This window comes from Streptomyces sp. NBC_00178 (assembly GCF_036206005.1).
GTDB lineage: Bacteria > Actinomycetota > Actinomycetes > Streptomycetales > Streptomycetaceae > Streptomyces.
In genome coordinates, this window is record NZ_CP108143.1 from 4783191 (window position 1) to 4896280 (window position 113090).

Sequence of the window (113090 nt, forward strand, 5' to 3'; positions counted from 1 at the left end):
GCACGCAGCTGGATGGGGTCCAACGCCATCCACGCCGCCGCACCGGTGCTGGCCAGGCTCGCCGCGTACGAACCGCGCCGCCCGGTCATCGACGGCCTCGAGTACCACGAGGGGCTCAACGCCGTGGGCATCGAGGGCGGCGTCGCCACCAACGTCATCCCGGACTCCTGCACCGTGGTCGTCAACTACCGGTACGCCCCGGACCTCACCCCCGAGCAGGCGGAGGCCCACGTGCGGGAGGTCTTCGAGGACTGCGGCGTCGCGGAGTTCACCGTCGACGACCACTCCGGCGCGGCGATGCCCGGCCTCTCGCACCCCGCCGCCAAGGCCTTCATGGAAGCGGTCGGCGGAACGGCCCAGCCCAAGTTCGGCTGGACGGACGTGTCCCGCTTCGGCGCCCTCGGTGTGCCCGCGGTCAATTACGGCCCCGGCGACGCGCTGTTCGCGCACAAGCGCGACGAGCACGTGTCCGTCGACCGGATCACCCACTGCGAGGAGCGCCTGCGCTCCTGGCTCACCGCCTGACCCACGGCATTCCCCTGCGCGTAACCTCCGCCGATCTACGCTGATGCGACACACGCACATCGCAGGTCGGCGGAGGGAGCAGGTCATGGGCAACCCGGAGGACGCACGGATCCCCGAGGGCGCACAGATTCCCGAGGGTGCGGTCAAGCCCGAGGAACAGCGGACGGGTCCCGTGCTGCGACGCAGGGAGCAGGTCCAGCCCGGCACGACCGACCAGCGGCTGCTGGACTCCGAGGGCGACTCAGAATGGGTGCACACCGACCCCTGGCGGGTCATGCGCATCCAGTCCGAGTTCGTGGAAGGCTTCGGCGCGCTGGCCGAACTCCCGAGCGCCATCAGTGTCTTCGGCTCCGCCCGCACCCCGGCCGGCAGCCCGGACTACGAGGCGGGCGTCCAGATCGGCAAGGCGCTGGTCGAGGCCGGGTTCGCGGTCATCACCGGCGGCGGCCCCGGCGCGATGGAAGCGGCGAACAAGGGGGCGCGGGACGCGAAGGGCGTCTCCGTCGGCCTCGGCATCGAGCTGCCGTTCGAGTCCGGGCTCAATCCGCACGTCGACATCGGCGTCAACTTCCGCTACTTCTTCGTCCGCAAGACGATGTTCGTGAAGTACGCCCAGGGCTTCGTCGTCCTGCCCGGGGGCCTCGGCACGCTGGACGAACTCTTCGAGGCGCTGACCCTGGTCCAGACCGGCAAGGTGACCCGCTTCCCGATCGTCCTGTTCGGCTCCGCCTACTGGGGCGGTCTCGTCGACTGGCTGCGGGACACGGTCGTCGCCGGCGGGAAGGCGTCGGAACGCGACCTGATGCTGTTCCACATCACGGACGACGTGGACGAGGCGGTCAGGCTGGTGACGAAGGAAGTGGGCCGCTGAGGGCTGTCGCGTGATCCCTGGTGGATCAGCGCGCGGCGTCTGATGCGGTGCATCGCAGGGCGGAGGGACGTCCGCATACGGGGTGTATTCGGGCGTTCCGGCAATGCGGCGAGGCGCCGTAGCTGTCGTCGCGCGCCCGCCGGGGATCACGGGACAGCCCTTCGGGCCCATCGCCCGGAGGCACACCCGTACCGGGGTGCCTCCGGGCACGGTGTGCGGGTCATCCGCGCGGACCGGCAGGGCGGGGACGCGGGCAGGGCGGGAACCCCGCCCGCGCCCGGCCGACTCCGCTACGCCAGCCCCCGCCGCGCGACCGCCGGAGGCCGGTGGCCCGCGATGGACGCCACCATGTCCAGGACCTGCCGCGTCTCGGCGACCTCGTGCACCCGGTACACCCGCGCCCCCAGCCACGCCGACACGGCCGTCGTCGCGAGTGTGCCGATCACCCGCTCCTTCACCGGCCTGTCGAGCGTCTCCCCGACGAAGTCCTTGTTGGACAGCGAGACCAGCACCGGCCAGCCCGTGGCCGTCATCTCGTCCAGTCGGCGCGTCGCCTCGAGGGAGTGCCGCGTGTTCTTCCCGAAGTCGTGGCCCGGGTCGATCATGATCCCGTCCGGCCTGACCCCGAGCCCCACGGCCCGCTCCGCGAGACCCACGGTCACCCCCAGGATGTCCGCCATCACGTCGTCGTACGCGACCCGGTGCGGCCGGGTCCGGGGCTCGGCGCCGCCCGCGTGGGTGCACACCAGCCCCGCGCCGTAGCGCGCGGCGACCTCCGCCAGCTTCGGGTCGACACCGCCCCACGCGTCGTTCAGCACGTCGGCCCCGGCCTCGCAGACCGCCTCGCCCACGTCGTGCCGCCAGGTGTCCACGCTGATCACCACGTCGGGGTGGCGGCGGCGCACCTCGGCGACGAACCCGACCGTGCGGCGCGCCTCCTCCTCGGCGGTGACCTCCTCGCCGGGCCCGGCCTTCACCCCGCCGATGTCGATGATCGCGGCGCCCTCCGCGACCGCCTGCTCGACCCGGGACAGCGCGGGTTCGTCGCGGAACGTGGCGCCCTGGTCGTAGAAGGAATCCGGAGTCCGGTTCACGATGGCCATGATCACCGGTTCGTGCGGCCCGAATTCCCGCCGCCCGAGCCTGAGCGCCCCGCTTCGCATTCCTGGTTCCTTCCTGTAGTCCGCCTGCGACCTTAGGCCCTTCGCCGATCACACGGCGTCCCGGCGCCGGGTGCGCCGGCCGGCGGCCGTCCCGGAGGAAGAACCCGCACTGTCGGTGGCACGTGGCACGATCTGACCCGGACAGCCATTCCGCTCCCCGGGAGATGCACGTGTTCTGGTTCTTGCTCGTCACGATGGCCGTGGTCGTGGCCGCGGTCACCCTCGCGGTGGTCGGTGGAGGCTCAAGCCCGGTCCTGCAGGACGTCGAGCCGGAACGGCTCACGGACCCGCTGCCCGCGAACCGCCCGGTCGGCCGCGCCGACGTCGAGGCCATGCGGCTGCCCATGGCGGTGCGGGGCTACCGCATGACGGACGTGGACGAGGCCCTCGGACGCCTCGGGGCCGAGCTCGCCGAGCGCGACGCGCACATCGCGGAGCTGGAGTCGGCACTGGCCGGGGCGCAGGCCACGGCGGTCACCGGACCCGACCTGTTCAAGAGTCCGGGCGAACCGCTCACCGGCGGGAGCGCCAAGGGCGGCGCGCAGGACGAGGAGGACGGGCGTTGAGCGGCGCGCAGCCGGCGGCGGACGGCCGTCCGCGCTGCCCGTGGGGCCTGTCCACGGACGACTACCTCGCCTACCACGACACGGAGTGGGGCCGCCCCGTCCACGGCGACGACGCCCTGTTCGAGCGGCTCTGCCTTGAGGCCTTCCAGTCGGGGCTGTCGTGGCTGACGATCCTGCGCCGCCGCGAAGGGTTCCGCAGCGCGTTCGCAGGGTTCAGCATCCCCGCGGTCGCGAAGTTCACCGACGCCGACCGGGAACGCCTCCTCGCCGACCCCGGGATCATCCGCAACCGGGCGAAGGTCGACGCCACGCTCGCCAACGCGCGGGTGCTGGCGGGCTGGAGCCCGGGGGAGCTGGACGCCCTCATCTGGTCGTACGCCCCGGACCCGGCCTCCCGGCCCGCCCCGCGCACCCTCGGCGACGTCCCGGCGGTCACCCCGGAGTCCACCGCGCTGGCCAAGGCGCTGAAGAAGCGGTCCATCCGCTTCGTCGGTCCCACCACGGCGTACGCGCTGATGCAGGCCTGCGGCCTGGTCGACGACCACCTCGCCGACTGTGTGGCCCGGGGCGGCCGGTAGCCGGTCCTACCTGCCCAGGTACTTCGGCGGCTGCTTGGCGAGGAACGCCTCGACGGCGATCGTGTGGTCCTGCGACGCGCCCGCCCTCGTCTGGAGTTCGTCCTCCTTCTCCAGCGTCTCGGAGAGGGAGTGCGCCGCGCCGTACGCCATCGACGCCTTCAGAGCCGCGTACGCCACCGTCGGGCCGTCCGCGAGGGCGCGGGCCACCGCCAGGGCCTCCTTCGCCAGGTCCGCGGCGGGCACCACCTTGTTGGCGATGCCGAGCTCGTAGGCGTCCTGCGCGGAGACGGACCGCGGGAAGAGGAGCAGGTCCGCGGCGCGGCTCGCGCCGATCAGCCGGGGCAGCGTCCAGGAGACCCCCGAGTCCGCGGTCAGCGCCACCCCCGCGAAGGACGTGTTGAAGGACGCGGTGTCGGCGACCACGCGGTAGTCGGCGGCGAGCGCGAACCCGAAGCCGGCCCCCGCCGCGACCCCGTTGACCCCCGCCACCACGGGCTTCCGCATCTCGGTCAGGGCGCGCACGATGGGGTTGTAGTGCTCCCGTACGGTGCTGAGCGCGTTGCCGCCGCCCGACGCGCGCGCCTCGGAGAGCTTGGCGACGTGCTCCTTGAGATCCTGGCCGACGCAGAAGGCGCGCCCGGTCGCGGTGAGCAGAACCGCCCGTACGGCGGGGTCGTCCGCGACCGCCAGGAGTGCGTCGCGGAGTGCGACCTTGGCGGCGGTGTTCATGGCGTTCATGGCGTCGGGGCGGTTGATCGTGATCGTCGCGAGCCCGTCGCTCACGTCCGTGAGCACGGCGTCAGCCATGGTGTCGGCCATTCCTTGATCCCCTTACGGCTCCGGCGTCGTGCCCGTCCGGGCACTGTCGAGGCAAGCATGGCGGACTCCGGGCGGGCCGGGCATGTGACCTGCGTCTAACGATTGGACCTCGACCGGAGGTCGCGGGCGGCGCAGTATCGCAGCTGGATCGCCGAATTGGGTGGTTATGGGAAAGCGCGTTGCGCAAGCGATGCCGACCGATGTTGGTCATCGGGGTCCCTGATGCGGGATAATGCGAAGGAAGCATTGTGTTCGACGCCGGTGAGGCAGCGCCTGTCATGGAGCCGCCGGCTGCGATGAGCTGGTTTCAGGAAGGGGAACGAGCATGGCGGCCATGAAGCCGCGGACGGGCGACGGCCCGCTCGAGGTGACAAAGGAGGGGCGGGGCATCGTCATGCGCGTTCCGCTCGAAGGCGGCGGTCGGCTTGTCGTCGAGCTGACTCCGGACGAGGCCGATGCACTCGGTGACGCCCTGAAGAAGGTCGTCGGCTGAGGCGGAGCGCCCACACTTCACCACCGCCCCGGCACGGACTCCGTGCCGGGGCGGTGGTGCGTCCGGGGCGGTGCGGGGACACCGCCCGCGCCGGTGGGCCGGGTAGGCGAGGTGCGGCGGCGCCGGGGCGTCGACCACGGTGAGCCGACTGCGGTCGGGGCGCCCCGAAGGGCGTGCGGCGGGCGGTCAGCCGCGCCGCACCGCACACAGAAGTCCGTCACCCACCGGCAGGAGCGTGGCCATGAGCTCCTGGCTCTCGCGCACCGCCCGCAGCAGCTCCCGCAGTCGCAGCACCTCGGCCGGCTGCGCGGCGGAGTCGATCGTGCGGCCGTCCGCGAAGACGCCCTCGAAGCAGACCAGACCGCCGGGCCGGAGCAGGCGCAACGATTCAGCGAGGCAGTCCAGGCTCTCCAGCCGGTCGCCGTCGCAGAAGACGAGGTCGTACCCGCCGTCGGCGAGGCGCGGCAGTACGTCGAGGGCCCGGCCGGGGATGAAGCGGGCCCGGTTCGTCGCGAACCCGGCCGCCCGGAAGGCCTGGCGGGCGAACTGCTGGCGCTCGGGTTCCGGATCGACGGTGGTCAGGACACCGTCCGGGCGCATGCCCTGCAGCAGATAGATGCCCGACACGCCCGTTCCGGTGCCGATCTCGGCCACCGCCTTGGCGTCCGCCGTGGCCGCGAGCAGGCGCAACGCCGCGCCGGTGCCTGACGACACCGGGCGGAGCCCCGCCTCGTGGGCCCGGTCCCGGGCCCAGAGCAGAGCTTCTTCCTCGGCGACAAAGGCGTCGGCGAATGCCCAGCTCGTCTGCCGGTTGGCGGTAATGACCCTCTCCTGTCCCCGTAGTTGGCGCAACGGTGACTGTATCCGCTGCGCCCGGGAACCCGCAGATGGGACCGGGCGTTATGAGGGGGTGCGGGAGAACAGCTGGACCGGGCCCCGCGGCGCGGCCCGGAATGTGCCTCTTGCCCCCGGTGGGACCGGGGCGCGAGCAGGGAAAAAGGCTTATCCGGAGCTAACGGGCGAGGTGGCTATGGTAGGGGCTCCACTGGACACCACCAGAGCCGATAGGGGAGGTGCGGCTGCGCCTGTGGATCGGGGAGGAGCGCTGCGGCGCTTTCTCAGGTCGGCGGGTGAGCCGAAATCCGTGACCAACACCGCTGACCGTTCTTCCAACGACTCCGCACCGACCGCGACCTTCGCCTCAGATGCGGATTCTCAGGCGTGGACCCCGCCCTCATGGGAAGAGATCGTCAGCACGCACAGCGGCCGGGTGTACCGACTCGCCTACCGGCTGACGGGTAACCAGCACGACGCCGAGGACCTCACCCAGGAGGTCTTCGTCCGCGTCTTCCGGTCGCTGTCGACCTATACGCCCGGCACCTTCGAGGGCTGGCTGCACAGGATCACGACGAATCTCTTCCTGGACATGGTCCGCCGAAAGCAGCGGATCCGTTTCGACTCACTCGGCGACGACGCGGCGGAGCGGCTGCCCAGCCGCGAGCCGTCCCCGCAGCAGGTCTTCAACGACACGCACTTCGACGCGGACGTCCAGCAGGCGCTGGACACCCTCGCGCCGGAGTTCCGTGCCGCGGTCGTGCTCTGCGACATCGAGGGCCTCTCCTACGAGGAGATCGCCGCGACGCTCGGCGTCAAGCTCGGCACCGTGCGCAGCCGCATCCACCGCGGCCGCTCGCACCTGCGCAAGGCGCTCCGCCACCGTTCGCCCGAGGCGCGCGCCGAGCAGCGTTCCCTGGCGGACGCGGTGCTGGCGGGGGAGGGAGGATCGGCGTGAACGGCACAGGTGCGACCCCCGCGGAGCAGCATCTGGGGGACCGGCTCGCCGCCCTCGTCGACGGCGAGCTCAAACACGACGCCCGGGAGCGGGTCCTGGCCCACCTGGCGACCTGCGCCAGGTGCAAGGCCGAGGCCGACGCCCAACGCCGGCTGAAGAGCGCCTTCGCGTCCTCCGCCGCACCCTCGCCCTCCGAGGGTTTCCTCGCCCGGCTCCAGGGACTTCCCGCAGGCCCGGGCGACGGTCCCGGAGACGGACGGCGCTTCGGTGAGGGGATCCTCCCCGTGATGCAGCCGGGCGGTCCGGCCGGCTCGGGGCGCACCCACTTCGGCGACCTCGGATACATGCCCACGGTCCACGGCTCGACCGCCGTGCTGCCGGGCGGCCCCTCCGGGTCCGGCTTCCGTATCCACGCCGTCGGCCGGGACGCCGACCGTTCCCCCTGGCGCGGCAGGCGCTTCGCCTTCGCGGCGGCCAGTGCCGTCTCGCTCGCGGCCATCGCGCTGGGCGGCGCGCTCCCCCTGGACTACGCCCCCGACGCACCGTTGAGGGCCGAGGAGGCGGGTACCGGCACGACCCCGCTGATCGCCGAGGAGCGGACCGGCAGCACACGCGCCGCGGGCCGCGGCGGGGCGCTCGCCGTCGCAGACGGGCGGGGCCCCCTGCAGACGACCGCACCGTCCTCGTCCGCCAGGCCGCTGCTCGCCTCCGCACCGGCCCTGCTGAACGCGTCCGCATTCGCCGGCGGCACCGCTGCCTTCCCGGTGCTCAACGTCGCGGTCCCGCCGCTGATACGGCCCACAAACGCCGGCCCGCTCTACTCGGCGGCGCTCGGCCCGGGCACCGACCCGACGCTGCCCGCACCCTCCGCGACGGCCTCCGCTCCGCTGCCGGCCGACCGCACCACCGCGCTTTCCCCGCTCCGCTGACCACGGGTCTGCGCACGGATTCGCAAACCTGGTTGAATTCCCCGGAGGGACGCCCCTGTGAGGCGTGCGAGGGCCAGTTGCGGGGAGAGCATGGACGACGGTAGGCCCAGCGGGCCGAAGACGAAGTGGTGGAGCCGGCCCTCGACGGACCGGCCCGGCCCGGCCGGTCCCGAGGACGCGGCACCCGTCGCCGGAACGACGGGCGGCACCACCGGACACGGCGCGACCGCGCCGGCGCCCCCTGAGGGATCGGCGCCCCGGGCCGCCGAACCCGAGGACTACACGCCCGCACCTCCGCTCCCGCCGGCGGACCGGGCCGGGCATGTGCCCGTGCCGACGACCGCCGAGGACCGCGCGGACGCGTACACGCCCGCACCGCCGTCGCCCGCACGCGTCGCCCCGGACGCAGCCGCGCCCGACCCCGGGGGTCACGCGTCCGCGCCGACCGCCGCGCACGGGACCCCGGCGGCTCCGGCGTCCGCGCCCGCCCCCGACGCGTACCCGCCCCGACCGGCGTCCGCGCAGCCGCCCGTCGGGCCCCTCGCCCCGGAGCCGTTCGCCCCCGCGCCCCGTGCGGAGCCGTTGCACGCACCCGACGAATACAGCACCCCGCCGTACGGCGGACCCGGGCCGTGGGCTCCCGCGCCGCCCGTGCAGCGCCCCGTGCCGACCCCGGCCCACGGAACCCCCGTACCCCCGCCGTACGGGGGGACCGACGGCCACGGGGCGGCCCCGGCCCCGGCCGTACCCACCGAGGGCTACGCGCCGCCGAACGCCGTGCCGCAGCAGCCCGGTGGCCCGGCGCGGCCTCCGCAGGGCCCGCCGGCCTCGCAGTGGATGCGCTACGACCCGTGGGGCGCGCCCCAGCAGCCGCTGAGCCACCCGGGCCCCGTGGCGGACACCCGGCGCCCGCGCGGCGGCCGCCGCGGGAGCCTGCTCGTGGGCGCCGCGCTCCTCGCCCTCGTCGCGGGAGGGGTCGGCGGCGGAATCGGTGCCTACGTCGAACGCAACGGCGGCCTGGCCACCGTCGAACTCCAGCAGGCCGACCGGGACAACGGCGGCCGGGCTCCCGACAGCGTCGCGGGCATCGCCGCCAGCGCGCTGCCCAGCGTCGTCACCCTCCACGTCAACGGCTCCGCGGAGTCGGGCACCGGGACCGGGTTCGTCCTCGACGGCAAGGGCCACATCCTCACCAACAACCACGTGGTCGCCCCGGCCGGTTCGACCGGCGACATCACCGTGACCTTCAGCGGCGGCGAGACCGCTCCCGCCGAGGTCGTCGGCAAGGACAGCGGGTACGACCTGGCCGTCGTCAAGGTCTCCGGGGTCTCGGGGCTCAAGCCGCTGCCGCTCGGGAACTCCGACAACGTGCAGGTCGGCGATCCGGTCGTGGCCATCGGTGCCCCGTTCGACCTCTCCAACACCGTCACGTCCGGAATCATCAGCGCCAAGCAGCGGCCCATCACCGCGGGCGGCGAGAAGGGCGACGGCACGGACGTCAGCTACGTCGACGCCCTGCAGACCGACGCCCCGATCAACCCCGGCAACTCCGGTGGACCGCTGGTCGACACCGAGGCCAGGGTGATCGGCATCAACAGCGCCATCCGCGCCGCCGACAGTGCCGCGGGCGCCGAAGGCGGCCAGTCGGGTTCCATCGGGCTCGGCTTCGCGATACCGATCAACCAGGGCAAGCGGGTCGCCGAGGAGCTGATCAACACCGGCAAGGCCACCCATCCGGTGATCGGCGTCACGCTGGACATGGAGTTCGCCGGGGACGGGGCCAAGGTCGGGGGGAAGGCGGACAGCGGTGGACCGGCCGTGACCGAGGCGGGACCCGCCGACAAGGCGGGCATCCGGGCGGGCGACGTCATCACCGAGGTCGACGGCCGGCGTGTGCACAGCGGCGAGGAACTGATCGTCAAGATCCGCGCACACAGGCCCGGCGACGAACTCCGCGTCCGGCTGACACGTGGTGGTAAGGACCTGTCCATGACTTTGACGCTGGGTTCGGCGAGCGGCACCTGACGGCCACCCGCAGGTACCGCGTCGGCAGCTTCGCCGGGTACCGTGGAGCGGTCCGGGCCCCGGTGACCTGGCGGGGGAGAACTCGCAGAGAACACGAGGAGCATCAAGGTGTTCAATGACATAGGCGCACTCGAGCTGCTGACGCTCGTGGTTCTCGCCGTGCTCGTATTCGGCCCGGAGAAGCTGCCGAAGGTCATCCAGGACGTCACGCGCACCATCCGCAAGATCCGGGAGTTCTCGGACAGCGCGAAGGAGGACATCCGCTCGGAGCTCGGCCCGCAGTTCAAGGACTTCGAGTTCGAGGACCTCAACCCCAAGACGTTCGTGCGCAAGCAGCTCATGGACGGCGGCAACGACGACCTGGGGCTCAAGGAGATCCGGGAGAGCTTCGACCTGCGCAAGGAGCTGGCGGACGTCACCGACGCGGTGAACGGCCGTGAGACGGCGTCGGCCGCCGGTGCCGCCGCCGCCGGTGGGGCCGCCTCCGGTGCCGCGGCGGGCGGGCCCGATCTGCTCAAGAAGCCGGCGCAGCCCGCGAAGGACGAGCGCCCGCCCTTCGACGCAGACGCCACCTGAGACCCGTCAATCCCGACTCGTCCGGACGGTATGGCTATTCTCCATCTGTCCGGTTGCGAGGTTGCCCATGCCCACGGGGGGAGGGCCGCTCCGGATCAGCGGAAGATCGAGGAGGCGGCCGGACAGATGGAGACGACGAGTCGGGTAGGGGCGGACGATGCGCCCAGCGCAGTCACCGCAGAGGGGGTGCCGGCGACCCGGCGTACTGTCGACGGCTATCTCAAGGCGCCGTTCCCCTGGTACGGACTGGACGGGGCCTTCACCGGGCCGCGCTGGCTGATGCACGTCACCGCGGCGGCGGACGACACGGTGCAGCACGGTTCCACCGGGCACGGTGAGGAGCCCGTCGTGCGGGCCGACGCCGGGGCGGAGAAGGCGCGCTTCGCGGTGGTCGTGACCGTGGGCAACAACCCCGTGAGGGACAGCGACGACGGTACGGGCGTGCTGGACGCGACCACGGTCTCGTCGGCCGCCTGGCTGGCCGGTTCGGGCCTGCTGGACTGCACGTGGCCGCCGCAGATGGACCACACCCTGCGTGGCGAATGGCTGAATCAGCAGACGGAGACCGCGTTCGAGCTCGCGGACGACCTCGGCCGGGAGCCGTGGTCGACGCTGTCGCTCCCGGTGGACGGGGTGCCGGTGGAGTTCCACTACCGGGAGTCCGAGTTCGGCTGGGTGCTCGCGGGATCGGCGCCGGACGGGGTCCACATCGGCGCCTACGGCCGCGGCATGAGCGCCTACGGCCTGGGATTCGCGGTGATCGGCGACATCGCCTCCTACGAGGCCTGAGCCACACGCACACGGGTGGGGGCCGCCTCTGCGAAGAGGCGGCCCCCACCCGTGTGAGCGCTCAGAACTTGTTGCGCGGCGTGAGACCCAGCGACATGCCCGACAGGCCGCGCTGACGGCCACTCAGCCTGCTGGCGATGGAACGCAGCGCCGAGCCCGCCGGGGAGTCCGGGTCGGACAGGACGACCGGCTTGCCCTCGTCGCCGCCCTCCCGCAGCCGTACGTCGATCGGGATGGACCCGAGGACCGGCACCTCGGCGCCGACCGTCCTGGTCAGCCCGTCGGCGACCCTCTGGCCCCCGCCCGAACCGAAGACGTCGACCATCTCGTCGCAGTGCGGGCACGGCATGCCCGACATGTTCTCGACGACACCGACGATCTTCTGATGGGTCTGCACGGCGATGGAGCCGGCCCGCTCGGCGACCTCGGCGGCGGCCTGCTGCGGGGTGGTGACGACCAGGATCTCGGCGTTGGGCACCAGTTGGGCCACGGAGATCGCGATGTCGCCGGTGCCCGGCGGCAGGTCGAGCAGCAGGACGTCCAGGTCGCCCCAGTACACGTCCGCGAGGAACTGCTGCAGCGCGCGGTGCAGCATCGGGCCGCGCCACACCACCGGAGAGTTGCCCGGGGTGAACATCCCGATGGAGATGACCTTCACGCCGTGCGCGGACGGCGGCATGATCATGTTCTCGACCTGGGTGGGCTTGCCGTCCGCACCGAGCATCCGCGGCACGCTGTGCCCGTAGATGTCGGCGTCCACGACGCCGACCTTGAGACCGTCGGCGGCCATCGCCGCGGCGAGGTTCACCGTCACCGAGGACTTGCCGACGCCGCCCTTGCCGGAGGCGACCGCGTAGACCCGGGTCAGCGAACCGGGCTTCGCGAAGGGCACCTCGCGCTCCGCCGTGCCGCCGCGCAGCGCCGAGGCGAGGTCCTTGCGCTGTTCGTCGCTCATCACGTCGAGGGTGACCTCCACCCGCGACACGCCCTCGACGCGGGCGACCGCGTCGGTGACGTTCTGGGTGATCGTGTCGCGCATCGGGCAGCCGGAGACCGTGAGGTACACGGTGACAGCGACCACACCGTCAGGGTCGATCGCGACCGATTTCACCATGCCGAGTTCGGTGATCGGTCGGTGGATCTCCGGGTCGTTCACTGTCGCCAGTGCTTCGCGCACCGCGTCTTCCGTAGCCATACGGACGATGGTACGGCGCCGGGGGCTACGCGCGGGTAGCCCCTCAGCGGTCGCTTTCGTCACTCTCGCCCTGCGACAGCAGGCGGCGCTCCTCCATGTCCTTCACCATGGTCTCCAGTTCCGAGCGGATCCAGTCGCGCGTCGCGACCTCGCCGAGGCCCATGCGGAGCGCGGCGATCTCCCGGCTGAGGAACTCGGTGTCCGCGATCGACCGCTCGTTCTGCTTGCGGTCCTGCTCGTGGGTGACCCGGTCGCGGTCGTCCTGGCGGTTCTGGGCGAGCAGGATCAGCGGTGCGGCGTAGGAGGCCTGGAGGGACAGCATCAGCGTGAGGAAGATGAACGGGTACTCGTCGAAGCGCACGCCCTCGGGTGCGAAGATGTTCCACACCACCCACAGGATGATGATCAGCGTCATCCAGACGATGAACCGCCCGGTGCCCAGGAAGCGGGCGATGCGCTCCGAGAACCGGCCGAACGCCTCCGGGTCGTACTCGGGCAGCAGCCGGCGCCGCGGGGCCTTCGGCTGGTCGAGCCGGGGCCTCGGAGGTCGCACGATGCCCGAGGCGCCCGTCTGCGCCCGCGTACGCTCCTCAGGCGCCACCCGCGATCCCCTCCTCGCCCTGGAAGTCCGTCTCGCGCCAGTCCTCCGGGAGCAGGTGGTCGAGCACGTCGTCGACGGTCACCGCGCCGAGCAGCGACCCGCTCTCGTCGACCACGGGCACCGACACCATGTTGTACGCGGCCAGATAGCTGGTCACCGCGGGCAGCGGGGTGTCCGGCGCCAGCGGGACGAGGTCGCTGTCCACGATGGAGCTGACCAGGGTGTACGGGGGGTCCCGCAGCAGCCGCTGGAAGTGCACGGTGCCCAGGTACCTGCCGGTGGGCGTCTCGTCGGGCGACCGGCAGACGTAGACCTGCGCGGCCAGTGCGGGGGAGAGGTCCTGCTGGCGGACCCTGGCCAGCGCGTCCGCGACGGTGGCGTCGGGCCGCAGGATGATCGGCTCGGTCGTCATCAGCCCGCCCGCCGTCCGCTCCTCGTAGGACAGCAGCCGCCGTACGTCGGCCGCGTCGTCGGGGCGCATCAGGGCCAGCAGGCGTTCCTTGTCGGCCTCCGGCAGCTCCGAGAGCAGGTCGGCCGCGTCGTCGGGGTCCATCGCCTCCAGGACGTCCGCCGCGCGGTCCTCCTCGAGCTTGCCGATGATCTCCACCTGGTCGTCCTCGGGGAGCTCCTCCAGGACGTCGGCGAGCCGGTCGTCGTCCAGGGCGGCGGCTACCTCGGCCCGGCGCTTGGGCGTCAAGTGGTGCATGGCGTTGGCGACATCGGTGGGACGCAGCCGCTCGAAGGTCGCCACCAGGCTCTCCGCGCCCTGCCCGTGCTCCTCCAGGGAGAAGCCCTCGACGGCCGACCACTCCACGGTCAGGGTCTCGCCCTTGCGCCGCAGCGCTCCGCCGCGTCCCTTGCGGACGAAGAACTTGTCGATCTCCCAGTCGCGGCGCGCGGGCAGCTGCTGGATGGCGACGTCGAGGACGGTCACCTCCTCGTCCGTCTCCACGAGGCGGACCCGCCGGTCGAGGAACTCGCCCAGGACCAGTCGCTCGGTCGGGCGCTGCTCGAAACGCCTCATGTTGACGACACCGGTGGTGATGACCTGGCCGGACTCGACACCCGTGACCCGGGTCATGGGCAGGAAGATCCGCCGGCGGCTCACCACCTCGACGACCATGCCCAGCAGGCGCGGCGGCTTGCCGCCGACCCGGAGCATCGCCACCAGATCGCGGACGCGGCCCACCTGGTCGCCGTTGGGGTCGAACACCGGTACGCCGGACAGATGTGAGACGAAAACCCGGGGAGCGCCTGCCGCCATACTGTGCGCCTCCCTCGGTCCCCGTGTCCTCCTGGCCTTGATCAGGCTAGCCCGTCCCGGTGCGTGGTGCCCTGGCGGACCGTCCGTCCGGAGCTCTGCCGAATGGCGTACGCGGCACGGGTACGCTGCCGTCTGCCACCCCCGACACACAGACGAGAGGCAGTGCGCCCGTGACCTCTTCCGCCCCGGCCGTCCGGGCCCGCCGCCGGACCGCTCTCGCCGTGGTGCTCTGCGCGGGGCTGACCGCCGCGCTGACGGCCTGTGCCGGCGAGGATCCGGACAAGGGGACCAACGGTGTGGGCAAACTGACGGCCGCGCAGATCGACAGGAAGGCGCGCGCCGCCGCGGACGCCGCCGACGCGGTGCGGCTGACCGGAAAGCTCGTCAGCAAGGGCGGCACGTACACCCTGAACATGCAGCTCAGCGGCGAGGGCGGCATGGGCTCGGTGACCTCGAAGCACAGCACCTTCGCCCTGCTGCGGATCGGGGACGCGCTCTTCCTCAAGGCCGACGCGGGCTTCTGGAACGACGAGAAGGGCGACGACGGCAGCGACCGGGCGGCCGACAAGCTCGACGGCAAGTACGTGAAGGTCCCGCGGAACGACCCGGCCTACCGGCAACTGCGCGGCTTCACGGAGAAGAAGACACTGCTCGGCGGGATGCTGGCACTGCACGGAAAGATCAACAAGGGCGACCGGGGCACCGTCGGCGGGGTGCGGACCGTGCAGATCCTGGGGGGAAAGGGTGGCGAGGGCGGAGCCCTGGACGTCTCGCTGCGCGGCACCCCGTACCCCCTGCGCGTGGCGCGCGGCGGTGGCGGCGGCACGGTCACCCTCGCCGACTGGGGCACGGCCTTCGAGCTGGAGCCGCCGTCCGAGGACGACACCGTCGACTACGGCGGCGAGCTGCCCAGGTCCTCCGGCTGAGCGAGGTGTTCAGCGCCTCCCGCGTCGTTTCAGCAGCAGCCGCGGGAGCCCCGCGGGAGCCGTACGCCCGGTGGTCGCACCCGACGGCAGCGGCGGCGCGGCCAGCGAGCCGTCCGGGAGGTCCGTGCTGGAGGCGCCGGGCACCAGCCGCACGACCCGGCACTCGCGCGCCCAGCGCTCGGTCAGGCGCTCCGCGTCCGGGGCGTTCAGCCGCTTGCCCTTGAGCTCGCCGACGGCGGCCTCCCACTCCTCGGAGTGCGGTTCCAGCACGGTCACGGCAGCCGTCCACGCCACCAGACGGCCGCCCTTGTCCTTGCTGCGCACGGTCACCTCGGCGGTGCCGCCGGCATCGATCCCGGCGGGCAGCGGCTGCTCGTCCGGGCCGTCACCGACGATCACCGCGGCGCCCTCGTGCCAGACGTGCCAGACCGCCTGGGCGGGACCCGTGCCCCGCAGCCAGATCAGGCCGGACTTCTTGGTGGCCTCCTCGACGAGGGCCCGGGCCGACAACGCCTCAGCAGCAGTCATGCCCGCACTCTATTAGAGCCAGCCGTTGCGCTTGAGGGTGCGGTGGATCGAGAAACAGACGACGCCGATCAGCGCGAGGACGATCGGATAGCCGTACGTCCACTGCAGTTCGGGCATGTGCTTGAAGTTCATGCCGTACACGCCGCAGATCATCGTCGGTACGGCGATGATGGCCGCCCAGGACGTGATCTTGCGCATGTCCTCGTTCTGCGTGACGGTCGCCTGCGCCAGGTTGGCCTGGAGGATCGAGTTGAGCAGTTCGTCGAAGCCGATGACCTCCTCGTGCACCCGGGCCAGGTGGTCCGCGACGTCCCGGAAGTACTTCTGGATGTCCGGGTCGATCAGCCGCATCGGCCGCTCGCTCAGCAGCTGCATCGGCCGCAGCAGCGGCGACACGGCACGCTTGAACTCCAGCACCTCGCGCTTCAGCTGGTAGATCCGCCCGGCGTCCGCCCCGCGTGCCGTGCCCTTCGCCGGGGTGGAGAACACGTCGATCTCCACCTCGTCGATGTCGTCCTGCACGGAGGCGGCCACCGCGATGTAGCCGTCCACGACGTGGTCGGCGATGGAGTGCAGCACGGACGAGGGGCCCTTGGACAGCAGCTCCGGATCCTCCTGGAGGCGGTGGCGCAGCGCGCGCAGCGAGCCCTGACCGCCGTGCCGGACGGTGATCACGAAGTCCCGCCCGGTGAAGCACATGACCTCACCCGTCTCGACGACCTCGCTGGTCGCGGTCAGTTCGGCGTGCTCGACGTAGTGGATCGTCTTGAAGACGGTGAACAGCGTGTCGTCGTAACGCTCCAGCTTGGGCCGCTGATGGGCGTGGACGGCGTCCTCCACGGCGAGCGGGTGGAGCCCGAACTCCCGTGCGATACCGGAGAACTCCTCGTCCGTCGGCTCGTGCAGACCGATCCAGGCGAAGCCGCCGTCCTCCCTCACCCGCAGCATGGCCTCACGCGGCGTCAGGCCGGAGGCCTCGGTCACCCGGCGTCCGTCGCGGTAGACCGCGCAGTCGACGACCGCGCTGGAGGCGGACGGGTCACGGGTGGCGTCGTAACTGTTGTACGGGGTGTTGCTCTTGCGCAGGGACGGGCGCACGGCGGCGCGCAGGTCACGGATCATCGACATGGCTGGCTCCTCTTCACGGAGGGCCGTCGGCGGGGGGCGTGGAACAGCCCGGAATGGGGACGTGCGCTCACGTCCGCAAAGCGGGCGGCACCGCGCGTGCGCGATGACGGCGTTCGCTACAGACAGGCAAAAACGAAGGGCTCTTCCGTCGCGCGAACTGCCGTGGTGGCACCCGGGAGGGGTGTCAGATCACAGAAGGAAGGCGTCGTGCGGAAGAGCTGTCGGTACTGCGAGGTCGACTCGGATCCACCGCAGCCCCACCTCCTCCGGCCGGTCCCCCGTGGGGGATCACGTGTTGTCAGGACTGAGAGCGCGCTTCTGCGTGCTGTCCCTACCGACGGCCCAGGCTACCAGTCCGGACCAGGCCCAATCCCTTCCTTTGCCCGTTCCAGACGCGTTCTATGCTCGCGGTATGGGAGAAATTCTTGATCTGGTCGAGGCCCGGCTGCGTACGGCGCTCGGTGAGCCGGACGCGCGCGCCGAGGTGACGTTCCTCGGCACGGACCGCATCGAGGTGCTCCGCTTCCTCGACGGTGATGTGGTGCGCTACGCCACCCTGGGCATGTCCGACCGGCCGATGGCCGACCCGACCTCGCCCCTCGCGGACCCCGTGAAGGGCCCTCGCGCCGAACTCGTCCTGTCCGTACGGGCCGGGATCGCGGACACCGACCAGGTGCTGCGGCCGCTCGCCGTGCTCGCCGCCTCCCCGGTGGTCGAGGGGCTGATCGTGGCGCCGGGCGCGTCGCTCGACCTCGGGCAGCCGCTGTGGCCCGGCGCGCCGTTCACCTCCGTCCTGGTCGCCGAACCGGGCGGTCTGGTCGAGGACCTGGAACTGGACGCCCCCATGGACCCGGTGTGCTTCCTGCCGCTGCTGCCGATGACGCACAACGAGGCGGCCTGGAAGCGGGTCAGGGGCGCGCAGGAGCTCCAGGAGCGGTGGCTGTCGCAGGGAACCGACCTGCGGGACCCGCTGCGCACCTCCGTGGCCCTGGACTGACCCGCGGGCGCCGCCCCGGCGGGAGGTCTTCGCGCCGGGGCGGCGCGCCGCCGCGCGGCCGGAGGGGCGAACGGCGGCGGGACCGGGGGGTCAGTCCGCGAAGACGGTGACGCCGTCCTCGGCCGCGTGCCGCGGCTCCAGCTCCCGCGCCTCGTGGGTCAGGGCCGCGCGCCGTACCCACACCACGGCCGCTCCGGCGAGGGCGGCGAGCGCGGCGACCACGAACGGGACGTGGATGTCGCTCCACTCCTCGATCTTCGGGGCGAGGAAGGGCGCCGCGGCGGCGGCGAACCACCGGACGAAGTTGTAGCCGGCGCTCGCCACCGGGCGCGGCGCGTCCGAGACGCCCAGGGCGAGTTCGGTGTAGACGGTGTTGTTCATGCCGATGAAGGCGCCGGAGACGATGGTGCAGACGACGGCCGTGGTGTGGTCGCCGTACCCGAGGACCACCAGGTCGGCCGCGAGCAGCACGAGTGAGGCGCCGAGGACCTTCAGCGAGCCGAAGCGCCGCTGCAGGCGCGGGGCGACGAGCACCGAGAACACGGCGAGCAGCAGTCCCCAGGCGAAGAACACCCCGCCCGACCGGTACGGCGACATGTCGAGTACGAACGGCGTGAAGGCCAGGATCGTGAAGAACGCGTAGTTGTAGAAGAACGCCGAGGCGGCGACGGAGGCCAGCCCGCCGTGGCCGAGCGCCCTGACCGGGTCGAGCAGGGACGTCTTCCGGGCGGGCTTCGGCTGCTCCCCGAGGAACGCGGTGATGCACACGAAGCCGATCGCCATCAGGGCGGCGGTGCCGAAGAAGGGGTAGCGCCAGCTCGCGTCGCCGAGCAGGGCGCCGACCAGCGGCCCGCACGCCATGCCGAGGCCGAGGGCCGACTCGTACAGCAGGATCGCGGCGGCGCTGCCGCCGGCCGCCGCTCCGACGATCACGGCGAGCGCGGTCGAGACGAACAAGGCGTTGCCCAGCCCCCACCCGGCACGGAAGCCGACCAGTCCGGCGACGGACGAGGAGGTGCCGGAGAGCGCGGCGAACACGACGACCAGGGCGAGGCCGGCGAGGAGGGTCCTGCGTCCCCCGATGCGGCTGGAGACGAAACCGGTCACGAGCATCGCGACCGCGGTGATCAGGAAGTAGGAGGTGAACAGCAGGGACACCTGGCTGGGTGTGGCCTGGAGTCCCTTCGCGATGGACGGGAGGATCGGGTCCACCAGGCCGATCCCCATGAAGGCCACCACCGAGGCGCCGGCCGTGGCCCATACGGCCTTCGGCTGGCGCAGGACGCTGGTCGTCCGCTCGTCGAGCGGATCCTCTCCCGGCATGACGTCTCTCGCTCTCCACTGGGGGTTTCCTGGCGCCAGAATAAGTTAGACAAGCTAATAGATGCAATCCACATCTAATTTGTCCCGGCGGGAGCCGCGCTGCGGAAGGGTGATCGTCCTTGACGCGGCGACCACCGGAGAGGACGGTGGGGCGTTATGAGGGGCGAACCCAGTTGCCCGAAGTGCGGTGGCCGGGTCAGGGCGCCCGGTCTCTTCGCCGACGCCTGGCAGTGCTCCGCGCACGGCCAGGTGCAGCCGATGCAGCCGGTGGTCCCGCCCAGCGTCGAGGCGCTGGGAGTGGTGGTGCACCGGGCGCGCGTACCCGTGTGGATGCCCTGGCCGCTCCCCGTGGGCTGGCTGTTCACCGGCGCGGCGTACGCGGGCGACGACCGCAGCGGCGGCCGCGCCACCGCCGTCGCCTGCTCCGGTCCCGGACCGCTCGGCGGGATGGGGGAACTCCTGCTCGTCGCCGAGGAGCTGGGTGTCGGGCTGGGCGCGCGCTATGCCGGCATCGAGGGGCCCGACCCCGGTTCCGGTCTGCGCGTCGACACCGCGCCCGACGCCAAGGTGCTCGCCGCGGGCCGGCCCACGGCGCTCTGGCACGTCAAGGACGCCCCCTCCGACCGGGCGGTCTTCGTCGGCGAAGCCCGCGGCCTGTGGCTCTGGGCGATCGTCTGGCCGGAGCAGTCGGGGCTGCTGATGTACGACGACCTGGTGCTGACGGACCTCCGCGACGCCGGCGCGGAAGTGGACCTCGTGCCCTGCGGGGCCCTCACGCCCCGGCTGCTCGCCCGGCCCTGAGGGCGGCCGGAAGGGTGATTCGCGGCGGTTATCCTTGAGCGTCCCCTGTCCGTCCGCCAGCACTGGAGTGAGCGCCGTGCGCATCGACCTGCACGCCCACTCCACCGCGTCGGACGGTACGGACACCCCCGCCGAGCTGGTGGCCGCCGCGGCCGCGGCGGGCCTCGACGTCGTCGCGCTGACCGACCACGACACGGTGGCGGGCCACGCGGAGGCGGCCGCCGCCCTTCCCGAGGGGCTCACCCTCGTCACCGGCGCCGAGCTCTCCTGCCGCGTCGACGGTGTCGGGCTGCACATGCTGGCCTACCTCTTCGACCCCGGGGAGCCCGAACTGGCCCGCGAGCGCGAGCTCGTCCGGGACGACCGGGTGCCGCGTGCCCGGACCATGGTGGGCAAGCTCCGGGAGCTCGGCGTCCCCGTCACCTGGGAGCAGGTCGCGCGCATCGCGGGGGACGGCTCCGTCGGCCGGCCGCACATCGCGACCGCCCTCGTCGAACTCGGTGTCGTGGACTCGGTCTCCGACGCCTTCGTCCCCGAGTGGCTCGCCGACGGCGGCCGGGCCTACGCGGGCAAGCACGAACTCGATCCGTTCGACGCGGTCCGGCTGGTGAAGGCCGCGGGCGGCGTCACCGTCCTCGCCCACCCGCTGGCCGTCAAGCGCGGCGCCGTGGTGCCGGAGGCCGCCATCGCGCGGCTCGCCGCGGCGGGGCTCGACGGCGTCGAGGTGGACCACATGGATCACGACGAACCCACCCGGGCCCGGCTGCGCGGCCTCGCCGCCGAACTGGGCCTGCTGACCACCGGGTCGAGCGACTACCACGGCACCCGCAAGACGGTCGGGCTCGGCGCGTACACCACCGACCCCGAGATCTACGGCGAGATCACCCGGCGCGCGACGGGAGCCTTCCCGGTGCCGGGCGCCGGTGGACCCCGCGACGCCTGAGGGCTGCCCCGTGATCCCCGGCGGGCGCGCGACGACGGCCGCGGCATCTCGCCGCGTCCTCGGGGCGCCCGAGCGCCTCCCGTATGCGGACGTCCCCGCGCCGTGCGGCGCACCGTGTCCGACGCCGTGCGCCGGTCCACCACGGATCACGGAACAGTCCTTAGTCCTCCCCGGCTCATCCGAGGGTCCCTCACCCCGCGGGTGACCGCCCCCGGCCTGCCTCCCTCACGCGTGCGTCGCCCCGGCGCGCGCGTGCCCGGCCGTCCACGGCGTCCGGGCGCCCAACCCCCCCTGTTCGGCCCGCTCTTCTCTCGCAAGGCTCACTGTGTTCGACATCGCTGTCTTCGGATCCCTTTTCCTCACCCTTTTCGTGATCATGGATCCACCCGGAATCACCCCGATCTTCCTGGCCCTCACCGCGGGCCGTCCCGCCAAGGCACAACGCAGGATGGCCCTCCAGGCGGTCTCCGTCGCCTTCGGCGTGATCGCCGTCTTCGGCCTCCTGGGCCAGCAGATCCTGGACTACCTCCACGTCTCCGTACCGGCGCTCATGATCGCGGGCGGCCTCCTGCTGCTGCTCATCGCCCTGGACCTGCTCACCGGCAAGACGGACGAGCCGACGCAGACCAAGGACGTCAACGTGGCGCTCGTCCCGCTGGGCATGCCGCTGCTCGCCGGGCCCGGCGCGATCGTCTCGGTGATCCTCGCGGTGCAGCACGCGGACGGGCCGGTGGGCCAGATCTCGGTCTGGTCGGCGATCCTCGCCATCCACGTCGTGCTCTGGGTGGTCATGCGGTACTCGCTGCTGATCATCCGCGTCATCAAGGACGGAGGTGTGGTGCTGGTCACCCGCCTCGCCGGGATGATGCTCTCGGCCATCGCCGTCCAGCAGATCATCAACGGCGTCACCCAGGTCATCCAGAACTCCTGACGCCCGGGGTCCGCAGGCCCCCGGACACCACGGCGCCCCCGTACGGATCCTCCGTACGGGGGCGCTTCGTCGTCTGCTCGTCGTGCGCTCGTGACCGGCGACTCGAAGCGGTACAGGTGTTACGAGGCCGACGTGTCGGCCGGCCGGATGTAGATGCGCTGGCCCATTGCCGCGGCCTGCTGCACGATCCGGTTGACGGAGGCGGCGTCCACGACGGTGCTGTCCACGGCGGTACCGTCGACGTCGTCGAGTCGCATGATCTCGAAGCGCATATGGCTTCCCTTCGTCTGATCCTCCTGCTGGAGAACTACTGGGAGGACGGGCTGGCCGTCCGCAAGGATGAAGAGCGCAAGGCGTCACGTCTCGCGCTCCACAGGGGGTACAACGGCTTGCCCCACGCAAACATTCCCTACGCTAAGGAAATTTTTTGGATGTCTAAGTACCCGTCGGTAATCGACCGAACGCACACGATGAGGCCCGTATGAACCACGCGGACACGGGGGCGGACGAAGGTCCGGGCATCCGCGAACACATCGACCGGACCAACCAGCTGCTCCAGCGCGTGCTCGCCGAGGTGTCGAAGACCCCTTCCACCCACGCGATCTTCGTCGACGCGGGGTACGTCTACGCGGCGGCGGGCCTGCTCGTCACCGGTACCGAGGACCGCCGCTCCTTCGATCTGGACGCCGAAGGCCTGATCGAGGCCTTCATCGACAAGGCGCGCACGATCTTCGCGGACAGCCGGCTGCTGCGCGTCTACTGGTACGACGGGGCCCGGCGCAGGATCCACACCGTCGAGCAGCAGTCGATCGCCGAACTCCCCGACGTCAAGGTCAGGCTCGGGAACCTCAACGCCAACAACCAGCAGAAGGGCGTCGACTCACTCATCCGCACCGATCTGGAGTCGCTGGCACGGCACCGCGCCATCAGCGACGCGGCACTCGTCGGCGGGGACGAGGACCTCGTCTCGGCCGTGGAGGCCGCGCAAGGGTACGGAGCGCGCGTCCACCTCTGGGGCATCGAGGCGGGCGAGGGCCGCAACCAGGCCGAGCCGCTGCTCTGGGAGGTCGACAGCCAGCGCACCTTCGACCTCGACTTCTGCCGCCCCTACGTCACCCGGCGTCCCGTCACGATGTACGACGACGACAGCCCCGCGCCCGCACGGGACGACGTCCGCTTCGTCGGCGCGCAGATCGCGGCCGGCTGGCTCGCCTCCCGCGGCCGTGACGCCCTCGCCGACCTGCTGCCCGGGCACCCCTACCTGCCCGGTTCCGTCGACCAGGACCTGCTCGTCGAGGCCGAGCGCATGCTGCAGCACTCGCTGCGCGGCCACGCCCACCTGCGCCGGGCGCTGCGCGACGGATTCTGGCAGCACCTCCAGGCGCAGTTCTGACACCGGGCGGGCCGCCGGCGCACCGTGGCCGGCGGCCCGCGCCGGGTGGCTCTCCCGCGCCCCCGACGCCGGTGGATCAGGCCCCGACGCTGTTCCAGAACGAGACGAGCGCGGCGGCCGTCTCCAGCGGGCGGGCGGTGTTCGGGGAGTGCTCGGCCCCCTCGATCACCGTGCGCCGGGCGCCCAGCCGCCGTGCCATGTCGTCGATCAGCGGGACCGGCCAGACGTCGTCGCGCTCACCGGAGATCACGTGCACGGGGAGCGGCAGCGCGGCGAGTTCGGCCACCCGGTCCGGTTCGGCCGACAACTGGGCGCCGGTCGCGATCAGCTGCGCCGGACTGTGGCGCATCCAGCGCAGGCGCAGGTCCTCGCCGTCCCCGGTGTCCGCGTCCTCCGGCGGGTCCAGCGCGCGCATCATCTGCCACACCTCCGCCATGCTCCACCGCCCGAGCGCGTCGCCCAGCAGCCGGGCCTTCTTCTGCTGCGTCGGGTCGATCTCGGCGGGCCCGGACGACATCAGGGTGAGTGAGCGGAAGGGGGCCGCGTCGAGCAGCACGGCGGCGCGGGCGATCTGGCCGCCCAGCGAGTGTCCCAGCAGGTGGATGCCGCCCTCCGGCGGCGGGCCTGCCGCGGCTGCCTGGGCCAGCACATCGCGCGCCAACTCGGCCTGGGCATAGGCATCCTGGTCGTCAGGGCCCTCGGTCTCGTACTGCCCCCGGCCGTCCACCGTCAGGACCCGGAAGCCGGCCGCGGCGAGAGGTTCCAGCAGCGCGATGAAGTCCTCCTTGCTGCCGGTGTACCCGGGCAGGAGGAGTGCGGTGGAGTGCGCGGCGGCAGGCGGCGCGGCGTCCAGCACGGCGAAGTCCCCGCGCTCGGTGCGCAGGACGCGGGCGCGGGCACAGGGGGGCGGGGTGAAGGTGGGCGGCCGGCTCATGGGCCCGAGGTTATCGCCGGAGGCCGGAGCGTGCCCGGGCAGGCACGCGTACGGCCCCGGACCCCGTGGTGCGGGGTCCGGGGCCGTACGTCGTCGAACGGATCAGGCCTCGGTCGTCTCGGCCGCGGCCGTCGTGGCGCGCGCACGGCGCCGGCGCGGCTTGGCGGGAGCCGCACCGTCGTCCACCACGGCCTCGGACACCGCCGCGGTCGTCTTCTCGGCGGCACGCGGGCGGCGGCGGCGCGGCTTGGTCTCCGCGGCCTCGTCGGGCGCGGACGCCGTCTCGACCACCACGTCGGCCTTCGGCTTCGCGGCGGCACGGGGCCGACGACGCGTCTTCGTCTCGGACACCGGCTCCGAGACCGGGGCGATCTGGAAGTCGACCTCGTCGGCCGGCTTCACGACGCGGGTGCGACGGCGCGGCTTGGTGGCCACGGGCTCCGCCACCGGCTCCGCGAGGGCCACGGTCTGGAAGTCCACCACGGGCTCGGCGGCCGGGGCGGCCGCGACGGCGGGCTTCGCGGTGGCGGTACGCGCACGGCGACGGCGCGGCTTGGCCTCGTCGGCCGGCTCGCTCTCCGTCACGGGCGCGGCCTCGACGGCCGGCGCCTCGGTCACGGCCACCGGGGTCTCCACGATGCTCTCGGCCACCGCGGCACGCGTACGGCGACGGCGACGCGGTGTGCGCGGTTCCACCGCCTCCTCGGCGGCCGGCTCGGCCGCCGGAGCGGGCACGGTGACGGCACCCTCGTCGATGCTGCCGCCGCCACGCGTACGACGACGCTGACGCGGGGTGCGCGGCGCCCGCTCCTCACGGGCCGCCGGTGCGGACGCGGCGGACTTGCGGCCACGGCCGCCCGTCTCGCCGAGGTCCTCGATCTCCTCCGCGCGCAGACCCGCACGGGTCCGGTCGGCGCGGGGCAGGACGCCCTTGGTCCCCGCGGGGATACCCAGCTCCTCGTAGAGGTGCGGAGAGGTGGAGTAGGTCTCCGGCGGGTCCGGGAACTTCAGGTCCAGCGCCTTGTTGATCAGCTGCCAGCGCGGGATGTCGTCCCAGTCGACCAGCGTGATCGCGATGCCCTTGGCACCCGCGCGGCCGGTACGGCCGATGCGGTGCAGGTAGGTCTTCTCGTCCTCGGGCGACTGGTAGTTGATGACATGGGTCACACCCTCGACGTCGATGCCGCGGGCGGCGACATCGGTGCAGACGAGGACGTCCACCTTACCGTTGCGGAAGGCGCGCAGCGCCTGCTCGCGGGCACCCTGGCCGAGGTCGCCGTGGACCGCGCCGGAGGCGAAGCCGCGCTTCTCCAGCTGCTCCGCGATGTCGGCGGCCGTCCGCTTCGTGCGGCAGAAGATCATCGCCAGCCCGCGGCCCTCGGCCTGCAGGATGCGCGAGACCATCTCCGGCTTGTCCATGTTGTGCGCGCGGTAGACGAACTGCGCCGTGTTCTTCACGGTCGTGCCCTCGTCGTCGGGCGACGTGGCGTTGATGTGCGTCGGCTGCGACATGTAGCGGCGCGCGAGGCTGATGACGGCACCGGGCATGGTGGCCGAGAACAGCATCGTCTGGCGCCGGGCCGGCAGCATGGTGATGATGCGCTCGACGTCGGGCAGGAAGCCCAGGTCCAGCATCTCGTCGGCCTCGTCGAGGACGAGGACGCGGATGTGCGACAGGTCGAGCTTGCGCTGACCCGCCAGGTCGAGCAGCCGGCCGGGGGTGCCGACGACCACGTCGACGCCCTTCTTGAGGGCCTCGACCTGGGGCTCGTACGCCCGGCCGCCGTAGATCGCGAGGACGCGGACGTTGCGGACCTTGCCGGCCGTCAGGAGGTCGTTGGTGACCTGCTGGCACAGCTCGCGGGTGGGAACGACGATCAGGGCCTGGGGCGCGTCGGTCAGCTTGTCGGGGGCCGCCCGGCCCGCCTCGACGTCGGCGGGGACGGTCACGCGCTCCAGGAGCGGCAGGCCGAAGCCGAGCGTCTTGCCGGTGCCGGTCTTGGCCTGGCCGATGACGTCGGACCCGGAGAGCGCGACGGGAAGCGTCATCTCCTGGATCGGGAAGGGGGACATGATGCCGACGGCTTCGAGGGCTTCGGCCGTCTCGGCGAGGATTCCGAGGTCGCGGAACGTAGTCAGGGTGCTGCCTCTTCTGTGAGACGCGGACCGAGGCGAACGCTGGGGGTCGTACCGTGCCGGGGTTGGTCATCCGGCCTTGGGGAGGCCGGGTGGCGCGGGACCACTGCCGTCGCTCGAGCGCTCGTGCCGCTGAGGGGTCCCCTCCTCTGCGGTCGTACGTGGTGTACGCCTCGCCTGGAGGGCTGTCAGGTCGGAGCCGATCGGGCCACCGACCGGGCATCCTCATTCAGATCGCGCTTCTGGCACAGCAAAATGCTCAGTAAGCGCAATACCACTGTACCCCGGATTCGCGCATGTGTGTTGGGCGAATTCATTGGAACGGTGTGATGTCTCCGTCCCATCGGGCCCTTACGCCCAGGTCGGGGCGGGCTATTCTGCGCTGCATGGAGACGCCTGACAACGCCACTGAAGCACCCGAAGAAGCGCCCGCACCGACCGGGATCGCCGCCCAGGACTGGGCCACCGCCTCCGCCGAGCCGCAGTACCGCGCCGCGGTGGTGGACCTGCTGGGCGCGCTCGCCTACGGAGAGCTCGCGGCCTTCGAGCGGCTCGCCGAGGACGCCAAACTCGCGCCGACACTCGGTGACAAGGCGGCCCTGGCGAAGATGGCGTCCGCCGAATTCCATCATTTCGAGCAGCTCACCGACCGGCTCACCGCCATCGAGGCGGAGCCGACCGCGGCCATGGAGCCGTTCGCCAAGGCGCTGGACGACTTCCACCGGCAGACGGCGCCGTCGGACTGGCTGGAAGGCCTGGTCAAGGCCTACGTCGGCGATTCGATCGCCAGCGACTTCTACCGGGAGATCGCCGCCCGGCTCGACTCGGACACCCGCTCGCTCGTCCTCTCCGTGCTCGACGACACGGGTCACGGCAACTTCGCCGTGGAGAAGGTCCGCGCGGCCATCGAGGCGGAGCCGCGGGTCGGCGGCAGGCTCGCGCTGTGGGCGCGCAGGCTGATGGGCGAGGCGCTCTCGCAGGCGCAGCGGGTCGTCGCGGACCGGGACGCCCTGTCCACCATGCTCGTGGGCGGAGTGGCGGACGGCTTCGACCTCGCCGAGGTCGGCCGGATGTTCTCCCGGATCACCGAGGCCCACACGAAGCGGATGGCCGCCCTCGGCCTCGCCGCCTGAGCGGCCGCCCTACTGGGCCGCCACCGAGCGCACCGGCCGGCTGCCACGCGGGCGGATCAGCAGGGACAGGGTCACGGCCCCCACCAGCGCGGCGCCGGCCGGAGTCGCGAACACATGGCCGGCGCCCAGCGTCGAGTGCGTCAGGTAGGCGCCGAACAGGGCGCCGAGCACGCCCGTGACGTACACCGCCCGCGGTGACGGGAGGCGGCCGGGCAGTGCGCGCAGCGCGAGCCAGGACAGGGCGAGTCCGAGCACGACGGAGCTGATGGATTCCCAGAACACAGAAGGTCACCTCGCTTGGTGGCGCGGCGGTCGGTCGGTCCTTGGCCGTCCTACCCGTGGCCTGCGGAACGCAACCCTCACACGCGCCCGGAGCACCCCTCCGAGGGACGCTCCGGACGCGATCCGGCGAGATGACGGAAACGAACGGGACGCGAAAAGGCGGAGGCCCGGCGGACATCCGCCGGGCCTCCGCCTCTGCTGCGTGCGTCGCGCGGCTACAGCGCGCCGAACCCGACCCGCCGGGTGCTGGGCTCGCCGATCTCCACGTACGCGATCCGGTCGGCCGGTACCAGGACCTTGCGGCCCTTGTCGTCCGTGAGGCTGAGCAGCTGCGCCTTGCCGTTGAGCGCCTCGGCGACCGCGCTCTCGACCTCCTCGGCGGTGAGTCCGCTCTCCAGAACGATCTCGCGGGGCGTGTGCTGCACCCCGATCTTGACCTCCACGGCTATGTCCCTCCGACGGTCGTCATCGCGCGGTCTGACCGCGCCGTACGCAGCACACATTAGCCCGGTGAAGGGACGGACCACGGGTCGACCGGCAACGCCGGCAGCGAACACCGGCCGCGAGCCCGGGCCGGTCTCAGTGCTGATCGGCGCCGTGCAGGGGGAAACCGGCGATCCCGCGCCAGGCGAGCGACGTCAGCAGCTGTACCGCGGACTCGCGCGGGATTCCCGACGGGCTGGAGAGCCAGTAGCGCGCGACGACCTGGGAGACCCCGCCGAGCCCCACCGCGAGCAGCATCGACTCGTCCTTGGACAGGCCCGTGTCGCCGGCGATGACGTCGGAGATGGCCTCCGCGCACTGCAGGGACACCCGGTCGACGCGCTCGCGCACCGCCGGCTCGTTGGTCAGGTCGGACTCGAAGACGAGGCGGAAGGCGCCGCCCTCGTCCTCGACGTAGGCGAAGTAGGCGTCCATGGTCGCCTCGACGCGCAGCTTGTTGTCCGTCGTCGAGGCGAGCGCCGTGCGGACCGCCTGGAGGAGGGACTCGCAGTGCTGGTCGAGCAGCGCGAGGTAGAGCTCCAGCTTTCCGGGGAAGTGCTGGTAGAGCACCGGTTTGCTGACGCCCGCCCGCTCCGCGATGTCGTCCATCGCCGCGGCGTGGTAGCCCTGCGCGACGAAGACCTCCTGCGCGGCGCCCAGCAGCTGGTTGCGTCGGGCACGACGGGGGAGCCGGGTGCCCCGCGGGCGTGCCGTCTCTGTCTGCTCGATGGCTGTCACGCCGCCTCCCAATTTCGTGATCGGACACAGCCGAACCGTGCCGCTGCGCCGTGGGGGCCATCGTACTTTTGAGTAACCCCGGAGTGCGCGGCGCGAACGCAGAATTTCACGGACCGGACGACTCCGGTAGCCGCAGATGCGCAGGTCGACGGCACAAAGTGGTGCGTTCTACCGGTAATCGTCCTCATCTTGCGTGACGACGCGGGCCTGCTCCGCCGCATCCGCCTCGTTCGCCGCTCCCGGGTCGACGTCCGTGAGGGGCTCGTCACGATCCTCCTCGACCGGTGCGCGCTGTTCGGCGGCGTCCGCCTCGGGCGCCTCCGGACCGGACTCGTCCGGCTGGGGGTCCTCGAAGGTCTCCGGGTCGCTCGGGTCGACCGTCATGGGGTGGCTCCCTTCCTTCCCTTGCAGCCTAGGAGCAACCCTCCCGGGCCGCTATGCGGCCTGTGACGGCGAACACATGAACCACCGCGTGATCGTCTCGTAACATTGCCGCATGTCTCCCACCGAGCTGCCCGGTACCCGCGCCGCCGCCGCGGCGGTGGCGCCCACGGTCAGTCCCGTGAGGGTCACGGAGGGCGAGGAGCTGCGCTCCGTCGAGCTTCCGGGGCTCACCCTGACCGTCCGTGCCCGCCCCTCGGATTCCGCGGACGCGGAGCCCGCGCTCCTGGTCCACGGGCTGGGCGGGTCCTCCCAGAACTGGTCGGCCCTGATGCCGCTGCTGACCGACGTCCTCGACAGCGAGGCGGTCGACCTGCCCGGCTTCGGGGACTCCCCGCCACCGGACGACGGCAACTACTCCGTCACCGGACACGCCCGGGCCGTGATGCGGCTGCTGGACGCGGGCGGGCGCGGGCCCGTTCACCTTTTCGGGAACTCCCTGGGCGGCGCCGTCGCCACCCGGGTCGCGGCCGTCCGGCCCGATCTGGTGCGCACCCTCACCCTGGTCTCCCCGGCCCTGCCCGAGATCCGGGTCCAGCGGCCGGCCGTCCCCACGGCGCTGCTCGCACTCCCGGGCGTAGCTTCCCTGTTCGCCAGGCTCACCCGGGGCTGGACCGCGGAGCAGCGGACCCGCGGCGCCATGGCACTCTGTTACGGCGATCCGACACGCATCTCCGACGAGGCCTTCCGCAACGCGGTGGCCGAGATGGAGAGACGACTGCAACTTCCGTACTTCTGGGACGCCATGACACGCTCGGCCCGGGGCATCGTCGATGCCTACACGCTGGGTGGGCAGCACGGTCTGTGGCGCCAGGCCGAGCGGGTGCTCGCACCGACCCTGCTCGTGTACGGCTCGAAGGACCAGCTCGTCTCGTACCGGATGGCACGCAGGGCGTCCGCGGCCTTCCGCGACTCGCGCCTGCTGACACTGCCCGAGGCCGGGCACGTGGCGATGATGGAGTACCCGGAGGCGGTCGCCCAGGCGTTCCGGGAACTGCTCGACGAACGCGGCGGGAGCTGATCCGGGCACGTGGGACGACACAGTCGAAAGGGCCCCGAGGCAAAGGGCCGTGACGCGGGGACGGCGGGTGCCGAGCGCGCCCCCGGAGTCCCGCAGCCCGGTACGGGCAGGCGCGGGCGCGACGCCCGCCCCGCCGCGGGGGACGGGCAGGGCCCCTTCCGCGACGCGCCGCGGGTGCGCGGCGGGCACCCCGAGCAGCGAGAGCCGGGCGGCGGCTGGGGGACCGGGCCGCAGCCGGTGCGCGACGGCCGGCAGGACGTGTCCGGACCCGCGGCGCACGAGGCGTTCCGCGTCCGGCAGGCCGTGGCGCGGCAGCAGGCGGCCCAACGTGCCGCCGGCCGGACGCAGCCGCGGCGGACCGGCGACGCGCCGCTGATACCGGGCCCGCGCCAGGAGTTCCTGGAGGCGTTCGACACCACGCCTTCGCGTCCGGCGCCGCCCGCGCCTCCCGTGGCCGCGGCCGGGAGCCCGGCGGACGACGGCGGATCGGACGGTGCCCCGGGCGGCGGGAGCGCGCGGGTCAAGGGCGGCAAGGGCCGCGCCTTCACCGGTGTGGCGGCCGCCGCGGTGACCACCGTGCTGGCGGTCGTGGTGGCCGGGCAGGTCGCCGACGGCCCCGGGCGCGGCGGCGGCACCTCGCCGTCCGCCGGCGTCGACCGGCAGGACTCCGAGGACGCCTCGCGTTCGGTGGACCGGCCGACCCCTCCGGCGGGACGGCCCGAGGTCAAGACCATGTCGTACGCCGCGAGGATGGCCATGCCCTTCCCGCTGGCGCCCGACCTGAAGGCGTCGGGGAAGTTCGAGGCGGTGCCCGGCCTGGCGAAGGCGCCGGGCAAGGGGCACAAGTACCGGTACCGGATCGACGTCGAGCAGGGCCTGGGCCTCGACGCCGGGCTGTTCGCCGAAGCGGTGCAGAAGACGCTGAACGACGACCGGAGCTGGGCGCACGGCGGCGCGATGACCTTCGAGCGGGTCTCCTCCGGCGAACCCGACTTCGTGATCACCCTCGCGAGTCCGGGAACCACGGGCGTCTGGTGCGAGAAGTCGGGGCTGGACACCACGGAGGACAACGTCTCCTGCGACTCCGCCGCCACCGACCGCGTGATGATCAACGCGTACCGCTGGGCGCAGGGTGCCTCGACGTTCGGCCCGGACAAGCTCCTGCCCTACCGGCAGATGCTGATCAACCACGAGGTCGGCCACCGCCTCGGGCACAACCATGTGAGCTGTCGCACTCCGGGCGCCCTGGCGCCCGTCATGCAGCAGCAGACCAAGACCCTTGACCTGGACGGCATCAAGTGCCGTCCCAACCCCTGGGTGTTCCCGGGCGGTTGATCCGCGGCGGAGGCGGTTCGTCCACATAGTGGGACGACCGTCTCATCCCGCGTTGACATCGGTTTGGGGGGTCGTCCATATTTCTCCCCATGTCGCACAGTCCCGCATCCTCCGAGAGCGCCGCCCTTGAGCTGGCACTCTTCGGCGTGGCCGGGCACTGTGTAGCCGACATTCTCTGTCGCTGACGCCTGCTCGAGCGCGCGTCGGCATTCCGACGACCCCCCTCCGGGTTCGTCGGCCCCTCCATGACACCGCGCCCGGGCGTACTCCGCCCGCAGGCGCGGCCCTTCCGGTATCCGGTCCATCCCCTCCCCGGGGGCGGACCGCGCTGCGTCCGTGCGGAATCCCACCCTCCTTCCCCACCGCAGCACACCGAGAGGCCATCTTCCGATGAGTCAGCCGTCCTTCATATCGCGCAGAGTGGCGACCACCGCCGCCGTCAGCCTCGTTCTCGTCGCAGGGCTCGCGGCCTGCGGACCCCAGGACGACGACGGCAAGAAGAGCGTCGGTTCGTCCGGCGCCTCGGGCAAGCCGGCCAAGGGCGGCACCCTCACGGTGCTCAACAGCAACCCGCAGGACGACTTCGACCCCGCACGGCTCTACACCTCCGGCGGCGGCAACGTCCCCTCCCTCGTCTTCCGCACCCTCACCACCCGCAACCGCGAGAACGGCGCCGCGGGCTCCGAGGTCGTCCCGGACCTCGCGACCGACCTCGGCAAGCCGAGCAAGAACGCCACCGTCTGGACGTACACCCTCAAGGAAGGGCTGAAGTACGAGGACGGCACCGCGATCACCAGCGCGGACATCAAGTACGGCATCGAGCGCTCCTTCGCCCCCGAACTCTCCGGCGGTGCGCCCTACCTGCGCGACTGGCTGATCGGCGGGGCCGACTACCAGGGCCCGTACAAGGACAAGAAGGGCCTGGCCTCGATCGAGGTGCCCGACGCCCGGACCATCGTCTTCCACCTGAACAAGCCCGAGGGCGAGTTCCCGTACCTGGCGACCCAGACCCAGACGACACCGGTGCCGCAGGCCAAGGACAAGGGCGCCAAGTACGAGAACCACCCCCTCTCCTCCGGCCCGTACAAGGTCGTCAGCAACGAGGGCGACGGCGAGCGCCTCGTCCTGGAGCGCAACACCTTCTGGTCGCCCGCGACGGACGAGGAGCGCAAGGCCTACCCCGACCGCATCGACGTGCGCTCCGGGCTCGACTCGGCCGTCATCAACCAGCGGCTCTCCGCCTCCCGCGGCGCCGACGCCGCCGCCGTCACCACGGACACCAACCTCGGCCCGGCCGAGCTCGCCAAGGTGACCGGCGACAAGAAGCTCGCCGGCCGTGTCGGCACCGGCCACTTCGGCTACACGAACTACATCGCCTTCAACCCGAAGGTGAAGCCGTTCGACAACCCGAAGGTGCGCCAGGCGATCTCGTACGCCGTCGACCGCACCTCGGTCGTCAACGCGGCCGGCGGCTCCTCGCTCGCCGAGCCCGCCACCACCTTCCTGCCGGAGCAGGCGTCCTTCGGCCACAGCGCCTACGACGCCTTCCCGGGCGGAAAGTCGGGCGACCCGGCCAAGGCCAGGGAGCTGCTGAAGGAGGCCGGCTACGCCAAGGGCCTGACCATCACCCTCACGCACAACAACGACAAGAACTTCGAGACCAGCCCGGAGATCGCCACCGCGATCCAGGAGGCGCTGAAGAAGGCCGGGATCACGGTCAAGCTCCAGGGCCTGGAGTCCAACGCCTACTCGGACAAGATCTTCAACGTGAAGACCGAGCCCGGCTTCTTCCTGACCGGCTGGGGCGCCGACTGGCCGTCCGGCGGCCCGTTCCTCGCGCCGATCTTCGACGGACGCCAGATCGTCAAGAGCGGCTACAACTTCAACTCCTTCCAGCTCGACGACCCCTCGGTCAACAAGGAGGTCGACGAGATCAACAAGCTGACCGACCTGAAGGCGGCCGCGAAGCGCTGGGGCGCACTCGACAAGAAGATCGGTGAGCAGGCGGTCACCGTGCCGCTGTTCCACCCCGTCTACAAGCGCCTGTTCGGCGAGGACGTCAAGAACGTCGTCATCAGCGACTGGACCGGCGTGCTCGACATCTCGCAGGCCGCGGTCAAGTAACCATGGCCGAAGCTCTGCTGGTCAAGGAGGCGGGGGCCGTCCAGGCCCCCGCCTCCGGGGCCTCCTCGTTCTGGCGGCGGCTGCGCGCACGGCGCTCCGCCGCCGTGGCGGCCGTGGTCGTCGCCCTCCTGGTCCTGGTCGCACTCGCCGCCCCGCTGCTCGCGGGCATCGAGGGCCAGGACCCCACCACGTACCACGCCGACCTCGTCGACTCCGCGACCGGCGGGGTGCCGCTGGGCTCGTTCGGCGGGATCAGCGCCGACCACTGGCTCGGCGTCGAACCCCTCACCGGACGCGACCTCTTCGCCCGGGTCGTCTACGGCGCCCGGGTGTCGCTCGGCGTCGCCCTGGGCGCGACCCTGCTCCAGGTGATCATCGGTGTGGCCGTCGGGCTCGCCGCAGGACTCGGCAACCGTTTCGTCGACCAGGCGCTCAGCCGCGTCACCGACATCGTCGTCGCCCTGCCCGTCATGGTGATCGCCCTGGGCGCCCTCGCGGTCGTCCCCGCCGGCTTCCCGCGCCCGGTGCTGATCGCCGTGATCGTCGGCCTGGTCGGCTGGTCCGGCATCTCCAAGGTCGTGCGCGCCAAGACCCTCGCGCTGAAGTCGCTCGACCACGTGGCGGCCGCCCGGCTCAGCGGCTGGGGCGCCTGGCGGATCGCCCGGCGCGAACTGCTGCCCGCGCTGGCCGCACCCGTCATCACCTACGCCGTGCTGCTCTTCCCCGGCGACATCGTCGTCGAGGCGGCACTGTCCTTCCTCGGCGTCGGCATCAAGCCGCCCACGCCCTCCTGGGGACAGATGCTCAGCGACGCCGACACCTGGTACCAGGCGGCGCCCACCTATCTGCTGATCCCCGCCCTGCTGATCTTCGTCACCGTGCTGGCGCTGACCGTCCTCGGCGAAGGCGTACGCAACGCCCTCGACCCCCGCGTCGCGTCCCGCCTGCGGATCGGCACCGGACGCAAGAAGGAGGCCGGAGCATGAGCCGGTTCGTGCTGCGGCGCGTCGGCGGGGCGGTCTTCGTGCTCCTCGCCCTCAGCGTCGTCGTCTACATCGCCTTCTACGTCGCCCCGGGCAACGTCGCGCAGATCGCCTGCGGCCCGCGCTGTTCCCCGGCCCAGGTGGCCCAGGTCAGCGACCAACTGCGTCTCGGTGACCCGCTGTACCTGCAGTACGCCCACTTCCTCCAGGGGATCTTCGTCGGCCATGACTACTCCACCGGCACCGGGATCCTGCACTGCCAGGCACCCTGCCTCGGACGCTCCTACCGGAACGACGAGCAGGTCACCCAGATGATCCTGACCAAGCTTCCGGCCACCGCCTCGCTCGCCGTCGGCGCGTTCGTGCTGTGGGTCGTGCTCGGCGTCGGCACCGGGCTGCTGTCGGTCTGGCGGCGCGGAAGGGCGACCGAGCGTCTCCTCACCGGGCTGACCCTGGCCGGCCTGGCCACGCCCGTCTTCGTCGTCGGCCTGCTGCTGATCATCGTCTTCTGCTCGGCCCTGCAACTGCTCCCCTTCCCCGACTACGTCCCGCTCACCGAGAACCCCGAACAGTGGGCCTGGAACCTCCTGCTGCCGTGGGTCTCCCTGGCCCTGGTCTCCGCCGCCCCGTACGCCCGGATGACCCGGGCGTCGATGCTGGAGACCCTCGCGGAGGACCACGTGCGCACCTTCCGGGCGTACGGGGTGAGCGAGCGCAGTCTCGTCGGGCGGCACGCGCTGCGCGGCGCGCTCGCTCCCGTGATCGCACTCGGCGCGCTGGACATCGGCTCGATGTTCGGCGGAGCCGTCCTCACCGAATCGCTCTTCAACATCCCCGGCGTCGGACGCGAACTCGTCGACGCCGTGAAGAACGTCGACCTGCCGGTCGTCGTCGGCCTGGTGCTCGTCACCGGCTTCTTCGTCGTCCTTGCCAATGCCCTCGCGGACGTCCTCCAGGCGATGGCCGACCGTCGGGTGGTGCTGGCATGAGCCTGGTCGAGGTTTCCGGTCTGACCGTCTCCTTCGGCGGCGCGGACGGTGTGACGGCCGTGGACGGCCTGTCCTTCACGCTGGAGGAGGGGGCCGCGCTCGGCGTCGTCGGCGAGTCCGGCTCCGGCAAGAGCGCGTCGGCGTGGGCCCTGCTCGGGCTCCACCGGGGGACGGGCGCCACGGTCGACGGCTCCGTCCGTGTCGCCGGCGTGGACGTGCAGACGGCAGGCGACGCGGAACTGCGCGCGCTGCGCGGGGCGAAGGCCGCGATGGTCTTCCAGGACCCGCTGTCCTCGCTGGACCCGTACTACGCGGTCGGTGACCAGATCGCCGAGGTGTACCGGGTCCACACACGGGCCTCCCGGCGGGCGGCGCGGGCGCGGGCCGTCGAGGTGCTCGACCGGGTCGGGATCCCCGACGCGGCGCGCCGTTCGCGGTCGCGGCCGCACGAGTTCTCGGGCGGGATGCGGCAGCGCGCCCTGATGGCGATGGCACTCGCCTGCGAGCCGCGCCTGCTGATCGCCGACGAGCCGACGACCGCGCTCGACGTGACCGTGCAGGCCCAGATCCTCGATCTGCTGCACGGCCTGCGGCGGGAGACGGGCATGGGCCTGCTGCTGGTGACGCACGACGTGGGCGTCGCGGCCGAGAGCGTCGACCACGTCCTCGTGATGCAGCACGGCCGGGCCGTGGAGCGCGGGCCCGTCGCCGAGGTGCTGGGGTCGCCCCGGCAGCCGTACACGCGTGAACTGCTCGCGGCGGTGCCCCGGGTGGACGCGGAACGTACCCGGGCGGCGGCCGCGTCCGTGCCGGCGCAGGACGGGCCGCCGCTGCTCGAAGCCGTCGGCCTCAGCCGCGAGTTCGGGCGCGGCGCGGGCCGGGTCACCGCCGTGGACGAGGTCTCGCTCACGGTCCGCGCGGGCGAGACGCTCGGCATCGTCGGCGAGAGCGGCAGCGGCAAGACCACGCTCGGGCGCATGCTCGTGCGACTGCTCGATCCGACGGCCGGGCAGCTCCGGTACCGGGGCGAGGACATCGGCTCGCTGTCGGACAAGGCGCTCCGGCCCGTCCGCCGCGAGATCCAGATGGTCTTCCAGGACCCGGTCGCCTCGCTCAACCCGCGGCGCTCGATCGGCGAGTCGGTGGCCGACCCGCTCCGGGCGGCGGGGGAGACGGACGAGAGGCTGATCCGGAACCGGGTCGGTGAGCTGCTGGAGCGGGTCGGCCTCGACGCCGGGCGGTACGCGCGCTACCCGCACGAGTTCAGCGGCGGCCAGCGGCAGCGGGTCGGCATCGCGCGGGCCCTCGCCGCCGGTCCGAAGCTGATCGTGTGCGACGAACCGGTCTCCGCGCTGGACGTCACGACCCAGGCCCAGGTGATCGGCCTGCTCGCGGAACTCCAGCGCGAACTGGGCATCGGGCTCGTCTTCATCGCCCACGACCTGGCCGTCGTACGCCAGGTCAGCGACCGCGTGGCGGTCATGCGGCAGGGCCGGATCGTCGAGCAGGGGGCGGTGGACGAGGTGTACGGGTCGCCGCGGGATCCCTACACCCGCCGGCTCCTGGCGGCGGTGCCCGCACTCGACCCCGGAGTCGCGGCCGCCCGCCGCGCGGCCCGTGAGGAGCTGGCCGCAGCCTGACTCCGCGTGACCTCGCGCGCCATTGTCGCAACTGAACGCGACCGGCGCGGGAAAGTTACGCCGGTTCACCCCTTTCGGTGGTGCGACGGACAACCGTCCGTCGCACCACCCGCATATCCGCTTACGGTCGTCCCGCTGTGAGTCGCCGATCAACGGCGGCCGCCCACAAGGGAGATCAGGGGGTGTGCTCGTGCGGATCGGACTCCTCACGGACGGTGGCTATCCGTATGCGACCGGTGAGTCCAGACTCTGGTGCGACCGTCTGGTGCGCGGTCTGCCGCAGCACGAGTTCGACCTCTTCGCGCTCAGCCGGTCCGCCGAGCAGGAGCAGCGGGGCTGGGTCAGGCTTCCCGACCGGGTCGGCCGGGTGCGGACCGCGCCGCTGTGGACGTGCGACGACGACGCCCTGCACGCCCGCAGGCCCCGGGGCCTGCCGCGCAACTTCGCCACGGGCCTCGGGCGGTCGTACGGCAGACGGGACCGGCGGCGCTTCACGGCGCACGTGACACAACTCGTCGGCGCGGTCTGCGCGGGCGGGGACACGGGACCGGAGTCCGGGGACCTGGTGGACACGGTCGCCGCCGCCCGCTTCACGGAGGGCCTCTACGGACTCGCCGAACTGGCCCGGGACCGGGGCGGACTGCACACCGCCCTGCGTTCGGAGGCGACCGTACGCATCGTCGAGTCCTCCTGCCGCGCTCCGGGGACCGGCCGGACCGTGCACAGCGCCACCGTCCCCGACTACCTCGCCTTCGCCGCCGCCCTGGAGTGCGCCCTGCGCCCGCTGTCCCTCGACTGGTACGAGGAGGACGGCCTCGGCGCGGTCGACCTGTGCCATGCGGCCTCCGGCGGCGCCGCGGCCCTTCCGGGGCTGCTGGCCAAACGCTTCTTCGGCGTACCGCTGCTGGTGACGGAGCACGGCGTACCGCTGCGCGCCCACTACCTCGCGGCGCCCGAGGGCGCACCCGGTGCCCCCGTGCGCGCCCTGCTGGCCACCTTCCACGGGCTGCTCGCCTCCGAGGTCTACCGGCAGGCCGCACTCATCACCCCCGGCAACACCCATGTCCGCCGCTGGCAGGAGCGGTTCGGCGCCGTCCGCGGCAAGCTGCGCACGGTCTACCCGGGGATGGAGGCGCGGCGGTTCGGAGACGTGGGGGAGGGGGACGACGGCGGCGGCCCCGGCACGCTGGTGTGGATCGGCCGGATCGAACCCGCCAAGGACCTGATCGCGCTGCTGCACGCCTTCGCCGAGGTGCGCCGGGCCGAACCGGGCACCCGGCTGCGCATCTTCGGCGCCCCGGTCCCGGGGGCCGAGGGCGACACCTACCTGGACCGGTGCAAGGCGCTCGCCGCCCAGCTCTTCCCCGACGAGGCCACGGACGCGCACACCGTCGGGGACAACCCCGTCACCTTCGAGGAGATCGGCGGGCCCGAGGTGCCCGACCTCGCGGAGGCGTACGCGGCGGGCGGAGTCGTCGTGCTGTCCAGCGTCGTGGAGGGCTTTCCCATCAGCCTCGTCGAGGCGATGTTCTGCGCGAGGGCCACCGTCTCGACGGACGTGGGGGCGGTGGTCGAGATCGTCGGCGGCACGGGGCTGGTCGTGCCCCCGCGCAATCCGCGGGCGCTCGCCGACGCGTGCGTCGCGCTCCTGCGCGACCCCGAGCGCCGGGCGCGCCTGGGGGCCGCCGCCCGCGCCAGGGCGCTCGAACTCTTCACCGTGGAGCAGAACCTCGCCGCGTTCCGCGAGATCTACCTGGACCTGGTGGGGCAGGCCCCGGCCCGCTGGGCCGCCCCGGCCGGTCCCGCGGAGCCGCCGAGGCCCTTCGCCACGCCCCCCGAGGCGCACGTGCTCGGCTGCCTGCCCGCCCCCACCGAACCGGCCGTGTCCGGGGCGGGCAGACAGCCGAGCTGGGCTCTCGGCGCCGAGAGCGTGTGCGCGGGCGCACGCGGAGCGGGGAACGGCGATGCGTGACGAGACGAGCGCCCACGACCACGGAGGCGCCCCCATGCGCGGACCGGCCGACGCTCCCGACGCCGGGCGGGAAGCCGCGGACCCGAGCGCCGCGGCGGTCGGGTCCGCCGTCCGGGCGCCCGAGATCGCGTACCGCCCCGCCCGCAGGACCGCCACGCGGCGCGGCCCCGCCGACCCGGTGAAGGTGCTCATGCACCGCCACCGCGACCTCTGCGAGCGCGCCGTCGACCCCCTGGAGATCGCCGCCGGCCTGGAGGCGCACGGCCTCACCGACCGCACCGCGGCCCGCTACCGGCACCGCGACGTCTTCTCGCTCGCGGAGGAGCTCTACGCCCGCTACCCCGGCACGGGCAGGCCCGCGCCCGCGTCCCGCCCGCCGCACCCGCACCCGGCCGGGGAAGGCCGGGCCGGATGGACCCTGTCCGCCCTGGTGCCCGGCGCCGCCTGCCTCGCGACCGCCGGAGCGCTCCGGGCCACCGCAGGGGTGCTCGGCGGGGAGGCCCGCCTGGCGATGACCGCCGCGGGAGCACTCCTCGTCCTCCTCGGACTCCGGCTCTGCCTGCGCGACGGCCCGCTGCGCGCCCGGGACGGCGTCGGCGGCGTCACGCTCTACGTCTGCTGGCTCCTCGGATACGCCGTGTACGGCGACGACCTGATCGCCCAGGTCATCAGCGGCGGACCCGACGGGGCCTGGGCGGCCTCGCCCGCCCCCCTGCCGGGGCTGGTGCTGGCGCTGGTCCCGGCGGCCTGGTGCGCCCATCTCTTCGCCGAGCACGCCCGCCGCCGCCTCGCGGGCTCACACGCCCTGGCGGAGTTCGGCGCCGGCGTACGCCCCCTGCTGTTCGCCGTCGTGGCGCTCCACCTCTGCGCACTGGCCGCCCTCCTCTTCCTCACCGACCTCGGATACGGCGGAGAGCACGGCGTCCCCACCGGCGCGGCCGCGCTCGGCCTGCTGCTGTTCCTGGCCCGCCTGCTCGCCGTCCACGGCTTCCCCGAACCCGCCGCCACCGGACTGGCGGCCGCCTGCGCCGTCGAGGTCGGGGCCCCCTTCCTGGTGCTCTCCGGACGGCTGCCGGGCCTCGGCCTCCTCGCCGCTCCGGTCGACGCGCTCGTCGCCGCGGCGGGACCCGGCGGCGTGTCCGCCCTCGCCTGCGGGGTCGCCGCCCTCGCGCTGCTGCTCCACGCATCGGTCACCCTCACCCGGGCCTCCGCCCACGCCCCGGCGTAGCCGGACCGCCCGACCCCCCGCGGAGCCGACGCCGCGGGTCTTCCCACCCGCCCCACACCTTCCTCAAGGAGACACCGGACATGACCCGCCAATCCCCCGCACCGGCACCGCGCCGTCGGCACCGAAGGGGTGCGCGATGAGGGTTCTGCTGCTCGGAGCCAACGGATTCCTCGGCCGCTTCGTCGCCGACCGGCTGCTCGCCGACCCGGCCGTGCACCTCACGGCGCTCGGCCGCGGCGACGACGCCGACGTGCGGTTCGACCTCGCGGGCGGCAGCCCGGGTGCGCTCACCCGCTTCCTGGACGCCGTCCACCCGGGGGTCGTCGTCAACTGCGCCGGTGCCACCCGGGGCGGCGCCCGCGATCTGACCCGTCACAACACCGTCGCGGTCGCCACGGTCTGCGAGGCCATGCGCCGCAGCAGTTGCAGCGCCCGGCTCGTCCAGGTCGGCTGCGCCTCCGAGTACGGGCCCTCGCAGCCCGGCTCGTCCACCGCCGAGGACGCGGTCCCCCGCCCGGGCGGTCCCTACGGTGTCAGCAAGCTGGCCGCCACCGAACTCGTCCTCGGCTCCGGTCTGGACGCGGTCGTGCTGCGGGTCTTCTCGCCTGTCGGGCCCGGTACCCCCGCGGGCTCGCCGCTCGGCAGGCTCGCGGAGACGATGCGCCGCGCCATGCAGGCCGGTGACCCCGAACTCAAGCTCAGCGGCCTCGGGGTGCAGCGCGACTTCGTCGACGTGCGGGACGTGGCGCGCGCCGTGCACGCGGCCTCGCTCTCCGCTGCCCAGGGCGTGGTCAACATCGGTACGGGCCGGGCCGTCCGGCTGCGCGACGCGGCAGCCGTCCTCGCCCGGGTGGCCGGATACACCGGCGCGCTTCACGAGCTGGACACGCCCCCCTCGCGGCTGCCGATCGGAGCCCAGCGGGCCTCGGCGGAGTCCGTGGTGGAGCAGCTCGCCGTCACCCCGTCCCCCTACCCCGACGGCTGCGGGGCCTGGCAGCAGGCCGACGTGCGCACCGCCCGGGACCGGCTGGGCTGGCGTCCCCGCATCAACCTGGAGGAGTCGCTCGCCGACATCTGGATGGAGGCGGCGTGCCGCATCTGACCCGGCCCGGCGCCGCCGTACGGACCGGCGGCGCCGAGCAGCTGGGTGTCGGCGTGCCCGGCTACGCCCATCCGCTGCTCGCGCCCGCCGAGTGGGCCGGGCTCAGCAGGCCCGGCACGCCGCTGCACTGGGCGGTGCTCAACATCGACGACGGGCCGGGCACCCGGCCCGACCCGCACTGCCTGGAGGCTGCCGGCCGGCTGCGGAACGCCCGCGAGCGGGCCCTGCACGGGGAGGCGCCCGAGGACGGCGTCCGGGCCGCGGGCGGCCGGCTGCTGGGTCACCTCGACCTGGCCTTCGGGGGCCGGCCCTTCGACGAGATCGTCGCGGACGCCCGGTCCTACCTCGACTGGTACCGCGTCGGCGGCTTCTACCTCGACCGCTGTCCGGCCGGGCGCGACCTGCTCCCGGCGGTGCGCCGCCTGACCGGCACGCTCGGCGCGCTCCTGGCCGGCAGCGACAGCGCGGACCCGGAGGGCGGACGGCTGGTCCTGGGCCACGACACCCATCCGTATCCGGGATACGCGGAGGCCGCCGACCAGCTGGTGACCTTCCGCGGCGCGTGGGCGGACTACCGCTGGTCCCAGGTGGCCGAGTGGACCGCGGGGTACGAGCCGGGCCGCTTCGCCCACTTCGTGCACGGCGTTCCGCGCACCCATCTGGAGGAGGCCATGCGCATCGCCCGCTGGCAGGGCGCTGGCACGGTCTTCTTCACGGACCGGGACGGCATGCGGGGACAAACCGACCCATTCGAGACGCTGCCCAGCTACTGGGACGAATTCGTCTCGCGGATCGGACCTGGTATCTCGGAATGACGGGCGGCGTGGCAGTGTTACGGGAGAACAACCGTACGTAGATGAAGTACGTAGAAACCGACCACCTGCATTGTTGAGGTTCGTGTGTCGCTGCCACCCCTGGTCGAGCCGGCTGCCGAGCTCACCGTCGATGAGGTCCGCAGGTACTCCCGCCACCTGATCATCCCGGATGTCGGGATGGACGGTCAGAAGAGGCTGAAGAACGCCAAGGTGCTCTGTGTCGGCGCCGGCGGCCTCGGTTCGCCGGCCCTGATGTACATGGCCGCGGCCGGTGTCGGCACGCTCGGCATCGTCGAGTTCGACGAGGTCGACGAGTCGAACCTGCAGCGCCAGGTCATCCACAGTCAGGCCGACATCGGCAAGTCCAAGGCCCAGTCGGCCAAGGAGACCGTGCAGGGGATCAACCCCCTGGTGAACGTCGTCCTTCACGAGGAGCGGCTCGAAGCCGACAACGTGATGGACATCTTCGCGCAGTACGACCTGATCGTGGACGGCACGGACAACTTCGCCACCCGCTATCTCGTCAACGACGCCGCGGTCCTGCTGAACAAGCCCTACGTCTGGGGCTCGATCTACCGCTTCGACGGCCAGGCGTCCGTGTTCTGGTCCGAGCACGGCCCCTGCTACCGCTGCCTCTACCCGGAGCCGCCGCCGCCCGGCATGGTTCCCTCCTGCGCCGAGGGCGGTGTCCTGGGTGTGCTCTGCGCGTCCATCGGCTCCATCCAGGTCAACGAGGCCATCAAGCTGCTCGCCGGGATCGGTGACCCGCTGGTCGGCCGTCTGATGATCTACGACGCGCTGGAGATGCAGTACCGCCAGGTCAAGGTCCGCAAGGACCCCGACTGCGCGGTCTGCGGCGAGAGCCCCACCGTCACCGAGCTCATCGACTACGAGGCCTTCTGCGGCGTCGTGTCCGAGGAGGCCCAGGAGGCGGCGGCCGGTTCCACGATCACTCCCAAGCAGCTCAAGGAGTGGATCGACGGCGACGAGAAGATCGAGATCATCGACGTCCGCGAGCCGAACGAGTACGAGATCGTCTCGATCCCCGGATCCCGGCTGGTCCCGAAGAACGAGTTCCTGATGGGCAACGCCCTCCAGGACCTCCCCCAGGACAGGCGCATCGTCCTGAACTGCAAGACCGGCGTCCGCAGCGCCGAGGTCCTCGCGGTCCTCAAGTCGGCGGGCTTCGCCGACGCGGTGCACGTCGGTGGCGGTGTCATCGGCTGGGTCAACCAGATCGAGCCCGAGAAGCCGGTCTACTAGACCGGGGCACGACCTGAGAAGGGCCGGTTCCCGTGCGGAACCGGCCCTTTCGCATGCCTGCGGGCCGCGTTTCCCGTCTCCCCGTGGCCTTCGGGCGTCAGGAGCAGGTGCGTCCGTCCGCCGGGACCTCTCCGTCCAGGAAGTAGGCGTCGACCAGCGAGGTCACACAGGGGCTCTCGCCGTACGCCCCGTGCCCCTCGCCCTTGTTGGTCACCATGACGCCGACCCCCTCGCCCAGTTCGTCCGCCATCCGCCGCGCGCCCTCGTAGGGCGTCGCAGGGTCGCCGGTCGTGCCGATGACCAGGATCGGGGCGGCGCCCGGCGCCGAGGCCTCGGGGGTGTCGTGCTCGCCCTCGACCGGCCACCCCGCGCACCAGCCGGCCGTGTCCCAGGCGAGGAACGGGCCGAAGACGGGTGAGAGCCTCCGGAACTCGGGGAGGAGCGCACGGGCCTCGGCGGCCGTGGGCCTCGCCCGGGTGTCGGCGCAGGAGATCGCCCGCTGCGAGTGGTTCTGGGTGCCGTAATGCCCGTCCGCGTCGCGCCCGTTGTACGAGTCGGCCAGTTCCAGCAGGCGATCTCCCCTGCCGCTCTTCTCGGCCTCGTCGAGTGCGGCCGTCAGCGACGGCCAGCCGCTCTTGGAGTAGAGGGGCGTCACGATGCCGGTGACGGCGAGCGATTCACTGAGCTCGCGGCCGGAGGAGGTCGGCAGCGGATCGGTGTCGAGCCGCCGGAGGAGGGCCGCCGTGCGCCGGGTGCCCGCCCCTGGGTCCTGGCCCCGGTCCCGGAAGTAGTTCTCCAGTGCCCGCTGGAAGCCCGTCGCCTGGTTGCGGGCGTGGCCCACGGAGTCCGCGGTCGGATCGACCACGGCGTCCAGCACGACCCGCCCGACGCGCTCGGGGAACAGGTGGGCGTAGGTGCCGCCGAGCTCCGTGCCGTACGAGATGCCGAAGTACGACAGCTTCTCGTCACCGAGCGCGGCGCGGATCAGGTCCATGTCCCGGGCGGCGTTCGTCGTGCCGACATGCGGGAGCACCGCGCCGGAGAGCCGGGCACAGCCCGCGCCGAAGGCCCTGCCGTCGGCGACGAACGCGGCCTCCTCGGCGGCCGTGTCCGGGGTCATGTCGATCTCGCGGTAGCTCTTCTCCTGCTCCTCGTCGTCACGGCAGCGGACCCCCTCGCTCGCCGCGACCCCGCGCGGGTCGAAGCCCACCAGGTCGTAACGGGTGTTCAGCTCCCTGTACGCGTCGGCCGCACGCGGCAGGATGCCGACGCCGGAACCGCCCGGGCCGCCGAAGTCGAAGAGCATCGAACCCAGCCGCTCGCTCTTCCTGGTGGCCGGTTTCCGGATCAGTGCGATCCCGATCGTCCTCCCGTCCGGTTCGGCGTGGTCGAGGGGAACCCGGACGGTCGCGCACCGCCAGGCCGGGCCGGGTGCCTCGCCGTCCTCCGGGGCCCCGCAGCGTCTCCAGTCCAGCGGCCCGGACGAGGCGGACGCTGCGGACGGGGAGCCGTCCGACGCCCGCGGCCCCTTGGATTCCGGGGGAGACGCCGGGCCTCCGTCGCAGCCCGCGAGCAGCACCGGTGTCAGCAGTGCGGCGCAGGCCGCGGCCACGGCGCCGCGGACCCTTCCGTGTACGCGCATCCGCATTCTTCCCCGCCCCCGCCGGTGACCCGGGACCCTGCCGGGTACCGCTGTCAGGCCGTCCAACGAGCGGTCACCCGCAGACCGTTCCCGACTCGGGCACCTTGCCCTCCAGCAGATAGCCGTCCACGGCCTTCTGCACGCAGGTGCTGCCGCTGTTGTACGCCCCGTGGCCCTCACCCTTGTAGGTGAGCACGATCCCGACGCCCTTGCCGAGCTCCGTCGCCATCGCCTTCGCGCCGGCGTAGGGGGTCGCGGGGTCGCCGGTGTTGCCGATGACGAGGATCGGGGCCGATCCGGGCGCGCTGACGTCCGGCGTCACCCAGGCGCCCGTCACGGGCCAGCCGGTGCAGGCCGTCAGGCCCCAGCCCAGGTAGTCACCGAAGACCGGCGAGGCCTCCCGGAAGCGGGGGAGCGCCTTCCTGGTCTGCTCCAGGGTGTAGCGCTGCTTGGAGTCGGCGCAGTTGACGGCGGTGTTGGCGGCGTTGGAGTTGTCGTAGTGGCCGTCCTCGGAGCGGCCGTTCAGCGAGTCGGCGAGCGCGAGCAGCAGTCCGCCGTTGCCGCCGTCGGCCTCGTCCAGCCCCTGTTCCAGCAGAGGCCAGGTCTCCTTGGAGTAGAGGGCCGAGGCGATGCCGGTCGTGGCCTGGGTCTCCGTCAGCTCCCGCTCGCCCAGTCCCGGGACGGGCTTCTTCTCCAGCTTCGCGAGGAGGCCGGCGATCCAGTCCTGGACCTCCTTGGAGGTGGCCCCGGGGATCCGGCAGTCGTCGCGCTCGGCGCAGTCGGCGGCGAAGTTGTCCAGGGCGAGCTGGAAACCCTCCGCCTGCCCGAGCGAGGACTCCAGGGCGTCCTCGGTCGGGTCGACGACGGCGTCCAGGACGGCCCGTCCGACGTTCTTCGGGTACAGGTGCGCGTAGACGCCGCCGAGCTCGGTGCCGTAGGAGATCCCGAAGTAGTACAGCTTGTCGTCGCCGAGCACCTGGCGCAGCAGGTCCATGTCCCGGGCCGCGTTGGTGGTGCCGACGTACGGGAGTTCGTCACCGGAATTCTTCTCGCAGTCCGCGATGTAGGACTTCTGGTCCTCGACGAAGGCCTTCTCCTCGTCGGCGTCGTCGGGGGTGCCGTCCTTCTCGTAGCGGGCGTCGAGCGTCTCGTCGTCGGAGCACTCGACGCCCTCGCTCCGCCCGATTCCCCGGGGGTCGAAGCTCACCAGGTCGTACCGGGTGCGGAGCGTGTCGTAGTCCGTGCCGAAGGACGGCAGCGTCGCGACCCCGGAGGCGCCGGGACCGCCGAAATTGAAGATCAGCGAGCCGATCCGGCGGTCCTGGTTCCGTGCGACGGCACGGATGAGCGCCAGCTCGATGGTGCGGCCGTCCGGATCCGCGTAGTCGAGGGGCGCGTCCATGAAGGAGCACTGCCAGGCCGCGCCGCCCGGCAGCGGGGAGGGGACCGGACCCGTGCCCTGGGCCGCGTTCGGGGCCGGGCACGGCTTCCAGTCGAGCTTCTGGGAGGTCAGCTTCCCCGCCGTCGCGGTGGGGGCCGCGGTCGAGGCGGCGGTCGGCGTCGACGTCCCGGATCCCCCGTCGTCGCCGTCGGAGCATCCGGCCAGCGGCAGCAGCACGGTGGCGGTGGTGGCGAGGGCGGCGGCACGCAGGGCGGGGGAGGTCCACATGGACCCATCGTGCGGCGGGACGCGGCCGGCCGCGCGGGACGCGGTCCATGCGAGTGGCGCGCCCTCGCGCGGGTGTTCTAGAGCTCCCCCTTGCGCGTCAACTGGCTGAAGCAGATCCAGCCGGGGAGCACCGGCAGCCAGAGCGTCATCACGCGGTACAGGAGCACCGCCGGCGCCGCGACCTCCTTGGGGAGGCCGACCGCGATCAGCCCCAGTGTCAGCGCGCCCTCGACCGCGCCCACACCACCGGGGGTGGGCGCCGCGGACCCCAGGGCGTTGCCCGCGAGGAAGACGACCGCGATGCTGGCGTAGCTGAGCTGGGGGACGCCGGGCCCGCTGAACGCCCGGATCGACGCGTCGAGGCAGAGGACGAACAGACCCGTCAGGAGCACCATGCCGCCGATGCCGGTGATCAGCTTCTGCGGCCGCTGCACGACGTCCAGCATGCGCGGTACGACCCCGGCGAACAGCGAGCGCACCCGGGTGACGACGAACTTCCGCAGGAACGGGATCGCGGTCACCACGAGCACCAGCACCGCGACCGTCAGCAGGCCCGCGATCACCGTCCTCGACGGGGTGAGCGAGTCCGGGGTCTTCTCCGTGCCCGTCAGGTACCCGAAGAGCGCCAGCAGGAGGATGTGGCAGCCGAGGCCGAACAGCTGCGACGCGCCGACACTGGCCACGGCGAGACCGGGGCGCACCCCCGCGCGCTGCAGGAAGCGGGTGTTCAGCGCCACGCCCCCCACCGCGGCGGGCGCCACGATCTTCACGAACGAACCGGCCACCTGCGCGAGCACCGTCTTCCCGAACGGCACCCGCTCCGGCACGAAGCCGAGCAGGCTCATGGCCGCGGCGACGTAGCTCAGCGCGGAGAAGCCCAGCGCCGCCGCCACCCAGCCCCACTCCGCCTGTTCCACCACCGTGCCGAAATCGGCCTCGGTGACCTGCGAGATCAGGAAGTAGGCGGCGATGGAGCCCGCGATGAAGGTGAACAGGGTGCGCGGCTTGATGCGCTCCAGCTGCACCGGTTCGACGGGGGCCTGCGGGCGGATCAGCAGCACCTGGCGCCGGATCTGCGCCAGCATGTCCTCCTCGCGGGCCTCCTCGAGGGCATCGTCTATCGCCCGCTTCTCCGCCTGCTTCTCGGTGCGGAGCGACTTGCGGACGGCCTTGCGGTCCCCGGAATCCGCGGCGTCGTGCTCCTCGGCCCTGGCCTGCTTGGCCGCCTGCGAGGCCTCCAGCACCGCCTCGCGCTCGCGCTGCGAACGCTCCCGGGCGAGCCTGCGCAGCGTCGCCCGGGACGAGCGGCTCAGGGCGATCGGCTGGAGCAGCGGCAGGCTGTCGGCCACCGCGTCCGGCCCGAGGACCGCGAGAGCCGCTGCGACGGCCCGTTCCGCACCCACACGCAGTCCGGTGGTGGTCAGCAGCTGGGCGACGTCCATCCGCAGGATCAGGTCACCCGCGGCGATCTCGCCGCCCCGCAGGTCCGTCACGAACACCGTGCCGGAACGATCCACCAGGATCGAGTCCCCGGTGAGGGTGCGGTGCGCGATCCGCCGCGACTGGAGCGCGCGCACCTGATGCCAGGCGCCCCGCACCAGATCGTCGGTGATCTCCTCGTCCTCCATCGAGTCCAGCGAGCGCCCGCCGATGTGCTCGTACACCAGCATCACGGCGTCGGGGCCGAGCTCGGAGGTGGCGATCAGCTTGGGTGCGTTGGCCCCGGCTGCGATCGCGGCGTACGCGAGGAGTGCCTCCTGCTCCAGGGCCTGGCGCAGGGACTGGATGGAGCGGCGCTGGGTGATACTGCGCAGGGTGAGCCTGCGCCAGACGCGGTAGAAGAAGCCCTGGGCCTGCTGCTCACGGTCGACGACCGTCACGTCCAGCGGCGGCCCGTCCTCCAGGGTGACCAGATAGCGGCGTCCCCGGTCGCCCTGATCGGGGTTGTCGTGCGACTCCTCGGTCCGCATGGCCGCCACCGGACGGAAGCCGACGTGGCGCAGACCTGCCATCAGGTGCTGGCCGGTCGGGCGGACGTTCGGCGAACCGACGGCGTACAGCGTGCCGTAGGCCACGGTCCAGCCGATCAGCACCGTGAGGACGATCGAGAACGGTGTGGTGTAGCCGCCGACCAGCATCGCGAAGGCGTCGAGAAGCAGCACCACCCACAGCACGACCCGCCATCTCGGTCTGCGCGCCATCCCCACCGCGGTCATGTAGGCGATCACCGGGGCGAGGTAGCCGTGGACGGGATCGGTCAGCGCCGCTCCGGGCTGAGGCTGGGTCAGGGCGTCCCGGATCGTCCCGGACGCCGATCTGGCCACCCAGAGGTCCGTGGCCAGGGTCACGCCGTGGGCCAGTACGGCGGCGAGGACACCGTCCGCGATCCGCAGCCCGTCGCGTTTCACCAGGCGCTCGATCGCGAACGCGACCGGCACCAGGAGTACGGCGATGCTGGACACCAGGCCCGCGAGTTTGATCAGCAGGTCGGGTGCCTGGTCCGTGCCCTTGGAGATGTCGTTCTCGAGCCCCGTGGTGGTTCCCTGCGCGAAGGCCGCGATGGAGAACAGCAGCGCGATCGCGAGGACGCCGATGAGGAGCCGCAGCAGGTCGGACGGGCGGTGGACGCGGGCGGGCAGCAGCGGTTCGTCGCCCGACACGCGGTCGCTCAGCGCCGCGACGGAGGACAGCGTCGAGCCCGACGCACCCTCGCGGGGCGGCCTGGGCGCCCCCTCCCGGGGCTGTTCCGGAGGGCCGCCGGCCTCCGGCGACCCGTTGGCGCGGCGGTCGCCGTCGGCGAGTTCGTCCAGGGAGCCGTCCTGCCTGCCGGGCGGTGCTCCGGAGGAATCCGGGCGCGACTCCGCATCAGAGGCGTCGGCCGCCTTCGGTGGCTGCACGCCCTGCTCCTTCGTCGCCTCTGATGGATCTTCGTGTTCTCGTATCACCGGTCACCGCCCGCACGATGGTGGCACGGCCCGCAGACAGAGGGGGGCATCAGGGTGCATTGCGCGGGTGCGATGCGCAACACACGCGCCTCGGCGTGCGCCCGCGCGGTGAGCGACCGGGGCGCTTCGGGACGGGCCCGGCTGTCGGTGGCGTACGGCAGGATGGGGCGGATGAGCGAAGACCGGACGGGCGGCGGGCGGACGGGTGCCCCGCCCCAGGCCCCCGAACTGCCCGCCTACGCCGAGCGGGTCCTGGACGTCGCGGACCTGATCCCGCCCGGCCGGGTCATGACGTACGGCGACGTCGCCGAGTGGCTGGGCGACGGAGGCCCGAGACAGGTCGGCCGGGTGATGGCCCTGTACGGCTCCGCGGTGCCCTGGTGGCGCGTGGTGCGGGCCGACGGGGCGCTGCTGCCCGGCCACGAACTGCGGGCGCTCGACCACTACCGCGAGGAGGGCACACCGCTGCGTGCCGCCTCCCGCTCCTCGGACGGCCACCTCCCGCGCCTCGACATGCGGCGCGCCAGGTGGGACGGGACCACCGGCGGCGGCTCCCGGGCCGACGACGACGGCGACGCGGACCGTGACTGAGGCCCGGAGGGGAGCGGCCACCGCCGGTACGGCGATACCGGCACGGCAGGTGCGCGGGGTGCGGGTGCCCACCGGCACGCGGGCGCGGCCGTCGTGCGGGGCGAGGGGGAGAAAGCTCACACCGCACAGCTTCGGCCATCGGGCCCCGGAGGCACAGGCGGCTGGCCGGTGAGCGGGGCGTACCGGGTTCTCGGCTGACGTCGGAGGCGCCGCTCCCGCTGCGGCACGTCCCTTGGACGGCGTAGCGTCATCCGGACGCGGCAGGATTCGCTCCCTCGTCCGCCGTCCGTCACCACCGGGCCTCCACAGCCCCGGCTCCACCACCCGGCCGCCACCTTTCGGGCCGGACCACCGCGCAGACCAGTACACCCACCAGGACCGGCGATCCACGTGAGCTCCTCCTCCACCACCCGGAACAGCCCGCACCGTCAGACACGGCGGCGGGCTCCGGGCGCGTACCGGCTGGTGCGGACACCCCCGGGCTCCGCGCGGCCCCCCGCCCTGGACGCCGCGCAGCGCGCCGTGGCCGACCACCGGGACGGCCCGCTCCTGGTCCTCGCGGGGCCGGGCACCGGCAAGACCACGACGCTGGTCGAAGCCGTCGCCCGGCGCGTTGCCGGAGGGGCCGACCCCTCCCGCATCCTGGTCCTCACCTTCAGCCGCAAGGCGGCGGTCGAACTGCGCGACCGGATGGCGGCCCGGCTCGGCGGCGCCCGGGGACCGCAGGCCACCACCTTCCACTCGTACTGCTACGCCCTGGTCCGTGCCCACCAGGACGCCGACCTGTTCGCCGACCCGCTGCGCCTGCTCTCCGGCCCCGAGCAGGACGTCACCGTCCGCGAACTCCTCGCCGGCCAGACCGGCCTGGAAGGCGCGGGGCTCGCCCACGTCCGCTGGCCGGACGAGCTGCGCGCCTGCCTCACCACCCGGGGCTTCGCCGACGAGGTGCGCGCGGTACTGGCGCGCAGCCGGGAACTCGGCCTCGGCCCGGACGCCCTCGCCGACTTCGCCCGGCGCACCGGCCGCCCGGACTGGAGCGCCGCCGCACAGTTCCTCGCCGAGTACCTGGACGTCCTCGACGCCCAGGGCGTCCTCGACTACGCCGAACTCGTCCACCGCGCCGTGCTCCTCGCGGAGCGCCCCGAGGTGGCAGCGGTGCTGGCCGGCAGCTACGACGCCGTCTTCGTCGACGAGTACCAGGACACGGACCCCTCCCAGGTGCGCCTGCTGCACGCGCTCGCCGGCAACCGGGGCGCTCCCGCCCCCGGTGGCGGCGGCGGGAGGACCCTGATCGCCTTCGGCGACCCCGACCAGTCGATCTACGCCTTCCGGGGCGCCGATGTGAACGGCATCCTGGACTTCCCCGACGCCTTCCGCCGAGCCGACGGAGCGCCAGCTCCCGTCGGCGTCCTCACCACCTCGCGCCGCTCGGGCGACGAACTGCTCGCCGCCACCCGGCTGCTCACCCGCCGTATGCCGCTCACCCGTCTGCCCTCGGACAGGGTCCGCGCCCACCGGGCGCCGGGCGCCACGCGCGAGGGCGGCCGCGTCGAGGCGTACACCTATCCGACGGCCTCCGCCGAGCTGGAGAACATCGCCGACCTGCTCCGGCGCGCGCACCTGGAGGACGGTGTCCCCTGGCGTGACATGGCCGTCCTCGTACGCGCCGGAGGGCGCTCGCTGCCTGCCGTGCGCCGGGCGCTCACCTCGGCCGGGGTCCCCCTGGAGGTCGACGGGGACGATCTCCCCCTGCGCCACGAGCCCGCGGTCGCCCCGCTCCTGACGGCGCTGCGGGCCGTCGCGACGGCCGCGCTGCCCGGCGGGGCGGCCGAGCCGCCCGCGCAGTCCGGGCCGTCTACGCAGCCCGGGCCGTCCGAGCGGTCCGAGCCGGCTGCGCAGTCCGGGCCGTCCGAGCCATCCGAGTCGCCTGCGCAGTCCGAGCCGGCCGGGCTGTCCGAGCCGGCCGGGACCGCGGAGGACCGCGCGGCCGAGGGTGACGGCGGCGCGGGGACCGACGGGTCCGGCCGGATCGACACCGAGACGGCCCTCGCCCTCCTCGCCTCGCCCCTCGGATCCATGGACGCCGCGGACCTGCGCCGCCTCGGCCGGGCCCTGCGGGACGAGGAGCGGGCCGCGGGCCGTCACGTGCCGCCGCCGTCCGGAGAGCTGCTGGCCAGAGCCCTCGCAGAGCCCGAACGGCTGGTCACGCACGACCCCGCGTACGCCCGGGGGGCCCAGCGCCTCGGCGCGCTCCTGCGCAAGGCGCGCGAGCTCCTCGAAGGCGGCGGCACCGCCGAAGAGGCCCTGTGGACCCTCTGGAACGGCACCCCGTGGCCCGGCCGGCTCGAACGCGCCGCACTGCGCGGCGGTGCGGGCGGACGGAACGCCGACCGGGACCTCGACGCGGTGTGCGCCCTCTTCGACACCGCCGCGCGGGCCGAGGAACGTACCGGCGGACGGGGCGCGCTCAACTTCCTCGAGGAGGTCGACGCCCAGGACATCGCCGCCGACACCCTGTCCCGTCGGGCCGTACGGCCCGACGCCGTACGCCTCATGACCGCGCACCGCTCCAAGGGCCTGGAATGGCCCCTGGTGGTCGTCGCCGGGGTACAGGAGGGGCTCTGGCCGGACCTGCGCCGGCGCGGATCGCTCCTGGAGGCGGACCGGATCGGCCGCGACGGCCTGGCCGAACCCCTCACCCCGGGAGCGCTCCTGGCCGAGGAACGGCGCCTGTTCTACGTCGCCGCGACCCGCGCCCGCGACCGCCTCGTCGTCACGGCCGTCAAGGCCCCTGCCGACGACGGCGACCAGCCCTCCCGCTTCCTCGCCGAACTGGGCGTCGAGCCCCGGGACGTCACCGGCCGCCCCCGCCGCCCGCTCGCCGTGGCCGCGCTCGTCGCCGAACTCCGGGCCACCACGGTCGACCCGGAAGCCTCGGATGCCCTGCGCGACGCGGCGGCCCGGCGGCTCGCCCGGCTCGCGGCGCTCAGCGACGACGAGGGCCAGCCGCTCGTACCGGCCGCCCATCCGCACCGCTGGTGGGGGCTGAACGACCCGACCCGCTCGGAGGTCCCGCTCCGCGACCGGGAGCGCCCCGTCGCGCTCTCCGGAAGCGCGCTCGACCAGCTCGCCAACACCTGCGCCCTCCAGTGGTTCCTGGGCCGTGAGGTGAAGGCCGACGCCCCGGCGACGGCTGCGCAGGGCTTCGGCAACGTCGTCCACGTCCTGGCGGACGAGGTGGCCTCCGGACGGACCGCCGCCGATCTGGACGTGCTGATGGAACGGCTCGACTCGGTCTGGGACGGCCTGGTCTTCGACGCCCCGTGGAAGTCGCAGCAGGAGAAGGACCAGGCGCGCGCGGCCCTGGAGCGCTTCCTGAGCTGGCACGTCATGGACCGGTCCGGCCGCACCGCCGCGGCCAGCGAGCACGACTTCGACGTCACCCTCGAAGCCGGCGAGTACGCGGTGCGTATCCGGGGGTCCATGGACCGTGTCGAGCAGGACGCCCAGGGCCGGGCGTACGTCGTCGACTTCAAGACGGGCAAGGGGGCTCCGACCAGGGACGAGGTGGCCTCGCACCCCCAGCTCGCCGTGTACCAGCTCGCTGTCGGGGAAGGGGCCGTCGACGACGTCTTCGACGGACGACGCCCCGAATCCGGCGGAGCGGAGCTCGTGCAGCTGCGCCAGCCCGCTCCGAAGAAGGAGGGCGGCGACGCCCTCCCCAAGGTGCAGGCCCAGGAACCCCTCTCCGGGGAATGGGTCTCGGACCTCCTCGCCACGGCGGCGGGCCGGGTCCTGGACGAACGCTTCACCCCCAGCACGGGCCAGCACTGCACCCACTGCTCGTTCCGGGCGTCGTGCAGCGCACAGCCCGAAGGCCGTCAGATCATCGAATGACCTTCCCGGCGGAATCCGCGCGGGGCGGCGTTGTCGGCGCGTCCGGTTAGCCTTCCTGGAGTGTCCTCCCGCATCACCGATCCCGAGCAGCTCAAGGAACTCCTCGGGATCCCCTTCACCCCCGAGCAGACGGCCTGCATCACCGCGCCGCCCGCTCCACAGGTGATCGTCGCCGGAGCAGGCTCGGGCAAGACGACGGTGATGGCCGCCCGGGTGGTGTGGCTGGTCGGGACGGGGCAGGTCGCCCCGGAACAGGTCCTCGGCCTGACCTTCACCAACAAGGCCGCCGGTGAGCTCGCCGAGCGGGTACGGAAGGCCCTCGTCGCCGCCGGCGTCACCGACCCGGACGTCATCGACCCGGACAACCCTCCGGGCGAACCCAGCATCTCCACCTATCACGCCTTCGCCGGACGGCTCCTCACCGAGCACGGACTGCGCATCGGTCTCGAACCGACGACCCGCCTGCTCGCCGACGCCACCCGCTACCAGCTCGCCGCCCGCGTGCTGCGCGAGGCCCCCGGCCCCTACCCGGCACTGACCAGGTCCTTCCCCACCCTCGTCAGCGACCTGCTGGCCCTGGACGCCGAGCTCGCCGAACACCTGGTGCCCCCCGGCCGGCTCGCGGAGCACGACACCGAGCTCCTGCACGCGCTCGGGACGGCCAGGCTCACCAACGCCGACCTGCGGAAGATCCCGGAGACGGCCGAGGCACGCCGCGAACTCCTCGGGCTGACCCGGCGCTACCGGGACACCAAGCGCGGCCGCGACCTCCTCGACTTCGGCGACCAGATCGCCCTCTCCGCCGAACTGGCACTCACCCGGCCCGAGGTCGGCGCGATCCTCAGGGACGAGTTCCGCGTCGTCCTGCTCGACGAGTACCAGGACACCTCCGTCGCCCAGCGGCTGCTCCTGGCCGCGCTCTTCGGCGGCGGGGGCGACGCCGGGACGGCCGGGCACGCCGTCACCGCCGTCGGCGACCCCTGCCAGGCGATCTACGGCTGGCGCGGTGCCTCCGTGGCCAACCTGGACGACTTCCCGGACCACTTCCCGCACGCCGACGGCACCCCCGCCACCCGCTACTCCCTCAGCGAGAACCGCCGCAGCGGAGGCCGCCTGCTCCACCTCGCCAACGGACTCGCCGAGCCCCTGCGCGCCATGCACGAGGGGGTCGAGGCGCTGCGCCCCGCACCCGGGGCCGAGCGGGACGGACTGGTCAGATGCGCCCTCCTGCGCACCCACGCCGAGGAGATCGACTGGCTGGGGGACTCGCTCGCCCACCTCGTGCGGACGGGCACGGCACCCGGTGAGATCGCCGTCCTGTGCCGCAGCGCCGGGGACTTCCCCCGTATCCAGGCGGCCCTTGTCGCCCGGGACATCCCGGTCGAGGTCGTCGGCCTGTCCGGTCTGCTGCACCTGCCCGAGGTCGCCGACCTCGTCGCCGTCTGCGAGGTACTCCAGGACCCCGGTGCGAACGCCTCCCTCGTCCGGCTGCTCACCGGGCCGCGCTGGCGCATCGGCCCCCGGGACCTCGCTCTCCTGGGCCGCCGGGCGCGCCTCCTCGTCCACCGCTCCACCCCGGGGGACGAGGACGCCGACCCCGGGCGCCGCCTGGCCGAGGCCGTCGAGGGCGTCGACCCGTCCGAGGTGATATCGCTCGCTGACGCCCTCGACACCTTCCTGGAGTCCGCCGGGGCCGAGGACGACCAGCTGCCGTTCTCGGCCGAGGCCCGCGTCCGCTTCGCCCGTCTCGCCACCGAGCTCCGCGACCTGCGCCGCTCCCTGGCCGACCCCCTCATGGACGTCCTGCACCGCGTCCTCGCGACGACCGGGCTCGAAGTGGAGCTCTCCGCCTCGCCCCACGCCCTGGCCGCCCGCCGCCGCGAGACGCTCAACAACTTCCTGGACGTCGCGGCCGGTTTCGCCGCGGTGGACGGGGAGGCGAGCCTGCTCGCCTTCCTCGGCTTCCTGCGCACCGCCGCACAGTACGAGAAGGGACTCGACAACGCCCTGCCCGGCGGTGAGAACACGGTCAAGGTCCTCACCGCCCACAAGTCCAAGGGCCTGGAATGGGACGTCGTCGCCGTACCGGGTCTCGTCACCGGCCAGTTCCCCAGCACACAGTCCCGGGACGCGTGGACCTCGCAGTCCCACGTCCTCCCGCACACCCTGCGCGGCGACGGAGACACGCTCCCGGTCCTGCGGTCCTTCGACGCCAGGGGCCTCAAGGACTTCAAGGAGGAGATGAAGGAGCACCAGCGCACCGAGGAACTGCGTCTCGGATACGTCACCTTCACCCGCCCCCGGACCCTGCTGCTCGGCTCCGGCCACTGGTGGGGCCCCTCCCAGAAGAAGCCCCGCGGCCCGTCCGCCTTCCTGGACGCGCTGTACGAGCACTGCGCGGCCGGGTACGGCGAGATCGAGGTGTGGGCGGACGAGCCCGAGCCGGACGAGGAGAACCCGGCCCTCCAGGAGGAGGAGGCCGACCAGGCATGGCCGCTCCCGCTGGACGCCACGGCCATGGCCCGCCGCCGTGCCGCCAGGGACACCGTCCTCGCCCACCTGGACGCCCTGGTGGCCGCATCACCGGCGCCGCACGGGCAGCCCGAGCACGCGCGGCGCCGGTACGACGAGGAGCCGCCGTACGAGGACGAGGAGGAACCGCCCTACCCGGCCGGGGAACCTCCGTACGGGGACGAGGAGCCGCCGTACGACGAGGCCGCCGCCCCGTACGACGATCCGTTCCCGGACGGCGAGCCGTCCCCCGACGAGGGCCTGCTCCCGCTCCCCGCCCCCGGCGGGGCGCCGTCCGGAGGTGACGGCGCGCCGCCCTCGCACCCCGCGCCGCACGTCCCCGCCGCCCGCACCCCCGGTGACGCGGGCCTCACCCCGGAGGAGGCCCGCACCCTGGCCTCCTGGGACCGCGACCTCGACGCCCTCGCCGGTGAGCTGCGCCGCGCCCGCGCCACCGTCCGCGACGTCGTCGTCCCCTCCGCGCTCTCCGCGACCCAGCTGCTGCACCTCGCCGACGACCCCGACGGCTTCGCCCGCGAGCTCGCCCGCCCCATGCCCCGGGCCCCGCAGCCCGCCGCCCGCCGGGGGACCCGCTTCCACGCATGGGTCGAGTCGCGCTTCGAGGAACTGCCGCTGCCCATGCTCGGCCCGGACGAACTCCCCGGGGGCGACGGAAGCGACGCGGAGATCGCGGACGAACGCGACCTCGCCGAGCTGAAGGACGCTTTCGAGCGCACGGCGTACGCCCGGCGCACGCCCTACCGCGTCGAGGCGCCGTTCCAGATCGCCCTCGGGGGCCGGGTGATCCGCGGCCGTATCGACGCGGTCTACCGCACGGGGGACACGTACGAGATCGTCGACTGGAAGACCACCCGCCACCGCACGGCCGACCCGCTCCAGCTCGCGGTGTACCGCCTGGCCTGGGCCGAACTCCACGGGCTGCCGCTGGAAACGGTCACCGCGACCTTCCTCTACGTGCGCACCGGGGAGACGGTCAGGCCCACCGGGCTGCCGGGCCGGGCGGAGCTGGAGAAGCTCCTGCTGGACGAGCCACCTCCACGGGGCCGATAGGCTCATGAACATGAGCGACACCCCGGACAGCGCCGTCCGTACGTACACCGAGCAGCACCGCACGGCCTTCCTCGACGACCTCGCCGAGTGGCTGCGCATCCCGTCCGTATCCGCTCAGCCGGAGCACGACGGGGACGTACGGCGCAGTGCCGCATGGCTGTCCGCCAAGCTCGCCGAGACCGGCTTCCCGGTCACCGAGATCTGGGAGACACCCGGCGCCCCGGCGGTCTTCGCCGAGTGGCCGTCGGACGACCCGGACGCACCCGTCGTCCTCGTCTACGGCCACCACGACGTGCAGCCGGCGGCCCGCGAGGACGGCTGGAGCACCGACCCGTTCGAACCGGTGATCCGGGACGGCCGGATGTACGGGCGGGGCGCGGCGGACGACAAGGGCCAGGTGTTCTTCCACACACTCGGCGTCCGCGCCCACCTCGCGGCGACGGGCCGCAGGACCCCGGCCGTGCACCTCAAGCTCCTCGTCGAGGGCGAGGAGGAGTCCGGTTCGCCGCACTTCCGCGCGCTGGCCGAGGAGCGGGCGGCCCGGCTGGCGGCGGACGCCGTGATCGTCTCCGACACCGGCATGTGGGACGAGAACACCCCCACCGTCTGCACCGGCATGCGCGGTCTCGCGGAGTGCGAGATCGAGCTCTTCGGCCCCGGCCAGGACATCCACTCCGGATCCTTCGGCGGAGCCGTGCCCAACCCGGCGACCGCCCTCGCCCGGCTCGTCGCCGCCCTGCACGACGAGGACGGCAGGGTGGCGGTCCCGGGCTTCTACGACGGGGTCGCCGAACTCACCGAGACCGAACGGGCCCTGTTCGCCGAGCTGCCCTTCGACGAGGCCACCTGGCTTCGCACCGCCTCCTCGGAGGCCACCGCGGGCGAGGCCGGCTACTCCACGCTGGAGCGTGTCTGGGCCCGGCCCACCGCCGAGGTCAACGGCATCGGCGGCGGTTACCAGGGCGCGGGCAGCAAGACCGTCATCCCGTCGTCCGCCATGGTGAAGCTCAGTTTCCGCCTGGTCGCTGGCCAGGACCCGGACCGCGTCCAGGAACAGGTCCGCGGCTGGGCCGAGAGCAGGATCCCGGCCGGCGTCCGGCACCGGATCACCTTCTCCCCGGCCACCCGCCCCTGTCTGACACCCCTGGACCACCCCGCCCTCCAGGCGGTCGCCCGGGCCATGGGGCGGGCCTTCGGGACGAAGATCCTCTTCACCCGTGAGGGAGGCTCGGGGCCGGCCGCCGACCTGCAGGACGTACTCGGCGCACCCGTCCTCTTCCTGGGCATCTCCGTGCCGTCCGACGGCTGGCACGGCCCCGACGAGAAGGTCGAGCTCGACCTCCTCCTCAAGGGCGTGGAGACCACCGCCCATCTGTGGGGCGAGCTGGCCACCGCACTCCGCTGAATCTCTGAACGCCCGATCCACCCCCGGGGGAGTAGGAAGCACCTGTGAGCACCTTCGACAACGCCACCGCAGACCGCCCGATCGGTCTCACCGCGCCCAGCGGCATCGACCGTGCAGCGCACCACCGGCTCGACGAGGCCTGGCTCGCCGCGGCCTGGAGCCACCCGACGACCAGAGTCTTCGTCGTCTCGGGGGGCCAGGCACTCATCGACGACACCGCGGACGGCGGCACCGAGCTCGTCATGACACCCGCCTTCGAGGCGCCGGTCACGGAGACCCACCGCTACTTCCTGGGCACCGACGAGGAGGGCGTGCGGTACTTCGCACTTCAGAAGGACTCGCTGCCGGGCCGCATGGACCAGTCAGCACGTCCTGCCGGGCTGCGTGAGGCCGGTCTGCTCCTCGGCCCCCGCGACGCCGGGCTGATGGTGCACGCCGTGGCACTGGAGAACTGGCAGCGGCTGCACCGCTTCTGCTCGCGCTGCGGCGAGCGCACCGTGATCGCCGCCGCCGGTCACATCCGCCGCTGCCCCGCCTGCGGCGCGGAGCACTACCCGCGGACCGACCCCGCGGTGATCATGCTGGTGACCGACGACCAGGACCGCGCTCTCCTGGGGCGCCAGGTGCACTGGCCGGAGGGGCGTTTCTCGACGCTCGCCGGCTTCGTCGAACCGGGTGAGTCGATCGAGCACTCCGTGGCCCGTGAGGTGTTCGAGGAGGCGGGGGTGACCGTCGGCGAGGTCGAGTACGTCGCCAGCCAGCCGTGGCCCTTCCCGTCCAGCCTGATGCTCGGCTTCATGGCGCGTGCCACCTCGTCCGAGATCACCGTGGACGGGGAGGAGATCGAGGAGGCCCGCTGGTTCTCGCGCGAGGAGCTGACCGCGGCGTTCGACTCCGGCGAGGTGCTGCCCCCGTACGGGGTCTCCATCGCCGCTCGCCTCATCGAGCTCTGGTACGGCAAGCCGCTTCCCCGCCCGGGCAACTCCGCCTGACGGGCCCTTTCGCGGGCCGGCCGCGGACGACGGAGGGCCCCCGCCGAGGCGGGGGCCCTCCGTCGGTCGGGATCTCCCCGATCAGGCGCCGATCTTCTGCTTGACCTGGGCCAGCGACGGGTTCGTCAGGGTCGAACCGTCCGGGAAGAGCACGGTCGGGACCGTCTGGTTTCCGCCGTTCGCCTTCTCGACGAAAGCCGCCGACTCCGGGTCCTGCTCGATGTTGACCTCGGTGTACGCGATTCCCTCGCGGTCCATCTGGCCCTTGAGCCGGCGGCAGTAGCCGCACCAGGTGGTGCTGTACATCGTCACAGTGCCGGACATGTCGTCGGTGCTCCCTTGTCTCGTACGTCTCACTGGGAAGGCGGGCAAGGACACTGACGCGTCTTCCCGCATCCTGGCAACGCACCCGGCCCCACGGCCATTCCCGCCCCCGTCCGCCCGGTACGACGAATGGCGTGCCCTGTGGACGACCGCCGCACCGCCTCCCGGGGACCTGGCAGCATGGCGGGGTGACAGCAGCAACGCACTCCACCCTCTTCCCGCGGGTCCCCGACTCCGCGGACGCCGTGCTCGACGGTCTCGACCCCGAGCAGCGCGAGGTCGCGCTCGCCCTGAGCGGACCGGTGTGCGTGCTGGCCGGAGCGGGCACGGGCAAGACGAGGGCGATCACCCATCGCATCGCCTACGGGGTGCGCGCCGGGATCCTCCAGCCGACGACCGTGCTCGCCGTCACCTTCACCAACCGTGCGGCCGGTGAGATGCGCGGCCGGCTCCGGCAGCTCGGCGCGACCGGTGTCCAGGCCCGGACCTTCCACTCCGCCGCCCTGCGCCAGCTCCAGTACTTCTGGCCGAAAGCCGTCGGTGGTGAGCTCCCGCGTCTCGTGGAGCGCAAGGTCCAGCTGGTCTCCGAGGCTGCCGCCCGCTGCGGGATCCGGCTCGACCGCAACGAGCTGCGGGACGCCACGAGCGAGATCGAGTGGGCCAAGGTCACCCAGACCGTACCGGCCGACTATCCGGCCGCCGTGGCCAAGACCCAGCGCGACGCCCCGCGCGACCCGGCCGAGCTCTCGCAGATCTACGCGATGTACGAGCAGCTGAAGCGCGACCGGTCGGTGATCGACTTCGAGGACGTGCTGCTGCTGACCGTGGGCATCCTGCAGGACCGGCACGACATCGCCGAGCACGTGCGCCGCCAGTACCAGCACTTCGTCGTCGACGAGTACCAGGACGTCAGCCCGCTCCAGCAGCGGCTCCTCGACCTCTGGCTCGGCGACCGGGACGACCTCTGCGTCGTCGGCGACGCCGGCCAGACGATCTACTCCTTCACCGGGGCCACCCCCGACCACCTGCTGAACTTCCGCACCCGCCACCCGAACGCGACCGTCGTCAAGCTGGTGCGGGACTACCGTTCCACACCGCAGGTCGTGCAGCTGGCCAACGGCCTGCTGTCGCAGGCCCGCGGCAAGGCGGCCGAGCACCGCCTGGAGCTCGTCTCACAGCGGGACAAGGGCCCCGAGCCCGTCTACACGGAGTACACGGACGAGCCCGCCGAGGCTGAAGGCACCGCCCGCCGGATCCGCGACCTGATCGCCGCCGGTGTCCCCGCCGGAGAGATCGCCGTGCTGTACCGGGTCAACTCCCAGTCCGAGGTCTACGAACAGGCCCTGGCGGACGCGGGCGTCCCCTACCAGCTGCGGGGTGCCGAGCGCTTCTTCGACCGCCCCGAGGTGCGGGAGGCGGGCGTCGCACTGCGCGGCGCCGCCCGCGCGGGGGGCAACGACTCGCTTCTCGACGGTGCCGACGATCTGCCGTCCGAGGTGCGGGCGGTCCTCTCCACCAAGGGGTGGACCTCGAAGCCGCCCGCCGGATCCGGTGCGGTGCGCGACCGCTGGGAGTCGCTCGCCGCACTCGTCCGGCTGGCCGAGGACTTCGAGCAGGCCAGGCCGGGGGCGACGCTCTCCGACCTGGTGGCGGAGCTCGACGAGCGGGCCGCCGCCCAGCACGCGCCGACGGTCCAGGGCGTCACCCTCGCGTCGCTGCACTCGGCCAAGGGCCTCGAATGGGACGCGGCGTTCGTCGTCGGGCTGACCGAGGGCATGATGCCGATCGCCTACGCCAAGACGGACGAGCAGGTCGAGGAGGAGCGCCGCCTCCTGTACGTCGGTGTCACCCGTGCCCGCTTCCACCTGTCCCTGTCGTGGGCCGTGTCCCGGTCGCCCGGCGGCCGGGCCGGACGCAGGCCGACCCGCTTCCTGAACGGGCTTCGTCCCGGATCGTCGGCGGCCGGCCCGTGGGCGGGCGCCGGGGGTGGCGGCGGCATCGACCGGGGGACCGGCACCGGTGCGGGCAGGAGTGCGGACGGCTCCGGCCGGGATGCCAAGGCGCGGCGCCGTGGGCCCGTGCGGTGCCGGGTCTGCGGCAGGACACTCACCGAGGCCGGCGAGATGAAGCTGATGCGCTGCGAGGACTGTCCTTCGGACATGGACGAGGCGCTGTTCGGGCGCCTGCGCGAGTGGCGCGCGGAGCGGGCGAAGGAGATCAGCCAGCCCGCCTTCTGCGTCTTCACCGACAAGACACTGATGGCGATCGCCGAGGCCGTCCCGGTGGACGAGACGGAACTCGTCGTCATCCCCGGGGTCGGGAACCGGAAGCTCGCCAGGTTCGGAGCCGATGTGCTGGCCATCTGCGCAGGTCAGACGCTGGATCCGGCACCGGGTGACGGTGACGGCGATGTGTGAGGAAAACTCGTCGAGAAAATAGTTTGCGCGGGCACCAGTCGTCACCATAGGTTCTTGTCCACGGGAACAGCGTCTTCTCTGAAGCCCTGAATCCGTGCTGTACTTATCCGAATACCGCAGGATCGGCCCCGGCCGGTCCCTTGAGACGCCGAGAGGAGGCGATTGTCGTGATCAGCATCATCAACACCATCGAAATGACCGATCCGTCGGTCGTCTCCACCTGCGCGCTCGGCCTCTCCCGCTCCTCGGAGCTCTCGCTTCGTGGCACCGGTGCGTCCGGTATCGCCGCCGGCAGCCCGCTGTTCCTGGCGAGCCTGCCCGTGCGGGAGCGCAATGAGCGACCGACCCAGGCACCGGAAGCAGCAGTAGTGAAGGCACAGGCCCCGGCCTATGCCTTTGCGGCAGCCGGTGCGGGAGCCAAGAAGCAGACGACACAGCACCACACGATGTGGGCCTTCCGTGGGCCTGAACCCTGGAGCGATCCAGCCTGATCCGGAATCAGGCCGGCGCCTTCAGGGCCGCGGAACCCCACTCGGGATCCGCGGCCTTTTTGTTTTGTCCGAACGGACGAGACGACACGAAGGAGCCTCGGGACTAGCAGGACCTGGTACCCGCCACCCACCGGCCAACAGGCCGGCAGACCAGACGAGGACAACACCACCGTGCAACTCGAGACGCACGCCCCGTCCGTACCGCCTTCCGACACGATCGCCCCGCCCGGCTCCACGGAGGACTCCACCTTGATCCCCCTCACCGCGCTCACCGCGCTCGACGACGCCATCGAGAACCTCGGCGTACCCGTCCCCTGCCGTTCCTACGACCCCGAGGTCTTCTTCGCCGAGTCCCCGGCGGACGTCGAGTACGCCAAGTCCCTCTGCCGGACCTGTCCGCTCGTCGAGGCCTGCCTCGCCGGTGCCAAGGAGCGCCGCGAGCCGTGGGGGGTCTGGGGTGGCGAGCTCTTCATCCAGGGCGTCGTCGTCGCCCGCAAGCGTCCGCGTGGCCGTCCGCGCAAGAACCCGGTCGCAGCGTGACCGCCGGCCTGGGGGTCATGTCCCCCGCACGAACGAAGCGCATCGGCACCATCGACCGTCCCCAGACTCATGACCCCCGAAATCAGGCACCAATGATCACCCCCACGAGGGAGCCCGTCGGCTCCGCCACCCCGGACGTCACCATCACCGGCGCGAACGACTCGCGTCAGAACAGGACCCGCGAAATGCAACTCATCCCAGAAGCCCTGGCTCGTGCGCATATGCACGAGCGCCTCAGGGAAGCCGAGCAAGGTCGCCGGGCCGAGCGCCTGGTCACCGCCCGGCGGATGCAGCGCCGTGCGGAGCGCGCCTCGATGCGCGCCCGCCGTGCGCTCGCCATGGCAGTCATGCACTGACGGCTTCACCAGCGGCGCAGAGAACCAAGGCCGCCCGGGCAACCGCTCGCCCGGGCAGCCGCCCTCCCCATCCGCGGGGCCGGTCCGATCGGGACCGGCCCCGCGGTTCGTTTACGCCGTGCGTCCACTTCGAGACGGCGTTACCGTCGCGATGTGGACGAGGAGACCACCGAGGACGGTGGGGAGACGCAAGACGGAGTGGAGCCCGAGGACGGAGTGGAGCCCGAGGACGGAGTGGATCCCAAGGGCCCTGATGGTCCGGGCGCGACCCCCGTGACGTGCGCCCTCTGCGGCACCTCGGCCGGCGGCGGCAGCCCGCCCGCCACCTGGCTCTGTTCCGTGGAGAACGGCAGGCGGCGGTACTTCTGCGAAGCCTGCGCGCGTACCCACATCCGGGCCGTCGAGGGCCGGCTCGACTCCGGCCTGTGGTGAGTAACGGCGGGGGCGGGGGCCGTGTCGCCCCTGCGTCATGCTCGGCGGGCCTTCCCGCCTCCCCTCCCCGCTTGTTTGCCCCGCTTCGTTGCATCGCTGCGGGAGGGGGGCCCATCGGCGTCGGCCGGCTGCCGGACCTTCGGACCTGCTTGGTGTCGGACCGCCGGCCTGCGGTGCTCCGAACGTCCGGAGCACCGCAGGCCGGCCCGCCCCACCTCGGCCGCCGCGCCCGACACGTCCGCTCACCGAGCGGGCTGTTCGTGGTTCCTGCGATTCACGCGCGCGGTCCGCTCACCGGGCCTGCCCGCCCTGTCTGTTCATCGGCGTCCTGCCGCTCGGCCCGACACGTCCGCTCACCGTGGCCGGCCGGTTCAGGGTGCCGGCCAGTTCGCCCGCGGGGGCGGCGCGCTGACCCGAGTGGGCAGGTGCATGCCGGCCCCGGGTGGGCAGCCATGCGCGCGCACCCACAGGTGCCGGACCTCGTCCGCTTCCTGAACCAGCCTGATGCGGACGAAGGCCCCTAAGCGTCGACCGGTGCGGACTCCTCGGCTGCGGCCGGAGCATCCTCGTCCTCGAGGTACGCCCCGTCGACTTCCGCGTCCAGGACGAACCCGGGCAGCCAGGACTCCAGTTCGTCCCGAAGCCGGACGGTCGCGCCCAGTTGGCACAGCACCCCGATCGTGCTGAGCGTGACCCGGTGTATCAGCAGATACGACGGCGGGAGGTTCAGCTGCTTCCCCAACTGATGTGCGGGGGAGCGAGGATCCGCGATCCGCCCGGCCTGGCTGCGCAACCAGGAACGGGAGAAGGTGAATTCGTCCACCTGCGCCGGCTCGATGATCGGGAGCAGGTAATCGAGGACCGCGTCGGGTTCCAGCTCGATCGAGTCCCGGACGAATCCGTCCTCACGGAGCGAGGCGTAGACGCCTTCGGCGTCGCCGTCCAGCGTCATCCGCAGCGCATCTCCGATGGCGCGCGGCAGACCGCCCGGCAGCCGGTCGACCGTGCCGAAGTCCAGAACCCCCAGGCGCCATCGGCCGGAGTCCACGCCGAGCCCGGCGGCCGCCTTTTCCGCGGTGTCCTCGTCGACGGTCCCTGGGCCGCCGGTGTCAGAGCTGTCGGTGTCCGGGCCGCCGGTGTCCGGGCCGCCGGTGTCCGCCGGGGGAAGCAGCCGGAAGTTCCCCGGGTGGGGATCGGCGTGCAGCAGGCCGGTGCGGGCAGGCCCGGAGAACAGGAAGCGCGCCAGCAGCTGCCCCGCCCTGTCCCGCTGCTCCTGCGTGCCGTCGGCGATGATCTCCGACAGCGGGATGCCCTCGATCCACTCGGTCACCAGGACCTGTTCCGACTGGTGCACCACTCCGGGGATCACCACGTCCGGGTCGCCGGCGAACTCCGCGGCGTGCCGCTGCTGGGCCGCGGCCTCCAGCTCGTAGTTCAGCTCCTCCGAGACCCGGTCGCGGAGCTCGGTGATGAGGGGCTTGATGTCCATGCCGGGGACCAGCGGGCCGAGCAGCCGTGCGAAGCGGCTGAGCTGTGTGAGGTCGGAGAGCAGCGCCTCTCCGGCTCCCGGGTACTGCACCTTCACGGCGACGGCACGCCCGTCGTGCCACACCGCACGGTGGACCTGACCGATCGACGCCGCTGCGGAGGGCTGATCGTCGAACTCCTCGAAGAGGTCCGGCCAGTCCTCGCCCAGGCTCTCCGCCAGCACCTTGTGGACGGTGCTGGTCGGCATGGGAGGGGCGGCCTCCTGCAGCTTGGTGAGCGCCGCGCGGTAGGGGCCGGCGATGTCCTCCGGAAGGGCGGACTCGAAGACGGACAGCGCCTGACCGAGCTTCATCGCACCGCCCTTCAGCTCGCCCAGGACCTTGAACAGCTGGTCCGCCGTGCGCTGCTGGACCTCCCGCGCCACGATCTCCGCGGACTTGCCGCCGATCCGCTTGCCCAGACCCCAGGTGGCACGGCCGGCGAAGCCCAGCGGCAGAGCAGCCAGCTTCGCGGTACGGGTGACGGCCTTCCTCGGAAGATCAGACATGTGCCCCTCCAGTTCGTGACTGTCGTGCCGCGTGGATCCTGGGCCCGCTCCGTCGGCTGCGTCACCCGGCCATTGTGTCCTGCGGGGAGCCGGTCGCGGAGGTGAGCTCCCCCTCAGTGTGCCCGGCAGCACCGCAGGCGCAGTCGAGGTGGGGGCCGAGCCGAGCCGATCGCCAGTCCAGCATGGGCATGGCGGCCTCCCACCGCGTGCCCGTGCTCGCCGGCAGCTCTCCGTCGAGGAAGGACAGCGCATGGGCCGCTGCGAGTCCGGACACGGCGGTGGCCAGTCCGAGATCGCACGCCTGCACCGCCGTGCGCCGTCCCGACCTCCACTGCGCGAGCATCCGGGGCCACTGGGGATCCCGCTCCGCCCGGTGCAGCGCCAGACAGCCCGCACAGCCCGTGCCACCGGGGAGCACCAGCGGACCGACCACCCCTGTGGCCTCCACCACACCCGCGTACAGGTGCGGTGTTCCCGAGGCGATCCAGGGTGCGGCGATGTCCGGGTCGGGAGCGTGGACCGCGAGGCCGTCCCTGGGGGCCACCACGATCAGGGAGAGCGCGGGCTCGCCTCCCGCCGGGGATCCACCCGGGCCGTCCGACCGGGGAGGCCTCCCCACCGCGGACCGGCGCACGAGCTGCCGGGCCGCCGTGTCGCGCCGCTCTCCCACCGATTCCGCCGGGAGCCCTCCGGGTGCGACGTCCGAGGGCTCCGTGCGGCCTCCGTCGAGCACATCGACCCTGCCGACACCGGATGAGGAGAGGACCGCCGCGATCATCGCCCCCACCCTTCCGGCGCCCCGCACCTGCACGCGCATCGAGCGTCGTGCGGCCAGGGTGCGCAGCCCGCCGCCCGGAGCCGGGTGCACGACGGAGAGCGACGCGGCGTCCGGGCGTTGCCGCTCCAGGGTCTCGGCCCGCCGGCGCAGCGCCTCGGCTTCCGCGCCGCCCGCACCGGGATCGTCGAGCAGTCCGGCTTCCGCGAGGCGTGAAACGAGAATGTCCACATGACGGTCCGACAGATCCAGCGCTCTGGCCTCTTCACGGAGAAGCGGCAGTCCGCGTGTTCCGTCAAGGAGTTCCAGAAAACTTCCCGTGGCGATATCCATCGGACCCAGAGTCACCGCATGCGCGGGCGTCACACCGAATTGCACGGTGTTCCGTCCGCGCCAGGCGCGCCGGAGTGCGGGCTTCAGCATCGGATGCATGACTTCTCCCCGTTCGATGTCGAGATCCGTTGCCAGAATGCAACCTGGCGGCGAAACGGGCGGAAAGTTGTCCACAGGCCCGGGCATTAGTCGTTCAAATGGTGCAAGCCGAGAAGTGGATCAATGCCGGACGGTCCGTGACGCGGGACTTCCCCCACCGCCAGCGGGTAACGTCGTGGCGTGTCCGCCGACTCCTCACCCGGCCTCGCCGGGGAGACCCCCGCGCGCAGCGCCGGACGCCATCAGCGCAGCGCAGCCGCCCAGCCGCCCCGCCCACCCGTGATGAGCGATGTCGAGGTCCGCAGGAGCGCCCGGCGCAGCAGGACGGTCTCCGCCTACCGCGAGGGGGGCCGCACCATCGTCCTCATCCCGGCCCGCATGTCGGAGGCCGAGGAGCAGCGCTGGGTCGGGGTGATGCTGGACAAGCTCGCCGCGCAGGAGAACAAGCGCGTCATCGGGGACGGTGCGCTCGCCGAGCGCGCGGAGCGGCTGTCCGACCAGTACCTGGGGGGCCGGGCCCGGCCCGCGTCCGTCCGGTGGGTGACCAACCAGAACACCCGCTGGGGCTCCTGCACGCCGGCCGAGGGCAGCATCCGCCTCTCGCACCGGCTGCAGGGCATGCCGGAGTACGTGGTCGACTACGTCCTCCTCCACGAGCTCGCCCACCTGCTGGTTCCCGGCCACGGGCCGCGCTTCTGGCGGCTGCTGGAGAGCTACCCCCGCACCGAGCGCGCACGCGGTTACCTCGAAGGGGTCGCGGCGGCGGAGCGGCTTCCGCACCTGCCCGCCGCGCGCGAGCAGTGAGTTGCCGATTCTGTACCGGATCTGTACCGGCTTGGCTCGATGTCGTCGTTTGCGGATAGCCTGACGCGACGCAATCACCTTCGGGATGGGGGACGGTCGTTACGCATGGCCAGGGAATTTCAGCGCGGCCACAAGGCCAAGGTCAGTGATCTCACGTCAGGGACGGATCTGTACGTCGGCGTACAGGTCGCCGGTCCCGGCCTGACGTTCGACATCAGCTGCTTCGGTCTGGACGCCAATGAGCAGCTCTCGGACGACCGTTATTTCATCTTCTTCAACCAGCCGAAATCGCCTGAGGAGTCCATTCAGCTTCTGGGCGCCCAGGCCGGTGACACCGAGTCGTTCCGCGTCACCCTCGACCGTATTCCGGCGAACATCCACAAGCTGTCCTTCACCGCCACGATCGACGGCGCCGGGCAGATGTCCCAGGTCGGTCCGGGGTACATCCGGATCGTCGCGGGCGGCGAGGAAGTGGTGAAGTACGCCTTCACCGGGTCGGAGTTCACCACCGAACGGGCGGTGATGCTCGGTGACTTCTACCTGAAGGACGTCTGGCGGTTCGCCGCCGTCGGCCAGGGTTTCGACGGCGGACTCGACGCCCTGCTGAAGAACTTCGGCGGGGAGGTCGCCGAGGAGGAGCCCGCGGCCGCCCCGGCCCAGGCGGTTCCGGGCTTCGCCCCGCCCGCCCAGGCCACCGCGCCTCCGGCGTTCGGTGCCCCGGCGGCCCCTCCGGCCGCGCCCGCACCGGTTTTCGGCGCTCCGGCTCCCGCGCCGCAGCAGCCCATCCATGCCGCACCGACGATCGCGGCCCCCATGGCCCCGGCCCCGCCGGCGCCCGCCCCGTACGGACAGCCGCCTCAGCAGCCGCAGTTCGGGCAGGTACCGGGCCAGGGCACGCCGCCGTACGGCCAGCAGCCGTCCGCCGCCCCGCCCTTCGGACAGCAACAGCCGTTCGGCCAGCAGCCCCCAGGCGTGCCGCAGGGCGTGCCCCAGGGTGTTCCGCAGGGAGGTGCGGGGCTGCAGGCAGCCCTGCAGCCCTACAAGGAGACGGCGACCGGGCAGCGCTGGACCTCGCAGAACCAGCAGCTGATGCGCGTCGACCTCACCATGGGCGGCACGCCCGTGCTGGCCCGGCAGGGCAGCATGGTGATGTACCAGGGCAAGGTCGACTTCGGTTACAAGGGCGCCGGCTTCGCGGGGCGCATGGTCGGCAACGCGACGGGCCAGGAGATGCAGCTCATGCGCTGCACCGGCCGCGGCCAGGTCTTCCTGGCCGAGGAGGGCGCGCACCTGCATCCCATCGAGCTCCAGGGCGACGGCATCTGCGTCTCCGCCGAGAGCGTCCTCGCCTTCGACGAGACCCTGCAGTACGAGGTCCGCAGGATCGAGGGCCACGGGATCCCCGGCGGGGCCCTGTTCACCATGCAGTTCCAGGGTTCGGGGACCGTCGTCGTCAAGACGCACGGCGTCCCGGTCGTCCTGCCGGTCACCCCCACCACCTTCGCCGACGCCAACGCCGTGGTGGCCTGGTCGTCCGCGTCGCAGGTGATCCTCTCCAGCCAGGTCCGGCTGCGCCGCAACGCGTACCCGGGACACAGCGGGGAGACCGTGAACCTCCAGTTCCGGGGAGCCCCCGGGAACTTCATCGTCGTCCAGCCCTACGAGGTCTGAGGGAGCCCGTCATGAACCAGCAACTCGCGGGCTTCGCCCCGACACCCGTCACGGCCCGGATGGAGAACCACGGCCGAGCGATGCTCAAGGTGGCCATGGCCACCGGCCAGGACCTCTACGCGCGCACCGGTTCGATGGTGGCCTACGAGGGCTTCATCCAGTACGAGCCCAATCCGCCCGCCGTCCGCCAGATCGCCTCGCAGTGGATCACCGGCGAGGGCACCCCGCTCATGAAGTGCTCGGGAGACGGGCTGCTCTACCTCGCCGACTACGGCGCCGACGTGGTCGTCATCAACCTGAACAACGATGCGCTGTCGGTCAACGGCACCAACCTCCTCGCCTTCGACGGCCACCTCACCTGGGGCGTGGAGCGGGTCAAGGGACTGGCGAAGTTCGCCGGCCAGGGGCTGTGGAACGTCGGGATCCAGGGCACCGGATGGGTCGCCATCACGTCGCGCGGCACGCCGATCGTCGTCGACTGCGGCAGGGGCGAGGACGAGACGTACGTCGACCCCGACGCCCTCGTCGCGTGGTCCCCGAACCTCAAGGTGAAGGGCAAGCGCAGCTTCAAGGCGGGCTCGCTCATCGGGCGGGGCAGCGGGGAGGCCTACCAGATGGCCTTCTCCGGCCAGGGCATCGTCGTCGTCCAGCCGAGCGAGGACAGCACCGACCGCCTGCGGGTCCGGAACTGAGCGGGGGGAGAACACATCATGCAGAGTCCGCTTTTCAGTCACACGGAACAGCAGTCCCAGGACCGGTACACGGTCCAGAACCCGCAGCTCCTGCGGGTCTCGCTGACCGGCCACGACGACGTCCTCGCCCGTAAGGGCGCCATGGTCGCCTACCAGGGCCTCATGGAGTTCGACGGCGAGTACCAGTCGCAGGGCCAGCGCCGCGCCCGCAGGAACACGGGCGAGGGCCTCGACCTGATGCGCTGCTCGGGCCAGGGCACGGTCTACCTGGCCAACCTCGCCCAGTACATCCACGTGGTCGACGTGGACCACGAGGGCATGACGGTCGACAGCGCCTACGTCCTCGCCCTGGACTCGTCGCTGCACACCGAGGTCATCGCGGTGGACAGCCAGTACGGGATCTCCGGCACCGGCAAGTACCAGCTGAACATCTCGGGGAACGGCAAGGTCGCGCTCATGACCTCGGGCCAGCCGCTGATGATGCAGGTGACGCCGGACAAGTACGTCAACGCCGACGCCGACGCGATCGTCGCCTGGTCGAGCGGGCTCCGGGTGCAGATGCAGGCCCAGACCCACTCCTCGGGTGTCATGCGGCGTCGGGGCAACACCGGCGAGGGCTGGGAGCTGAGCTTCCTGGGGCAGGGCTTCGCGCTCGTCCAGCCGAGCGAGGTGCTGCCCCCGCAGAACACCCAGATCGGACAGGGCGCGGCCGCCCAGTTCGGTGTGGGCCAGCACGGTGCGCGCGGCCAGAACCAGAACAACGCCTGGAACTGAGCGCCCGCGCCCACGTGGCGCACAGGGGTGAGGGCGGTCTCCACCGGAGACCGCCCTCACCGCTGCGCCGGTACGGCCTTTCAGCCGGCCTGCGCCAGCCGCGCCCGGGTGCTCTCCAACAGCAGCACGACCGAGGCGTCCGCGACCGCCGCCACCTCGGCGTACGGGAACCAGCGAAGGTCCAGGGACTCCTCGCTGATCCGCTCCGTCGCGCCGGCGGACGCGATCGCGGCGTACTGCACGTCCAGGTGCCAGTTGCAGGGCGCCGGAATGGGGTGCCGGTCGAGACGGACGGGTCCGCCGGGGAGCAGGGTGAGCCCGGTGATCCCCGACTCCTCCGTCGCCTCCCGCAGGGCGGCGGCCCGCAGGGTGGTGTCCTGTGGCTCGCAGTGCCCGCCCATCTGCAGCCACATCCGGAGCTTCTTGTGCAGGGTCAGCAGGACCCGGCCGCGCTCCGGGTCGATCACCAGGGCGCTCGCCGTCAGGTGGCCGGCGCCGCACGCCTTCCACATGCCGTCGGGGTGTCCGGCGAGATGGTCCAGATACGCCTGGCGCAGGTGTGCCTGGGGTGCGTCCCCGCCGTCGTCGTAGCCCTTGACCGCGAGTACCGCGTCGTCGTGCAGCGTCACCGGTCCGTGCCGTCCTTGCCCTCGTCGTCCCGGCTGTCGTCCGCCGGGCCGTCCCCGGCGCCGTCATCGCCCTCGGCCCGGTCCTTCGCCTCGTCCTCGGCGGAGGGCTTCCGGGGGCCCTTCGCCGCCTCTCCGAGCATCTTGTCCAGCTCGGAGAAGTCCAGCTGCTCGTGGTGGACGAAACCGTCCGGGTCGTCCAGGTCCGAGGCGGTGGGCAGCATGTCCGGGTGGCCCCACAGGCCGTCGCGGCCGTCGACACCGCGGGCGTCCGTGAGCGAGGCCCACAGCCGCGAGGCGTCACGCAGCCTGCGCGGGCGCAGCTGGAGTCCGATGAGCGTGGCGAAGGTCTGCTCGGCGGGGCCGCCGGAGGCCCGGCGCCTGCGCATGGTCTCGCGCAGCGCGTCGGCCGAGGTCAGCCGGGACTTCGCCGCTTCGTGCACCACCGCGTCCACCCAGCCCTCGACGAGCGCGAGGGCGGTCTCCAGGCGAGCCAGCGACGCCTTCTGCTCCGGGGTGTCCTCGGGCTGGAACATGCCCTGCTGCAGCGCGTCCTGCAACTGCTCCGGCTGCGACGGGTCGAACTGGCCGACGACGTCCTCGAGCTTGCTGGTGTCGACCTTGATCCCGCGTGCGTAAGCCTCCACCGCGCCGAACAGGTGCGAGCGCAGCCACGGCACGTGGGCGAAGAGCCGCTGGTGGGCCGCCTCACGCAGCGCGAGGTACAGCCTGACCTCGTCCTGCGGCACGCTCAGGTCCTTGCCGAACCGCTCGACGTTCAGCGGCAGGAGCGCCGCCTTGCCCGCCGGTGCCAGTGGCAGGCCGATGTCCGTGGAACCCACGACCTCGCCCGCGAGCACGCCCACGGCCTGCCCGATCTGCTGACCGAACATGGCGCCGCCCATCGACCGCATCATGCCGATGAGCGGGCCCGCCATGGCCTGCATCTCCTCGGGGAGGACATCGCCCATGGCCAGACCGACGCGCTCGGCGACCGGGTCCACCAGCTGCTGCCAGGCGGGGAGCGAGGCCTCGACCCACTCGGCGCGGCTCCACGCCACCGTCGAGACGGAGCCCGACGGCAGGGAGGTCACGCCGTCCAGCCAGAGGTCGGCGAGGCGGAGTGCCTCGTCGACCGAGGAACGCTCCGCGGGGCCGACACTGGCGTCCTTGCTGCCGTCGGCGGTGCCCTGGGACACGGTCTGCCGCGCGATCTGCTTGGCCATGTCCCAGTTGACCGGGCCACCCTCGTAGCTCAGCATCTGGCCGAGCTGCTGGAAGGCCGCACCCAGGTCGTTCGGGTTCATCGAGCCGAACATCGCGGCGAAGGGGTTGTCGCCGCCCGCGCCCGGCCCGAAGCCGAACGGGTTCGCCGGCCCGCCCGGGCCCTGCCCACCACCGGTGGGGTCCTTCTTCTTGCCCTCGTCGCCGTCTTCCGGCTCCTCCGGCGGAAGGCCGAATCCGAATGGGGTGTCACTCACGGGTTTCCTCGGCTCGTAGGGCCGCCGGCTCGAACCGACGGCGACTGCCCGACATCACCATCCAGCGTAGACACCGAAGGCCGCTCGGGGCCTCAGTGCTCCGCCGGCTCCCGGCCTGCGGCAGGATGGACGCCACCTGGTACGCACGCGTCATTCGGGTACGTACTGAAGACAACCGCTGGAGACGCCCGGTGAGTTCCCCAGATCCGCAGGTTCGCGCAGCGCGAAACCTGGCCGACCCCTCGACCGAGAGCAAGCCCACGAAAAAGAATTCCCGAAGCCGTGGTCCGGTCGTCGCCGTCACCGGCGCCGCGACCGGAGTGGGCGCCCTGCTCACCGCCCACCTCGCCGCATCCGACGAGATCAAGCAGGTCATCGCCATAGACGAGCGCCGAGGAGACGTCTCCGAGGCCACCTGGCACATCCTGGACGTGCGGGACCCGGCGATCGCCGAGAAGCTGCGGGGCGCCGACGTCGTCGTGCACATGGCGGTCGATCTCGACCTGGAGACCGACGCCGCCGCCCGTACCGCGTACAACGTGCGCGGTACCCAGACCGTGCTGACGGCGGCGGCGGCCGTGGGCGTCCACCGGGTCGTGCTGTGCACGTCGGCCATGGTCTACGGCGCCCTGCCCGACAACGACATCCCGCTCTCCGAGGACGCCGAGCTGCGCGCCACGGCGGAGGCCACCGGCGTCGGCGACCTGCTGGAGATCGAGAGGCTGGGCCGCCGTGCCCCGCGCGCCCACCCCGGGCTCAACGTCACGGTGGTGCGTCCCACCGTGCTCGTCGGAGGTACGGACACGGCGCTCACCCGGTACTTCGAGTCCCCGAGGCTGCTGGTCGTCGCCGGGTCGCGCCCCGCCTGGCAGTTCTGCCACGTGGACGACCTGGTGAGCGCCCTGGAGTACGCCGCGCTCGAGAAGATCGACGGAGAGTTCGCGGTCGGCTGCGACGGCTGGCTCGAACAGGAGGAGGTGGAGGAGCTCTCCGGAGTGCGCCGCATGGAGCTGCCCTCCGCCGTCGCCCTCGGCGCCGCCGCACGGCTGCACCGGATCGGTCTCACCCCGTCCCCTGCGGGCGATCTCGCGTACACCATGCACCCCTGGGTCGTCAGCGTGAGCCGTCTCCACGATGTGGGATGGCGTCCCCGGTGGACCAACGAGGAGGTCCTGGGGGCGCTGCTCGAAGAGGTCGAGGGCCGTCACACGCTCGCCGGCCGCCGGCTCGGCCGCAAGGACGCCACCGCGGCGGGTGCCGCCGGGGCCACGGTGGCCCTGCTCGGCACGGCGGCCCTGGTCAGGCGTGCCCGCAAGGCCCGCCGCCGTTTCTAGAAGCGGACGGGCCGTCGCCCCACCCCGGCGGGCGGCTGGGGCGGCCCCGTCGTCCGGCGCTGGTAGGAGGCTCCAAGCCGCCCGGCGCGCCGCAGGTCGAAAGCGCTATTCCGGGATGCCGGTGCCGTGCGGCACGATGGCCCCATGGCACGCAATCACGATCACCCCGGCGAGCAGGCGGCCCAGGACCCGATCCGGCTTCTGGACATCCGTGACACGCCGCTCTCCGTCGACGAGGTCTTCCGTGCGGTGGGGGACGACGCCGCCGGAGGCATGACTCTGTTCGTCGGCACGGTGCGCAACCACGACGACGGACAGGACGTCGGCTCGCTCGGATACTCCTGCCACCCGACGGCCGGCGAGGCGCTCCGCCGGGTGGCCGAGAAGGTCGTGGCGGAGTTCCCGGTACGGGCCCTTGCCGCCGTCCACCGGGTGGGTGAACTGGCCGTCGGCGATCTGGCCGTGGTCGTCGCGGTCTCCTGCGCCCATCGGGGTGAGGCCTTCGAGGCATGCCGCAAGCTGATCGACGACCTCAAGCACGAGGTCCCGATCTGGAAGCACCAGCGTTTCTCCGACGGCACCGAGGAATGGGTCGGCGCCTGCTGAGCGCAAACCGTCCCGGAGGCCATCAGGCCCGATTTGCGTAACCACCCCCCTGCCACGAGCGTTGGTGCTGCAGGTGGTTAATCTTCTGATCGTCAGTTGCGGTCGCTCATGGGGCAGGGAGGTCGTGATGGCTGCACTCGCATGGCTGCTGATTCCGCTTATAGCCGCACTCGGCGCGGCGATATGGGGAGGGTGGGCAGCCCGCAATCGAACGACCGGTGACGTCACCGAACTCGCCGGCTACGCCAGGTTCCGTGAAGCGATGGAGAAGTCCGGCTCCGGTTCCGAGACGGTCTGAGGCGGGGCGACCGTACGCAGTCGCCGATTCCGCACCGTCCGCCCGACGCGCGAGCCCGTGCCGCGCGCGGTCGCAGGCAGGTTTCCGCTCCACCGGGCCCCCACGTCGACGGGCCCCGTACGGACCGGCCCGGACGGTGCACTTACAGGCGCTTCCCGTACTGTCGTTCCATGCCACGCCGCACCGCGACGATGCTCGCTTCGACTCTGATCCTCATCGCGCTGCTCTGCGCAGGCGTGCTGATTCCCGTCCCGTACTCGGAGATGTCGCCCGGGCCGACGGTGAACACGCTCGGTGACGCCCGTGGCGAGCCGGTGCTTCACATCACCGGCCACAAGACCTACCCGACGTCCGGGAACCTCAACATGACGACCGTGCGCGTCACCGGCGCGGACTACGACATGAACATCGTCGAGGCCGTCTACGGCTGGCTGGCCCACGACAGCGTGGTCGTGCCGCACGACACGCTCTATCCGGACGGCAAGACCGAGGAGCAGTCGACCCAGGAGAACGCCGAGGAGTTCAGCCAGTCCCAGGAGAGCGCCAAGGTCGCCGCCCTGAAGGAACTGAAGATCCCCGTCACCTCCCGTGTGGTCGTCTCCACGGTCGTCAAGGACAGCGCCGCCGAGGGCGTGCTGCACGCGGGCGACGTGATCAAGGCCGTGGACGGCACGGCGGTCGGGAAGCCCGAGGACGTCGCGAAGCTGGTCACGAAGCACCGCCCCGGCCAGGACGTCGTCTTCTCGGTGATCCCCGTCAAGGCGGCGGTGGCGGCGGAGAAGGCGGGCAAGGAACCCAAGGGCTCCCGCGATGTGACCCTCACCACGCGAAAGGCTCCCGCGGACCCCGCGGACCCCGCGGACCCCTCGGGCGAGGACCGGGCGATCGTCGGCATCCAGGCGGGGACGGACCACACCTTCCCCTTCGACGTCGACATCAAGCTCGCCGACGTCGGCGGTCCGAGCGCCGGGCTGATGTTCTCGCTGGGCATCGTCGACAAGCTCACGCCGGGCCAGCTGACAGGCGGCAAGTTCATCGCCGGCACGGGCACGATCGACGACAGCGGCAAGGTCGGGCCCATCGGCGGGATCGCGCTCAAGCTGGTCGGCGCGCGCGACGCCGGCGCGCGGTACTTCCTGACGCCGGACGACAACTGCTCGGCCGCGGCGTCCGACACCCCGAGCGGACTCACCCTGGTCCGGGTGAAGACCCTCGACGACGCCAAGAAGTCGCTGGACAAGATCAGCGCGGGGGACACGGCCGGCCTGCCGAGCTGTTCGGCAGGCTGAGGCCGGCCCCCCCGCGGGGGCGTCAGGACTCGAACGTGGCCGCGAGCGCGTCCGCCAGTCCCGGCACCAGGCCGGCGCCGGTCAGGACCTCGGTCGCGGAGTCCTTCTCGCGCAGTCTGACCGCGGAGTCGCGGGCTCCGTCACGCAGCACGGCGACGGTCATCCGCACCTCCTGCCGGTCGGGGTGGCCGGCGACCCACTTGGTGAGCTCGGCATCGCCGAGGCCGTCCGGCACGGAGGCCTCCGCGGACGGCGGCAGCATCAGCCGCTCGACGGTCATGGCGCAGCCGACCACGGCGTCGGGCCAGGCGATCGTGGCGAGGAACTCGTCCAGGGCGGTGCCGTCGGGCAGCTCCTCCTGCTCGACGGGGGTGAGGGTGGCGGGCGCCGAAGCGGTGTCGTCGAGGCCGAGCTGGGCGGCGAGGCCCGGCTCCTGGGCGCGCAGCCGCGCGGTGTCGACCAGGGCGAACAGCCGGGCGGGCTGATCCCAGCCGAGCGTCGCGGCGTAGGCGTCGATCTCGAGGACGGCGACGGTCAGGGGACTCGCGGCCATCGGGGGGCCTGAGGGGGAAACGTTGGGCATGCTCAACATCCTGCCTCCTTCCGTCCCGGGAACGGGAACTAGGTAAAGCCTCAGTAAGTTGCATAGGTGGGCTCTACGATCGCGGGGCCCGCTTCTTACGACCGCGAACTTCGAGGTGCGCACGTTGGCTTTCCAGATGCCGGACCGCGGCGGAGGCCCGACCGGGCCACGGATCAGAGTCGGCCGCCCGTCCCGGCGCGTCCGTACCCTGCTCATGACTCTGGGGGTCCTGGCGGTTCTCGCCATGGCCTTCGTCATGTTCGCCGGGTTCTGGACGGACTGGCTCTGGTACAGGTCGGTCGCGTATTCGTCCGTCTTCACCACCACTCTGTGGACCAAGATCGGACTGTTCCTCGTCTTCGGACTGCTGATGGCCGTGGCCCTCGGTGTGAACATCTGGCTCGCGCACCGGCTCCGGCCGCCGCTGAGCGCGATGTCGATGGAGCAGCAGAGCCTCGACCGCTACCGGATGAGTGTCGCCCCGTACAAGAAGTGGGTGCTGCTCGCGGTCACCGCGCTGGTCGGCCTGATCGCCGGGGCCTCGGCCTCGGGACAGTGGCGCACCTGGCTGATGTATGTGAACGGCGTGTCCTTCGGGCAGAAGGACCCCCAGTTCAAGCTGGACGTGTCCTTCTACGCCTTCGACCTGCCGTGGTACCGCTTCCTCCTCGGGTTCGGCTTCGCGGCCGTCGTGCTGTCGCTGATCGCGGCGGCCCTCACCCACTACCTGTACGGCGGGCTGCGGGTCACCAGCCCCGGCGCGCGCGCCACGGGGGCGGCCACCGGTCATCTCTCCGTGCTGCTCGGCATCTTCGTGTCGCTGAAGGCCGTGGCCTACTGGCTCGACCGGTACGGCCTGGCGGTGAAGTCCAGCGACTTCAAGGCCACGGACAACTGGACGGGTCTGCGGTACGTCGACGCCAACGCCTACCTGCCGGCGAAGACCATCCTGTTCTGCATCGCCGTGATCTGCGCCGTGCTGTTCTTCGCGACGCTCTGGCGGCGCACCTGGCAGCTCCCGGTGATCGGCTTCGGCCTGATGGTGCTCTCCGCGATCCTGATCGGCGGGCTCTACCCGGCGATCGTGCAGAAGTTCCAGGTCCAGCCGAACGAGCAGGCCAAGGAAGCGCCGTTCATCCGGAAGAACATCGACGCCACGCGTGACGCCTACGACATCGACGACGCGCAGGTGGACGACTACTCCGGCAAGAGCACGACGACGGACGGGCCGAAGCTCCGGGCCGACGCCGACGCGGCCGCCAGTTACCGGGTGATGGACCCCAACGTCGTGTCCCCGGCCTTCCAGCAGCTCCAGCAGAAGAGGAACTACTACCAGTTCCCCAAGACCCTGGACGTGGACCGGTACAAGGGCGAGGACGGCAAGGAGCAGGACACCGTCATCGGCCTGCGCGAGCTGAACCTCGAAGGCCTCCCCAAGCGGAACTGGATCAACGACCACTTCACGTACACCCACGGCTACGGCGCCATCGCGGCGCGGGGCACCACGACGGGCACGAACCCGGCGGGCTCCCCGGACTTCACCGAGTCGGGCCTCCCGACCACCGGTGAACTGCCGAAGTACGAGCAGCGGATCTACTACGGCGAGAAGACCGCCCAGTACTCCATCGTCGGGGGGCCCCAGAAGGAGCTCGACTACGAGGAGGACGGCGAGAAGACCACCAGTTACAAGGGTGACAGCGGGGTCAGTCTCTCCAACGCCTTCAACCGCGCCGCCTACGCGGTCTCCTTCAGCGAGCCGCAGATACTGTATTCGGGAGCCATCGGCGAGGGCTCGCGGATCCTGTACAACCGCACTCCCAAGGAGCGCGTGGAAGCGGTGGCGCCCTGGCTGACGATCGACGGGGACGCCTATCCGGCGGTCGTCGGAGGCCGGATCCAGTGGGTCGTCGACGCCTACACCACGACCAACGGCTACCCGTACGCCTCGCGTACGACGCTCGGCGACACCACGGCCGACTCGCTGACCACCAACCAGCGTGCGGTCGTCGCCCAGCAGAACCAGGTCAACTACATCCGCAACTCGGTGAAGGCCACCGTCGACGCCTACGACGGCAAGGTCAAGCTCTACGAGTGGGACACCGAGGACCCGGTGCTCAAGACGTGGCGCAAGGCCTTCCCGGGGACGGTGAAGCCGCGGGCCGACATCCCGAAGGACCTGATGGACCACCTGCGGTACCCGCAGGACCTGTTCAAGGTCCAGCGGGAACTGCTCACGCGCTACCACGTCCAGAACCCCGCGCAGTTCTACAGCGGGAGCGACGCCTGGCAGGTGCCGGACGACCCCACCAACAAGGAGCCGGGGGCCGTTCCGCCGTACTACCTGAGCATGCGGATGCCGGGCCAGGACACCCAGAAGTTCTCCCTGACCACGACCTTCACACCGAAGGGGCGCCCCGACCTGGGGGCGTTCATGGCGGTGGACGCGGACGCGGCCAGTGACGACTACGGCACGATAAGGCTGTTGAGAGTCACCACCACGGTGAAGGGCCCCGGCCAGGTGCAGAGCGAGCTCAACGGCAACGACGACGTCGCCGAGTTCGTGAGGAACCTCAAGGGCACCGACTCGGACATCGAGTACGGCAACCTGCTCACCGTGCCGCTGGACGGGGGCTTCCTCTACATCGAGCCGGTGTACACACGCGGCGGCACGCAGAACTATCCGCTGCTGCGCAAGGTGGCCGCCTCGTACGGGTCGAAGATCGTCTTCGAGAACAGTCTCGGGGAGGCGCTCAACGCGGTCTTCGGCGTCGAGGGTTCCGATACGACGAACCCGCCGTCGCAGCCCACCGAGCCGCCGGGTGACACCACGGAGCCGCCGGCCACCGGGGACGCGGCGCTGAAGAAGGCCATCGCGGACGCCCAGAAGGCCTACACGGCCGGCGAGGAGGCCCTGCAGAAGCAGGACTGGACCGCGTACGGCAAGGCCCAGGCCGACCTCCAGGACGCGCTAGAGAAGGCGGCGGCCGCCCAGCCCAAGGGCGGCGGTGCCGATTCGTCGGACGGGTCCGACGGCGAGGGCGCTGACCAGGGCAGCTGAGAAAGCACCACCCCGTGTCGTGATACGGTTTGAACACAACGACGCGGGGTGGAGCAGCTCGGTAGCTCGCTGGGCTCATAACCCAGAGGTCGCAGGTTCAAATCCTGTCCCCGCTACTGAATGACGAAGGCCCGGATCCTTTTGGGGATCCGGGCCTTCGTCATGCCGTGGGCCCCCTCCAAAGTTGTGCGAGCGAAGTGCGGTTCGCTGAGCGCGAGTTGGGTCCGAACGTGTTTCACTTGTCTCCCTGTGGGCATGTCGACAAAACGCTGAAGTGACCTCACTGGCCGCGATATACCAGGTGTACGCGGGTTACAGGTGGTGCGACGATGGTATTTATGGGGGACAGGGCAACTCTGTTGGAGACAGGGCGGTTTGTGCAGCGACGCGGTCGGACGGCGGAAAGCGTGGCAGATGCGGCATTCGTCGCTGCCGTGGCCGAGCCTTCCCCGGGCGCGCGCGAGGCCGCCGTCATCGCCGCGGACATCGACGAGCCGAGCGCACCCACCCTCGGTACCGAGGGCGCGGGCACGGCCGTCACGAGCACCGACACCACCGACACGGCGGACCACTCCGACGAGACCGAGGCCCGGCACCGCCGCGCCGCCGAGTCCGGTGACGCCGGGTCGATGAGCGTGCTCGGTGCTCTCCTGCTCCGCCGCGGCGACCTGGACGGCGCCGAGACCTACCTGCGCGCAGCCACGGCGGAGGGCGACCGGGCCGCGGCCAACAATCTGGGGGTCCTTCTCCATCAGCGCGGCTACCCGGACGAGGCGGCCGGCTGGTGGCGCATCGCCGCCGTGGCGGGTTCTGCCGCCGCCGCGCACGCCCTCGGGCGCCACTTCCGCGAGCGCGGGGACGAGCCCGGAGCCGAGTACTGGCTGCGCCAGTCCGCCGAGCAGGGGCACGCGCTGGGCGCCTACGCGCTGGCCGACCTGCTGGAGCACCGCGGCGACGTCGGTGCCGAACGCTGGCTGCGCGCCGCCGCCGAGCAGGGCCACCGGGAGGCCGCGTACCGGCTGGCGCGGGCGGTCGAGCGCAACGCCGTCGGCGACGCGTACGACACGCTGGGTCCGGGACGCGTCCTGCGCGGGGGAGTGCCGTCGGAGCGGCCGGTGGCGGGTCCGGCGGCGAAGCGGGACAGCCCCGTCGCGGGCCCCGACGCCGGCCGGGTCGGCGAGGCCGAGCAGTGGTACCGGCAGGCCGCCGCGCGGGGGCACCGCCGGGCGGCCCTCCATCTGGGAGCCATCCTCGAACAGCGCGGGGAGCTGAAGGAGGCGGGCCGCTGGTATCTCACCGCCGCGAAGCAGGGGGAGCCCCGGGCGGCGTGCGCCCTCGGCTTCCTGCTGCGCGACGCGGGTGACGAGGAGAGCGCGGCCGTGTGGTGGCTGCGTGCGGCGCAGGACGGCGACGGCAACGCCGCCAACGCGCTGGGCGCGCTGCACGCGGCACGCGGGGAGCAGCAGACGGCCGAGCGCTGGTACCGGGCCGCCATGGACGCGGGCGACGTCAACGGCGCCTACAACCTCGGTCTGCTCTGCGCCGCCCAGGACCGGATCCCGCAGGCGGAGCAGTGGTACCGCCGCGCCGCCTACGCCGGCCACCGCGAGGCGGCCAACGCGCTGGCAGTGCTGCTGCTCCAGGCCGGTGACGCGAGCGGGGCGGAGCCGTGGTTCTCCAAGGCCGCCGAAGCGGGCAGCGTGGACGCCGCGTTCAACCTCGGCATCCTGCACGCGGGCCGCGACGAGGACCGTGCGGCCTTCGGCTGGTACCAGCGGGCTGCGGCGGCCGGCCACACCGACGCCGCGCTCCAGGTGGGCATGGCCCTGCTGCGCGACGGTGAGGAGCAGGAGGCCGAGCGCCACCTGCGCTGCGCGGCCGGCGGCGGCAGCGCCGAGGCCGCCTTCCGGCTGGGGGGGGTGCTCGACCTGCGCCAGCCCGCCCCGGGCCCTCCCGCGCTGGGGGAGCCGATGCCCGAGAAGACCGAGTGCGAGGAGTGGTACGAGAGGGCGGCCGAGCAGGGGCACCGCCGCGCCCAGGTGCGCGCCGGGATGCTCGCGGCCGCACGCGGGGACATGGAGAGCGCCGCCCGCTGGTACCGCGAGGCCGCGGAGTCCGGCAGCCGCAACGGAGCCTTCAACCTCGGCCTGCTGCTCGCCCGTGAGGGCAGCGAGCGCGAGGCCGCCCTGTGGTGGAGCCGCGCCGCCAACGACGGGCACGGCCGGGCAGCCCTGCGTCTCGCACTGCTGGCGGCACGCCGGGGCGAGCTCACCGAGGGGAAGCGCTGGTGTGCCCGCGCGGTCGAGCTGGGGCCGGCCGAGGTGGCCGAGCGGGCCGCGCGGCTGCTGGAGGCGCTGCACCAGGAGCTCACCGCGTGACGGAGCGCGGCGGGCACCTCCGGGCCGCGCACGGGTGGCCGGCGAATGAATTTGCTCCGTCCGGCGGGCGTGCCGTACTGTTGCACTCACAACGACGCGGGGTGGAGCAGCTCGGTAGCTCGCTGGGCTCATAACCCAGAGGTCGCAGGTTCAAATCCTGTCCCCGCTACTGAAGACAGAGGCCCGGATCCTTCAAGGATCCGGGCCTCTGTCGTATGCGCCCGTGCAAAGGGGCCACGGCGCCCGCCTGTGGTCGCGGCGCCCGCCAACTGCCTGTGAAGGGTCATGCGCCCGCCGGGTCGCACGGAGGTGTGCACGTGCCCCGAAGGTGCCGCGAGGTGCGCACCACGGCCTGTGCAGGGCGCGACCGGGCACCTGGCAGGGCGCGATCGGGCAGGTGCGACCGGTCGGGCCCGGGCGCCCCGGCGGCGTGTCAGGCGGTGGCGGCGCAGTTCGGGCAGACGCCCCGGTAGGTCACTTCCACGTCCGAGATCGTGAAGCCGAAACGCTCCTCGGCCGGCAGATCCGCCATCGGGTTGCCGGACGGGTGCACGTCACGGATGGCGCCGCAGTGCCCGCACACGAGGTGCTGGTGGGGGCGGTGGGCGTTCGGGTCGTACCGCTTGGCCCGGCGGTCGGTGGTGACCTCGATGACCTCACCGAGGGAGACCATCTCGCCCAGGGTGTTGTACACGGTGGCGCGGGAGATCTCCGGGAGCACCGTGACGGCCCTCGCGTGGACCTCGTCCGCCGTCAGGTGCACGTGGTCCCCTTCGAGGACCTCGGCCACGACGCGCCGCTGAGCCGTCATGCGCCAGCCGCGTCCACGAAGTCGTTCCAGGAGGTCACTCATGGGGCCAGCCTAGCAGCGGGAGGGGTGGAGTCCCGAGTGGGTTTGACTTTGGATTGCCGATTGACTTGGACAAAGTCCATTGTAGGATCGGTTTCGGTATTGGGGGCAGGACAGGCTGCGCGGACAGGATCGTGCGCAGGAAAGACTCATGGAGGCGCGCGTGACGCAGGGACCGCTCACCACGGAGGCCGGGGCACCGGTGGCCGACAACCAGAACAGCGAGACCGCCGGCCCGGGCGGACCGGTCCTCGTCCAGGACCAGGCGCTCCTGGAGAAGCTCGCGCACTTCAACCGGGAGCGCATCCCGGAGCGCGTCGTCCACGCGCGCGGCGCGGGTGCCTACGGCACGTTCACGCTGACCCGTGACGTCTCGCGGTGGACCCGGGCGAAGTTCCTCTCCGAGGTCGGGAAGCAGACCGAGACGTTCCTCCGCTTCTCCACCGTGGCGGGCAACCTCGGCTCCGCCGACGCGGCCCGCGACCCCCGGGGCTGGGCGCTGAAGTTCTACACCGAGGAGGGCAACTACGACCTCGTCGGCAACAACACCCCGGTGTTCTTCATCAAGGACGCCATCAAGTTCCCCGACTTCATCCACACCCAGAAGCGCGACCCGTACACCGGCTCGCAGGAGGCGGACAACGTCTGGGACTTCTGGGGCCTCTCGCCCGAGTCCACGCACCAGGTGACCTGGCTGTTCGGCGACCGCGGCATCCCGGCCTCGTACCGTCACATGAACGGCTACGGCTCGCACACCTTCCAGTGGAACAACGAGGCCGGCGAGGTCTTCTGGGTCAAATACCATTTCAAGACCGACCAGGGCATCAGGAACCTGACCACCGAGGAGGCCGTCCGCCTCTCCGGTGTCGACCCGGACAGCCACCAGCGCGACCTCCGCGAGTCCATCGAGCGGGGCGACTTCCCGAGCTGGACCGTGCAGGTCCAGATCATGCCCGCGGCCGAGGCCGCCGGCTACCGGTTCAATCCGTTCGACCTCACCAAGGTGTGGCCGCACGAGGACTACCCGCCGATCGAGATCGGCACGCTGGAGCTCAACCGCAACCCGGAGAACGTCTTCGCCGAGGTCGAGCAGTCGATCTTCAGCCCGGCGCACTTCGTGCCCGGCATCGGCCCGTCCCCGGACAAGATGCTCCAGGGCCGGCTCTTCGCGTACGGCGACGCCCACCGCTACCGCGTCGGCATCAACGCAGACCACCTGCCGGTGAACCGTCCCCACGCCACCGAGGCGCGCACCAACAGCCGTGACGGCCTTCTCTACGACGGCCGCCACAAGGGTGCCAAGAACTACGAGCCGAACAGCTTCGGCGGCCCGGCCCAGACCGGCCGCCCGCTCTGGCAGCCCGTGCCCGTCACCGGCGGTACGGGCAACCACGAGGCGCCGGTCCACTCCGAGGACAACGACTTCGTGCAGGCGGGCAACCTGTACCGGCTGTACTCGGACGACGAGAAGACCCGGCTGATCGACAACCTCGCCGGGTTCATCGCCAAGGTCTCGCGCGACGACATCGCCGACCGTGCGATCAACAACTTCCGTCAGGCGGACGGGGACTTCGGCAAGCGTCTGGAGGCCGCGGTCCAGGCCCTGCGCGGCTGACGGGACGCCTCGCCGGCGGTGGCGGGCCGGATCCTCCCGCGCGGGAGGATCCGGCCCGCTGCCGTGTCCTGCCCTTCGCCCCGTCAGACCGCCAGCTCGGCCGGCCGCCTCCTGGCCGGGGTCCAGCACCGGATGATGTCGCGCACCGAGACGATGCCGACGGGGCCGTCGCCGTCCAGCACGATCAGATGCCGGAAACCTCCGTGCGTCATGGCTGCCGCGGCCTCTTCCAGCGTCCACGTGGGCGACGCGAAGACCACGTCGGTGGTGGTGTGGGTCGAGGCGGTCTCCACATCGGGATCCTGCCCCGCACCCACGGCGTTCAGGACGTCGCGTTCGGTGATGATCCCGAGGCCGCAGGTGTCGGGGTCGTGGACGACGGCTGCTCCGATCCGGCGGGCCGACATCAGCCGGGCCGCCTGGCGGAGGGTGTGGGCCGGGCCGATGGTGAGGACCAGTGTGCTCATGGCGTCGCGGACGAGCATGGAACGAGCCACCTCCTTCGTCATGCGAACCCGGGAGCGGCCTTCGTGAGCCGATTCACAAGTTCACAAATGGGGGGACTCTCAGAGTCGCACCGCGCGCGCCACTCAACAAGGGGGTGCGCGCACCGGGACGGCTGTTCGAGCGGAGCCGGAGGTACCGGGGTGCGCGACACCCCGGCACGGGCGCGGAACGGGGTCAGTAGCGCTGGTTCAGATAGCCGAGAAGTTCCTCGTGCAGCAGCCCGTTCGACGCCGCCGCGTTGCCGCCGCCCGGACCGGAGACCCCGTCCAGGCTCGTGAAGCGCCCGCCGGCCTCCTGGACGATGATCGCGTTCGCCGCCATGTCCCACAGGGACAGCTCCGGCTCGGCGCAGATGTCCACCGAGCCCTCGGCGACCATCATGTACGGCCAGAAGTCGCCGTAGCCGCGCGTACGCCAGCAGGCCCGCGTCAGGTCCATGAACCCGTCGAGCCGGCCCTGCTCCTCCCAGCCCGTCATCGAGGCGTACGCGAACGAGGAGTCCGCGATCCGCCCGACCTCCGACACGCGCAGCCGCGTCGCGGAGGTCAGACTGCGGCCGGAGAAGGCCCCTGCGCCCTTCGCCGCCCACCAGCGCCGGTTGAGCGCGGGAGCCGAGACCACGCCGACCACGGGCTGGAAACCGTCCTCCCCCGCCTCCATCAACGAGATCAGCGTCGCCCAGACGGGAACGCCCCGCACGTAGTTCTTCGTGCCGTCGATCGGATCGACGACCCAGCGCCGCGGGCCCGTGCCCTCGATCCCGTACTCCTCGCCCAGGATCGCGTCGCGGGGCCGTGCCCGGTGCAGATGACCCCGGATCAGCTCCTCGGCATGCTTGTCCGCCTCGCTGACCGGGGTCATGTCCGGCTTGGTCTCGACCTTGAGGTCCATAGCCTTGAACCGGTCCATGGTCGCCGCGTCCGCGGCGTCCGCCAGGACGTGGGCGAGGCGCAGATCATCGTGGTAATCGGGCATGCCGTCACAGTATCCACAGCGATCCGCGCGGGCTACACGGACCCGTGCGGGCGCCGGGTTCCCCGGTGCGCGGGCCCTTGACAGGGGCCCCGGCCGCATCAACTCTGAAGCGCAGGTCCCGGCGTGGGAGGCGACGATGCCGACAGCGCGTGAAGCCCTTCTGGACGCCGCGCACTCGGCGCTCTCCAGGCAGTCCTGGACGTCGGTGCGCATGGTCGACGTCGCGGCCCGGGCCGGGGTGTCCCGGCAGACGCTCTACAACGAGTTCGGCAGCAAGGACGGCCTGGCCCGTGCCCTCATCCGGCGCGCGGCCGACGGCTACCTCGCGGGTGTCGACCGGACGCTCGGCGCCGACCGGAGACAGGGCGACGGCCCCGCCGAGCTGGCCCGCTGGACCGTCCGGGCGGCCGGTGCGAACGCCCTGGTCAAAGCGCTGCTCACCGGGGTGTGGGGGGAACGCCTGCCCCGCCCGGTGGCGCCCGCGGCCGGGCTCCGGACGGGTCAGGCGCTGCCCACGCCCGGTGAACTGCTCATGCTCGTACGGGACCGGGCCGTCGTGGCCCTGCGGGAGGGACCCGCCGCGCAGGACCGCGCGAGACTGGAGCTGACCTGCGAGATCGCGCTCCGGCTCGCCGTCTCGTACACGCTGGTGCCGGCGGATCCCGCGGCGGGAGGTGCCCGGGAGGCTCAGGCCGAGGACCCCGAGAGCTGCAGCCCGATGACCCCGACGATCACCAGGGAGATCGACACCAGCTTCAGAGTGGAGACCACGTCGTCGAGGAAGACCATGCCGTAGATCGCCGTGCCCGCCGCGCCGATACCGGTCCACACGGCGTACGCGGGGCCGACGTCGAGCTTCTTCAGCGCCAGGGTGAGCAGGCCGAAGCTGCCCAGCGCGAACGCGCAGAACGCGATCGTCGGCCAGAGCCGGGTGAACCCGTGCGAGAGCTTCAGGCACACGGCGAAGCCGGTCTCGAGCAGTCCGGCGACCACGACCAGCAACCACGCCATCGTCCGTGCCTCCCACGTAGGTGACGCCTCGTCACGCTCGACGTGATTATGCCCTTACCAGCCGCCTGACCTCGCAAACGTGCGCGAGTCGGACCGCCCGAAACCGCCCCGCCGCGCCTCAGTCGCCCTCGCGCCGTTCCCGCGTCGACAGGAGCCTGCGCAGCGAGTCGAGACGTGCCGGGTCGGCGTGTCCGTCCGCGACCCAGGCGTCCAGGGCGCACTCCGGTTCCTGGCCGTCGTGGGTGCAGCCCCGCGGGCAGTTCTCGGTGCCCGGTTCGAGGTCGGGGAAGGCGTGGATGACCCGGGAGGGATCGACGTGGTGCAGCCCGAAGGAACGCACACCCGGGGTGTCGACCACCCAGCCGCGCCCGTCCGGCAGCGGCAGGGCGAGCGCCGACGTGGTGGTGTGGCGGCCGCGGCCCGTGACCGCGTTGACCACACCCGTCGTGCGACGCCTGTCCTTCGGGACCAGGGCGTTGACCAGGGTCGTCTTGCCGACGCCCGAGTGCCCGACGAAGGCCGTCACCCGGCCGTCCAGCAGCTCGCGTACCCGCTCCGCGGCGTCGCCGTTCTCCAGCTCCTCACGGCTGGTCACGATGTACGGGACGCCCAGCGGGGTGTACGCCTCCAGGAGCTTGTCCGCCGAGGCCAGGTCGGACTTCGTCAGGACGAGGAGCGGGCTGAGCCCGCCGTCGTACGCCGCCACCAGACAGCGGTCGATCATGCGGGGCCGCGGCTCGGGATCGGCCAGCGCCGTCACGATGGCCAGCTGGTCGGCGTTGGCGACGACCACCCGCTCGAAGGGGTCGTCGTCGTCGGCCGTGCGGCGGAGCACCGAGGTGCGGGCGCCGATCCGCACGATGCGGGCCAGGGTGTCCTTGTCGCCGGAGAGATCACCGACGAGGGAGACGCGGTCGCCCACCACGGCGGCCTTGCGGCCCAGCTCCCGGGCCTTCATGGCCACCACGGTGCGCTCCTCGACCAGGCAGGTCAGCCGGCCCCGGTCGACGGTGAGGACCATGCCCTCCTCGGCGTCCTCGTGCTTGGGGCGGGTGTGCGTGCGGGGCCGGTTGCCCTTGGGGTTGGGGCGTACGCGGATGTCGTCCTCGTCGGGGTTCTTCCCGTAACGGCGCACGTCCTCAGGCCCCGCTGCTTCCGCGGGAGGCGCCGGGCGCCCCGGTGGCGACCCCGACGGCGCCGGACGGCTCCCCGAGCATGCCGGTCCACATCTCCGGGAAGTCCGGCAGGGTCTTCGCGGTCGTGCCGACGTTCTCGATCTCCACCCCGGCCACGGCGAGGCCGATGATCGCGCCCGCCGTCGCCATCCGGTGGTCGTCGTACGTGTGGAAGACGCCGCCCTGCAGCGGCCGGGGCCGGATGTGCAGGCCGTCGGCGGTCTCCGTGACGTCGCCGCCCAGGCCGTTGATCTCCTTGGTCAGCGCGGCCAGCCGGTCCGTCTCGTGCAGCCGCAGGTGGGCGACGCCGCTCAGCGTGGACGGGGAGTCCGCGAGCGCGGCGAGGGCCGCGATGCCCGGCGTCAGCTCACCGACCTCGCTCAGGTCGACGTCGATGCCGTGGACGGTGCCCGAGCCCGTGAAGGTCAGGCCCCGCTCGGTCAGCTCGCACGAGCCACCCATTGCGGTGAAGATCTCACGCAGCGCGTCACCCGGCTGGGTGGTGCGCAGCGGCCAGTCGGGAACGGTGACGCGGCCACCGGTCACCAGCGCCGCCGCGAGGAACGGCTGTGCGTTGGAGAGGTCCGGCTCCACGGTCAGATCGCGGCCCAGGAGGGCGGAGGGGGACACCCGCCAGACGTTCGGCTCGCCCCCCGTCTCGGGCTCGTCGACCTGGGCGCCCACCGAGCGCAGCATGTCGACGGTCATCCGGATGTGAGGCATGGACGGCAGCGCGGAGCCGGTGTGCCGGACCTCCACCCCCTGGTTGAAGCGGGGCGCGGACAGCAGCAGCGCGGAGACGAACTGGGACGAGGAGGAGGCGTCGATCGCCACCGGCCCGCCGTCCAGGGCGCCCGCTCCGTGCACGGTGAGGGGGAGCGTGCCCCGGCCGTCGTCGTCGATCCGGGCGCCCAGCGCCTTCAGCGCGTCGATCACGCCGTGCAGGGGGCGCTCGTAGGACCGGGGGTCGCCGTCGAAGTGGACGGGGCCGTCGGCGAGGCAGGCCACCGGCGGCAGGAAGCGCATGACCGTGCCGGCGTTGCCGACGTCGACCCGGGCCGGGCCGTGCAGTCCGGCCGGGATGACCCGCCAGGCCTCGCCCGAGCCGTCGGGGCCCACGCCCTCCTCGATGCCGACCCCCATCGCGCGCAGGGCCTGCGCCATCAGCAGGGTGTCGCGGGACCGCAGCGGCCGGCGCAGCCAGCCGGGTTCGGAGGACAGCGCGGCGAGCACGAGCGCGCGGTTGGTGACCGACTTCGATCCGGGCACGGTGACGGTCGCGTCGACGGCCCCGGTCGCACGGGGGGCGGGCCAGAGGGCAGGGTGCACGGGACTTTCGGTCATGCCCCTCACTTTAGTGGCTCACCGCAAACCCGGATCCTGATCAAAAAGGCGGAAACCGGGGCGTCATACAAGGGTGATACAGAGCCGGTGCACACCCGTGCCCGCCCGTCCGCGCGCCGGCCGTCGCGGCCCGGCCCCGCGCCCGCCGGCCGTCACAGGCCGAGCAGCCAGCGCCCGCCGCCGATCAGCGAGCTCAGCGACACCACATGGAAGAGGAACAGCCACATCGCCGCCGGCGCGTGCGTCAGCCGGGCGAGCTGGTCGGCGTCGGAGTCGGGCGCACCGCCGTGACGCCGCTTGGACTGCAGCTCGAAGGCCGGGCGCACGCCGCCCAGCAGCAGGAACCAGACCACGGTGTAGGCGAACGCCGCCTGCACCTCCGCCGACGTCAGCCACGACACGAGCAGGAACGCCGTGCCCGTGAGGATGACCGTCAGCGCCCCGTACAGATTGCGGATCATGACGAGCATGACCGCCAGGAGCGCCGTCGCCAGCCACAGGAGCAGGGTGATCCTGCCGTCGGCCAGCAGCCAGGCCCCGCCCAGTCCGAGCAGCGGCGGCGCGGTGTAGCCGGCCGCCGCGGTGAGGATCATGCCGATGCCGGTGGGCTTGCCGCGGCTCACCGTCAGCCCGCTGGTGTCGGAGTGCAGACGGATACCGGAGAGCTGGCGCCCGGTGAGCAGGGCCACCAGTCCGTGGCCGCCCTCGTGCGCGATGGTGATCGCGTTCCGGGAGAGCCGCCATATGAGGTTCGGCACGACGGCGGCGAGTGCCGCGGTGGCCGTCACGACCACCAGCCACTGCGCGGGGGCGGGCTGGGTCCCGAAGACGCGGTCCCACAGCTCACCCAGATCGGTGCTGTCCATGGCGCGGGCGGCTCCTTCCATGCTCGAGGGATTCACATCCACTCGACCGGCGGGTCGTGGCAGTCTGGCACCTATGTGCGGACGGTATGCAGCGAGTCGGCGGCCAGAGGATCTGACCGGGCTCTTCGGTGTCGAGAAGTGGGAACCCACCGAGACCCTTGAGCCCGACTGGAACGTCGCGCCGACCAAGGAGGTCTACGCGATTCTCGACCGCCCTGTGAAGGACGCGGACGACCAGCGGCCGGTTCGCCAGCTGCGCACCCTGAAATGGGGGCTGGTGCCGTCCTGGGCGAAGACCCCGGAGGGCGGCGCGCGCATGATCAACGCGCGCGCGGAGACCGTCCATGAGAAGCCGTCCTTCCGCCGCCCCTTCGTGTCGAGGCGCTGCATCCTGCCCGCGGACGGCTACTACGAGTGGGTCACCGGCGCCGACGAGCGGCAGCTGGAGGAGAAGGGGAGGAGGAAGCGGCCCCGCAAGCAGCCGTACTTCGTGACGCCCGCCGACGGCTCCGTCTTCGCCATGGCCGGCCTGTACGAGTTCTGGCGCGACCGGACCCTTCCCGACGACCATCCGCAGGCCTGGTGGGTGACCTGTTCGGTGATCACGACCGAGGCCGAGACGTCACCGCTCGCCGTGGCCCCCGCGGAGGGGCCCGGCTCGCTCTCCGACATCCACCCCCGGATGCCGCTGATGCTCACGCCGGACCGCTGGGACGACTGGCTCGACCCGTCGCGGACCGACGTCGAGGAGCTCAAGGCGCTGCTCGCGCCGCCGCCCGGCGGCCTGATGCGCGCCTACCCGGTGGCCACCGCCGTCAGCAACGTCCGCAACAACGGACCGGAACTCCTGGAGGAGCTGGCCGCGCCCGAGGTGAGCACGCTCTTCTGACCCGGCAGGATGACCCCGTGAGCCGTACCGCAGGGACATCGAAGAGGACAGAGACCGTCGCCACGGACGCCGGGGAGGCCAGGATCACCTGGCTCCCGGCGCAGGACGCGCGCCTCGTGCTCGCCGTCGGCCACGGTGCCGGGGGCGGAATCGAGGCCCGCGACCTCCAGGCGCTGGCCGCCGTGCTGCCGGGGCGGGGTGTGACCGTGGCGCTGGTCGAGCAGCCGTGGCGGGTGGCCGGGAAGAAGGTCGCACCGGCCCCCCGGACCCTGGACACCGCGTGGACCGGGCTGTGGCCGGCGCTGACGGCGCCCGGGCTGCCCGTCGTCGCCGGCGGGCGCAGCGCGGGGGCCCGGGTCGCCTGCCGGACGGCTGCCGCGCTGGGTGCCCGCGCCGTGCTCGCGCTGAGTTTCCCGCTGCACCCGCCGGGGAAGCCGGAGAAGTCCCGCCGGGACGAGCTGCTGGGGGCCGGGGTGCCCGTCCTCGTGGTCCAGGGCGGGCGCGACCCGTTCGGGCGCCCTGAGGAGTTCCCGGCGGGGGACCACGGGCTCGTGGAGGTGCCGCACGCGGATCACGGCTTCGCCGTTCCGAAGAAGGCACCGCTGACCCAGGATCAGGCGATGGACCTGCTGGCCGGTGCGGTGGCCGGGTGGCTGGACGGACTGCCCCGGCCGGCGTAGTCCTCCTCACACCCGGGCCGCCCGCGCCGAGCCCGGGAATGCGGCATGGGGGGCGGCTGTTGTGGCTGGTGTCGGTACAACAACGTCGTACGTGGAGAGGGAGTCCCTCGCATGGGTTCCACCATCTGCCCGAGCCGCTCGAGCGCCGCCGAACTCGAGTGGACGGTGCTTCACGCGGCCAAGGGCGCGCCCGGGCACGCGCCGGGCACAGCGGAGCGACAGCCCGCGCAGCAGCAAGGTCGACTATTCTCCGACGGGAGCGGGTCCGCTTTCGGCCCCGTCACATCGTTGGAGGAGGTGGGTCCGGTCACTGGGACCGACACAGGGACCGACGACGGCCGTGCGCAGGAGACGACCGCCGAGCGCAACGCGCGCTTCGAGCGGGACGCCCTCGGATACCTCGACCAGATGTACTCCGCGGCGCTGCGCATGACGCGTAACCCGGCGGATGCCGAGGACCTGGTCCAGGAGACCTACGCGAAGGCGTACGGCTCCTTCCACCAGTTCCGTGAGGGCACGAACCTCAAGGCCTGGATGTACCGCATCCTCACGAACACCTTCATCAACTCCTACCGCAAGAAGCAGCGCGAACCCCAGCGGAGCGCCGCTGAGGAGATCGAGGACTGGCAGCTGGCGCGTGCGGAGTCGCACATGTCGACCGGTCTGCGCTCGGCGGAGTCGCAGGCGCTGGACCACCTGCCGGACTCCGACGTGAAGTCGGCGCTGCAGTCGATTCCCGAAGAGTTCCGGATCGCTGTGTATCTCGCGGACGTAGAGGGCTTTGCGTACAAGGAGATCGCGGACATCATGGGGACACCCATCGGTACGGTCATGTCCCGGCTGCACCGGGGGCGCCGTCAGCTGCGCGGCATGCTGGAGGACTACGCGCGTGAGCGCGGACTCGTCCCGGCCGGTGCCGGTGAGTCGGACGAAACGAAAGGCTCGGCCTCATGAGCTGCGGAGAGCCGCACGAGACGGATTGCTCAGAGGTTCTCGATCATCTCTACGAGTTTCTCGACCATGAGATGCCCGAGGGCGACTGCACCAAGTTCGAGGTGCACTTCGAGGAGTGCTCCCCGTGCCTCGAGAAGTACGGCCTGGAGCAGGCCGTGAAGAAGCTGGTCAAGCGCTGCTGCGGCCAGGACGACGTGCCCGCCGACCTGCGCTCGAAGGTGATGGGCCGGATCGACCTGATCCGTTCCGGGCAGGCCGTCCCCGAGCGGGACGTGGCCGTCGGCGGCGCCGACCGGCCGGCCGCCGCAGCGGAGTGACGGATTCCGTCACCGCGTACTGAGCGCCGTTTCCCCGGCCATGTCACCCGAATGTGCTAATCCGGCCCGTTCGGTCCCTCCGTACGGCCCCACTCGCTAGCCTGGCGCCCTCATCGACCAGGCTGGGGGCGGGTGACACGGGTGAGGGGCACACCGGGGGCGGCGCGCGTCCACATCCTGTGCGTGGCCGTCTGTGCCGGTCTGTGCGCCGGGCCCGCACTGTCGGAGGCCCGGACCCCCTGGGGCACGCTCGCGCTCCTCGCCGCGCTCCACCTCGCCTGCGAACTCGCGGGCCGGGTCCCCGTCCTCGGCAGCAGGCTGCCGGTGGACGCCGGATCGTTCCTTCCCGTGCTGATCGCCGCAGCGTTCCTGCTGCCGCCCTCGGCCGCCGTCCTCGTCGCGGTGCCCGGCTCCCTCGCGGGCCGGGTGGACCGGCCGCCGTTCGCCGCGCGCCGCGTCTGGCGGACCGCGTCGCTCGCCCTCACCGTGGGCGCCGCCTCGTGGACCTACGCGTTCCTGGGCGGGCCCGCGACCCTCGGAGGCCCGGCCGGCGGAACACATCCGGACCTTCCGTACGCCCTGCTCCCGGCGTGCGCCGCGGCGCTCGTCCTCAGCCTCGTGCCGGCCGTGCTGGACGGCGGCATCCTCGTCACGGCCGAGCGGATGGCGGCCGGACACGCGTGGCGGGGGCTCGCGGCCGGCTCCGTGGGCCCCCACCTGGTGCACGCCCTCGCCGGGCTGATGATGGCCGTCCTGTGGCGCAGCCCGTACGGCCCGGTCTCCGCGCTGTTCGTCCTGCTGCCGATGTACATCTCCTGCTGGGTGTTCGCGCAGTACCACCGGCGGCACGCCGCGCACCGCGCCACGATCAGGGCGCTCGTCCAGGCCGTCGACATCAAGGACGGCTACACCCGCGGGCACAGCGAGCGCGTGGGCCGTGCCTCCGAGCTGATCGCGCGTGAACTCGGCATGGACGAGGCCCGGATGGAGGCGCTGCGCTTCGCCGGCATCCTGCACGACATCGGCAAGCTCGGCGTCCCGACCCGGGTCCTGCGCAAGGACGGACCGCTGACCCCCGAGGAACGCGCGGTCATCGAACTGCATCCCGAGTACGGCCACGAGATCGTCCGGGGCATCGGCTTCCTGGACGAGGCGCGCGCCGCGATCCTGCACCACCACGAGCGGCTGGACGGCAGCGGCTACCCCTACGGCCTCCGCGGCGACGAGATCCCCGAGTTCGCCCGGGTCGTGGCCGTCGCGGACGCCTTCGACGCGATGACCTCGACCCGCTCCTACCGGCGCGGGCGGCCGGTGCCCGCCGCCGTCGAGGAGCTCGTACGCTGCGCCGGGAGCCAGTTCGACCCCGTGATGGTGCGCGCCCTGACACGCGCGCTCGACCGCCACGGCTGGTCCGCGCCGGCCAACACGGTCACGTCGGAGGAGGAGCCGGCGGGCATGCCCCGGCAGAAGGGCCCCGGGGAGCGGCCGGCCTCCGGAGCCCCCCGCCGGCCGGGGCGGCCCCTGTGACCCCCGCACGCGGGACCCCGCGCGCCGCCCTCGTGGTCCGCGCGGCCGCCGCCGCACTCGCCGCCGCCGCGCTCGCCCACACCCTGTGGAACGGCGTCGCCCAGCCCGGCCACGCCCTCGCCTTCGGCCTGCTGATCACGGTGGGGGAACTGGCCAGGTGGGGGGCCGTCCCCGGTGAGCGCGAGCCCGCGCCCCTGGGGGCCGCGGGCGCACTCGCCTACGCCCTGCTCGGCCGGAGCGCCGGGCAGGCCACGACGCACGACGCCCTCCAGGTGGTCACCGTCGTCGTCGCGGCCCAGCTCCTCGCCTCCGTGCCCCACCTGGCGCGCGGCAGCGGCCCCGGGCGCGACCAGGCGGCCCGCCGCGTCCTCGCGGCGGCCTTCGCCGCCGTGTGCTTCCAGCCGCTGCACCACTCGGGGCTGAGCGACCGCTGGCTGGGCGAGGGGCCGTACGTCGCCGTCCTCCTGCTCCTGCTGCTGGTGCTCACCGCCCTGTGCGACGCCGTCCTCGCCGCGCTCACGGCGGGTACCGACCGTCCGTACGGGCCGCGGCTGCGCGACGAGCTCCGCGCGCTCAGCGGCATCGGGCCCGCGGTGTGCGCGACCGGTGCCGTCATGGCCCTCGGGGTCGCCGCCGCCGGCCTGTGGGCGCTGCCCGTCCTGTGCGTCCCGCTGCTCCTCACCCAGGTGTCGTTCCGCCGCTACGCCGCCGTCCGCACGACCTACCGGCAGACGATCGCGTCACTGGCCAGGTCCACGGAGATCGCCGGCTACACCCCGCACGGCCATGCCCGCAGGGTGGCCGACCTCTCGACGGCCGTGGGGCGGGAGCTCGGGCTCGGCGGCCCCGAGCTGACCGTCCTGGAATACGCGGCGCTCATGCACGACATCGGCCAGCTCTCGCTCGTCGATCCGGTGCCGCACGGGGCCACCGCGGCCCTCCCGCCGGACGAACAGCGCCGCATCGCCCTGCTCGGCGGGGCCGTCGTACGGCAGACCGGGGTGGACCCCGCGGTGGCCGTCGTGGTGGAGCGGCAGGCGGATCCGTACCGGGAACAGCAGACCGCCGCCAGAATTGTCCGTACGGTCAACGCGTACGACGACCTGTGCGGGGAAGGCGGCAAGGGGTCCCTGCGGGCGCTGGAGCAGCTCAGGCTCGGCACCGGCCGCGACTACCAGCCACAGGTGGTGGAAGCGCTGGCCAGGGTCCTGGCGCGAGGCGGTCCCGTGCCGGTGCGGGCCGGGTAACCCATGGGTAATGAGCGAGCGTCCGGCCCGGCATGGTTGGATGCGAAGAGAGCGGCAAACGAGGGTGTCCAGTCGGGACAGGCGGGAATCGTGAGGATCTTCGGGAAGGTACGGCATCGGCCGTCCGCCTCTTGGCGGCAGGCCACGGACCGGGCGTTCACGCTGATCGGCGACGGCCGGTACGAGGACGCGGGGGCCCTGCTGACGCGCGCGGCGGACCTGGAGCCCTGGCTCTCCGAGTCCTGGTTCAACCTCGCGCTGCTGCACAAGTTCCGGCACGACTGGGAGCAGGCGAGGGCCGCGGGGCTGCGGGCCGTCGCCCTGCTGGACCGGGAGTCCGGCGCCCCGGACTGGTGGAACGTCGGGATCGCCGCCACCGCGCTGCAGGACTGGCCGCTGGCGCGCCGTGCCTGGCAGGCGTACGGGCTCAAGGTGCCCGGCAGCGGCCAGTACAACGCGGCGGCCAACAGCGAGCCCACGGGCATGGAGCTGGGCAGCGCGGCCGTGCGGCTCTCTCCCGAGGGCGAGGCCGAGGTCGTCTGGGGCCGCAGGCTCGACCCGGCGCGGCTGGAGGTGTTGTCCATCCCGCTGCCGTCCTCGGGGCGGCGCTGGGGCGAGGTCGTGCTGCACGACGGCGTGCCGAACGGGGAGCGGGTCACCGCCGCCGGGCCGTCCTACCCGGTCTTCGACGAGATCGAGCTGTGGGCGCCCTCACCGGTCCCCACCTGGGTGGTGCTGCTGGAGGCCGCCACCGAGGCCGACCGGGACGCGCTGGAGCAGCTCGCCTCGGACGCCGGTTTCGCCGCCGAGGACTGGTCGTCCTCCGTGCGCCTGCTCTGCCGTGCCTGTTCCGAGAGCCGGATGGAGAGCGACGAGGGTGACGGTGAGCACCTCGATCCGCACGACCACAGCGAGCCGGGCCACCCGGGCCCCCTGGGGCACCGGACCGCCGGTGACCTCTGGGTTCCGGAGCGTGAGTGCGGGATAGCGGCCCCGGCGGGGCTGGTGCGGGGACTGCTGGACGGCTGGGTGGCGGACAGCCCGGACAGCCGTGAGTGGCGCGATCTGGAGGAAGTCTGCTGAGCGATGCCCGTAGGCTGTACGCGCACCGATCGCGGTGCGGTACTCACGGGTTTCAGGCTTGCAGGAAGGCGTACGGCGGACATGTCGCAGCAGGAGACGGACGAGCGGACCGGCGTGGACGACGAGGGCTTCCTCGTGGACACCGAGGACTGCGAGGCGCGTGAGGCGGCGTACCGCGAGCGCGGCACCTCCCGTCCGATCACGGTCGTGGGCAACCCGGTTCTGCACAAGGAGTGCAGCGACGTCACGGAGTTCGACGACGAGCTGGCCCGGTTGATCGACGACATGTTCGCGAGCCAGCGGACGGCCCAGGGCGTGGGGCTGGCGGCCAACCAGATCGGTGTGGACCGCAAGGTCTTCGTCTACGACTGCATGGACGACGACAACGTCCGGCACGTCGGGGTGATCTGCAACCCGGTGCTGGAGGACCTGGCTCCCGAGCAGCGCAACCTCGACGACTCCAACGAGGGCTGCCTGTCGGTCCCGGGGGCGTACGCGGCGCTCCCGCGCCCCGACTACGCGGTGGTGCGCGGTCAGGACGCCCGGGGCAACGCGGTGAAGGTGCGTGGCAGCGGGTACTTCGCGCGGTGCCTCCAGCACGAGACGGACCACCTGTACGGCTACCTCTACATCGACCGGCTGTCGAAGCGGGACCGCAAGGACGCGCTGAAGCAGATGGCGGAGGGCGAACCCCGCTACGAGGTCGTCCCCAACGACTGATCCCGGCCATTGTGGCGAAGGGGCCCCGCCGCCGGCGGGGCCCCTTCGCCATGTCGTGGGCGGCGGCCGGAGAGGGCGTGCTTTCCCTCGTGCTTTCCCTTCAACCCGCCCTTGGCAGGGCGTGGTTGACGCGCGTCGACCTGTCCGACAGGCTCACCCGTAAGCCCGCCCCCCACCTCATCGCGCAGGGAGACCCCGATGCTCAGACGTACCGCGCACCTCCTGCTCGGCCTTGTCATGACCATGGCTTTCGCGATAGGCGGGGCCGTGGTCACCGCCGGCACCGCGCAGGCCGACGGGTGTTACACCTGGACCCGCACCCTGTCGCCGGGCGCCACCGGCAACGACGTCACCCAGCTCCAGATCAGGGTGTCCGGCTACCCGGGATACAACGCCGTCCTGGCCGTCGACGGATCGTACGGTCCGGCCACCACCGCCGCCGTCAAGCGCTTCCAGTCCGCCTACGGCCTCGCCGCGGACGGGGTCGCGGGCCCGGCCACGCAGTCCAAGCTCTACGCGCTGCAGGACGACGACTGCACGCCGATCCACTTCACCTACCCCGAGCTCAACACCTGCAACAGCACCTGGGCCGGTGGGGCCGTGGCGGCCGGCACGGCCAAGGCGAACGCCCTGAGCAGCATGTGGAAGCTGGAGGCGCTGCGGCACGCGCTCGGCGACCAGTCCATCCGGGTCACCAGCGGCTTCCGCTCCACCTCCTGCAACGCGGCGGTCGGCGGAGCGACGAACAGCCGCCATCTCTACGGCGACGCCGTCGACCTGGGATCGGGACCGCACTCGCTGTGCACCATCGCGAAGCAGGCCCGCAACCACGGCTTCAACGGGATCCTCGGCCCCGGCTACGCCGGCCACAGTGACCACATCCACGTGAACCAGGGCCCCAGCCACTTCTGGTCCGCCTCCGGCTGCGGCATCTGAGGCGCTCCGGGGGCCGCCGGTCAGGCCGCCTCGGTCAGGCCGCCCGGCCCCCGGAACGTGCGGCGGTAGGCGTTCGGCGTCGTGCCCAGCGAGCGCACGAACTGGTGGCGCAGGGCGGCCGCGTTCCCGAAGCCCGTATGTCCCGCGATCGTGTCCATCGTCTCGTCCGACGTCTCCAGCAGGTGCTGCGCCAGCAGCACGCGCTGCCTGAGCAGCCAGCGGTACGGAGTGGTGCCCGTCTCCTGCTGGAAGCGGCGGGCGAAGGTCCGGGGCGACATGTGGGTCTGCACCGCCAGCTGCTCCACGGTCATCTCCTGGTCGAGGTGGCGCTCCATCCAGGCGAGCGTCTCGCCGACCGTGTCGCACCGCGTCCGGGGCAACGGCCGCTTGATGTACTGCGCCTGGCCGCCGTCCCGGTGCGGGGGGACCACCATGCGCCGGGCGATGGCGTTCGCCACGGCGGGGCCGTGCGCCTGCCGGACCAGGTGCAGGGCGGCGTCGATCCCGGCGGCCGTACCCGCCGAGGTGATGACCGGGCCGTCGTCCACGTAGAGCACGTCCGGCTCCACCCGTGCCTTCGGGAAGCGCCGGGCCAGCTCGTCGGCGTGACGCCAGTGGGTGGTGCACCGGCGGCCGTCGAGCAGCCCGGCGGCCCCCAGCACGTATGCACCGGAGCACACGCTCAGCACCCGCGCGCCCCGGGCGACGGCCCGGCGCAGGGCGTCGAGGACCTCCGCCGGGTACTCCCGCGCCATGAAGTGACTGCCCGCGGGCACGGCGACGAGGTCGGCCTCCTCCAGCCGCTCCAGCCCGTGGGGCGTGCTGATGGTGAATCCGGCGTGCGTCCGCAGGACCGGGCCCTCCGCCGAGACGACCGCGAAGTCGGTCACCGGCAGGCCCTCGTCCGAGCGGTCGAGCCCGAACACCTCGCACAGGACGCCGAGTTCGAAGGGATGGACCTCGTCGAGCAGCAGGGCGGCCACATTGTTCAGCATGGCGTCATTGTGGCAGTAATTCGAGGGTGCATGACAGTCCTGCCACTGCCCGAATTTCGTCGCGGGCACGACAGTAGAGCCATGAACACATTCCTGAGCTACCTGGTCACAGCCGCACTCATCGCCCTCGTCCTGCTGCCCGCGCTCGCCGGTCTCGCACGGGAGCGCCGGATCGACCACGAACTGCGGGAGGCGGACCTGCGGCGGCGGACGGCACCCCCGCAAAGGCGAGGCGCCGCGCGGCCGGTCACGGCCACGCGGCGCCCCCACCTCAGGTCGTGGGCCAGGGTCTAGAAGTCGTCGTCGAAACCGACGGACCCCTCCACCGCCACCTGGTAGGCGGACGGCCTGCGCTCGAAGAAGTTCGTCAGCTCCTGCACGCCCTGCAGCTCCATGAAGGAGAACGGGTTCTCCGAACCGTAGAGCGGCGGGAAGCCGAGCCGGGTGAGCCGCTGGTCGGCGACGCACTCCAGGTACTGGCGCATCGAATCGGTGTTCATGCCGGGCAGGCCCTCGCCGCACAGGTCACGGCCGAACTGAAGCTCCGCCTCCACCGCTTCCCGCAGCATGTCGGTGACCTGCTGCTGGAGCTCGTCGTCGAAGAGGTCCGGCTCCTCCTTGCGGACGGTGTCCACGACCTCGAACGCGAAGTTCATGTGCATCGTCTCGTCGCGGAACACCCAGTTGGTGCCCGTGGCGAGACCGTGCAGCAGACCGCGCGAGCGGAACCAGTAGACGTACGCGAAGGCGCCGTAGAAGAACAGCCCCTCGATGCACGCGGCGAAGCAGATCAGGTTCAGCAGGAAGCGGCGGCGGTCCGCCTTCGTCTCCAGCCGCTCGATCTTCTCGACCGAGTCCATCCACCTGAAGCAGAACTGCGCCTTCTCGCGGATCGAGGGGATCTCCTCGACCGCGTCGAACGCCGCCGCCCTGTCCGCCGGGTCGGGCAGATAGGTGTCGAGCAGCGTCAGATAGAACTGGACGTGCACGGCCTCCTCGAACAGCTGCCGCGACAGGTACAGGCGCGCCTCGGGCGAGTTGATGTGCTTGTACAGCGTCAGCACGAGGTTGTTCGAGACGATCGAGTCACCGGTCGCGAAGAACGCCACCAGCCGGCCGATCATGTGCTGCTCGCCGGGCGACAGCTTGGCGAGGTCGGCGACGTCGGAGTGGAGGTCCACCTCCTCGACCGTCCAGGTGTTCTTGATCGCGTCCCGGTAGCGCTCGTAGAAGTCCGGGTAGCGCATGGGGCGCAGGGTCAGCTCGAAGCCCGGGTCGAGGAGGTTCTTGCTCTCGGACGTACTCATTACTGGCAGGCCTCGCAGGACTCGGGGTTTTCGAGGGAGCAGGCGATCGCGTCAGCGTCGGGCGACGACGCCTGCTGTACGGGAATGGGGGCGGCGGCCGCGGCCTGCCCGGACGCCGCGCGGGCGATCCGGGTCGCCGGGCGCGAACGCAGGTAGTACGTCGTCTTCAGCCCCTGCTTCCAGGCGTACGCGTACATCGAGGAGAGCTTGCCGATCGTCGGCGTCTCCAGGAACAGGTTGAGCGACTGGCTCTGGTCGAGGAACGGCGTGCGCGCCGCCGCCATGTCGATCAGTCCACGCTGCGGGATCTCCCACGCCGTGCGGTACAGCGCCCGCACGTCCTGCGGGATCCACGCGAAGCCCTGCACGGAGCCGCTCGCCTCGCGCAGCGCCTCACGGGTCCGGGCGTCCCACACGCCGAGCCGCTTCAGCTCGTCCACGAGGTAGCCGTTGACCTGGAGGAACTCACCGCTGAGCGTCTCGCGCTTGAAGAGGTTGGAGACCTGCGGCTCGATGCACTCGTACACCCCGGCGATCGAGGCGATCGTCGCCGTCGGCGCGATGGCGAGCAGCAGGGAGTTGCGCATCCCGGTCTTCGCGACCCGGGCGCGCAGCGCGTCCCAGCGCTCCGGCCAGCTCAGCTCCGTGTCGTAGTGGTCGGGGTGCAGCACACCGCGGGCGGCGCGCGTCTCGGACCAGGCGGGAAGCGGGCCCGACCGCTCGGCCAGGTCGCAGGACGCCTCGTACGCGGCCAGCATGATCCGCTCGGAGATCTTCGTGGACAGGGCGCGGGCCTCGGGGGAGTCGAAGGGCAGCCGCAGCTGGAAGAAGACGTCCTGGAGGCCCATCGCGCCGAGACCCACCGGACGCCAGCGGGCGTTGGAGCGGCCGGCCTGCTCGGTCGGGTAGAAGTTGATGTCGACGACCCGGTCCAGGAACGTCACGGCGGTGCGCACGGTGGCGTCCAGCCGCTCCCAGTCGATGCCGCCGTCGGCCACGAACGCGCCCAGGTTGACCGAACCCAGGTTGCAGACGGCCGTCTCGCCGTCGTCGGTGACCTCGAGGATCTCGGTGCACAGGTTCGAGGAGTGCACGACCCGGCCCGGCTCGGCCGTCTGGTTGGCCGTGCGGTTGGAGGCGTCCTTGAAGGTCATCCAGCCCTGACCGGTCTGCGCGAGGGTACGCATCATCCGGCCGTACAGCTCACGCGCGGGCATCGACTTGCGGGCCAGGCCCTTGGCCTCGGCCGCGCGGTAGGCCGCGTCGAACTCGTCGCCCCACAGGTCGACCAGCTCGGGCACCTCGGCGGGGGAGAACAGCGACCACTCGGTGTCGGCGTCGACGCGGCGCATGAACTCGTCCGGGATCCAGTGCGCCAGGTTGAGGTTGTGCGTGCGCCGCTGGTCCTCGCCGGTGTTGTCGCGCAGCTCCAGGAACTCCTCGATGTCCGCGTGCCAGGTCTCCAGGTAGACGGCGGCGGCACCCTTGCGGCGGCCGCCCTGGTTGACCGCGGCGACCGAGGCGTCGAGCGTCTTGAGGAACGGCACGATCCCGTTGGAGTGGCCGTTCGTGCCGCGGATCAGCGAACCCCGGGCGCGGATGCGCGAGTACGAGAGGCCGATGCCGCCCGCGTGCTTCGAGAGGCGGGCCACCTGGTGGTAGCGGTCGTAGATCGAGTCGAGCTCGTCCAGCGGCGAGTCCAGCAGGTAGCAGGAGGACATCTGCGGGTGCCGGGTGCCGGAGTTGAAGAGGGTCGGCGAGGACGGCAGGTAGTCGAGGCGGCTCATCAGGCCGTACAGGGAGGCCACTTCGTCCAGGGCGCGCTGCGAGGTGTCCTCGGCCAGTCCGGCGGCCACGCGCAGCATGAAGTGCTGCGGGGTCTCGACGACCTGCCGGGTGAGCGGGTGGCGCAGCAGGTAGCGGCTGTGCAGCGTGCGCAGGCCGAAGTAGCCGAAGCGGTCGTCCGCCCCGTCGGCGAGCGAGCGTTCCACCAGCGCGTCCAGCGCGGCCGCGTGCAGCGCGACGAACTCCGCCGTGCGGTCCGCGATCAGGCCCTCGCGGTGCCCGACGGCGACCGACGAGGAGAAGGAGACCGCGCCTTCGCCCGCCGCCTCGTCCGCGATCGCGAGGGTGAGCAGCCGGGCGGCGAGCCGGGAGTACGCCGGGTCCTCCGAGATCAGACCCGCGGCGGCCTCGGTGGCCAGCGAGCGCAGCTCGGCCTCGTCCGCCCGCGCGCTCCGGCCGCGCAGCGCGGCGGCCGCGACCCGTCCGGGGTCGGTGTCGGGCAGATCGGCGGTCAGACCGGTCAGGGTCCGCAGCAGCGCGGTCCCGGGCGCGTCGGTCGTGAGGCTCTCGGATTCCGCGGCTGAAACCGGGTCTGCGGGCGCGATGGTCACTGGGGCTATCCCTCGCTCGGCTCGGGGCCTGCGGGAGCGGGGCAGCCGGGCACGGTCGCCCCCGGGGAGGGAGCACGGCGCGCACGGCGTCCACCGGCCTTCCGCGGGGCCCGGACGTCTCGGCATCCGGTTCGGTCGAGCCGGACGCACCGTCGGCAGGTCCTCGGACTCCGCGGTGCGCGAATGCACACCGATCACACCGTTGCGGGACAGTTCCGGATTCGCACCGGATTCCCCTGCGGCGACAGCGAGGTCGAGCATACATGTGGGGGCTGCCGATTGAGGCAGCCCCCACATGTAGTGTCGTGACGGGTCAAAAGGTCAGGCGGTACGTCAGCAGGGTGAAGCCGGGAAGCGGGCTCCAGTCCCGCTCAGGGGTCCGTACGAAGCCGAGCCGCGCGTAGATGCGGTGGGCGGACCCCATGGACGGCTGGGTCGACAGCACCACCCCGGACAGCCCCTCGGTGGCGCGTGCCCGCTCGACACAGGCCCGGACGAGCGCCTCGCCGGCACCGCGTCCGCGCGCCGCACGGGAGACGGCCAGCATCCGCAGTTCGGCCTCGTCCCCGCCCGCGATGTCGGTCCACGGGCTGCCCGGCGTGACGTAGGTGACACCTCCCAGCAGGAGGCCACCGGGGTCCACCGCCGCCAGCACGAGCGCCTCGGCGGCGCGGCGTCCGACGGCGCGGAGCTGTTCGACGTACTGATCGGCCGCGCCGAAGTCCAGCAGTCCGTCGTCGAGGTAGGCCCGGGTGGTGATCTCGCCCAGGGCCTCGTGCTCGCCGGCGCGGACCGGTCTGATCGAGACGTCCATGCGCGGAGTCTGCCTCAGACGGCGGCCCGGCGCACGTGCCTTTCGGGGAGCCGGCGAACCGGCCCCGCACACGGGCCCGTCCCGGCAGGGCGGACCCTGCCGGGACGGACGACGTCACGGGCTACAGGCGTTCCAGGGGCTCGGGCTCGCCTCCCGGCGCACCCACCGTGGCCGGCGGGAGCGTGACCTTGACGCCGGGCTCGCCGACGTCCGCGGTGTAGTCGGACGGCGAGGTCTCGTCGATACCCGCCGGGGCCTTCAGCGCGTTCAGGACGAAGGTCAGCACGACCACGACGACGATGTTCAGCACGATCGCGGTGAGACCGATGTAGCCGATCTCGCCGATGCCGGGGATCTCCTTCGAGGAGCCGCCGAAGTGCTTCTGCGTCGGGCTGGCGACGCCGTACGCGGCCACCGTGCCGTAGATCATGCCGACGGCCCAGCCTGCGATCAGGGCCCAGCGGTGGAACCACCGGGTGAACAGGCCGCCCACCAGCGCCGGCATGGTCTGGAGGATCCAGATCCCGCCGAGCAGCTGGAAGTTGATCGCGACCGTCTTGTCCATGGTGAGGACGAAGGCGAGCGCGCCCACCTTGACGAGCAGCGAGACCAGCTTGGAGACCTTGGTCTCCTGGGCCGGTGTCGCGTCGGGCTTGATGAAGTCCTTGTAGATGTTCCTGGTGAAGAGGTTCGCCGCGGCGATCGACATGATCGCGGCCGGCACCAGGGCGCCGATCCCGATCGCGGCGAAGGCCACACCCGCGAACCAGTCGGGGAACATGGTCTCGAACAGCTGGGGGATCGCCAGCTGCCCGTTGTCGACCTTGATCCCGGCCGCGATCGCCATGAACCCGAGCAGGGCGAGCAGGCCCAGCATCAGGGAGTACAGCGGCAGGATCGTGGTGTTGCGCCGGATCACCTCACGGCTGCGGCTGGAGAGCGTCGCCGTGATCGAGTGCGGGTACATGAAGAGCGCGAGCGCGGAGCCCAGTGCCAGCGTCGCGTAGCCCCACTGGCCCATCTCCCCGGGCACGAGCGCGCCCCTCGGTTTGCCCGTCGCCTCGTTGGTCTGGGCGAACGCCTCGCCGGCCTTCGCGAAGATGTCGTCGAAGCCGCCGAGTTTGATCGGGATGTAGATGATGGCCACCGCGATGACCAGGTAGATCAGGCCGTCCTTGACGAACGCGATGAGCGCGGGGGCCCGCAGTCCCGAGGAGTACGTGTACGCGGCGAGGACCGCGAACGCGATCAGCAGCGGCAGGTCCTTGACGAACCAGTGGGTGTTCTCGCCGCCGCCGACGCCCATGACGTCCAGCACGGCCTGGATGCCGACCAGCTGGAGCGCGATGTACGGCATGGTGGCGAGGATGCCCGTGAGGGCGACCGCCAGTGAGAGGCCCTTCGAGCCGAAGCGGCCGCGGACGAAGTCCGAGGTGGTGACGTACCCGTGCTTGTGCGACACCGACCACAGGCGGGGCAGGAAGGTGAAGATCAGCGGGTAGACGAGGATCGTGTACGGCACGGCGAAGAAGCCCGCCGCACCGGCCGCGTAGATCGCCGCGGGGACCGCGACGAAGGTGTACGCGGTGTACAGGTCGCCGCCGAGCAGGAACCAGGTGACCCAGGTGCCGAACGACCGGCCGCCCAGACCCCATTCGTCGAGGCTCGCCTCGTTCTCGGCCTTGCGCCAGCGCGCGGCCATGAATCCGATGACCGTGACGGCCAGGAAGAAGAAGATGAACACGGCGAGTGCGACGCCGTTCACGCCGTCCTTCATGCGGAAGCACCTCCCTTGCGGGCGCGCTGGTCACGCTGCCACAGCTTGTAGGCGACCATGGTGAGCGAGGTCGAGATGAGCACCCAGAGCATCTGGTACCAGTAGAAGAAGGGGATACCGATGAAGGTCGGGTTCACCTTGGCGTACGAGCCCACCCAGAGCATCGCCACGAACGGTGCGATCAGGCACAGCGCGATGACCACCCTCGCGGGTGTCACTGTTGGTGGTTTCGCCTCGGTTTTTTCTGACATCGGCAACTCCGTCCCCTCGCTGATCACCTGGTGTAATGCGCAGGAAATCTAGGCGAGGGTTCCGCCCAGCGTCACCCCCCGTCCGCATTGCGGTCCTGCAACGGTCCGGAAGACACCCGGAACGAGTGGATCCCCCCGCAGGTGTGCGAGGGGATCCGAGGCCGCCGGAAGGGGTCCGGGTCAGTCGGTGGGACGCTTCAGGCGGGCGACGAACTTGTACCGGTCGCCCCGGTAGACCGAGCGCACCCACTCCACCGGCTCGCCGTGCCCGTCGACCGAGTGCCGGGACAGCATGAGCATCGGCAGCCCGACGTCCGTGCCCAGCAGCCCGGCCTCGCGCGGCGTGGCGAGCGAGGTCTCGATGGTCTCCTCGGCCTCGGCGAGCCGGACGTCGTACACCTCGGCCAGCGCGGTGTAGAGCGACGTGTACTTCACCAGGGAACGGCGCAGCGCGGGGAAGCGCTTCGCCGAGAGGTGCGTGGTCTCGATCGCCATCGGCTCACCGCTGGCGAGCCGCAGCCGCTCGATCCGCAGCACCCGGCCCCCCGCGGTGATGTCCAGCAGCCCGGCGAGCGTGTCGTCCGCGGTCACATAGCCGATGTCCAGGAGCTGGGACGTGGGTTCGAGGCCCTGGGCGCGCATGTCCTCGGTGTACGAGGTGAGTTGCAGGGCCTGCGAGACCTTCGGCTTGGCGACGAAGGTCCCCTTGCCCTGGATGCGTTCCAGCCGGCCCTCGACGACGAGTTCCTGGAGCGCCTGGCGCACCGTGGTGCGGGAGGTGTCGAACTCGGCGGCCAGGGTCCTCTCGGGCGGCACGGGGGTGCCGGGCGGCATGGTGTCCGTCATCTCCAGGAGATGGCGCTTGAGCCTGTAGTACTTGGGGACGCGTGCCGTGCGCGTAGCCGCACCGGTCTCGCCCGTACTGCTGCCCCCGTCGGCACCCATGATCCGCCTTCCCGACTGCTGCGTTGCTGCCGTCACCGGCTCCTCCGTCTGTCGCGGCTCACATGGTGGCACGGTCCGGTCACGGGTCGTCGCCCTCCCTTAGGTGTCGGTCCTATAACGGACGCGAGTGCACTTCTTATACACCCTTGACACCCCTAAAGGTCTAGGCCAAGCTCCCGGTACTGGTCTAAACCATTAAAGACCAGGTCCCAGCCCCAGCAGAACTACTCGTGGGTGTCTTCGCGGTGGGCGGGGGGGTTGCAGCACCCTGAGGAGGGTTCAGCGTGAAGCGCAAGCTCATCGCGGCGATCGGCGTCGCGGGCATGATGGTCAGCATGGCGGCGTGTGGCTCCGACGACGGCGGCAGCGACAGCAGCGGCAAGAAGTCCGGTCCGGACAGCTACAAGGGACAGACCCTCACCGTCTGGGCCATGGACGGCTCGACGCCGGAGCAGTGGCAGAAGGATCTTACCGCCGCCTTCGAGAAGAAGACCGGCGCGAAGGTCAAGTTCGAGGTCCAGCAGTGGAACGGCATCCAGCAGAAGCTGACGACCGCCCTCTCCGAGGAGAACCCGCCGGACGTCTTCGAGATCGGCAACACCCAGACCGCGGCGTACGCCAAGACCGGCGGGCTCGCCGACCTCGGTGACCTCAAGTCGGAGATCGGCGGCGACTGGGCCGCCAACCTGAACGAGGCCGCCGTCGTGGACGGCAAGCAGTACGCCGCCCCGTGGTACTTCGCCAACCGCGTGGTCCTCTACAACAAGACGGTCTTCGCGGACGCGGGCGTCACCGAAACCCCCAAGACCCGCGACGAGTTCTTCGCGGCGCTCGACAAGATCAAGGCCAAGGGCAAGGCCGAGCCGCTCTACCTCCCCGGCCAGAACTGGTACTTCTTCGACGGCCTCACCATCGGCAAGGGTGCGGACCTCATCAAGAAGGACGGGGACAAGTGGGTCTCCAACCTCGCCGACCCGAAGATCGGCGAGGCGATGGACCTGTACAAGAAGTACCAGGCCTACTCCAAGGCCCCCAAGGACAAGGACGAGGCGACCCCGCAGCAGGCCGACGTCTTCGCCAAGGGCAAGACCGGCGCCTTCATCGGCATGGGCTGGGAGGCCGGCACGGCGATCGCGGCCAACCCGGCCATCGAGAAGGAGATCGGCTACTTCACCATCCCGGGTGAGACGGCCGACAAGCCCGAGGGCGTCTTCCTCGGCGGCTCCAACCTCGCCGTGGCCGAGGGCAGCGCGAAGCAGGACCTCGCCAAGGAGTTCCTGAAGCTCGCGCTCTCCGACCAGTTCGAGGGCCAGCTCGCCAAGCTGAACGGCGTCATCCCGAACAAGGAGTCGCTGAACACGAACCTGGCCGGCAACCCGGTCGCCGAGGCCGCCGCGCCGTCCGCCAAGGTCGGCGGCACCACGCCGCTGATCCCCGAGTGGGCCGCGGTCGAGAACGCCCCCAACCCGATCAAGACCTTCATGACGGCGGTCCTGAACGGCAAGTCGAACGCCGAGGCCGCCAAGCAGGTCGAGGCGGAGTTCAACAAGCGCCTCGCGCAGAAGCAGTAAGGCCGAACTGCCGGGGGACGGGTTCCGACACGGAGCCCGTCCCCCGGCAGTCGACGTGTGTCCCATGGTGCCGAGAAAGAGATGGCGAGCATGACCGTGCAGACCGAACGGCCGCCTTCAGGTCCGACGGACGTGGTGAAGGGGACCGGTGCAGCGCCGGGCAAGCCGGCGGCCCGTGGCAGATCCCGCGCGACGGCCCCGTACCTGCTGCTGTTGCCGCCGGTGGCCGTGACCCTGGTGTTCCTCGGCTGGCCGCTGATCGAGAACACCCTGCTGTCGTTCCAGAACCTCAACATGAGGCAGCTGATCCAGCACCTCACCGAGTGGAACGGGATCGACAACTACAAGGAGATCCTCGGCAGCGAGGAATTCTGGGACGTCACCGTCCGCTCGACCGTCTTCACGGCCGTCAACGTCGCCCTGACCATGGTCTTCGGCACGCTGATCGGGCTCCTGCTGGCCCGCCTCGGCAAGCGTATGCGCGTCGCGCTCCTCATCGGCCTGGTGCTCGCCTGGGCGATGCCCGTCGTGGCCTCGACCACCGTCTACCAGTGGCTCTTCGCCTCCCGGTTCGGTGTCGTCAACTGGGTCCTGGACAAGGCCGGCTTCCACTCGATGGCCGACTACAACTGGACCGGCGGCCAGTTCTCCACGTTCTTCGTCATCACCGTGCTCATCGTGTGGATGTCGATCCCGTTCGTCGCGATCAATCTCTACGCCGCGACGACGACGATCCCCAAGGAGCTCTACGAGGCCGCCTCGCTCGACGGCGCCGGCCCGTGGAAGAGCTTCACCTCGGTCACCATGCCGTTCCTCAAGCCGTTCCTCTTCGCGACGACGTTCCTGGAGGTCATCTGGATCTTCAAGGCGTTCGTCCAGGTCTTCGCGATCAACCAGGGCGGACCGGACCGGCTCACCGAGATCCTGCCGGTCTACGCCTACATCGAGGGTGTCGGGAACCAGCACTACGGCATGGGTTCGGCGATCGCGATGCTCACCATCGTGATCCTGCTCCTGCTGACGTCCTCCTACCTCCGGATCGTTCTCAAGCAAGAGGAGGACGAGCTGTGAAGCGCTCGGCTTCGTCACGGTTCAGCCGCATCTGGCCCAACGCCACGGCGGTCCTGCTGATCATCGGTTTCGTCTTCCCCGTGTACTGGATGTTCGCGACGGCCTTCAAGCCGACGCCGGACATCGTCGCGGACGACCCGGTCTGGTTCCCCACGAACTTCACGTTCGAGCACTTCCGGACCGCCGTCGACGCGGACAACTTCTGGACGATGGTCCGCAACTCCCTCACGGTCACGGTCCTCGCCGTGACGTTCTCCCTGATCCTCGCGCTGGCCGGCTCGTTCGCCCTGGCCCGGATGCGCTTCAAGGGACGCAAGGGATTCATCGTCGGCTTCATGGTCGCCCAGATGGCGCCCTGGGAAGTCATGGTCATCGCGATCTACTTCATCGTCCGCGACTCGGACATGCTCAACAGCCTGATCCCGCTGACGGTCTTCTACATGGTCATGGTCCTGCCCTTCACCCTCCTGACGCTGCGCGGCTTCGTCGCCGCGGTGCCCAGGGAGCTGGAGGAGTCGGCCATGGTGGACGGCTGCACCCGTCCGCAGGCGTTCGTCAAGGTGATCCTGCCGCTGCTCGCACCCGGCCTGATGTCCACGTCGATGTTCGGCTTCATCACCGCGTGGAACGAGTTCCCCCTGGTGCTCGTCCTGAACAAGCAGGCGGAGTCCCAGACCCTGCCGCTGTGGCTGTCGCAGTTCCAGACCCAGTTCGGCGACGACTGGGGCGCCACGATGGCCGCCTCCTCGATCTTCGCCGTCCCGATCCTCGTCCTCTTCGTCTTCCTGCAGCGCAAGGCCGTCAGCGGTCTGACCGATGGCGCAGTGAAGGGATAACCCGGCTGCCATGACCACCCTCGTATCCACCACGGACACCGTCACACGCGACGCGCTCGCCGTGCTCCAGCCCGGGTTCACCGGCACGAGCGCCCCGGACTGGCTCCTGCGCAGGGTCGGCGAAGGCCTGGCCTCCGTCGGGCTGTTCGGCCGGAACATCCACACACCCGAGCAGCTCGCCGCGCTCACCGCCCGGCTGCGGGCCGAACGGGACGACGTACTCGTCGCGATCGACGAGGAGGGCGGCGACGTCACCCGGCTCGAGGTCCGCGCCGGATCGTCGTTCCCCGGCAACCTCGCCCTCGGCGCCGTGGACGACGTGGACCTCACCCGTGCCGTCGCCCGCGAGCTCGGCCGACGGCTGGCCGAGTGCGGCGTCAACCTCAACTGGGCGCCGTCCGCCGACGTCAACTCCAATCCCGGTAACCCGGTCATCGGCGTACGGTCCTTCGGCGCAGACACCGCGCTCGTCGCCCGGCACACCGCCGCGTACGTCGAGGGACTCCAGTCCGCCGGCGTGGCCGCCTGCACCAAGCA

Annotated in this window: 104 protein-coding genes, 2 tRNA genes and 1 riboswitch (2 of these 107 cut by a window edge); of the genes, 67 read left to right on the forward strand and 39 right to left on the reverse strand. The window is 71.9% G+C overall.

The features are described from left to right. Positions 1-525: the 3' portion of a succinyl-diaminopimelate desuccinylase gene (gene dapE, locus OHT61_RS21085; protein WP_329040365.1), read on the forward strand. 555 nt of this gene lie to the left of the window's left edge; only the last 525 of its 1080 coding nucleotides appear in the window; the start codon falls outside the window, past its left edge; the stop codon is at positions 523-525. A gap of 85 nt (positions 526-610) precedes the next feature. Continuing rightward, complete coding sequence (locus tag OHT61_RS21090) at positions 611-1396, forward strand: TIGR00730 family Rossman fold protein (RefSeq protein ID WP_327115023.1); 786 nt, start codon at positions 611-613, stop codon at positions 1394-1396. 290 nt (positions 1397-1686) lie between these two features. Here the strand turns inward: OHT61_RS21090 and folP are convergent, their stop codons facing one another. Beyond that, positions 1687-2559: a dihydropteroate synthase gene (folP, locus tag OHT61_RS21095; protein WP_329040366.1), complete on the reverse strand. Its 873-nt coding sequence runs from the start codon at positions 2557-2559 to the stop codon at positions 1687-1689. Positions 2560-2723: 164 nt separating this feature from the next. On the opposite strand from folP, the gene OHT61_RS21100 reads away from it, so the two are divergent. After that, entirely contained in the window at positions 2724-3125 is a 402-nt protein-coding gene (locus OHT61_RS21100) for a DivIVA domain-containing protein (RefSeq protein ID WP_329043348.1), read from the forward strand. Beyond that, the gene (locus OHT61_RS21105; RefSeq protein WP_329040367.1) at positions 3122-3703 is read left to right on the forward strand and encodes a DNA-3-methyladenine glycosylase I; all 582 of its coding nucleotides are present in this window, start codon (positions 3122-3124) and stop codon (positions 3701-3703) included. Before OHT61_RS21100 ends, OHT61_RS21105 begins: the two co-directional genes overlap by 4 nt. Before the next feature lie 6 nt (positions 3704-3709). Here the strand turns inward: OHT61_RS21105 and OHT61_RS21110 are convergent, their stop codons facing one another. Then, positions 3710-4522, reverse strand: coding sequence for an enoyl-CoA hydratase/isomerase family protein (locus tag OHT61_RS21110; protein ID WP_329040368.1), 813 nt, complete (start codon positions 4520-4522; stop codon positions 3710-3712). A gap of 325 nt (positions 4523-4847) precedes the next feature. On the opposite strand from OHT61_RS21110, the gene OHT61_RS21115 reads away from it, so the two are divergent. After that, positions 4848-5015, forward strand: coding sequence for a DUF3117 domain-containing protein (locus OHT61_RS21115; protein WP_003966491.1), 168 nt, complete (start codon positions 4848-4850; stop codon positions 5013-5015). A gap of 186 nt (positions 5016-5201) precedes the next feature. On the opposite strand, the gene OHT61_RS21120 is transcribed toward OHT61_RS21115, so the two are convergent. Further along, the gene (locus OHT61_RS21120; RefSeq protein WP_329040369.1) at positions 5202-5867 is read right to left on the reverse strand and encodes an O-methyltransferase; all 666 of its coding nucleotides are present in this window, start codon (positions 5865-5867) and stop codon (positions 5202-5204) included. 178 nt (positions 5868-6045) lie between these two features. Between OHT61_RS21120 and sigE the strand changes: the two genes are divergently transcribed. The 5 genes from sigE to OHT61_RS21145 all read left to right on the forward strand — a co-directional run bounded on the left by sigE (position 6046) and on the right by OHT61_RS21145 (position 11126). Further along, entirely contained in the window at positions 6046-6807 is a 762-nt protein-coding gene (gene sigE, locus OHT61_RS21125; protein WP_329040371.1) for an RNA polymerase sigma factor SigE, read from the forward strand. Beyond that, positions 6804-7736 (forward strand): zf-HC2 domain-containing protein, encoded by a 933-nt coding sequence (locus OHT61_RS21130; RefSeq protein ID WP_329040373.1) that lies wholly within the window; start codon positions 6804-6806, stop codon positions 7734-7736. The genes sigE and OHT61_RS21130 overlap by 4 nt, the downstream gene beginning before the upstream one ends. A gap of 90 nt (positions 7737-7826) precedes the next feature. After that, positions 7827-9761, forward strand: a complete 1935-nt coding sequence (locus OHT61_RS21135; RefSeq protein ID WP_329040374.1) for a S1C family serine protease — start codon at positions 7827-7829, stop codon at positions 9759-9761. A 108-nt stretch (positions 9762-9869) separates the two neighbouring features. Next, positions 9870-10337, forward strand: coding sequence for a sec-independent translocase (locus OHT61_RS21140; RefSeq protein ID WP_329040376.1), 468 nt, complete (start codon positions 9870-9872; stop codon positions 10335-10337). Between the two features lie 126 nt (positions 10338-10463). Next, positions 10464-11126: a hypothetical protein gene (locus OHT61_RS21145; protein ID WP_329040378.1), complete on the forward strand. Its 663-nt coding sequence runs from the start codon at positions 10464-10466 to the stop codon at positions 11124-11126. 61 nt (positions 11127-11187) lie between these two features. Here OHT61_RS21145 and OHT61_RS21150 read toward each other — a convergent pair whose 3' ends face one another. Genes OHT61_RS21150 through OHT61_RS21160 form a run of 3 tightly spaced genes read right to left on the reverse strand, consistent with a single transcriptional unit; the run spans position 11188 to position 14186 of the window. After that, complete coding sequence (locus OHT61_RS21150) at positions 11188-12321, reverse strand: Mrp/NBP35 family ATP-binding protein (RefSeq protein WP_329040380.1); 1134 nt, start codon at positions 12319-12321, stop codon at positions 11188-11190. 43 nt (positions 12322-12364) lie between these two features. Next, on the reverse strand, positions 12365-12922 hold the full coding sequence (locus OHT61_RS21155; protein WP_329040381.1) for a DUF1003 domain-containing protein: 558 nt from the start codon (positions 12920-12922) through the stop codon (positions 12365-12367). Further along, on the reverse strand, positions 12912-14186 hold the full coding sequence (locus tag OHT61_RS21160) for a magnesium transporter MgtE N-terminal domain-containing protein (RefSeq protein ID WP_329040383.1): 1275 nt from the start codon (positions 14184-14186) through the stop codon (positions 12912-12914). Before OHT61_RS21160 ends, OHT61_RS21155 begins: the two co-directional genes overlap by 11 nt. Before the next feature lie 170 nt (positions 14187-14356). Between OHT61_RS21160 and OHT61_RS21165 the strand changes: the two genes are divergently transcribed. Then, positions 14357-15112, forward strand: coding sequence for a hypothetical protein (locus OHT61_RS21165; protein ID WP_329040384.1), 756 nt, complete (start codon positions 14357-14359; stop codon positions 15110-15112). Positions 15113-15121: 9 nt separating this feature from the next. Here OHT61_RS21165 and OHT61_RS21170 read toward each other — a convergent pair whose 3' ends face one another. Together OHT61_RS21170 and OHT61_RS21175 are read right to left on the reverse strand one after the other, a co-directional pair. After that, complete coding sequence (locus tag OHT61_RS21170; RefSeq protein WP_329040385.1) at positions 15122-15640, reverse strand: hypothetical protein; 519 nt, start codon at positions 15638-15640, stop codon at positions 15122-15124. 12 nt (positions 15641-15652) lie between these two features. Further along, complete coding sequence (locus OHT61_RS21175) at positions 15653-16768, reverse strand: magnesium and cobalt transport protein CorA (RefSeq protein WP_329040386.1); 1116 nt, start codon at positions 16766-16768, stop codon at positions 15653-15655. A 412-nt stretch (positions 16769-17180) separates the two neighbouring features. Between OHT61_RS21175 and OHT61_RS21180 the strand changes: the two genes are divergently transcribed. Continuing rightward, entirely contained in the window at positions 17181-17765 is a 585-nt protein-coding gene (locus OHT61_RS21180; RefSeq protein WP_329040387.1) for a suppressor of fused domain protein, read from the forward strand. Positions 17766-17855: 90 nt separating this feature from the next. On the opposite strand, the gene OHT61_RS21185 is transcribed toward OHT61_RS21180, so the two are convergent. Beyond that, positions 17856-19088, reverse strand: a complete 1233-nt coding sequence (locus tag OHT61_RS21185) for an MFS transporter (protein WP_329040388.1) — start codon at positions 19086-19088, stop codon at positions 17856-17858. A gap of 156 nt (positions 19089-19244) precedes the next feature. Here OHT61_RS21185 and OHT61_RS21190 point away from each other — a divergent pair, with 156 nt between their 5' ends. The 3 genes from OHT61_RS21190 (at position 19245) to OHT61_RS21200 (ending at position 21763) form a co-directional block, all read left to right on the forward strand. Next, positions 19245-19889, forward strand: coding sequence for a DUF6758 family protein (locus OHT61_RS21190; protein WP_329040389.1), 645 nt, complete (start codon positions 19245-19247; stop codon positions 19887-19889). Positions 19890-19965: 76 nt separating this feature from the next. Further along, positions 19966-20832 (forward strand): PHP domain-containing protein, encoded by an 867-nt coding sequence (locus tag OHT61_RS21195; RefSeq protein WP_329040391.1) that lies wholly within the window; start codon positions 19966-19968, stop codon positions 20830-20832. A 325-nt stretch (positions 20833-21157) separates the two neighbouring features. Further along, the gene (locus tag OHT61_RS21200; protein WP_329040392.1) at positions 21158-21763 is read left to right on the forward strand and encodes a MarC family protein; all 606 of its coding nucleotides are present in this window, start codon (positions 21158-21160) and stop codon (positions 21761-21763) included. 119 nt (positions 21764-21882) lie between these two features. Here OHT61_RS21200 and OHT61_RS21205 read toward each other — a convergent pair whose 3' ends face one another. After that, positions 21883-22035 (reverse strand): hypothetical protein, encoded by a 153-nt coding sequence (locus tag OHT61_RS21205; RefSeq protein WP_014154223.1) that lies wholly within the window; start codon positions 22033-22035, stop codon positions 21883-21885. A 209-nt stretch (positions 22036-22244) separates the two neighbouring features. On the opposite strand from OHT61_RS21205, the gene OHT61_RS21210 reads away from it, so the two are divergent. Continuing rightward, a complete protein-coding gene (locus OHT61_RS21210) occupies positions 22245-23156 on the forward strand; it encodes an NYN domain-containing protein (protein ID WP_329040393.1) in 912 nt (303 codons plus the stop codon). A 76-nt stretch (positions 23157-23232) separates the two neighbouring features. Here the strand turns inward: OHT61_RS21210 and OHT61_RS21215 are convergent, their stop codons facing one another. Both OHT61_RS21215 and OHT61_RS21220 read right to left on the reverse strand, forming a co-directional pair. Continuing rightward, positions 23233-24090 carry an alpha/beta fold hydrolase gene (locus tag OHT61_RS21215; protein WP_329040394.1) on the reverse strand — a complete coding sequence of 286 codons (858 nt, stop codon included), beginning with the start codon at positions 24088-24090 and terminating at the stop codon, positions 23233-23235. A 102-nt stretch (positions 24091-24192) separates the two neighbouring features. Further along, positions 24193-26163 (reverse strand): DEAD/DEAH box helicase, encoded by a 1971-nt coding sequence (locus OHT61_RS21220; protein ID WP_329040395.1) that lies wholly within the window; start codon positions 26161-26163, stop codon positions 24193-24195. 449 nt (positions 26164-26612) lie between these two features. On the opposite strand from OHT61_RS21220, the gene OHT61_RS21225 reads away from it, so the two are divergent. Continuing rightward, positions 26613-27359 carry a ferritin-like fold-containing protein gene (locus OHT61_RS21225; RefSeq protein ID WP_329040396.1) on the forward strand — a complete coding sequence of 249 codons (747 nt, stop codon included), beginning with the start codon at positions 26613-26615 and terminating at the stop codon, positions 27357-27359. A 9-nt stretch (positions 27360-27368) separates the two neighbouring features. Here OHT61_RS21225 and OHT61_RS21230 read toward each other — a convergent pair whose 3' ends face one another. From OHT61_RS21230 to OHT61_RS21245, 4 genes are all read right to left on the reverse strand, one after another. Beyond that, positions 27369-27641 carry a hypothetical protein gene (locus OHT61_RS21230; protein ID WP_329040397.1) on the reverse strand — a complete coding sequence of 91 codons (273 nt, stop codon included), beginning with the start codon at positions 27639-27641 and terminating at the stop codon, positions 27369-27371. Positions 27642-27856: 215 nt separating this feature from the next. Beyond that, complete coding sequence (locus OHT61_RS21235) at positions 27857-28084, reverse strand: DUF3107 domain-containing protein (protein ID WP_327114974.1); 228 nt, start codon at positions 28082-28084, stop codon at positions 27857-27859. A 136-nt stretch (positions 28085-28220) separates the two neighbouring features. Next, a complete protein-coding gene (locus OHT61_RS21240) occupies positions 28221-28862 on the reverse strand; it encodes a TetR/AcrR family transcriptional regulator (RefSeq protein WP_327114972.1) in 642 nt (213 codons plus the stop codon). A gap of 168 nt (positions 28863-29030) precedes the next feature. After that, a complete protein-coding gene (locus OHT61_RS21245; protein ID WP_329040398.1) occupies positions 29031-29246 on the reverse strand; it encodes a hypothetical protein in 216 nt (71 codons plus the stop codon). Between the two features lie 112 nt (positions 29247-29358). Between OHT61_RS21245 and OHT61_RS21250 the strand changes: the two genes are divergently transcribed. From OHT61_RS21250 to moeZ, 12 genes are all read left to right on the forward strand, one after another. Beyond that, complete coding sequence (locus OHT61_RS21250) at positions 29359-30324, forward strand: alpha/beta fold hydrolase (RefSeq protein ID WP_329040400.1); 966 nt, start codon at positions 29359-29361, stop codon at positions 30322-30324. A gap of 9 nt (positions 30325-30333) precedes the next feature. Next, positions 30334-31659: a DUF3152 domain-containing protein gene (locus OHT61_RS21255; RefSeq protein WP_329040401.1), complete on the forward strand. Its 1326-nt coding sequence runs from the start codon at positions 30334-30336 to the stop codon at positions 31657-31659. A gap of 89 nt (positions 31660-31748) precedes the next feature. Then, complete coding sequence (locus tag OHT61_RS21260; RefSeq protein ID WP_329040402.1) at positions 31749-31844, forward strand: Ms4533A family Cys-rich leader peptide; 96 nt, start codon at positions 31749-31751, stop codon at positions 31842-31844. Positions 31845-32049: 205 nt separating this feature from the next. After that, on the forward strand, positions 32050-33783 hold the full coding sequence (locus tag OHT61_RS21265; protein WP_329040404.1) for an ABC transporter substrate-binding protein: 1734 nt from the start codon (positions 32050-32052) through the stop codon (positions 33781-33783). A gap of 2 nt (positions 33784-33785) precedes the next feature. Then, positions 33786-34769 (forward strand): ABC transporter permease, encoded by a 984-nt coding sequence (locus OHT61_RS21270; protein ID WP_329040406.1) that lies wholly within the window; start codon positions 33786-33788, stop codon positions 34767-34769. Then, on the forward strand, positions 34766-35755 hold the full coding sequence (locus OHT61_RS21275) for an ABC transporter permease (protein ID WP_329040408.1): 990 nt from the start codon (positions 34766-34768) through the stop codon (positions 35753-35755). Before OHT61_RS21270 ends, OHT61_RS21275 begins: the two co-directional genes overlap by 4 nt. Continuing rightward, positions 35752-37395: an ABC transporter ATP-binding protein gene (locus OHT61_RS21280; RefSeq protein WP_329040409.1), complete on the forward strand. Its 1644-nt coding sequence runs from the start codon at positions 35752-35754 to the stop codon at positions 37393-37395. The genes OHT61_RS21275 and OHT61_RS21280 overlap by 4 nt, the downstream gene beginning before the upstream one ends. 190 nt (positions 37396-37585) lie before the next feature. Beyond that, on the forward strand, positions 37586-39367 hold the full coding sequence (locus tag OHT61_RS21285) for a DUF3492 domain-containing protein (protein WP_329043350.1): 1782 nt from the start codon (positions 37586-37588) through the stop codon (positions 39365-39367). Beyond that, positions 39360-40595 (forward strand): hypothetical protein, encoded by a 1236-nt coding sequence (locus tag OHT61_RS21290; RefSeq protein WP_329040410.1) that lies wholly within the window; start codon positions 39360-39362, stop codon positions 40593-40595. The genes OHT61_RS21285 and OHT61_RS21290 overlap by 8 nt, the downstream gene beginning before the upstream one ends. A gap of 136 nt (positions 40596-40731) precedes the next feature. Next, entirely contained in the window at positions 40732-41697 is a 966-nt protein-coding gene (locus OHT61_RS21295; RefSeq protein ID WP_329040411.1) for an NAD-dependent epimerase/dehydratase family protein, read from the forward strand. Beyond that, positions 41685-42512, forward strand: coding sequence for a spherulation-specific family 4 protein (locus OHT61_RS21300; protein ID WP_329040413.1), 828 nt, complete (start codon positions 41685-41687; stop codon positions 42510-42512). Before OHT61_RS21295 ends, OHT61_RS21300 begins: the two co-directional genes overlap by 13 nt. Positions 42513-42596: 84 nt before the next feature. Next, positions 42597-43775 carry an adenylyltransferase/sulfurtransferase MoeZ gene (moeZ, locus tag OHT61_RS21305; RefSeq protein ID WP_329040414.1) on the forward strand — a complete coding sequence of 393 codons (1179 nt, stop codon included), beginning with the start codon at positions 42597-42599 and terminating at the stop codon, positions 43773-43775. Positions 43776-43872: 97 nt separating this feature from the next. On the opposite strand, the gene OHT61_RS21310 is transcribed toward moeZ, so the two are convergent. The 3 genes from OHT61_RS21310 to OHT61_RS21320 form a co-directional block, all read right to left on the reverse strand. After that, entirely contained in the window at positions 43873-45417 is a 1545-nt protein-coding gene (locus OHT61_RS21310) for an alpha/beta hydrolase (protein WP_329040416.1), read from the reverse strand. A gap of 73 nt (positions 45418-45490) precedes the next feature. Then, on the reverse strand, positions 45491-47086 hold the full coding sequence (locus OHT61_RS21315) for an alpha/beta hydrolase (protein WP_329040418.1): 1596 nt from the start codon (positions 47084-47086) through the stop codon (positions 45491-45493). Positions 47087-47163: 77 nt separating this feature from the next. Then, complete coding sequence (locus OHT61_RS21320; RefSeq protein ID WP_329040420.1) at positions 47164-49983, reverse strand: lysylphosphatidylglycerol synthase domain-containing protein; 2820 nt, start codon at positions 49981-49983, stop codon at positions 47164-47166. Between the two features lie 219 nt (positions 49984-50202). On the opposite strand from OHT61_RS21320, the gene OHT61_RS21325 reads away from it, so the two are divergent. From OHT61_RS21325 to nudC, 5 genes are all read left to right on the forward strand, one after another. Continuing rightward, complete coding sequence (locus OHT61_RS21325) at positions 50203-50622, forward strand: MGMT family protein (RefSeq protein ID WP_329040422.1); 420 nt, start codon at positions 50203-50205, stop codon at positions 50620-50622. 390 nt (positions 50623-51012) lie between these two features. Next, positions 51013-54519, forward strand: coding sequence for an ATP-dependent helicase (locus OHT61_RS21330; protein ID WP_329040423.1), 3507 nt, complete (start codon positions 51013-51015; stop codon positions 54517-54519). Positions 54520-54579: 60 nt separating this feature from the next. Further along, entirely contained in the window at positions 54580-58101 is a 3522-nt protein-coding gene (locus OHT61_RS21335; RefSeq protein ID WP_329040425.1) for a UvrD-helicase domain-containing protein, read from the forward strand. Between the two features lie 10 nt (positions 58102-58111). After that, a complete protein-coding gene (locus OHT61_RS21340; protein WP_329040426.1) occupies positions 58112-59506 on the forward strand; it encodes a dipeptidase in 1395 nt (464 codons plus the stop codon). 44 nt (positions 59507-59550) lie between these two features. Continuing rightward, the gene (gene nudC / locus OHT61_RS21345) at positions 59551-60498 is read left to right on the forward strand and encodes an NAD(+) diphosphatase (protein ID WP_329040427.1); all 948 of its coding nucleotides are present in this window, start codon (positions 59551-59553) and stop codon (positions 60496-60498) included. An 81-nt stretch (positions 60499-60579) separates the two neighbouring features. On the opposite strand, the gene OHT61_RS21350 is transcribed toward nudC, so the two are convergent. Further along, positions 60580-60822 carry a mycoredoxin gene (locus OHT61_RS21350; RefSeq protein ID WP_037760267.1) on the reverse strand — a complete coding sequence of 81 codons (243 nt, stop codon included), beginning with the start codon at positions 60820-60822 and terminating at the stop codon, positions 60580-60582. Between the two features lie 188 nt (positions 60823-61010). Between OHT61_RS21350 and OHT61_RS21355 the strand changes: the two genes are divergently transcribed. From OHT61_RS21355 to OHT61_RS21375, 5 genes are all read left to right on the forward strand, one after another. Continuing rightward, entirely contained in the window at positions 61011-63239 is a 2229-nt protein-coding gene (locus tag OHT61_RS21355; protein WP_329040428.1) for an ATP-dependent DNA helicase UvrD2, read from the forward strand. A gap of 167 nt (positions 63240-63406) precedes the next feature. Continuing rightward, on the forward strand, positions 63407-63730 hold the full coding sequence (locus OHT61_RS21360) for a hypothetical protein (RefSeq protein ID WP_329040430.1): 324 nt from the start codon (positions 63407-63409) through the stop codon (positions 63728-63730). A 171-nt stretch (positions 63731-63901) separates the two neighbouring features. Continuing rightward, positions 63902-64270, forward strand: a complete 369-nt coding sequence (locus OHT61_RS21365) for a WhiB family transcriptional regulator (RefSeq protein WP_329040431.1) — start codon at positions 63902-63904, stop codon at positions 64268-64270. Between the two features lie 17 nt (positions 64271-64287). Beyond that, positions 64288-64626, forward strand: a complete 339-nt coding sequence (locus OHT61_RS21370) for a hypothetical protein (protein WP_329043352.1) — start codon at positions 64288-64290, stop codon at positions 64624-64626. Between the two features lie 153 nt (positions 64627-64779). Further along, positions 64780-65058: a hypothetical protein gene (locus OHT61_RS21375; protein ID WP_443049501.1), complete on the forward strand. Its 279-nt coding sequence runs from the start codon at positions 64780-64782 to the stop codon at positions 65056-65058. 520 nt (positions 65059-65578) lie between these two features. Here the strand turns inward: OHT61_RS21375 and OHT61_RS21380 are convergent. Continuing rightward, a complete protein-coding gene (locus tag OHT61_RS21380; RefSeq protein WP_329040433.1) occupies positions 65579-67093 on the reverse strand; it encodes an ABC1 kinase family protein in 1515 nt (504 codons plus the stop codon). A gap of 61 nt (positions 67094-67154) precedes the next feature. Then, positions 67155-68300, reverse strand: a complete 1146-nt coding sequence (locus tag OHT61_RS21385) for a ThiF family adenylyltransferase (protein WP_329040434.1) — start codon at positions 68298-68300, stop codon at positions 67155-67157. 180 nt (positions 68301-68480) lie between these two features. On the opposite strand from OHT61_RS21385, the gene OHT61_RS21390 reads away from it, so the two are divergent. From OHT61_RS21390 to OHT61_RS21405, 4 genes are all read left to right on the forward strand, one after another. After that, positions 68481-69104, forward strand: a complete 624-nt coding sequence (locus tag OHT61_RS21390; protein ID WP_329040435.1) for a M48 metallopeptidase family protein — start codon at positions 68481-68483, stop codon at positions 69102-69104. 105 nt (positions 69105-69209) lie between these two features. Beyond that, positions 69210-70775 (forward strand): TerD family protein, encoded by a 1566-nt coding sequence (locus OHT61_RS21395; protein WP_329040436.1) that lies wholly within the window; start codon positions 69210-69212, stop codon positions 70773-70775. An 11-nt stretch (positions 70776-70786) separates the two neighbouring features. Beyond that, entirely contained in the window at positions 70787-71467 is a 681-nt protein-coding gene (locus tag OHT61_RS21400) for an AIM24 family protein (RefSeq protein ID WP_329040437.1), read from the forward strand. A gap of 18 nt (positions 71468-71485) precedes the next feature. Continuing rightward, positions 71486-72241 (forward strand): AIM24 family protein, encoded by a 756-nt coding sequence (locus tag OHT61_RS21405; RefSeq protein WP_329040438.1) that lies wholly within the window; start codon positions 71486-71488, stop codon positions 72239-72241. Positions 72242-72321: 80 nt separating this feature from the next. Here the strand turns inward: OHT61_RS21405 and OHT61_RS21410 are convergent, their stop codons facing one another. Then, positions 72322-72870: an NUDIX hydrolase gene (locus tag OHT61_RS21410; protein WP_329040439.1), complete on the reverse strand. Its 549-nt coding sequence runs from the start codon at positions 72868-72870 to the stop codon at positions 72322-72324. Beyond that, on the reverse strand, positions 72867-74348 hold the full coding sequence (locus OHT61_RS21415; RefSeq protein ID WP_329040440.1) for a zinc-dependent metalloprotease: 1482 nt from the start codon (positions 74346-74348) through the stop codon (positions 72867-72869). The genes OHT61_RS21410 and OHT61_RS21415 overlap by 4 nt, the downstream gene beginning before the upstream one ends. Before the next feature lie 191 nt (positions 74349-74539). On the opposite strand from OHT61_RS21415, the gene OHT61_RS21420 reads away from it, so the two are divergent. From OHT61_RS21420 to OHT61_RS21435, 4 genes are all read left to right on the forward strand, one after another. Further along, positions 74540-75682, forward strand: coding sequence for an SDR family oxidoreductase (locus OHT61_RS21420; protein ID WP_329040442.1), 1143 nt, complete (start codon positions 74540-74542; stop codon positions 75680-75682). Positions 75683-75826: 144 nt separating this feature from the next. Continuing rightward, positions 75827-76288 (forward strand): molybdenum cofactor biosynthesis protein MoaE, encoded by a 462-nt coding sequence (locus OHT61_RS21425; RefSeq protein ID WP_329040443.1) that lies wholly within the window; start codon positions 75827-75829, stop codon positions 76286-76288. A 127-nt stretch (positions 76289-76415) separates the two neighbouring features. Then, on the forward strand, positions 76416-76586 hold the full coding sequence (locus OHT61_RS21430) for a hypothetical protein (protein ID WP_327114899.1): 171 nt from the start codon (positions 76416-76418) through the stop codon (positions 76584-76586). Positions 76587-76756: 170 nt separating this feature from the next. Next, the gene (locus OHT61_RS21435) at positions 76757-77875 is read left to right on the forward strand and encodes a YlbL family protein (RefSeq protein WP_329040444.1); all 1119 of its coding nucleotides are present in this window, start codon (positions 76757-76759) and stop codon (positions 77873-77875) included. A gap of 22 nt (positions 77876-77897) precedes the next feature. Here OHT61_RS21435 and OHT61_RS21440 read toward each other — a convergent pair whose 3' ends face one another. After that, positions 77898-78467: a PPA1309 family protein gene (locus tag OHT61_RS21440; RefSeq protein WP_329040445.1), complete on the reverse strand. Its 570-nt coding sequence runs from the start codon at positions 78465-78467 to the stop codon at positions 77898-77900. A 127-nt stretch (positions 78468-78594) separates the two neighbouring features. On the opposite strand from OHT61_RS21440, the gene OHT61_RS21445 reads away from it, so the two are divergent. From OHT61_RS21445 to OHT61_RS21460, 4 genes are all read left to right on the forward strand, one after another. Further along, positions 78595-81516: a UPF0182 family membrane protein gene (locus OHT61_RS21445; protein WP_329043355.1), complete on the forward strand. Its 2922-nt coding sequence runs from the start codon at positions 78595-78597 to the stop codon at positions 81514-81516. Between the two features lie 42 nt (positions 81517-81558). Further along, positions 81559-81632, forward strand: a tRNA-Met gene (locus tag OHT61_RS21450). Positions 81633-81845: 213 nt separating this feature from the next. Then, positions 81846-83894: a tetratricopeptide repeat protein gene (locus OHT61_RS21455; RefSeq protein ID WP_329040446.1), complete on the forward strand. Its 2049-nt coding sequence runs from the start codon at positions 81846-81848 to the stop codon at positions 83892-83894. Between the two features lie 95 nt (positions 83895-83989). Then, positions 83990-84063: transfer RNA gene (locus OHT61_RS21460), tRNA-Met, on the forward strand. 264 nt (positions 84064-84327) lie between these two features. On the opposite strand, the gene OHT61_RS21465 is transcribed toward OHT61_RS21460, so the two are convergent. Beyond that, a complete protein-coding gene (locus OHT61_RS21465; RefSeq protein ID WP_329040447.1) occupies positions 84328-84747 on the reverse strand; it encodes a Fur family transcriptional regulator in 420 nt (139 codons plus the stop codon). A gap of 148 nt (positions 84748-84895) precedes the next feature. Between OHT61_RS21465 and OHT61_RS21470 the strand changes: the two genes are divergently transcribed. After that, the gene (locus tag OHT61_RS21470) at positions 84896-86359 is read left to right on the forward strand and encodes a catalase (protein WP_329040448.1); all 1464 of its coding nucleotides are present in this window, start codon (positions 84896-84898) and stop codon (positions 86357-86359) included. An 83-nt stretch (positions 86360-86442) separates the two neighbouring features. Here the strand turns inward: OHT61_RS21470 and OHT61_RS21475 are convergent, their stop codons facing one another. Together OHT61_RS21475 and hisN are read right to left on the reverse strand one after the other, a co-directional pair. Then, positions 86443-86844, reverse strand: coding sequence for a CBS domain-containing protein (locus tag OHT61_RS21475; RefSeq protein ID WP_329040449.1), 402 nt, complete (start codon positions 86842-86844; stop codon positions 86443-86445). Positions 86845-87040: 196 nt separating this feature from the next. After that, a complete protein-coding gene (gene hisN / locus OHT61_RS21480) occupies positions 87041-87841 on the reverse strand; it encodes a histidinol-phosphatase (RefSeq protein WP_329040450.1) in 801 nt (266 codons plus the stop codon). Positions 87842-87977: 136 nt separating this feature from the next. Between hisN and OHT61_RS21485 the strand changes: the two genes are divergently transcribed. Beyond that, complete coding sequence (locus OHT61_RS21485) at positions 87978-88637, forward strand: TetR/AcrR family transcriptional regulator (protein WP_329040451.1); 660 nt, start codon at positions 87978-87980, stop codon at positions 88635-88637. Here the strand turns inward: OHT61_RS21485 and OHT61_RS21490 are convergent. The 4 genes from OHT61_RS21490 to OHT61_RS21505 all read right to left on the reverse strand — a co-directional run bounded on the left by OHT61_RS21490 (position 88529) and on the right by OHT61_RS21505 (position 92237). Continuing rightward, positions 88529-88852, reverse strand: coding sequence for a DMT family transporter (locus OHT61_RS21490; RefSeq protein WP_327114883.1), 324 nt, complete (start codon positions 88850-88852; stop codon positions 88529-88531). The two genes, OHT61_RS21485 and OHT61_RS21490, sit on opposite strands and share 109 nt — an antisense overlap. Positions 88853-88970: 118 nt before the next feature. Further along, positions 88971-89987, reverse strand: a complete 1017-nt coding sequence (gene rsgA, locus OHT61_RS21495) for a ribosome small subunit-dependent GTPase A (protein ID WP_329040452.1) — start codon at positions 89985-89987, stop codon at positions 88971-88973. A 4-nt stretch (positions 89988-89991) separates the two neighbouring features. Next, entirely contained in the window at positions 89992-91371 is a 1380-nt protein-coding gene (gene aroA, locus OHT61_RS21500) for a 3-phosphoshikimate 1-carboxyvinyltransferase (protein ID WP_329040453.1), read from the reverse strand. Positions 91372-91523: 152 nt separating this feature from the next. Continuing rightward, complete coding sequence (locus OHT61_RS21505) at positions 91524-92237, reverse strand: M50 family metallopeptidase (RefSeq protein WP_329040454.1); 714 nt, start codon at positions 92235-92237, stop codon at positions 91524-91526. A 73-nt stretch (positions 92238-92310) separates the two neighbouring features. On the opposite strand from OHT61_RS21505, the gene OHT61_RS21510 reads away from it, so the two are divergent. From OHT61_RS21510 to OHT61_RS21550, 9 genes are all read left to right on the forward strand, one after another. Continuing rightward, the gene (locus tag OHT61_RS21510; RefSeq protein WP_329040455.1) at positions 92311-93126 is read left to right on the forward strand and encodes an SOS response-associated peptidase; all 816 of its coding nucleotides are present in this window, start codon (positions 92311-92313) and stop codon (positions 93124-93126) included. Between the two features lie 17 nt (positions 93127-93143). Further along, entirely contained in the window at positions 93144-93806 is a 663-nt protein-coding gene (locus tag OHT61_RS21515) for an alpha/beta hydrolase family protein (protein WP_329040456.1), read from the forward strand. 297 nt (positions 93807-94103) lie between these two features. Beyond that, positions 94104-94760: a sigma-70 family RNA polymerase sigma factor gene (locus OHT61_RS21520; protein WP_030123667.1), complete on the forward strand. Its 657-nt coding sequence runs from the start codon at positions 94104-94106 to the stop codon at positions 94758-94760. Continuing rightward, the gene (rsrA, locus tag OHT61_RS21525) at positions 94757-95077 is read left to right on the forward strand and encodes a mycothiol system anti-sigma-R factor (protein WP_329040458.1); all 321 of its coding nucleotides are present in this window, start codon (positions 94757-94759) and stop codon (positions 95075-95077) included. Before OHT61_RS21520 ends, rsrA begins: the two co-directional genes overlap by 4 nt. 141 nt (positions 95078-95218) lie before the next feature. Beyond that, the gene (locus OHT61_RS21530; RefSeq protein ID WP_329043356.1) at positions 95219-96604 is read left to right on the forward strand and encodes an HD-GYP domain-containing protein; all 1386 of its coding nucleotides are present in this window, start codon (positions 95219-95221) and stop codon (positions 96602-96604) included. After that, a complete protein-coding gene (locus OHT61_RS21535) occupies positions 96601-97851 on the forward strand; it encodes an HD-GYP domain-containing protein (protein WP_443049504.1) in 1251 nt (416 codons plus the stop codon). The genes OHT61_RS21530 and OHT61_RS21535 overlap by 4 nt, the downstream gene beginning before the upstream one ends. A gap of 90 nt (positions 97852-97941) precedes the next feature. Then, entirely contained in the window at positions 97942-98934 is a 993-nt protein-coding gene (locus OHT61_RS21540) for a tetratricopeptide repeat protein (RefSeq protein ID WP_329040459.1), read from the forward strand. Positions 98935-99015: 81 nt separating this feature from the next. Continuing rightward, on the forward strand, positions 99016-99654 hold the full coding sequence (gene def / locus OHT61_RS21545) for a peptide deformylase (protein ID WP_329040460.1): 639 nt from the start codon (positions 99016-99018) through the stop codon (positions 99652-99654). Between the two features lie 198 nt (positions 99655-99852). Further along, positions 99853-100590 carry a D-Ala-D-Ala carboxypeptidase family metallohydrolase gene (locus OHT61_RS21550; RefSeq protein ID WP_329040461.1) on the forward strand — a complete coding sequence of 246 codons (738 nt, stop codon included), beginning with the start codon at positions 99853-99855 and terminating at the stop codon, positions 100588-100590. Between the two features lie 20 nt (positions 100591-100610). Here OHT61_RS21550 and OHT61_RS21555 read toward each other — a convergent pair whose 3' ends face one another. Further along, positions 100611-101585, reverse strand: a complete 975-nt coding sequence (locus OHT61_RS21555) for a GlxA family transcriptional regulator (RefSeq protein WP_329040462.1) — start codon at positions 101583-101585, stop codon at positions 100611-100613. 81 nt (positions 101586-101666) lie between these two features. Between OHT61_RS21555 and OHT61_RS21560 the strand changes: the two genes are divergently transcribed. After that, the gene (locus OHT61_RS21560; protein ID WP_329040463.1) at positions 101667-101879 is read left to right on the forward strand and encodes a hypothetical protein; all 213 of its coding nucleotides are present in this window, start codon (positions 101667-101669) and stop codon (positions 101877-101879) included. On the opposite strand, the gene OHT61_RS21565 is transcribed toward OHT61_RS21560, so the two are convergent. From OHT61_RS21565 to OHT61_RS21590, 6 genes are all read right to left on the reverse strand, one after another. After that, positions 101876-102892, reverse strand: a complete 1017-nt coding sequence (locus OHT61_RS21565; RefSeq protein WP_329040465.1) for a ribonucleotide-diphosphate reductase subunit beta — start codon at positions 102890-102892, stop codon at positions 101876-101878. The two genes, OHT61_RS21560 and OHT61_RS21565, sit on opposite strands and share 4 nt — an antisense overlap. Continuing rightward, positions 102892-105288, reverse strand: coding sequence for a ribonucleoside-diphosphate reductase subunit alpha (locus OHT61_RS21570; RefSeq protein WP_329040467.1), 2397 nt, complete (start codon positions 105286-105288; stop codon positions 102892-102894). The genes OHT61_RS21565 and OHT61_RS21570 overlap by 1 nt, the downstream gene beginning before the upstream one ends. Before the next feature lie 137 nt (positions 105289-105425). Beyond that, positions 105426-105549: riboswitch (cobalamin riboswitch) on the reverse strand. Between the two features lie 52 nt (positions 105550-105601). Continuing rightward, entirely contained in the window at positions 105602-106102 is a 501-nt protein-coding gene (locus OHT61_RS21575; RefSeq protein ID WP_329040468.1) for a GNAT family N-acetyltransferase, read from the reverse strand. Positions 106103-106223: 121 nt separating this feature from the next. Next, on the reverse strand, positions 106224-107879 hold the full coding sequence (mctP, locus tag OHT61_RS21580; RefSeq protein ID WP_329040469.1) for a monocarboxylate uptake permease MctP: 1656 nt from the start codon (positions 107877-107879) through the stop codon (positions 106224-106226). After that, entirely contained in the window at positions 107876-108130 is a 255-nt protein-coding gene (locus OHT61_RS21585) for a DUF3311 domain-containing protein (RefSeq protein WP_329040470.1), read from the reverse strand. Before OHT61_RS21585 ends, mctP begins: the two co-directional genes overlap by 4 nt. Before the next feature lie 180 nt (positions 108131-108310). Further along, entirely contained in the window at positions 108311-109075 is a 765-nt protein-coding gene (locus OHT61_RS21590) for a GntR family transcriptional regulator (RefSeq protein WP_329043358.1), read from the reverse strand. 284 nt (positions 109076-109359) lie between these two features. Between OHT61_RS21590 and OHT61_RS21595 the strand changes: the two genes are divergently transcribed. The 4 genes from OHT61_RS21595 to OHT61_RS21610 all read left to right on the forward strand — a co-directional run. Then, positions 109360-110646, forward strand: coding sequence for an extracellular solute-binding protein (locus OHT61_RS21595; protein ID WP_329040471.1), 1287 nt, complete (start codon positions 109360-109362; stop codon positions 110644-110646). 90 nt (positions 110647-110736) lie between these two features. Beyond that, positions 110737-111717 carry a carbohydrate ABC transporter permease gene (locus OHT61_RS21600; protein ID WP_329040473.1) on the forward strand — a complete coding sequence of 327 codons (981 nt, stop codon included), beginning with the start codon at positions 110737-110739 and terminating at the stop codon, positions 111715-111717. After that, positions 111714-112553 (forward strand): carbohydrate ABC transporter permease, encoded by an 840-nt coding sequence (locus OHT61_RS21605; RefSeq protein ID WP_329040474.1) that lies wholly within the window; start codon positions 111714-111716, stop codon positions 112551-112553. Before OHT61_RS21600 ends, OHT61_RS21605 begins: the two co-directional genes overlap by 4 nt. A 10-nt stretch (positions 112554-112563) precedes the next feature. Continuing rightward, positions 112564-113090: the start of a glycoside hydrolase family 3 protein gene (locus tag OHT61_RS21610; RefSeq protein ID WP_329040475.1), read on the forward strand. The gene runs 1000 nt beyond the window's last position; the window shows 527 of its 1527 coding nt (coding positions 1-527); it begins with the start codon at positions 112564-112566; its stop codon lies beyond the right edge, outside the window.

Excerpts from the sequence above, each read along its gene's own strand:
- OHT61_RS21090 (WP_327115023.1), top strand. The coding sequence starts at position 611 with ATGGGCAACCCGGAGGACGCACGGATCCCCGAGGGCGCACAGATTCCC.
- folP (WP_329040366.1), bottom strand. The coding sequence starts at position 2,559 with ATGCGAAGCGGGGCGCTCAGGCTCGGGCGGCGGGAATTCGGGCCGCAC.
- OHT61_RS21100 (WP_329043348.1), top strand. The coding sequence starts at position 2,724 with ATGCACGTGTTCTGGTTCTTGCTCGTCACGATGGCCGTGGTCGTGGCC.
- OHT61_RS21110 (WP_329040368.1), bottom strand. The coding sequence starts at position 4,522 with ATGGCCGACACCATGGCTGACGCCGTGCTCACGGACGTGAGCGACGGG.
- OHT61_RS21115 (WP_003966491.1), top strand. The coding sequence starts at position 4,848 with ATGGCGGCCATGAAGCCGCGGACGGGCGACGGCCCGCTCGAGGTGACA.
- sigE (WP_329040371.1), top strand. The coding sequence starts at position 6,046 with ATGGTAGGGGCTCCACTGGACACCACCAGAGCCGATAGGGGAGGTGCG.
- OHT61_RS21135 (WP_329040374.1), top strand. The coding sequence starts at position 7,827 with ATGGACGACGGTAGGCCCAGCGGGCCGAAGACGAAGTGGTGGAGCCGG.
- OHT61_RS21145 (WP_329040378.1), top strand. The coding sequence starts at position 10,464 with ATGGAGACGACGAGTCGGGTAGGGGCGGACGATGCGCCCAGCGCAGTC.
- OHT61_RS21150 (WP_329040380.1), bottom strand. The coding sequence starts at position 12,321 with ATGGCTACGGAAGACGCGGTGCGCGAAGCACTGGCGACAGTGAACGAC.
- OHT61_RS21160 (WP_329040383.1), bottom strand. The coding sequence starts at position 14,186 with ATGGCGGCAGGCGCTCCCCGGGTTTTCGTCTCACATCTGTCCGGCGTA.
- OHT61_RS21170 (WP_329040385.1), bottom strand. The coding sequence starts at position 15,640 with ATGACTGCTGCTGAGGCGTTGTCGGCCCGGGCCCTCGTCGAGGAGGCC.
- OHT61_RS21175 (WP_329040386.1), bottom strand. The coding sequence starts at position 16,768 with ATGTCGATGATCCGTGACCTGCGCGCCGCCGTGCGCCCGTCCCTGCGC.
- OHT61_RS21180 (WP_329040387.1), top strand. The coding sequence starts at position 17,181 with ATGGGAGAAATTCTTGATCTGGTCGAGGCCCGGCTGCGTACGGCGCTC.
- OHT61_RS21185 (WP_329040388.1), bottom strand. The coding sequence starts at position 19,088 with ATGCCGGGAGAGGATCCGCTCGACGAGCGGACGACCAGCGTCCTGCGC.
- OHT61_RS21190 (WP_329040389.1), top strand. The coding sequence starts at position 19,245 with ATGAGGGGCGAACCCAGTTGCCCGAAGTGCGGTGGCCGGGTCAGGGCG.
- OHT61_RS21205 (WP_014154223.1), bottom strand. The coding sequence starts at position 22,035 with ATGCGCTTCGAGATCATGCGACTCGACGACGTCGACGGTACCGCCGTG.
- OHT61_RS21210 (WP_329040393.1), top strand. The coding sequence starts at position 22,245 with ATGAACCACGCGGACACGGGGGCGGACGAAGGTCCGGGCATCCGCGAA.
- OHT61_RS21215 (WP_329040394.1), bottom strand. The coding sequence starts at position 24,090 with ATGAGCCGGCCGCCCACCTTCACCCCGCCCCCCTGTGCCCGCGCCCGC.
- OHT61_RS21220 (WP_329040395.1), bottom strand. The coding sequence starts at position 26,163 with ATGTCCCCCTTCCCGATCCAGGAGATGACGCTTCCCGTCGCGCTCTCC.
- OHT61_RS21225 (WP_329040396.1), top strand. The coding sequence starts at position 26,613 with ATGGAGACGCCTGACAACGCCACTGAAGCACCCGAAGAAGCGCCCGCA.
- OHT61_RS21245 (WP_329040398.1), bottom strand. The coding sequence starts at position 29,246 with ATGACGGTCGACCCGAGCGACCCGGAGACCTTCGAGGACCCCCAGCCG.
- OHT61_RS21250 (WP_329040400.1), top strand. The coding sequence starts at position 29,359 with ATGTCTCCCACCGAGCTGCCCGGTACCCGCGCCGCCGCCGCGGCGGTG.
- OHT61_RS21260 (WP_329040402.1), top strand. The coding sequence starts at position 31,749 with ATGTCGCACAGTCCCGCATCCTCCGAGAGCGCCGCCCTTGAGCTGGCA.
- OHT61_RS21265 (WP_329040404.1), top strand. The coding sequence starts at position 32,050 with ATGAGTCAGCCGTCCTTCATATCGCGCAGAGTGGCGACCACCGCCGCC.
- OHT61_RS21270 (WP_329040406.1), top strand. The coding sequence starts at position 33,786 with ATGGCCGAAGCTCTGCTGGTCAAGGAGGCGGGGGCCGTCCAGGCCCCC.
- OHT61_RS21275 (WP_329040408.1), top strand. The coding sequence starts at position 34,766 with ATGAGCCGGTTCGTGCTGCGGCGCGTCGGCGGGGCGGTCTTCGTGCTC.
- OHT61_RS21280 (WP_329040409.1), top strand. The coding sequence starts at position 35,752 with ATGAGCCTGGTCGAGGTTTCCGGTCTGACCGTCTCCTTCGGCGGCGCG.
- OHT61_RS21290 (WP_329040410.1), top strand. The coding sequence starts at position 39,360 with ATGCGTGACGAGACGAGCGCCCACGACCACGGAGGCGCCCCCATGCGC.
- OHT61_RS21295 (WP_329040411.1), top strand. The coding sequence starts at position 40,732 with ATGAGGGTTCTGCTGCTCGGAGCCAACGGATTCCTCGGCCGCTTCGTC.
- OHT61_RS21310 (WP_329040416.1), bottom strand. The coding sequence starts at position 45,417 with ATGCGCGTACACGGAAGGGTCCGCGGCGCCGTGGCCGCGGCCTGCGCC.
- OHT61_RS21315 (WP_329040418.1), bottom strand. The coding sequence starts at position 47,086 with ATGTGGACCTCCCCCGCCCTGCGTGCCGCCGCCCTCGCCACCACCGCC.
- OHT61_RS21325 (WP_329040422.1), top strand. The coding sequence starts at position 50,203 with ATGAGCGAAGACCGGACGGGCGGCGGGCGGACGGGTGCCCCGCCCCAG.
- OHT61_RS21340 (WP_329040426.1), top strand. The coding sequence starts at position 58,112 with ATGAGCGACACCCCGGACAGCGCCGTCCGTACGTACACCGAGCAGCAC.
- OHT61_RS21350 (WP_037760267.1), bottom strand. The coding sequence starts at position 60,822 with ATGTCCGGCACTGTGACGATGTACAGCACCACCTGGTGCGGCTACTGC.
- OHT61_RS21370 (WP_329043352.1), top strand. The coding sequence starts at position 64,288 with ATGTCCCCCGCACGAACGAAGCGCATCGGCACCATCGACCGTCCCCAG.
- OHT61_RS21380 (WP_329040433.1), bottom strand. The coding sequence starts at position 67,093 with ATGTCTGATCTTCCGAGGAAGGCCGTCACCCGTACCGCGAAGCTGGCT.
- OHT61_RS21385 (WP_329040434.1), bottom strand. The coding sequence starts at position 68,300 with ATGCATCCGATGCTGAAGCCCGCACTCCGGCGCGCCTGGCGCGGACGG.
- OHT61_RS21395 (WP_329040436.1), top strand. The coding sequence starts at position 69,210 with ATGGCCAGGGAATTTCAGCGCGGCCACAAGGCCAAGGTCAGTGATCTC.
- OHT61_RS21400 (WP_329040437.1), top strand. The coding sequence starts at position 70,787 with ATGAACCAGCAACTCGCGGGCTTCGCCCCGACACCCGTCACGGCCCGG.
- OHT61_RS21405 (WP_329040438.1), top strand. The coding sequence starts at position 71,486 with ATGCAGAGTCCGCTTTTCAGTCACACGGAACAGCAGTCCCAGGACCGG.
- OHT61_RS21425 (WP_329040443.1), top strand. The coding sequence starts at position 75,827 with ATGGCACGCAATCACGATCACCCCGGCGAGCAGGCGGCCCAGGACCCG.
- OHT61_RS21430 (WP_327114899.1), top strand. The coding sequence starts at position 76,416 with ATGGCTGCACTCGCATGGCTGCTGATTCCGCTTATAGCCGCACTCGGC.
- OHT61_RS21435 (WP_329040444.1), top strand. The coding sequence starts at position 76,757 with ATGCCACGCCGCACCGCGACGATGCTCGCTTCGACTCTGATCCTCATC.
- OHT61_RS21440 (WP_329040445.1), bottom strand. The coding sequence starts at position 78,467 with ATGTTGAGCATGCCCAACGTTTCCCCCTCAGGCCCCCCGATGGCCGCG.
- OHT61_RS21445 (WP_329043355.1), top strand. The coding sequence starts at position 78,595 with ATGCCGGACCGCGGCGGAGGCCCGACCGGGCCACGGATCAGAGTCGGC.
- OHT61_RS21455 (WP_329040446.1), top strand. The coding sequence starts at position 81,846 with ATGGTATTTATGGGGGACAGGGCAACTCTGTTGGAGACAGGGCGGTTT.
- OHT61_RS21465 (WP_329040447.1), bottom strand. The coding sequence starts at position 84,747 with ATGAGTGACCTCCTGGAACGACTTCGTGGACGCGGCTGGCGCATGACG.
- OHT61_RS21470 (WP_329040448.1), top strand. The coding sequence starts at position 84,896 with ATGGAGGCGCGCGTGACGCAGGGACCGCTCACCACGGAGGCCGGGGCA.
- OHT61_RS21475 (WP_329040449.1), bottom strand. The coding sequence starts at position 86,844 with ATGCTCGTCCGCGACGCCATGAGCACACTGGTCCTCACCATCGGCCCG.
- hisN (WP_329040450.1), bottom strand. The coding sequence starts at position 87,841 with ATGCCCGATTACCACGATGATCTGCGCCTCGCCCACGTCCTGGCGGAC.
- OHT61_RS21485 (WP_329040451.1), top strand. The coding sequence starts at position 87,978 with ATGCCGACAGCGCGTGAAGCCCTTCTGGACGCCGCGCACTCGGCGCTC.
- OHT61_RS21490 (WP_327114883.1), bottom strand. The coding sequence starts at position 88,852 with ATGGCGTGGTTGCTGGTCGTGGTCGCCGGACTGCTCGAGACCGGCTTC.
- aroA (WP_329040453.1), bottom strand. The coding sequence starts at position 91,371 with ATGACCGAAAGTCCCGTGCACCCTGCCCTCTGGCCCGCCCCCCGTGCG.
- OHT61_RS21505 (WP_329040454.1), bottom strand. The coding sequence starts at position 92,237 with ATGGACAGCACCGATCTGGGTGAGCTGTGGGACCGCGTCTTCGGGACC.
- OHT61_RS21510 (WP_329040455.1), top strand. The coding sequence starts at position 92,311 with ATGTGCGGACGGTATGCAGCGAGTCGGCGGCCAGAGGATCTGACCGGG.
- rsrA (WP_329040458.1), top strand. The coding sequence starts at position 94,757 with ATGAGCTGCGGAGAGCCGCACGAGACGGATTGCTCAGAGGTTCTCGAT.
- def (WP_329040460.1), top strand. The coding sequence starts at position 99,016 with ATGTCGCAGCAGGAGACGGACGAGCGGACCGGCGTGGACGACGAGGGC.
- OHT61_RS21550 (WP_329040461.1), top strand. The coding sequence starts at position 99,853 with ATGCTCAGACGTACCGCGCACCTCCTGCTCGGCCTTGTCATGACCATG.
- OHT61_RS21555 (WP_329040462.1), bottom strand. The coding sequence starts at position 101,585 with ATGCTGAACAATGTGGCCGCCCTGCTGCTCGACGAGGTCCATCCCTTC.
- OHT61_RS21560 (WP_329040463.1), top strand. The coding sequence starts at position 101,667 with ATGAACACATTCCTGAGCTACCTGGTCACAGCCGCACTCATCGCCCTC.
- OHT61_RS21565 (WP_329040465.1), bottom strand. The coding sequence starts at position 102,892 with ATGAGTACGTCCGAGAGCAAGAACCTCCTCGACCCGGGCTTCGAGCTG.
- OHT61_RS21575 (WP_329040468.1), bottom strand. The coding sequence starts at position 106,102 with ATGGACGTCTCGATCAGACCGGTCCGCGCCGGCGAGCACGAGGCCCTG.
- mctP (WP_329040469.1), bottom strand. The coding sequence starts at position 107,879 with ATGAAGGACGGCGTGAACGGCGTCGCACTCGCCGTGTTCATCTTCTTC.
- OHT61_RS21585 (WP_329040470.1), bottom strand. The coding sequence starts at position 108,130 with ATGTCAGAAAAAACCGAGGCGAAACCACCAACAGTGACACCCGCGAGG.
- OHT61_RS21590 (WP_329043358.1), bottom strand. The coding sequence starts at position 109,075 with ATGGGTGCCGACGGGGGCAGCAGTACGGGCGAGACCGGTGCGGCTACG.
- OHT61_RS21600 (WP_329040473.1), top strand. The coding sequence starts at position 110,737 with ATGACCGTGCAGACCGAACGGCCGCCTTCAGGTCCGACGGACGTGGTG.